General features: G+C 61.5%; 120 protein-coding genes and 2 pseudogenes (1 of these 122 running past the window's edge). 54 read left to right on the top strand and 68 right to left on the bottom strand.

Going from position 1 to position 109700, the window contains the following annotated elements; translation table 11 throughout:
• The 7 genes in view from AmiPiv_RS00610 to AmiPiv_RS00580 are tightly spaced (at most 24 nt apart) and all read right to left on the bottom strand, a layout consistent with a single transcriptional unit that may run on beyond the window.
• Positions 1-1161: the 5' portion of an ATP-dependent acyl-CoA ligase gene (locus AmiPiv_RS00610; protein ID WP_340035304.1), read on the bottom strand. It extends 492 nt beyond the left edge of the window; the window shows 1161 of its 1653 coding nt (coding positions 1-1161); it begins with the start codon at positions 1159-1161; its stop codon lies off the left edge, out of view.
• Positions 1162-1174: 13 nt separating this feature from the next.
• Positions 1175-1993, bottom strand: a complete 819-nt coding sequence (locus AmiPiv_RS00605) for an alpha/beta fold hydrolase (protein WP_340035303.1) — start codon at positions 1991-1993, stop codon at positions 1175-1177.
• A gap of 7 nt (positions 1994-2000) precedes the next feature.
• The gene (locus tag AmiPiv_RS00600; RefSeq protein WP_340035302.1) at positions 2001-2426 is read right to left on the bottom strand and encodes an organic hydroperoxide resistance protein; all 426 of its coding nucleotides are present in this window, start codon (positions 2424-2426) and stop codon (positions 2001-2003) included.
• 3 nt (positions 2427-2429) lie between these two features.
• Positions 2430-3221 carry an aspartate/glutamate racemase family protein gene (locus AmiPiv_RS00595; RefSeq protein WP_340035301.1) on the bottom strand — a complete coding sequence of 264 codons (792 nt, stop codon included), beginning with the start codon at positions 3219-3221 and terminating at the stop codon, positions 2430-2432.
• Between the two features lie 6 nt (positions 3222-3227).
• Positions 3228-3737 (bottom strand): flavin reductase, encoded by a 510-nt coding sequence (locus AmiPiv_RS00590; RefSeq protein ID WP_340035300.1) that lies wholly within the window; start codon positions 3735-3737, stop codon positions 3228-3230.
• 24 nt (positions 3738-3761) lie between these two features.
• Positions 3762-4610 carry an SDR family NAD(P)-dependent oxidoreductase gene (locus AmiPiv_RS00585; protein WP_340035299.1) on the bottom strand — a complete coding sequence of 283 codons (849 nt, stop codon included), beginning with the start codon at positions 4608-4610 and terminating at the stop codon, positions 3762-3764.
• Positions 4610-5749, bottom strand: a complete 1140-nt coding sequence (locus AmiPiv_RS00580; RefSeq protein WP_340035298.1) for an acyl-CoA dehydrogenase family protein — start codon at positions 5747-5749, stop codon at positions 4610-4612. Before AmiPiv_RS00580 ends, AmiPiv_RS00585 begins: the two co-directional genes overlap by 1 nt.
• 35 nt (positions 5750-5784) lie before the next feature.
• Here AmiPiv_RS00580 and AmiPiv_RS00575 point away from each other — a divergent pair, with 35 nt between their 5' ends.
• The gene (locus AmiPiv_RS00575) at positions 5785-6123 is read left to right on the top strand and encodes a hypothetical protein (protein ID WP_340035297.1); all 339 of its coding nucleotides are present in this window, start codon (positions 5785-5787) and stop codon (positions 6121-6123) included.
• Positions 6124-6443: 320 nt separating this feature from the next.
• On the opposite strand, the gene AmiPiv_RS00570 is transcribed toward AmiPiv_RS00575, so the two are convergent.
• The 10 genes from AmiPiv_RS00570 to AmiPiv_RS00525 form a co-directional block, all read right to left on the bottom strand.
• The gene (locus tag AmiPiv_RS00570; RefSeq protein WP_340035296.1) at positions 6444-6965 is read right to left on the bottom strand and encodes a MarR family winged helix-turn-helix transcriptional regulator; all 522 of its coding nucleotides are present in this window, start codon (positions 6963-6965) and stop codon (positions 6444-6446) included.
• A gap of 801 nt (positions 6966-7766) precedes the next feature.
• Positions 7767-8333: a peroxidase-related enzyme gene (locus AmiPiv_RS00565; protein ID WP_340035295.1), complete on the bottom strand. Its 567-nt coding sequence runs from the start codon at positions 8331-8333 to the stop codon at positions 7767-7769.
• Positions 8330-8812: a CMD domain-containing protein gene (locus tag AmiPiv_RS00560; protein ID WP_340035294.1), complete on the bottom strand. Its 483-nt coding sequence runs from the start codon at positions 8810-8812 to the stop codon at positions 8330-8332. Before AmiPiv_RS00560 ends, AmiPiv_RS00565 begins: the two co-directional genes overlap by 4 nt.
• Positions 8809-10278, bottom strand: a complete 1470-nt coding sequence (locus tag AmiPiv_RS00555) for an NAD(P)/FAD-dependent oxidoreductase (protein ID WP_340035293.1) — start codon at positions 10276-10278, stop codon at positions 8809-8811. Before AmiPiv_RS00555 ends, AmiPiv_RS00560 begins: the two co-directional genes overlap by 4 nt.
• Complete coding sequence (locus AmiPiv_RS00550; protein WP_340035292.1) at positions 10275-11246, bottom strand: LysR family transcriptional regulator; 972 nt, start codon at positions 11244-11246, stop codon at positions 10275-10277. The genes AmiPiv_RS00555 and AmiPiv_RS00550 overlap by 4 nt, the downstream gene beginning before the upstream one ends.
• A 347-nt stretch (positions 11247-11593) precedes the next feature.
• On the bottom strand, positions 11594-12664 hold the full coding sequence (locus AmiPiv_RS00545; protein ID WP_340035291.1) for an NAD/NADP octopine/nopaline dehydrogenase family protein: 1071 nt from the start codon (positions 12662-12664) through the stop codon (positions 11594-11596).
• A 252-nt stretch (positions 12665-12916) separates the two neighbouring features.
• Positions 12917-13606 carry an amino acid ABC transporter permease gene (locus AmiPiv_RS00540; protein WP_340035290.1) on the bottom strand — a complete coding sequence of 230 codons (690 nt, stop codon included), beginning with the start codon at positions 13604-13606 and terminating at the stop codon, positions 12917-12919.
• Positions 13607-13625: 19 nt separating this feature from the next.
• Positions 13626-14333: an amino acid ABC transporter permease gene (locus AmiPiv_RS00535; RefSeq protein ID WP_340035289.1), complete on the bottom strand. Its 708-nt coding sequence runs from the start codon at positions 14331-14333 to the stop codon at positions 13626-13628.
• A 68-nt stretch (positions 14334-14401) separates the two neighbouring features.
• A complete protein-coding gene (locus tag AmiPiv_RS00530; protein WP_340035288.1) occupies positions 14402-15241 on the bottom strand; it encodes a transporter substrate-binding domain-containing protein in 840 nt (279 codons plus the stop codon).
• 22 nt (positions 15242-15263) lie between these two features.
• Positions 15264-16004, bottom strand: a complete 741-nt coding sequence (locus AmiPiv_RS00525; protein ID WP_340035287.1) for an amino acid ABC transporter ATP-binding protein — start codon at positions 16002-16004, stop codon at positions 15264-15266.
• A gap of 347 nt (positions 16005-16351) precedes the next feature.
• Between AmiPiv_RS00525 and AmiPiv_RS00520 the strand changes: the two genes are divergently transcribed.
• Together AmiPiv_RS00520 and AmiPiv_RS00515 are read left to right on the top strand one after the other, a co-directional pair.
• Positions 16352-17107: an FGGY-family carbohydrate kinase gene (locus tag AmiPiv_RS00520; RefSeq protein WP_340035286.1), complete on the top strand. Its 756-nt coding sequence runs from the start codon at positions 16352-16354 to the stop codon at positions 17105-17107.
• A gap of 856 nt (positions 17108-17963) precedes the next feature.
• On the top strand, positions 17964-18404 hold the full coding sequence (locus AmiPiv_RS00515) for a LysR substrate-binding domain-containing protein (protein WP_340035905.1): 441 nt from the start codon (positions 17964-17966) through the stop codon (positions 18402-18404).
• A 180-nt stretch (positions 18405-18584) separates the two neighbouring features.
• Here AmiPiv_RS00515 and AmiPiv_RS00510 read toward each other — a convergent pair whose 3' ends face one another.
• Positions 18585-19484, bottom strand: a complete 900-nt coding sequence (locus AmiPiv_RS00510) for a LysR family transcriptional regulator (RefSeq protein WP_340035285.1) — start codon at positions 19482-19484, stop codon at positions 18585-18587.
• A gap of 100 nt (positions 19485-19584) precedes the next feature.
• Here AmiPiv_RS00510 and AmiPiv_RS00505 point away from each other — a divergent pair, with 100 nt between their 5' ends.
• From AmiPiv_RS00505 to AmiPiv_RS00475, 7 genes are all read left to right on the top strand, one after another.
• Positions 19585-20787 carry an MFS transporter gene (locus AmiPiv_RS00505; protein ID WP_340035284.1) on the top strand — a complete coding sequence of 401 codons (1203 nt, stop codon included), beginning with the start codon at positions 19585-19587 and terminating at the stop codon, positions 20785-20787.
• Between the two features lie 350 nt (positions 20788-21137).
• Positions 21138-21479 carry a hypothetical protein gene (locus AmiPiv_RS00500; protein ID WP_340035283.1) on the top strand — a complete coding sequence of 114 codons (342 nt, stop codon included), beginning with the start codon at positions 21138-21140 and terminating at the stop codon, positions 21477-21479.
• 433 nt (positions 21480-21912) lie between these two features.
• Positions 21913-22485, top strand: a complete 573-nt coding sequence (locus AmiPiv_RS00495) for a TlpA family protein disulfide reductase (RefSeq protein ID WP_340035282.1) — start codon at positions 21913-21915, stop codon at positions 22483-22485.
• A gap of 9 nt (positions 22486-22494) precedes the next feature.
• Positions 22495-23223: a cytochrome c biogenesis CcdA family protein gene (locus AmiPiv_RS00490; protein ID WP_340035281.1), complete on the top strand. Its 729-nt coding sequence runs from the start codon at positions 22495-22497 to the stop codon at positions 23221-23223.
• Positions 23220-23699, top strand: coding sequence for a disulfide bond formation protein B (locus AmiPiv_RS00485; RefSeq protein ID WP_340035280.1), 480 nt, complete (start codon positions 23220-23222; stop codon positions 23697-23699). Before AmiPiv_RS00490 ends, AmiPiv_RS00485 begins: the two co-directional genes overlap by 4 nt.
• Positions 23696-24346 carry a DsbA family protein gene (locus AmiPiv_RS00480; RefSeq protein WP_340035279.1) on the top strand — a complete coding sequence of 217 codons (651 nt, stop codon included), beginning with the start codon at positions 23696-23698 and terminating at the stop codon, positions 24344-24346. Before AmiPiv_RS00485 ends, AmiPiv_RS00480 begins: the two co-directional genes overlap by 4 nt.
• Before the next feature lie 28 nt (positions 24347-24374).
• Positions 24375-26858: a heavy metal translocating P-type ATPase gene (locus tag AmiPiv_RS00475; RefSeq protein WP_340035278.1), complete on the top strand. Its 2484-nt coding sequence runs from the start codon at positions 24375-24377 to the stop codon at positions 26856-26858.
• Between the two features lie 351 nt (positions 26859-27209).
• On the opposite strand, the gene AmiPiv_RS00470 is transcribed toward AmiPiv_RS00475, so the two are convergent.
• Both AmiPiv_RS00470 and AmiPiv_RS00465 read right to left on the bottom strand, forming a co-directional pair.
• Positions 27210-27575, bottom strand: coding sequence for a TFIIB-type zinc ribbon-containing protein (locus tag AmiPiv_RS00470; protein ID WP_340035277.1), 366 nt, complete (start codon positions 27573-27575; stop codon positions 27210-27212).
• Between the two features lie 138 nt (positions 27576-27713).
• Positions 27714-28133, bottom strand: coding sequence for a MerR family transcriptional regulator (locus AmiPiv_RS00465; protein ID WP_340035276.1), 420 nt, complete (start codon positions 28131-28133; stop codon positions 27714-27716).
• Positions 28134-28289: 156 nt separating this feature from the next.
• On the opposite strand from AmiPiv_RS00465, the gene AmiPiv_RS00460 reads away from it, so the two are divergent.
• The 3 genes from AmiPiv_RS00460 (at position 28290) to AmiPiv_RS00450 (ending at position 31189) form a co-directional block, all read left to right on the top strand.
• Entirely contained in the window at positions 28290-28514 is a 225-nt protein-coding gene (locus AmiPiv_RS00460) for a heavy-metal-associated domain-containing protein (protein ID WP_340035275.1), read from the top strand.
• The gene (locus tag AmiPiv_RS00455; RefSeq protein ID WP_340035274.1) at positions 28511-30589 is read left to right on the top strand and encodes a heavy metal translocating P-type ATPase; all 2079 of its coding nucleotides are present in this window, start codon (positions 28511-28513) and stop codon (positions 30587-30589) included. The genes AmiPiv_RS00460 and AmiPiv_RS00455 overlap by 4 nt, the downstream gene beginning before the upstream one ends.
• A gap of 171 nt (positions 30590-30760) precedes the next feature.
• Complete coding sequence (locus AmiPiv_RS00450; RefSeq protein ID WP_340035273.1) at positions 30761-31189, top strand: MerR family transcriptional regulator; 429 nt, start codon at positions 30761-30763, stop codon at positions 31187-31189.
• A 184-nt stretch (positions 31190-31373) separates the two neighbouring features.
• Here AmiPiv_RS00450 and AmiPiv_RS00445 read toward each other — a convergent pair whose 3' ends face one another.
• Complete coding sequence (locus AmiPiv_RS00445; protein WP_340035272.1) at positions 31374-31991, bottom strand: SCO family protein; 618 nt, start codon at positions 31989-31991, stop codon at positions 31374-31376.
• Between the two features lie 252 nt (positions 31992-32243).
• Between AmiPiv_RS00445 and AmiPiv_RS00440 the strand changes: the two genes are divergently transcribed.
• From AmiPiv_RS00440 to nhaA, 7 genes and pseudogenes are all read left to right on the top strand, one after another.
• Entirely contained in the window at positions 32244-32744 is a 501-nt protein-coding gene (locus AmiPiv_RS00440; protein WP_340035271.1) for a copper chaperone PCu(A)C, read from the top strand.
• Entirely contained in the window at positions 32741-33352 is a 612-nt protein-coding gene (locus AmiPiv_RS00435; RefSeq protein ID WP_340035270.1) for an SCO family protein, read from the top strand. The genes AmiPiv_RS00440 and AmiPiv_RS00435 overlap by 4 nt, the downstream gene beginning before the upstream one ends.
• Positions 33353-33919: 567 nt before the next feature.
• Positions 33920-34105, top strand: coding sequence for a hypothetical protein (locus tag AmiPiv_RS00430; protein ID WP_340035269.1), 186 nt, complete (start codon positions 33920-33922; stop codon positions 34103-34105).
• An 893-nt stretch (positions 34106-34998) separates the two neighbouring features.
• The gene (locus tag AmiPiv_RS00425) at positions 34999-35190 is read left to right on the top strand and encodes a hypothetical protein (protein WP_340035268.1); all 192 of its coding nucleotides are present in this window, start codon (positions 34999-35001) and stop codon (positions 35188-35190) included.
• A gap of 361 nt (positions 35191-35551) precedes the next feature.
• Positions 35552-35941, top strand: a pseudogene (locus AmiPiv_RS00420) (hypothetical protein).
• Positions 35942-36020: 79 nt separating this feature from the next.
• Positions 36021-36197, top strand: coding sequence for a hypothetical protein (locus tag AmiPiv_RS00415; RefSeq protein ID WP_340035267.1), 177 nt, complete (start codon positions 36021-36023; stop codon positions 36195-36197).
• 702 nt (positions 36198-36899) lie between these two features.
• Positions 36900-38222, top strand: coding sequence for a Na+/H+ antiporter NhaA (gene nhaA / locus AmiPiv_RS00410; RefSeq protein WP_340035266.1), 1323 nt, complete (start codon positions 36900-36902; stop codon positions 38220-38222).
• A 141-nt stretch (positions 38223-38363) separates the two neighbouring features.
• Here nhaA and AmiPiv_RS00405 read toward each other — a convergent pair whose 3' ends face one another.
• The 3 genes from AmiPiv_RS00405 to AmiPiv_RS00395 all read right to left on the bottom strand — a co-directional run bounded on the left by AmiPiv_RS00405 (position 38364) and on the right by AmiPiv_RS00395 (position 40046).
• The gene (locus AmiPiv_RS00405) at positions 38364-38738 is read right to left on the bottom strand and encodes a response regulator (protein WP_340035265.1); all 375 of its coding nucleotides are present in this window, start codon (positions 38736-38738) and stop codon (positions 38364-38366) included.
• Between the two features lie 127 nt (positions 38739-38865).
• Entirely contained in the window at positions 38866-39336 is a 471-nt protein-coding gene (locus AmiPiv_RS00400; RefSeq protein WP_340035264.1) for a sensor histidine kinase, read from the bottom strand.
• Positions 39321-40046 carry a GAF domain-containing protein gene (locus AmiPiv_RS00395; RefSeq protein WP_340035263.1) on the bottom strand — a complete coding sequence of 242 codons (726 nt, stop codon included), beginning with the start codon at positions 40044-40046 and terminating at the stop codon, positions 39321-39323. Before AmiPiv_RS00395 ends, AmiPiv_RS00400 begins: the two co-directional genes overlap by 16 nt.
• 273 nt (positions 40047-40319) lie before the next feature.
• Here AmiPiv_RS00395 and rpsU point away from each other — a divergent pair, with 273 nt between their 5' ends.
• From rpsU to AmiPiv_RS00380, 3 genes are all read left to right on the top strand, one after another.
• A complete protein-coding gene (gene rpsU / locus AmiPiv_RS00390) occupies positions 40320-40622 on the top strand; it encodes a 30S ribosomal protein S21 (protein WP_340035262.1) in 303 nt (100 codons plus the stop codon).
• Positions 40623-41690: 1068 nt separating this feature from the next.
• Entirely contained in the window at positions 41691-41900 is a 210-nt protein-coding gene (locus AmiPiv_RS00385) for a cold-shock protein (RefSeq protein ID WP_184698858.1), read from the top strand.
• A gap of 111 nt (positions 41901-42011) precedes the next feature.
• Positions 42012-42260, top strand: coding sequence for a hypothetical protein (locus AmiPiv_RS00380; protein ID WP_340035261.1), 249 nt, complete (start codon positions 42012-42014; stop codon positions 42258-42260).
• A gap of 168 nt (positions 42261-42428) precedes the next feature.
• On the opposite strand, the gene AmiPiv_RS00375 is transcribed toward AmiPiv_RS00380, so the two are convergent.
• The gene (locus tag AmiPiv_RS00375; RefSeq protein ID WP_340035260.1) at positions 42429-42629 is read right to left on the bottom strand and encodes a hypothetical protein; all 201 of its coding nucleotides are present in this window, start codon (positions 42627-42629) and stop codon (positions 42429-42431) included.
• Between the two features lie 222 nt (positions 42630-42851).
• Between AmiPiv_RS00375 and AmiPiv_RS00370 the strand changes: the two genes are divergently transcribed.
• Both AmiPiv_RS00370 and AmiPiv_RS00365 read left to right on the top strand, forming a co-directional pair.
• Positions 42852-43094 (top strand): hypothetical protein, encoded by a 243-nt coding sequence (locus AmiPiv_RS00370; protein WP_340035259.1) that lies wholly within the window; start codon positions 42852-42854, stop codon positions 43092-43094.
• Between the two features lie 347 nt (positions 43095-43441).
• On the top strand, positions 43442-44299 hold the full coding sequence (locus tag AmiPiv_RS00365) for a transglutaminase family protein (RefSeq protein ID WP_340035258.1): 858 nt from the start codon (positions 43442-43444) through the stop codon (positions 44297-44299).
• Here the strand turns inward: AmiPiv_RS00365 and AmiPiv_RS00360 are convergent.
• Positions 44283-45020, bottom strand: coding sequence for a glucoamylase family protein (locus AmiPiv_RS00360; RefSeq protein ID WP_340035257.1), 738 nt, complete (start codon positions 45018-45020; stop codon positions 44283-44285). The genes AmiPiv_RS00365 and AmiPiv_RS00360 overlap by 17 nt on opposite strands.
• Positions 45017-45688 (bottom strand): hypothetical protein, encoded by a 672-nt coding sequence (locus tag AmiPiv_RS00355; protein ID WP_340035256.1) that lies wholly within the window; start codon positions 45686-45688, stop codon positions 45017-45019. The genes AmiPiv_RS00360 and AmiPiv_RS00355 overlap by 4 nt, the downstream gene beginning before the upstream one ends.
• A 136-nt stretch (positions 45689-45824) precedes the next feature.
• On the opposite strand from AmiPiv_RS00355, the gene katE reads away from it, so the two are divergent.
• Positions 45825-47936 carry a catalase gene (katE, locus tag AmiPiv_RS00350; RefSeq protein ID WP_340035255.1) on the top strand — a complete coding sequence of 704 codons (2112 nt, stop codon included), beginning with the start codon at positions 45825-45827 and terminating at the stop codon, positions 47934-47936.
• An 82-nt stretch (positions 47937-48018) separates the two neighbouring features.
• On the opposite strand, the gene AmiPiv_RS00345 is transcribed toward katE, so the two are convergent.
• The 4 genes from AmiPiv_RS00345 to AmiPiv_RS00330 all read right to left on the bottom strand — a co-directional run bounded on the left by AmiPiv_RS00345 (position 48019) and on the right by AmiPiv_RS00330 (position 52250).
• Positions 48019-49179, bottom strand: a complete 1161-nt coding sequence (locus tag AmiPiv_RS00345) for an extracellular catalytic domain type 1 short-chain-length polyhydroxyalkanoate depolymerase (RefSeq protein WP_340035254.1) — start codon at positions 49177-49179, stop codon at positions 48019-48021.
• Between the two features lie 122 nt (positions 49180-49301).
• Positions 49302-50561 carry an NAD(P)/FAD-dependent oxidoreductase gene (locus AmiPiv_RS00340; protein WP_340035253.1) on the bottom strand — a complete coding sequence of 420 codons (1260 nt, stop codon included), beginning with the start codon at positions 50559-50561 and terminating at the stop codon, positions 49302-49304.
• Positions 50562-50669: 108 nt separating this feature from the next.
• Positions 50670-51590 (bottom strand): hypothetical protein, encoded by a 921-nt coding sequence (locus AmiPiv_RS00335; RefSeq protein ID WP_340035252.1) that lies wholly within the window; start codon positions 51588-51590, stop codon positions 50670-50672.
• A gap of 162 nt (positions 51591-51752) precedes the next feature.
• On the bottom strand, positions 51753-52250 hold the full coding sequence (locus AmiPiv_RS00330; RefSeq protein ID WP_340035251.1) for a YciE/YciF ferroxidase family protein: 498 nt from the start codon (positions 52248-52250) through the stop codon (positions 51753-51755).
• A 575-nt stretch (positions 52251-52825) separates the two neighbouring features.
• Here AmiPiv_RS00330 and AmiPiv_RS00325 point away from each other — a divergent pair.
• Complete coding sequence (locus tag AmiPiv_RS00325) at positions 52826-53005, top strand: hypothetical protein (RefSeq protein WP_340035250.1); 180 nt, start codon at positions 52826-52828, stop codon at positions 53003-53005.
• A 269-nt stretch (positions 53006-53274) separates the two neighbouring features.
• Here the strand turns inward: AmiPiv_RS00325 and AmiPiv_RS00320 are convergent, their stop codons facing one another.
• The 3 genes from AmiPiv_RS00320 to AmiPiv_RS00310 form a co-directional block, all read right to left on the bottom strand.
• Positions 53275-53667: a hypothetical protein gene (locus tag AmiPiv_RS00320; protein ID WP_340035249.1), complete on the bottom strand. Its 393-nt coding sequence runs from the start codon at positions 53665-53667 to the stop codon at positions 53275-53277.
• A gap of 74 nt (positions 53668-53741) precedes the next feature.
• The gene (groL, locus tag AmiPiv_RS00315) at positions 53742-55376 is read right to left on the bottom strand and encodes a chaperonin GroEL (RefSeq protein WP_340035248.1); all 1635 of its coding nucleotides are present in this window, start codon (positions 55374-55376) and stop codon (positions 53742-53744) included.
• Positions 55377-55425: 49 nt separating this feature from the next.
• Positions 55426-55734, bottom strand: coding sequence for a co-chaperone GroES (locus AmiPiv_RS00310; RefSeq protein ID WP_340035247.1), 309 nt, complete (start codon positions 55732-55734; stop codon positions 55426-55428).
• 495 nt (positions 55735-56229) lie between these two features.
• Here AmiPiv_RS00310 and AmiPiv_RS00305 point away from each other — a divergent pair, with 495 nt between their 5' ends.
• Genes AmiPiv_RS00305 through AmiPiv_RS00280 form a run of 6 tightly spaced genes read left to right on the top strand, consistent with a single transcriptional unit; the run spans position 56230 to position 58614 of the window.
• A complete protein-coding gene (locus tag AmiPiv_RS00305) occupies positions 56230-56493 on the top strand; it encodes a hypothetical protein (RefSeq protein ID WP_340035246.1) in 264 nt (87 codons plus the stop codon).
• On the top strand, positions 56490-56792 hold the full coding sequence (locus AmiPiv_RS00300) for a hypothetical protein (protein ID WP_340035245.1): 303 nt from the start codon (positions 56490-56492) through the stop codon (positions 56790-56792). Before AmiPiv_RS00305 ends, AmiPiv_RS00300 begins: the two co-directional genes overlap by 4 nt.
• The gene (locus tag AmiPiv_RS00295) at positions 56785-56928 is read left to right on the top strand and encodes a hypothetical protein (RefSeq protein WP_340035244.1); all 144 of its coding nucleotides are present in this window, start codon (positions 56785-56787) and stop codon (positions 56926-56928) included. Before AmiPiv_RS00300 ends, AmiPiv_RS00295 begins: the two co-directional genes overlap by 8 nt.
• On the top strand, positions 56900-57529 hold the full coding sequence (locus AmiPiv_RS00290) for a hypothetical protein (RefSeq protein ID WP_340035243.1): 630 nt from the start codon (positions 56900-56902) through the stop codon (positions 57527-57529). Before AmiPiv_RS00295 ends, AmiPiv_RS00290 begins: the two co-directional genes overlap by 29 nt.
• On the top strand, positions 57526-57789 hold the full coding sequence (locus AmiPiv_RS00285; RefSeq protein ID WP_340035242.1) for a DUF1488 family protein: 264 nt from the start codon (positions 57526-57528) through the stop codon (positions 57787-57789). Before AmiPiv_RS00290 ends, AmiPiv_RS00285 begins: the two co-directional genes overlap by 4 nt.
• Positions 57790-57801: 12 nt before the next feature.
• Positions 57802-58614 (top strand): transglutaminase-like domain-containing protein, encoded by an 813-nt coding sequence (locus AmiPiv_RS00280; RefSeq protein WP_340035241.1) that lies wholly within the window; start codon positions 57802-57804, stop codon positions 58612-58614.
• Between the two features lie 291 nt (positions 58615-58905).
• Here the strand turns inward: AmiPiv_RS00280 and AmiPiv_RS00275 are convergent, their stop codons facing one another.
• The 4 genes from AmiPiv_RS00275 to groES form a co-directional block, all read right to left on the bottom strand.
• Positions 58906-59211, bottom strand: coding sequence for a DUF982 domain-containing protein (locus AmiPiv_RS00275; protein WP_340035240.1), 306 nt, complete (start codon positions 59209-59211; stop codon positions 58906-58908).
• Between the two features lie 378 nt (positions 59212-59589).
• Positions 59590-59805, bottom strand: a complete 216-nt coding sequence (locus tag AmiPiv_RS00270; RefSeq protein WP_340035239.1) for a hypothetical protein — start codon at positions 59803-59805, stop codon at positions 59590-59592.
• Between the two features lie 67 nt (positions 59806-59872).
• On the bottom strand, positions 59873-61504 hold the full coding sequence (gene groL / locus AmiPiv_RS00265) for a chaperonin GroEL (protein ID WP_340035238.1): 1632 nt from the start codon (positions 61502-61504) through the stop codon (positions 59873-59875).
• Between the two features lie 61 nt (positions 61505-61565).
• Entirely contained in the window at positions 61566-61880 is a 315-nt protein-coding gene (gene groES / locus AmiPiv_RS00260) for a co-chaperone GroES (protein WP_340035904.1), read from the bottom strand.
• A 345-nt stretch (positions 61881-62225) separates the two neighbouring features.
• Between groES and AmiPiv_RS00255 the strand changes: the two genes are divergently transcribed.
• Entirely contained in the window at positions 62226-62573 is a 348-nt protein-coding gene (locus tag AmiPiv_RS00255) for a hypothetical protein (RefSeq protein WP_340035237.1), read from the top strand.
• Positions 62574-62592: 19 nt separating this feature from the next.
• On the top strand, positions 62593-62871 hold the full coding sequence (locus tag AmiPiv_RS00250; RefSeq protein ID WP_340035236.1) for an usg protein: 279 nt from the start codon (positions 62593-62595) through the stop codon (positions 62869-62871).
• Here AmiPiv_RS00250 and AmiPiv_RS00245 read toward each other — a convergent pair.
• Together AmiPiv_RS00245 and AmiPiv_RS00240 are read right to left on the bottom strand one after the other, a co-directional pair.
• Positions 62865-63185, bottom strand: a complete 321-nt coding sequence (locus AmiPiv_RS00245; protein ID WP_340035235.1) for a DUF982 domain-containing protein — start codon at positions 63183-63185, stop codon at positions 62865-62867. The genes AmiPiv_RS00250 and AmiPiv_RS00245 overlap by 7 nt on opposite strands.
• Before the next feature lie 122 nt (positions 63186-63307).
• Complete coding sequence (locus AmiPiv_RS00240; protein ID WP_340035903.1) at positions 63308-63526, bottom strand: hypothetical protein; 219 nt, start codon at positions 63524-63526, stop codon at positions 63308-63310.
• A 226-nt stretch (positions 63527-63752) separates the two neighbouring features.
• On the opposite strand from AmiPiv_RS00240, the gene AmiPiv_RS00235 reads away from it, so the two are divergent.
• The gene (locus AmiPiv_RS00235) at positions 63753-64232 is read left to right on the top strand and encodes an Hsp20 family protein (RefSeq protein ID WP_340035234.1); all 480 of its coding nucleotides are present in this window, start codon (positions 63753-63755) and stop codon (positions 64230-64232) included.
• A 99-nt stretch (positions 64233-64331) separates the two neighbouring features.
• Complete coding sequence (locus AmiPiv_RS00230) at positions 64332-64850, top strand: Hsp20/alpha crystallin family protein (protein WP_340035233.1); 519 nt, start codon at positions 64332-64334, stop codon at positions 64848-64850.
• 662 nt (positions 64851-65512) lie between these two features.
• On the opposite strand, the gene AmiPiv_RS00225 is transcribed toward AmiPiv_RS00230, so the two are convergent.
• Together AmiPiv_RS00225 and AmiPiv_RS00220 are read right to left on the bottom strand one after the other, a co-directional pair.
• Entirely contained in the window at positions 65513-66427 is a 915-nt protein-coding gene (locus tag AmiPiv_RS00225; protein ID WP_340035902.1) for a nucleotidyl transferase AbiEii/AbiGii toxin family protein, read from the bottom strand.
• Entirely contained in the window at positions 66417-67043 is a 627-nt protein-coding gene (locus AmiPiv_RS00220) for a type IV toxin-antitoxin system AbiEi family antitoxin domain-containing protein (protein ID WP_340035232.1), read from the bottom strand. Before AmiPiv_RS00220 ends, AmiPiv_RS00225 begins: the two co-directional genes overlap by 11 nt.
• Before the next feature lie 788 nt (positions 67044-67831).
• Here AmiPiv_RS00220 and AmiPiv_RS00215 point away from each other — a divergent pair.
• Complete coding sequence (locus tag AmiPiv_RS00215; RefSeq protein ID WP_340035231.1) at positions 67832-68680, top strand: hypothetical protein; 849 nt, start codon at positions 67832-67834, stop codon at positions 68678-68680.
• A 316-nt stretch (positions 68681-68996) separates the two neighbouring features.
• On the opposite strand, the gene AmiPiv_RS00210 is transcribed toward AmiPiv_RS00215, so the two are convergent.
• Positions 68997-69731, bottom strand: a complete 735-nt coding sequence (locus tag AmiPiv_RS00210) for a GntR family transcriptional regulator (RefSeq protein WP_340035230.1) — start codon at positions 69729-69731, stop codon at positions 68997-68999.
• A gap of 439 nt (positions 69732-70170) precedes the next feature.
• On the opposite strand from AmiPiv_RS00210, the gene AmiPiv_RS00205 reads away from it, so the two are divergent.
• From AmiPiv_RS00205 to AmiPiv_RS00150, 12 genes are all read left to right on the top strand, one after another.
• A complete protein-coding gene (locus tag AmiPiv_RS00205) occupies positions 70171-70902 on the top strand; it encodes a haloacid dehalogenase type II (protein WP_340035229.1) in 732 nt (243 codons plus the stop codon).
• A gap of 58 nt (positions 70903-70960) precedes the next feature.
• The gene (locus tag AmiPiv_RS00200; RefSeq protein WP_340035228.1) at positions 70961-72670 is read left to right on the top strand and encodes a dihydroxy-acid dehydratase; all 1710 of its coding nucleotides are present in this window, start codon (positions 70961-70963) and stop codon (positions 72668-72670) included.
• A 9-nt stretch (positions 72671-72679) separates the two neighbouring features.
• Positions 72680-73408 carry an SDR family oxidoreductase gene (locus tag AmiPiv_RS00195; RefSeq protein ID WP_340035227.1) on the top strand — a complete coding sequence of 243 codons (729 nt, stop codon included), beginning with the start codon at positions 72680-72682 and terminating at the stop codon, positions 73406-73408.
• Positions 73409-73456: 48 nt separating this feature from the next.
• Positions 73457-74341 (top strand): fumarylacetoacetate hydrolase family protein, encoded by an 885-nt coding sequence (locus tag AmiPiv_RS00190; protein WP_340035226.1) that lies wholly within the window; start codon positions 73457-73459, stop codon positions 74339-74341.
• A complete protein-coding gene (locus AmiPiv_RS00185) occupies positions 74334-75098 on the top strand; it encodes an ABC transporter permease (protein ID WP_340035225.1) in 765 nt (254 codons plus the stop codon). Before AmiPiv_RS00190 ends, AmiPiv_RS00185 begins: the two co-directional genes overlap by 8 nt.
• 1 nt (position 75099) lies before the next feature.
• Positions 75100-75870: an ABC transporter ATP-binding protein gene (locus AmiPiv_RS00180; protein WP_340035224.1), complete on the top strand. Its 771-nt coding sequence runs from the start codon at positions 75100-75102 to the stop codon at positions 75868-75870.
• 24 nt (positions 75871-75894) lie between these two features.
• Positions 75895-76854, top strand: coding sequence for an ABC transporter substrate-binding protein (locus AmiPiv_RS00175; RefSeq protein WP_340035223.1), 960 nt, complete (start codon positions 75895-75897; stop codon positions 76852-76854).
• 88 nt (positions 76855-76942) lie between these two features.
• Positions 76943-77785, top strand: a complete 843-nt coding sequence (locus tag AmiPiv_RS00170) for an SDR family NAD(P)-dependent oxidoreductase (RefSeq protein ID WP_340035222.1) — start codon at positions 76943-76945, stop codon at positions 77783-77785.
• Between the two features lie 50 nt (positions 77786-77835).
• Positions 77836-80253, top strand: coding sequence for a transketolase (locus tag AmiPiv_RS00165; RefSeq protein ID WP_340035221.1), 2418 nt, complete (start codon positions 77836-77838; stop codon positions 80251-80253).
• An 86-nt stretch (positions 80254-80339) separates the two neighbouring features.
• Positions 80340-81107, top strand: a complete 768-nt coding sequence (locus AmiPiv_RS00160; protein ID WP_340035220.1) for a helix-turn-helix transcriptional regulator — start codon at positions 80340-80342, stop codon at positions 81105-81107.
• A 77-nt stretch (positions 81108-81184) separates the two neighbouring features.
• On the top strand, positions 81185-81829 hold the full coding sequence (locus AmiPiv_RS00155) for an acyl-homoserine-lactone synthase (RefSeq protein ID WP_340035219.1): 645 nt from the start codon (positions 81185-81187) through the stop codon (positions 81827-81829).
• Between the two features lie 73 nt (positions 81830-81902).
• On the top strand, positions 81903-82796 hold the full coding sequence (locus AmiPiv_RS00150; protein WP_340035218.1) for a LysR family transcriptional regulator: 894 nt from the start codon (positions 81903-81905) through the stop codon (positions 82794-82796).
• A gap of 30 nt (positions 82797-82826) precedes the next feature.
• On the opposite strand, the gene AmiPiv_RS00145 is transcribed toward AmiPiv_RS00150, so the two are convergent.
• From AmiPiv_RS00145 to AmiPiv_RS00035, 23 genes are all read right to left on the bottom strand, one after another.
• Positions 82827-83057, bottom strand: a complete 231-nt coding sequence (locus AmiPiv_RS00145) for a DUF2274 domain-containing protein (RefSeq protein WP_340035217.1) — start codon at positions 83055-83057, stop codon at positions 82827-82829.
• Complete coding sequence (locus AmiPiv_RS00140; RefSeq protein ID WP_340035216.1) at positions 83054-84280, bottom strand: TrbI/VirB10 family protein; 1227 nt, start codon at positions 84278-84280, stop codon at positions 83054-83056. The genes AmiPiv_RS00145 and AmiPiv_RS00140 overlap by 4 nt, the downstream gene beginning before the upstream one ends.
• Complete coding sequence (gene trbG / locus AmiPiv_RS00135) at positions 84277-85341, bottom strand: P-type conjugative transfer protein TrbG (protein ID WP_340035215.1); 1065 nt, start codon at positions 85339-85341, stop codon at positions 84277-84279. The genes AmiPiv_RS00140 and trbG overlap by 4 nt, the downstream gene beginning before the upstream one ends.
• A complete protein-coding gene (gene trbF, locus AmiPiv_RS00130) occupies positions 85338-86027 on the bottom strand; it encodes a conjugal transfer protein TrbF (RefSeq protein ID WP_340035214.1) in 690 nt (229 codons plus the stop codon). The genes trbG and trbF overlap by 4 nt, the downstream gene beginning before the upstream one ends.
• Positions 86024-87379 carry a P-type conjugative transfer protein TrbL gene (gene trbL / locus AmiPiv_RS00125; protein WP_340035213.1) on the bottom strand — a complete coding sequence of 452 codons (1356 nt, stop codon included), beginning with the start codon at positions 87377-87379 and terminating at the stop codon, positions 86024-86026. Before trbL ends, trbF begins: the two co-directional genes overlap by 4 nt.
• Complete coding sequence (gene trbK-alt / locus AmiPiv_RS00120) at positions 87376-87750, bottom strand: putative entry exclusion protein TrbK-alt (RefSeq protein WP_340035212.1); 375 nt, start codon at positions 87748-87750, stop codon at positions 87376-87378. The genes trbL and trbK-alt overlap by 4 nt, the downstream gene beginning before the upstream one ends.
• Positions 87751-87763: 13 nt before the next feature.
• Complete coding sequence (gene trbJ / locus AmiPiv_RS00115; RefSeq protein WP_340035211.1) at positions 87764-88504, bottom strand: P-type conjugative transfer protein TrbJ; 741 nt, start codon at positions 88502-88504, stop codon at positions 87764-87766.
• Positions 88501-91008: a conjugal transfer protein TrbE gene (gene trbE, locus AmiPiv_RS00110; RefSeq protein ID WP_340035210.1), complete on the bottom strand. Its 2508-nt coding sequence runs from the start codon at positions 91006-91008 to the stop codon at positions 88501-88503. The genes trbJ and trbE overlap by 4 nt, the downstream gene beginning before the upstream one ends.
• 9 nt (positions 91009-91017) lie before the next feature.
• On the bottom strand, positions 91018-91284 hold the full coding sequence (locus AmiPiv_RS00105) for a VirB3 family type IV secretion system protein (protein ID WP_340035209.1): 267 nt from the start codon (positions 91282-91284) through the stop codon (positions 91018-91020).
• The gene (locus AmiPiv_RS00100) at positions 91284-91553 is read right to left on the bottom strand and encodes a TrbC/VirB2 family protein (RefSeq protein ID WP_445206889.1); all 270 of its coding nucleotides are present in this window, start codon (positions 91551-91553) and stop codon (positions 91284-91286) included. The genes AmiPiv_RS00105 and AmiPiv_RS00100 overlap by 1 nt, the downstream gene beginning before the upstream one ends.
• Before the next feature lie 34 nt (positions 91554-91587).
• Positions 91588-92565, bottom strand: a complete 978-nt coding sequence (trbB, locus tag AmiPiv_RS00095) for a P-type conjugative transfer ATPase TrbB (protein ID WP_340035207.1) — start codon at positions 92563-92565, stop codon at positions 91588-91590.
• Positions 92566-92769: 204 nt separating this feature from the next.
• Entirely contained in the window at positions 92770-93228 is a 459-nt protein-coding gene (locus AmiPiv_RS00090) for a CopG family transcriptional regulator (RefSeq protein WP_340035206.1), read from the bottom strand.
• A 6-nt stretch (positions 93229-93234) separates the two neighbouring features.
• Positions 93235-95226, bottom strand: coding sequence for a conjugal transfer protein TraG (locus AmiPiv_RS00085; RefSeq protein ID WP_340035205.1), 1992 nt, complete (start codon positions 95224-95226; stop codon positions 93235-93237).
• 158 nt (positions 95227-95384) lie between these two features.
• The gene (locus tag AmiPiv_RS00080; protein ID WP_340035900.1) at positions 95385-97124 is read right to left on the bottom strand and encodes a relaxase/mobilization nuclease domain-containing protein; all 1740 of its coding nucleotides are present in this window, start codon (positions 97122-97124) and stop codon (positions 95385-95387) included.
• 246 nt (positions 97125-97370) lie between these two features.
• On the bottom strand, positions 97371-98306 hold the full coding sequence (locus AmiPiv_RS00075; protein ID WP_340035204.1) for a lytic transglycosylase domain-containing protein: 936 nt from the start codon (positions 98304-98306) through the stop codon (positions 97371-97373).
• A 151-nt stretch (positions 98307-98457) separates the two neighbouring features.
• The gene (locus tag AmiPiv_RS00070) at positions 98458-98784 is read right to left on the bottom strand and encodes a DUF736 domain-containing protein (RefSeq protein ID WP_340035203.1); all 327 of its coding nucleotides are present in this window, start codon (positions 98782-98784) and stop codon (positions 98458-98460) included.
• Positions 98781-99377, bottom strand: a complete 597-nt coding sequence (locus tag AmiPiv_RS00065) for a S26 family signal peptidase (protein ID WP_340035202.1) — start codon at positions 99375-99377, stop codon at positions 98781-98783. Before AmiPiv_RS00065 ends, AmiPiv_RS00070 begins: the two co-directional genes overlap by 4 nt.
• Positions 99374-99886 carry a DUF2840 domain-containing protein gene (locus AmiPiv_RS00060; RefSeq protein WP_340035201.1) on the bottom strand — a complete coding sequence of 171 codons (513 nt, stop codon included), beginning with the start codon at positions 99884-99886 and terminating at the stop codon, positions 99374-99376. The genes AmiPiv_RS00065 and AmiPiv_RS00060 overlap by 4 nt, the downstream gene beginning before the upstream one ends.
• A gap of 327 nt (positions 99887-100213) precedes the next feature.
• Entirely contained in the window at positions 100214-101089 is an 876-nt protein-coding gene (locus tag AmiPiv_RS00055; RefSeq protein WP_340035200.1) for a replication initiator protein A, read from the bottom strand.
• Positions 101090-101101: 12 nt separating this feature from the next.
• A complete protein-coding gene (locus tag AmiPiv_RS00050) occupies positions 101102-101389 on the bottom strand; it encodes a helix-turn-helix transcriptional regulator (protein ID WP_340035199.1) in 288 nt (95 codons plus the stop codon).
• A gap of 137 nt (positions 101390-101526) precedes the next feature.
• A complete protein-coding gene (locus AmiPiv_RS00045) occupies positions 101527-101862 on the bottom strand; it encodes a DUF2285 domain-containing protein (RefSeq protein WP_340035899.1) in 336 nt (111 codons plus the stop codon).
• Between the two features lie 238 nt (positions 101863-102100).
• Complete coding sequence (locus AmiPiv_RS00040; RefSeq protein ID WP_340035198.1) at positions 102101-102316, bottom strand: transcriptional regulator domain-containing protein; 216 nt, start codon at positions 102314-102316, stop codon at positions 102101-102103.
• A 128-nt stretch (positions 102317-102444) separates the two neighbouring features.
• Positions 102445-102726: a DUF2285 domain-containing protein gene (locus AmiPiv_RS00035; protein ID WP_340035197.1), complete on the bottom strand. Its 282-nt coding sequence runs from the start codon at positions 102724-102726 to the stop codon at positions 102445-102447.
• 253 nt (positions 102727-102979) lie between these two features.
• On the opposite strand from AmiPiv_RS00035, the gene AmiPiv_RS00030 reads away from it, so the two are divergent.
• From AmiPiv_RS00030 to AmiPiv_RS00020, 3 genes are all read left to right on the top strand, one after another.
• Complete coding sequence (locus AmiPiv_RS00030) at positions 102980-103213, top strand: helix-turn-helix domain-containing protein (RefSeq protein WP_340035196.1); 234 nt, start codon at positions 102980-102982, stop codon at positions 103211-103213.
• A 143-nt stretch (positions 103214-103356) separates the two neighbouring features.
• Positions 103357-103617, top strand: coding sequence for a helix-turn-helix domain-containing protein (locus AmiPiv_RS00025; RefSeq protein WP_340035195.1), 261 nt, complete (start codon positions 103357-103359; stop codon positions 103615-103617).
• Between the two features lie 152 nt (positions 103618-103769).
• Positions 103770-104318, top strand: coding sequence for a MucR family transcriptional regulator (locus AmiPiv_RS00020; RefSeq protein ID WP_340035194.1), 549 nt, complete (start codon positions 103770-103772; stop codon positions 104316-104318).
• A 204-nt stretch (positions 104319-104522) separates the two neighbouring features.
• Here the strand turns inward: AmiPiv_RS00020 and AmiPiv_RS00015 are convergent, their stop codons facing one another.
• Positions 104523-105722 carry a DUF932 domain-containing protein gene (locus AmiPiv_RS00015; RefSeq protein ID WP_340035193.1) on the bottom strand — a complete coding sequence of 400 codons (1200 nt, stop codon included), beginning with the start codon at positions 105720-105722 and terminating at the stop codon, positions 104523-104525.
• A gap of 527 nt (positions 105723-106249) precedes the next feature.
• Here AmiPiv_RS00015 and AmiPiv_RS00010 point away from each other — a divergent pair.
• Positions 106250-108949: an ATP-binding domain-containing protein gene (locus AmiPiv_RS00010; protein ID WP_340035192.1), complete on the top strand. Its 2700-nt coding sequence runs from the start codon at positions 106250-106252 to the stop codon at positions 108947-108949.
• Between the two features lie 346 nt (positions 108950-109295).
• Here AmiPiv_RS00010 and AmiPiv_RS00005 read toward each other — a convergent pair.
• Positions 109296-109574 (bottom strand): annotated as a pseudogene (locus AmiPiv_RS00005) (DUF736 domain-containing protein); the annotation flags it as partial.
• Between the last annotated feature and the right edge of the window lie 126 nt (positions 109575-109700).

The following is a 109700-nucleotide window of genomic DNA, read 5'->3' as shown; positions in this document are numbered from 1 at the left end:
CGCGCGCAGCAGCAGCTCGCCCCCTGTGCCATCTGGAACCTCGCAGCCGTCCTCGTCCGCTACGCGGGCCTGGAACCCCTCGGCCAGCCGGCCCATGACGCCGGGGCGGAAATTGTCCAGCGTCATCTGGATGACGCAATTGCTTTCAGTCGAGCCGAAGCCGTCCAGCGGCATGATACCGCTGCGTTCGATCAACTGGCGCTGCGCCTCGGGCGGCGTGCCGGGGGCGAGCGCAATGCGGACCTGGTGGTCGCGTTCCTCCGCGCTGGGCGGACGCGACATCAGCATCGGCACCATCGCGCCCAGCAGATAGGTCACCGTCGCCTCGGAAGCGCGCAGGCGCTGCCAGAATTTCGACACCGAGAAGCGCGGCTCCAGCACCTGGGTGCCGCCGTTCAGCAGCGCTTGGAAAAAGCAGTTGAACGCATTGGTGTGGAAAAGCGGCAGCGAGGTATTCAGCACGTCCCCCTCGCGCAGGCCAAGCTGGCGGCCGGTATAGACGGCCCACCAGAAATATTGCCCATGCGGACAGCAGACGCCCTTGGACGGGCCGGTCGTCCCCGAGGTGTAAAGGATCGCCAGCACGTCCGACATCTTCAGGTCGGCGGCGGGCAGCGGCTCGGCAGCGGCGGGCATCGCCGACAGGCACGCGGGCAGCGCGGCGGTATCGGGGTCGATCACGCAGACGGTTTCCAGCGCCAGCGTAGTGCGGTCGATCGTCTCAAGCGCCGGCAGCAGATCTCGCTCGATGAACAGCAGGCGCGCGCCGCAATTGGCCAGGATGTGCTGAAGTTGCATCCCGCGCGAGGCAATGTTGATCGGCACCAGCACCGCGCCCATCCAGCCCACGGCCAGCATCAGTTCCAGAAATTCGGGCCGGTTGCCGCAAAGCAGCGCCACCCGGTCGCCACGCTTCACCCCCTGCGCGGCCAGCGCGCCGGCGCGGCGCGCGGCAAGGGCCGGCGCCAAGGCATAGGTCAGGCGATAATCGCCGGAGCGAAACAGAACCCGGTCGCCATAGTGCTGTGCCTGATGCTGCAGCAGCGCCGGCAGGGTGCGCATGGCGGGGGGGAAGTGCCTTACCAGCCAGGCGCTGCGGGCAGCGGCTTCAGCGCAATAGGCTTCAGCGCCCTCAGGAATGCGGTGTTCTTGCAGCATCATGCTCACTTCATTGTCAAAACGGTTGCGGTGCGGACGCGGTGAACAGAAAGCGCGTCACGACGGCCGCGAATTCTTCCGGCATCTGGTCAGGAAAGGGCACCATCGCTCCCGGCACCTCGACCAATTCCGCCTGTGGAATGGCCTCGGCCACACGGCGGGCCGAGGCGAAGGAATGCTGGTCCGCCATCGCGGCCATGAGCAGTGCCGGGCAGCGGACGAGGCCGACGCGGTCTTCCATCCGGTAGCGGCCGACGACGCGATGACCCTCGGCCGCCATCGGCCCGGCCTTCAGCGCGTCCAGCACGAACGCCTCCAGCAGGTCGGCGCGGTCGGCAGGATAGTTCGGCTGCCGCCGCTGCCACAGCGCGACCAGATGCGTGCCGTCGGGGCGGGGCTCGACCTCGTCCACCACCGGCTTGCCGGCCCGCGTTTCGCGGTTTTCGGCATCGACGAAGCCCATGCCGGAGACGGCCACCGCGGTCACCCGTTCCGGCGCCGAAGCGGCGCATTCCAACGCGATATAGGCGCCGGTGTGATGGCCGCAGACAGCAAAGCGGTCCAGTCCCAGCGCGTCCGCCAGATCCAGTGCCGCCCCGGCCCATGCCTCGATCGACGGCGGCCCGGGCAGCGGATCGGAATCGCCGAAGCCCCGTGTGTCCATGGCGATGGCGCGCCCCCGCCGCCCCAGAAGCGGCAGCACCCAGCGGAACTCGGCCCAGGAGCGCGGCGTCTGGTGAAACAGCAGCACCGGCGCGCCGCTGCCGCATTCGGCCAGATGCACCCTGCCCGAGCGCGTCCTGACATAGGTCTTGTGAATCGCCGGGTCGGTCATTGCGCCGTCACACCACGACAAGTTCGACATCGACATTGCCGCGTGTTGCATGGGAATAGGGGCAACGCTGATGGGCGGCGGCGACCAGTTCCGCGGCCATGTTCCGTTCGATGCCGGGGATTCGAACCTCGAGCCGTGCTGTCAAGCAATAGCCGGGATCGACAGGGCCGATGCCGACCGTGGCCGTCACCGACATGTCGTCGGGCAGCGCCATCTTGCGGCCGCGTGCCACGAAGCGGATCGCGCCCAGGAAACAGGCGGAATAGCCAGCGGCGAACAGCTGTTCGGGATTGGTTCCCTCGCCCCCCGGACCGCCCATTTCCTTGGGCAGGGTCAGTTTCCAAGGCCGCCCCAAACCCGGTCCCATGACGGTGCCCTCGCGCCCGCCGGTCGAAGTCATGCTGATCTGATAGATAATCTTCTCGGGTTTCACGGCTCATGCCTCTGCAGCAAGTTGGTGGCGGATCATGTCGTGGAATTGCCGCCGCACCCGCTCGGGCGCGAGGCCAAAGCTGGTCGCCCGGCTGGGGGCGACGCCGTCGATGCGGCGGAGCTGCACCCACATCTCGGCCGATTTCAGCGCGACCGACGCACAGTTCAGCACCGGGGCCTGACCGACCTTCAAACGCGGATGGTTGGCCAACAGCAGCCCGGGCAACACGCCCGCGGGCAAGATGACGTCGGCACCTCGCGCGATCAGGCTGGCGGCGCAGCGCTCGAAATCGGCCAGCATCCGCGCCTCGGCCTCGACATCGCCCGCGAATGCATCGACGAAATCGCCGGGTCGCAGGCCCAGCCCTGCGACACCTGCTATGCGGCTCGCCATGCCGTAGCGACCGGCCTGTTCCAGATGCCAGACCTCGTAACCGGGGTCCAGCGTCACCAGGCCCAGCCGTCGGCCCAGTTGCAGGCCGGAATGCATCGTCACCTCACCCGTGCCGATCACCGGAATCTCCAGGGCCGAGCGCAGCTCATAGACACCCGGATCCTGGAAATGGCCGATAACCACGGCGTCATAGCCTTGTTCCTCGGCACGCAGCCCGTTGTCGACTGCAAGGACCGAGCAGCGGAATTCACTGAGCCGGCCGATGTCCAGGTCGGGCGGCGACATGCCGAAAACCTCGACAACAGTGCCCGGAGCGGCGATGCCGTTCAGGTAATTGGACAGCCGGTCGAAATACGCACCGTTGGTCGCCCGGTCGATAAAGCTTTGCCAGTAAATCCGCATACTCCTTCAGCCCCGCTTTTCGACCGGGTGATAGTCGCGACTGAACCAGATAAGCCCGCCGACCCGACCGGACCCGATCACGGTCGAGACGACCTCGCAGAACAGCACCGAATGGGTGCCGCGCTCGAGGATGTTGACGATGCGGCAGTCAAAGCAGACGGGCGCATCGGCGAGACAGGGTGAGCCAGTCTCACGCGTCACCCAAACGGCGCGGGCAAAACGATCCTCCCCGCTCCATCGTGCGAAAGCCTGAGACAGGTCTTGATGACTATCGCTGAGGACATTGACCGACAAAACGCCGTTCTGCACAAAGGCGTCATGGGCATAGGCGTTGCGGTTGATGCAAACCAGCAGCGTCGGCGGACGGTCCGTGACCGAGCATACCGCCGAGACGGTCAGGCCGTGCTTGCCCCCCGGACCATCGGTCGCGATCAGGTTGACTGCAGCACCGAGCCGGCTCATGCCCTCTCTAAACGCCGATGCCTGAGGCGGAATTTCGGTTGTGCTGTGGGTCACGGCTCGTCTCCTTGGAAATCTGATTCAGCGGACGTAAAGCCCACCGTTCACGTCCCAGCAGGCGCCGTTGACGAAGGCCGCTTGCGGGCTGGTCAGCATCACGACCATCTCGGCGACGAAGGCAGGATCGCCCAGTTGGCCCACTGGAATGTTCGTGAGCACGGCCTCGAGCTTTTCGCCGCTCAACACCCGGCGGACTGCGGGCGTGTCCATCGGACCGGGTGCGATGGCGTTACAGGTGACGCCGAAGGGACCAAGATCCCGGGCGAAGACCTTCGTCAGGGTCAAGATCGCCCCTTTCGAGGCCGCATAATGCGCTCCCGTGGCCGTACCTCCGTTCTGCCCCGCAAGCGAAGCCAGGTTGACGATCCGGCCATAGCCGCGCTCCTTGAAATAGCGCCCGAATACCTGGCTACCTGCGAAGGTGCCGCCGGCATTGGTAGCAAGGACCGCGTTGAACTCCGAAAGGTCGATATCAAGCAGCGGCTTGACGACGGTGCGGGCGGCGTTGTTCACGAGCACCTCCACCGATCCCCAACGCGACACGCCCTGGTCCAAGGCGGCCTGGAAATCAGCTGCCCTGTCGATGTCCAGCCGCAGCCCGATTGCCGTCGCGCCCGAGGCGTCAAGCTCGACTGCCAGCGCATTGGCGCATTCGACATCGATATCGCTGACCACGACGCGGAAGCCCGCACGGTGAAGCGCCCGGCCAATCTCGGCGCCAAGCCCCTGTGCGGCGCCGGTGACCACCGCCGTATGGGGTTTTGTGGACGATGTTTCCGTCATTTGGATCACAGGGCTGACCGGGTCAGCTCGCTCCCGCTGCTGGAATTGCTCTGGATGGCTGGAACGCTCGAAATGTGCCGCGCGCATCAGGGGTAGCCGGGCGGCGTCGCCTGTTCGAATAGGGCAGCGCCGGCGGCCTGCCATGTCCCCGCGCCCATGAACGCATGCTGGGCCACCGAGGCCGCATCCAGCATGAACCGGCCAAGGGGGTGGTCCGAACGTGTAGCTTCCGATCCGCCCAGGACGAAGGCCAGACGCGCCGCCTCGGCCCCGTCGCGGGCGGCAAGACTGGCGACATGGCGCAAGCGGATACGGGTCTGGTGATCGACCTCGCCCTGCTCCAGCAGTTGCCGCCAGGCTTCGCTGATAGCGTCATAGAAGGCCGCTCGGGCTCCCGTCAGCAGCGCCTCGGCCCGGGCGAATTCGATCTGCACATAGGCGCGCGCGGCCGGGCTGGGCGCGCCGGTGATCGAAACGCGTTCCAGCGCATCGCCTCGCACCCAGTCCAGCGCTGCCCGCGCCGCGCCAAGCGCCACAACCGCCAAGACCTGCGCAGCCAGTCCCATCGCCGGATAGCGGAAGATCGGATCGTCCAACGAGGGTGTGCCGCCCCGGATGAACGTCCAGTCCTCGGAAACGACGACGCGGTCGGCCACGATGTCGTGGCTTCCGGTGGCCCGAAGACCGATCGTATCCCAGGTTTCGTCGATCGTGACCTTCTCGCGCGGCATGACAGCCGTCAGCGGCAGGGGACTGCCGCGCCCTTCCACCTTGATGCCGACCCCGACCAGCGATGCCCCCATCGACCCCGAGCCGTAGGGCCAACGCCCCGTAACTTCCAGCCCACCCGCGACCGGCGTAGCCTTCTGCGGTGGAAACATCGCACCGGCGAAGACCGTGTCGGGGTTCTTGCCGTAGATCGCAGCGAAGGTCTCCTTGGGCAGCGCGGCCAGATAGGTCGAGGAAACACCGAAGCTGGCAACCCAGCCGGCCGAAGCGTCGGCAGTCGAAATGTCTTCGATCAGCCGGCAGAACTGCACCGGGCTCAGAGCGTCACCGCCGAAACGCTCCGGCACGAAGGCGCGATAGACGCCAATCTCCTGGAATTGGCGCACGATGTCCTGAGGGATGTGCCGCAGTTCGTGGAACTCGGCTCTGCGCGCCCGGATTTGCGCCTTGAGGCCGTCAAGTGTGACCGGAGGCAGGGCGTTCACCTGGTTGTTCATACCGATTCTTTCGGCTGGAGTTCGGAGCCGATTCTGTGGCCGCGCGGCTGGCGCACCATGAAGGCGTCTTTCGACCTGTGGGCTGGCGCTGCGCCTTCTGCCGGGGCGCGAACCAAACCCGAAGCGACAGGCGTGCGCAAACAGTGCGCTTGAAGCGCATCTACTTCCGTTTCGAGCATCGTGGTTGTCTTTTCCTCGTGAGCCCGCAGGCCCTGCTCCCTTATTACGGTAATATTACTGTTTCTTCAATTTATGTCAACATTCACGTTTCTCGCCGGCGCGAAGGAGATTTTCAGCCCAGATTTCAACGCGATGCTCCGTTTTGTGCGAGAAGTGCGGAGGCTCCCGCCGACGCGATCCGCTGGATCAAGTGAGGACAGGCCGATCTCAGTAAGGCCGGCGAAAGCCATTCCAGGCATAGTTGGGCGACCCGAATCAGGCCGGGCCGCCTGACTGCGGATGGTCGACGACAGGCATCCGGCTCGCGGCCATATGGACGCGCACCTTGCACCGGAAAGTGCGGCACATGCCCCGCGTGGGGCCTACAGCAGTTCGAGCAAAAGGCAGGCGAAGCGCCTCAGGGCCACGAGACCTCTCGCGGCCGCAGTCTATACAAGGCGAGGTGCCAGAGGCAGGGCTTCAAGAGGGCAGTCCGGCCAAGCCCGGGAAATGGAACCGGGCGAGCGGTGGAAGCTCACAGTTCGACCAGACGGTTGAGCACTTTGGACAGGATCTGGTTCAGCGACGACAGCTCTTCCGTAGATACATCTGAGAACGCCGCGATGAGGATTCTCTCGGCCTCGACCAACCCCGCGTGACGGAGCGCGGTGCCCCTTTCCGTCAACTGCACCTCGGTCACGCGGCCATCACTCGGACGCACACGTGTCGTCACCATCCCGTCTGAAACCAAACGCTGAACAACCTTTGTGGCGGTGTTCAACTTCATCACGCTGATCTCCGCAATCTCGGAGACGCTCATGTGCTTGTCATCGTAAAGCGAGATCAGAACGCGCCAGCGGGGCATATCCAACCGCAGAGGCTTCAACTTCCGTTCAAGCACTTGGATGTAGCGCGCGTTGACTCGGTTTACCCAGTAAAAAGGCCAGTTGTGCCGAAGTTCGCCGGTCTGTCCGGTGAAATTGAAGCGGGGAACGACGCCTTCTTCAGGCACGGAAGGATTTTCTACCATTGTAACCCTTGTCAGAGCGTGGTTCATCTTGCGCCTTCGCTCTCTTTCCCTCATCTTGTCGCTGGCGACACAAGCGCCAAACTATGGAAAGTGCAACGTCGTCGCAAGGCTACCGGGGCAATCCAAACCGACGCAGCCTATCGCGCCGCAGATCCATAACCGGGCGCGAAAATTCATAGTAGTTCCGGGCTTGAACAGTAACTGTTCGGAGCGAGGCCCGCCGACCAATCTGTCGGAACGACCACGGGATGGCGCAGGCATCGCCGCTCGTCAAGACATGATTCGTTGCGATCACAGCCTGGGATCTTGGGCGACGTTGCCAGTACGCAGAGCCGCTCGACGCGACCTCGCCAACCATCCGACTTCCGATCCGCTTTGGGCGTCGAGACGTCGCCGCGCTCAACCCATCCGTTCCGTATTGTCGGCAGAGTCAGTCACCGCAGTGGACGGCCGAGGAAGCCGCACATCCGACCGTGCAGAATATACAAATCCGGAACTCAGAGCGATGAAATGTTCAAAAGCTCCCGGTGAGTGAGCTGCGCTATCGAGGCTGCCGTTCGGTTGGATCTCGACTTCGTACCATTCCGTTGTTCCGGCGAGGCGCGGCGGACTCAGAATCCGAAGCCTGCACTGCCCATCATCGCTTTTGATCGTCGGAGTTTGCGAGGACGTCTGGACCTCAAAAGAGCTGCCTTCAACAGGCGTCGTTCCACCGCCGACAAGGTCCGCAAAGCCAATCTTCAGCGCCTTCGTCAAGCTCCAGACTACGGCAAAGGTGGGATTGGACTGCCCCCCTCTCGATGACGGAAGGTTTAAGACGAAACCGTGTCATTTCGCGCTCTCGGCGTGGCCGAGGACATGCATAAGCCGGTTTGCCCAGCCGAAGATCGAAGTGGCGTGGATGAGATCGATGATTTCGATGTCGTCCATTCCGACGGACCGCAACGACGCGATATCCTCCTCTGTCGCCTCCGACGGCGCAGCCGACAGGCGACGGGCAAAGCTGTATATCGCCGCATCGCGCGGCCCCAGCGTTTCCGGTTTTTCGAGATAAAGGGCCGTGACCAGATAATCGCTCTTAGTCAATTCCGCATGCCGGCGGGCATGAACGACGGCACAGTATTTACAGCCGTTGACTATCGAAGCACCCAGTGCCCCGAGTTCGCGATCGGGGCGTGCAAGACCACCGCTGACATACATGATCGCATTGAACAATACGGTGCGGGCAACATAACTCTCGGGATCATGCACAAGGGTGCGCACATATTCCGAAACCTTCTTGGCGGAAGGCGTGACCTTCATGGCATCAAGCTGTTCTGGTGTCGCCTCGGAGATCTCGACCGGTGCGATGTGCGGAAGCCAGTTCAGCGGCTTCAGTCGAACAGAGGAAATCATGCCGACCTCATCAATCGCAGGCCGGTCGCCACCCGCGTCTGGAAGTTGATGAAGGCAATCAGTTCGGAGAGAGCAACGATCTGCGGATTGTCCAAGCCAGCCTCAGCAAGCTTGGCAATATTGCTTGCCTCAGCCTCGATCGGCGTCATCGTGATCAGATCGACATGCCTCGCAATCGTCGCCAACGGCTCATTCAGATCGGTTGTGCCTTGCGCCAGGGCCAAAAGCTCTGCAGATGGGTCATGGGCAGCGAGTAGTGCACTGTACTCGGCGATTAGCGCCTGATCGGCATTCAGTACGGCCATTCGATGGGCCAAAGCGACCCGAAGACTCGGGGCAAGCCCCTGATCGATTTTCGGCTGCAGGACGGAGATGCGGCACAGTTCCGCTCCTTCCACGAATTCGGGCCGAAACCGCCGCGCGCTGAAAACTGCGTCGTTGGTTGACAGGCCCGCGGCCTTGTCCATTGCGTCGATCACAACGCGATCTCCTTTTGTAGCAAGGGCGTGGAATCGGTCCATTCGTCGCCTTGGAGTTCAGGCGTGTCGTATGCGAGCAGACTGTCAAAATGGGTTTCGACGTCTTCGGCAAAGAGAGATGCGGCAATGCCTCGGACCAAGCGGTCTGCACCGGCACTGACTGCCGGGATGTCGCCCGAGACTTTGCCGTGGGTCAGCATAGCTGCGTCGTTGAAGCAGTGGATATGCGCCAGCATCGGGCAGGAGCCGGGCACACGTTCCTGGAACTCGAAGCCGGGACCGAGATCCGGTGCCTCCAGCATACTTCCTCGTGGCAACCCCATGTCAGTCGTATATCGACCGTCGGCCCAGCTGCGGATGTGTGGAATGAGCGCTTCAAATTCCGGCCGGCCGCTGAAGTCGTTTGAGAAGCCGGTTGCCGCGATCACAAAGTCGTAGCGCATCGGCCCTTGCGTGGTTTCAATCAGCAGGCCTTCCGCCTCTTCCTTGACCGTGACTATGCCGCAATCGAGAAAGAACCGCGCATTGGCATGGCGAGAAACGCGCAGAGTCGATGAACGCGGAGGCGGCGTTTGTGTCGAGGTGGTGTAGTCGACGAATTTCCACTTCCAGGCATCGGGTAGATGATACATGCCGTGAACGACACCCTGACTGCCGATGCCGGTCATCTTGTTAATACGGGGCATTTCCTTGCGCCGGATCAACATGTCAACAGAGCCCGCGCCCGCCTCGAGTGCAGTTGCCGCATTGTCCATGGAGGAGGCACCAGCGCCGATAACCGCGATACGTTTACCTCTCAGCGCGGCGAAATCGATGTCATCGGCGGAATGCGCCCAATAGGCGCGGTCGATGCCCGTGAGGAAGTCAGGTACGGCAAAACCGCCCAGCCCAGACCGACCTGTGGCCAAGACCAGGCGACGCGTGAGTACCCGGCCGGTTTCCGCGCCTTCGACATCGATCGCAATCAGATCGCCTGCCTGCGCAATACCTGTCATGCGCACGTCGTTGCGAACGGGCAGGGAGAGAACGTTACGGTACCAGATCAGGTAATCCATCCACTGGCCCTTGGGAATCTTGTCCAGCGACTCCCAGGCCTCAGCGCCCCACTGCGCAGTAAACCAGGCGCGGAAAGTCAGTCGCGGGAGGCCGAGCGCCGGACCGTGCAAGGACTTCGGCGATCGAAGGGTCTGCATGCGAGCAAACGTTACCCATGGCCCCTCGAACCCGCCAGGCGCTGCGTCGTAGGCGACGACGTTGGTGACCCCGGTCAACACCAGCTTGGCAACCGCCGCAAGCCCGCACATGCCGGCGCCTATGACCACGACATCTCGAACTGGTACACCATCGTGCGAACGCCCCGGAACCCAGGGTTTGGCGGGCAACTCGAGAAGGTCAAGGTCCTGCGCGAGCTGCGCCTCCAGCACAGCAAGGCCTGTCGACATCGGCGGAATAGGCATATGCTTCATGTTGCTGTTCCGTGTTCTGTGTCCGTTACAGGATCGGTCACCAATTGGCCGGCCAACGCCGGATCGAGCTTCTTGAAACCGGTGATCGACCGTTCCGCCACCGCTTCGACCGCCTCTATCAATGCTTGCGCCACGGGGCGGAGTGGCCGGCTTCCTGCAGCCAGTACGCCCCAATGGAAAAGAACGGTCTCGTCGATCGGCCGAATGACGACACCGGGTAGGCTTAGACCGTAGGCTGTAAGAGGATCGACGATTGCCGCGACACCGGTGTGTCGCACGATTTGCATCGCGCCATAGGCTGTATTTGTCCGGATCACCGGGCCAGTTTCGATACCACGAGCCGTTAGTGCCTTTGAGACGTGCAACTGAAAGCGCAGTGGATTGAGCAACGTCGCCAGTCGTCGACCGGCAAGTGCAGAAAGCGGCAAGACGTCCAACTTAGCCAGTGGGTCATCGTCACGCAGGGCAATAACATCCGGTGCACTATAGAGCCGCAAGACATTCAAACCAGGCGTATCGAGCGGAAGGCTGGAAAACCCAATTTCCGCGCGTCCCGTGCGCACTTCCTGCGCAACAACCGACGGAAGAAACTGTCCGAGATGCGTTTCTTGCGGAAAGTCCTCATCTTTAAGTTCGGCTAGAGCCGTCGGGATCAGGCCAGTCCCGATCGCAGACGTCGTGGCAATCTGCAAGAGCCGGCCCTTTCCGGCAGCAATCGTCTTGGCGCGGGCGGCAAGTTCGGTGAAGGACATCAGCAAGCGCCGCGCTTCCTCCTCGAAGGCGATGCCCTCTTCCGACAACTGCACTCGACGGCCTACCCGGTGCAACAATTCGAAGCCGAGTTCCGCTTCGAGGTCCTGGATGGTGCGTGTAACAGAAGGCTGGGAACGCCCGAGGAGGTCAGCCGCCTTTGTGATGCTGCCGCTGGCCGCAACGGCAAGAAAGGTTTGAAGATCACGAATTTCCACTGTCTAACCTATATGCATAATATGAATGAGTTGCATAGTCTCATTACAATTAGACATCTGTCAAGGAGAAACTTTCGCCCACTTGGCCGCTAAACCTTTGACACGCTTGGTAGGTTCGACCTTCTTGCAGCCTCGACTGATGCGCGGAGTTGGTCCTGCGATGGCTCACCCCGATCGCTTACGTGCCAATTACACCCCAACGGCCAGGACGCTCACCGAGCAGGGTGCCAAGCAATCATCGATGCTAATGACCTGACTTCCAAAAACTGACCCTCGGCGGCGGAATGTTGAATTGAACCCGTTGCTGCACTTGCATTTTCGGCGTTCGCCTGTCGTCTGCAGGACTGCTAGAATCCCTTGCGGCAAAGGCTTGCAAGATCCGCATCTCCCATCCCCTCGATTCCAAGAGCAGGAAGAATGTCATTGTCTCCCTTGAGGTCGCGGCCATAAGCTGCCGACAGGATCGAGATTCCAGATTGATGGAGAAACGCTGGGTTTCCGCTTATCTTGCCCAGCATAACCGTCGGTAGCAGTCCGAACGGAACGTCCTCGAGAATGTAGCGACTTTCGATCGTTGTAGGGCCAAAACCACCGAGGCCTTTGCGAACTATCTCCTGGTTCATGGCGGATACCGAGCTTATGGGCACATGGTACGACAATGAATAATGCTCTTCGACAGTGCGCACCGGTGTCCCGAAATGAGCTGCTATAGCCAGTCGTTCGGCGTCCAGGGCCTCGATAAAGCGGCCAACGGCCGGCGTCACGTTCCCGCACTGGCTCCATTGCTCTCCCTTCTCCATGCGCGTGAGATTGAGAAGGGCAATACCGAGATGGTTCTGCGGATTGAGGTTGCTGAGTGAGATCGCGAGCAAACCATCGCGCTTGACGAAACGATCGCCGAACAGCTTCGTGCAAAGGTCGAAGCCTTCGTCCTGCGCATCGAAAGGCAGCGTCGCAACATCAAGCTTATTACGGACGGTGGCAACATAGATTTCGGTCGGTCCACGCTGGCGTGCGGTAATGAGTGTTGTGCCCCAAACGACAATGGGCAGCCTGACCTTGCGTTCCGCCAGTTGCTTGGAGAGATACAACGCTCCAAAGGAACTGTGCGAGCTGATGATGACGGGCAACCCTTCCCGCAGATGAGGAATGGCGGCATCGATCACCATCTTGTGGCCATAAGCCGGGAGCGCGATCATGACCACGTCCGCATCAGCAATGGCGTCCTTGCAATCCCTGGCGATGCGCACTGGTACCATGGCCTCGATGGCGCCCGTGGCCTTCAGCAATTCACCGCTGGACAATGCCTTGGTTCGCTCGCCCGAAGGTGACCAGATGACAGGAGCAAACCCCGCTTCTGCCAAATACGCGGCGAGACCATAGGCAATTGCGCCGGCTCCAAGAATACTCACACGCATGGTATTTCTCCCGTTGCGGCATCGAAATCCGCAAGTCACTGCCCAAGGCGTTGCCGGCAGCTGGAACATTAGGCTGTCCCCGCGCCCGCCCGGCTTCGCGGCCGCCATTTTGACGCTGTAATGTTGGGCTCGCGATCGGGCTTAGAAGGGGTTCACCTTCGAAGCGGGCCAGCCTGCAACATCGCCAACCCGAGTTGCTGGCTGCTGGCTCGTGGCGTCTAACGCCACGAGCTTCGGTGAACGAGGGGTCTCTCACCACACCCTAAGGGCTCGTTCCGTCCTGTCGGCGAGATGGGTGACGAGATAGGCCATCACCATGTAGATCGTGGCGGCAATCAGGAAGGCTTCGAGGTAGTAGTAGTTCAGAGCGGCAGTCAGCTGGGACTGCGCAAAGATGTCGACGACCTCAATTGCAAAGCCGAGAGAAAGCGCCTTCATGATAACCATGAAGGAGTTGGCAAGGTCTGGAATTGCAGAAACGACCACCTGGGGAAGCAGGACACGTCTCAACAGTTGGCTGTTTTTGTAGCCCAACGAGTGGGCTGCATCCGCCTGGCCGGTGTCGAAAGAATTCACTGCTCCCTTCACAACCTCGGCTTGGAACGTGGCGACACAGCCGATCAGCGCCACAATGAGGGTAACCTCGTTGGGCATCGTGTGGGCGTTGATCTTCCAACCGACAAGGTCCGCCACGAACTGAAGCGCTATCGGGAGGCCGTAGTATGCGAGGAATATGACGACCACCATTGGCATGCCTTTGAAGGCGACCTTGTACGCCAGGACAAATTCCCGCAGCACGGGTATCCGCCTGTGCTCAACGAGCGCAAACAGGCTACCGATGATCGTCGAGAAGACGAAGATCGTGACGGCCATGGCGAGCGTCCTGGGCACAGCGCCCAGGATATCCCACAGGTCCGGGAGCAAAACTTCGATGTCAAACATATCTAGATTCCTCTCCTGGTCAGACCGCAGCCATGACCGGCACCCTAACCGGGGCCGTTTTCGCTACATGCCTTGAGGCGCGCACCTCGAAGGATCGCACGATGAGCCACGCAATCAGACACATCACCGAATAGATGACCGCCAACACCAGATACGTTTCGAACTGATACTGGTTGTAGTCCCGCTCCATGATCAAATGCGCGGTTGCCATCACGTCAGCTGCTCCGATGTACATGACCAGCGCAACATTGTGGATGAGGTAGATGATGGCGTTTCCATAACCAGGCAACGCGATGTGCACTGCTTGTGGGCCTACGACGCGTGTGAGCTTCTGCCGGAAGGTATATCCCAGACTGTCGGCGGCATCATGCTGACCACGATCGACGGCCAGATATGCAGGCCGGATGACCTCTGACAGATACCCTCCGTGGTACAGGCTGAGCGCCACCATCGCCGCGATGGTAGATGAGAGGAAATCTTCTATGCCGAACAGGCCCACCAGCACGGGAAGCCCATAGAACGCGACGAACAACTGAAGGGCGACAGGGACACTGCGGGCATAGGACACGTAAAGGTCGGCCAATTGACTGATCACTGGCACTCTGCGAACCCGGAGGGTTGATGCAATCAGGGCCAGGCAAAAGCCGACGATCATGGCCACAAACATGATCGCGAGCGTCAGCGGCATTGCTGTGAGGAGCTCGGGGATCATCGAAAAGGGGTTCATTTTGACACTCCTCCTTGCGACGTCAGCCTTGGCCGTTGTCCAAACAACGACCAAGGCTGAGTTCTCGCCTACTTCATGTAGTTGGTGATGTCCTCGCCGAACCACTTCTGCGAGATCTTGCTCAGCGTGCCGTCGTCCTTCAGCTCTTTGAGCACCCGGTTGACGTCTTCAAGCAGCGCCTTGTTTTCATCTGACTTGTGAATCAGGGGGTAGTTGCTGGCAGAGAAGACCGGCTCGCTCACCTGGAGGTCGAGTTTCTGCTCTTCAATTACGACTTGCTCACCCAAATTCGATGGCAGGATCAGCGCGTCGTTCTTGCCATTGTGAACTTCTTTCAAGCGGTTCGGGAACGGGATACCTGCGTCCGATGCCCTGATATCGAGCTTGTACTCCGGGTTCTCTTCCTGCCACTTAACGACAAACCTGTACGTCCCCCCGCCGGCGGTGAAGGGCGCGATCCGCTTGCCTACCAGATCCTTCATACTGTTGATGTTGCTGTCCTTGCGGCTGTAGATTTTCAGCGCGCTGGCACCCATGGGGTTTTCTGGAATGAAGAACTGCTTCGCGCGCGCTTCCGATTTGTAATAGCCACCCGTAGCTATGTCGTATTTCCCGGTGGCCAGGCCGGTTTCCTGCGCAATATCCGCTGCGCCTTCCATTTCGAACTTGTACTGGGGCAGCTTTGCGTTGATCGCTCTCAGGACGTCGGGCTCATACCCTTGCGGCTCGACGCCGAGTGCGCCCCATGACAGCGGCTTGGATTCTGCCGCTGTCGCAATCTTGATCGTGCGAACGGACTCGCTGGAGCTCTGAGCGTAGGTAACCCCTGCAGCTGCAAGGGCGAGCGTCATGCCGCCAAGGATGGCCAGACCGAACCGACGGCGAAAGTAAGATTTAGTTGCAGACATTTCCAAGGTTCCCCTTTTTTGTTTAGTGGAATGAGTATTCAGAATTCAGGAACTGGGCGAGGCGCGGACTGGAAGGCGCATCGAAGATCTCGGCTGGGCTGCCATCGGCAGCCACGACGCCGCGATCCATGAAGACGATCCGGTTCGAGATGCTTTTCGCAAATTGCATCTCGTGGGTTACAAGCAGCGACGTAATTCCGGAGGACGTGACGTCCTTGATCACCTTCAGAACTTCGCCGACGAGTTCAGGATCCAGTGACGACGTGGGCTCGTCGAAGAGCATCACGTCCGGGCGAACCGCCAGCGCCCGTGCGATGCCGGTGCGCTGAAGCTGGCCACCCGAGAGCTGGGACGGATAGTGGTCTCGCTTCGCTGAGAGGCCGACCCGTTCCAGCTCATTCAGAGCGATTTCACGTGCCTCGTCCTTGGACTTTCGCTGCACCACGACAAGCGGATCCATGACGTTCTCGATGACGGTCATGTTCTTGAAGACATTGAATTGCTGAAAGACCATGGCTGTCCGGAGCCGGATCGCCTGAACGGCCTCCTTGTCAGCACGCCGATAGTCCATGCGGATCTTGTCGAACGTGATGGTCCCGGATGACGGCTTGGCCAGGTAGTTGATGCACTTCAGAAGCGTCGTCTTGCCGGTGCCGCTGGGGCCGATGATCGAGACGACGTCACCGCGCTTCACCGTCAGGTCGACGCCATTCAGGATCTGAGCGCTTCCGTAGGATAGCTTTATGTCTTTGAGTTCAAGCATTTCTGGTTGGTGCCCTTTCGACGTCAGAGAATTCTCGTTGCGGAAAAAGGGACCATCCCAGGACATAGACTGCCAGACAGCCTGGATTTCATGAGCATTTCGGACTCCTCCTCGTATTGGCCAGCTGTTCCGGCTGGCCTTAAGCACCTGCCTGCAGGTGATCGCGAATGCAGCGTCTCTTCCCGCTCGCTGCGTGCGTATTTCCGGTATGCTGGATAACGCTATCCGGTATGCCGGAAATGTCAATGCGAAATATGCAGTCTGTGTATGTTTTCGACATTCTCATTATCATTTGATATCTGTCAAACATAAAAAATATGGCGTCGACCGATCCCAGAAAGACGCCCGTGACCGCGTCCATCGTCGACCAGCAAGCGGCTCTCTACGGACACGGCTGCCGCGAAGCAGGCGACGCCAAGATCACCTTCGGTACCGGCGCCTTCGCGCTGGCCGTCACCGGTTCGCGGATCGTTCGCAACCCCGAGATCGGCCTGCTGCCGACGGTCGCCTGGCAAACGCCGCACGAAACCGTCTACGCCGTCGACGGCGGCGTCTATGACGCAGGATCGGCGGTCGAGTGGCTTGGGCGGATCGGCCTGATGAACGGCGTCGACGAGTTGCAGACCTTCGCTGACGCACCGGCGATCGATCGTGGACTGGTCTTTGTGCCAGCCCTCTCCGGGCTGGCCTGCCCCTACTGGGACCGCAGCGCTGCCGGCCTTTGGCTTGGCATGTCAGCCGACACGACCAGGCAGCAGATGTGCCAGTCCGCGCTCGAAGGTGTGGCACTTGCCACCGTCGAGGTTGTCGGCGCGATGGCGCACGAGGTTGCGGTCGCACAAAACCTGTCGATCGACGGCGGCCTGTCGCGCAGCCCGTATTTCTCGCAATTTCTTGCCGACGCGCTGGGTCGGAACATCAGCACCAGATCCTTCGACGAATTGACCAGCCTCGGCTGTGCGGCGCTGGCGGCTCTTGCTGTTGGCGCCGAGCTTCCTGCCGTCGCCAAAGGTGACGTCGAATACCGCGCGCGCAATGTGGACAGTCAGGCGTGGCGACAGCGTTTCAATCAGGCAGTCGGTCGTTCGCGCGGCTGGCGCTGAACGCCACCCGACAAGAGACGGGTGTTGCGGAACGGCGCTACGCGCGGCAAAAGCTGGGTCTGATCATCGGGGATATCGAATGTGTCCTGCGGCTGGCCAAACCCGCCGATTTGCGCGCCAACTTACGCCACAACCTTGTGCGACGCGGACAACGCTTTGTATCCGTCACACTGCGTTTCAGATTGGTCGGGCAGCGTAAGACGGGGGCACTAACACTAACAACGACTGATGCTGTGCAGCTGTTAACGGAGGCAAAAACAGTCCGCCGAAACTACGCTGTCGCCGCCGTTTGCACCCTCATTCCCACTCGATCGTAGAATTTTACCGTAAGATATTGGTTTTACAAATTAAATTCTTCTCAAGCGATTTCAAATCCGACCTTTGGGTCATCAAGAATTTACGCCTTTGATTTCATTGAGAAATTCGCCGAAAAATAAACACGTGGATGTTCGGCGTCTGTCGATATCAATCGACAATTTTGTTCCTCCGAGCATAGGTTCACCAATTTGCAATGAGGAAGAAAAGTACCGTCATACTATGGCCGCAAGCGGCTATCCGCGGCAGGTCGAGAACGAGATCCGCCAGGTGTTCACGACTTCAGCATCGAAAGGAGGTTGGTGGCTTCGGCAGCCGTGCTGAGGAAATCATCTCCGGCGACCTGGCGGCCGCGCCTGAGATCGGACGGTCATCGATGCGATGACCGAGTCCCGTCGCTCAATCATTCAGCGGATCAAGGTGCTCGACAAGCGAGGTAGCACCGCCACGAAACAGAATGCCAAGGCCCGGCTATTGATAGCCGCTCCCGACGTTGGCGCCGTGATCCCGTTTTCGGTTGCTGGATTTATGACGATGCTTCCTGCCTCCGCCGCTCCTCCAGCGCCGGCGCCTACCTCGGCCTCACGCCAGGCGCCACGAGTCCGGCAAGGTCAGTGGAAACACCGCATCTCGAGGCGCGGACATCGCCGACGAGGCCTTCCTTGCCCTGGCTCCCGCGGACACGGTCAGGCTCGCCATGGACAAGATCTTCGCCGACCGCGATGTGCGCCCGCGAATTCTTATTGCCCCCTACGGACTGACGATCGCCATTTTGGCATCGCAAGGTATGGGTATCGGCCTGATCAACCCCTCCGTCATAGCCGATCGAATGAGCGGAGGATTCGCAGCCCGGCCATTCGAGCCGGCGGTCCATTTCCGGGCGCTCATCCTGTGTCCACCAGACGGTGTCAATTCGACCCTGGTCGGCGACTTCACGGCCGAACTCTACGCGGCTCGCAACGTACTTGCCGGCGAAGCATAGGGTGCCTTGACGGGCGCGCTGCCACACATGCACTCAATGTGAGCCTGGGACAAAACGACAGGTGTGCCAACAATGGGCGGGATTGGCGAGACATCTCCATAAAATCGGGTTTCACGATTCAAGTATTCACCGCGGCCGAAGCAGAAAGGCAATTGTCCCCAGCCGCAACGGTTCTGGCTCTTAGGCATCCGCCATGCTGCGTCCTTCCGTCGCCATCTTTATGAAGCCGCCAATGTAACCAACATCCTCTTCATTTTTTCGGACGCCGAGATGGATGGATTTCATGATCCCCTTGGCTCCAAGTTTGACGGCTTTCAGTGGAAGCGCTGCTCCATCTTCGCGCAACAGCCAGTCCGGGACGACGCTGATCCCACGCCCGGCTGCAACAAGTTGCAACATCAACTCAGTCGTTTCCGCGGTTCGATGACGGCGCGGTCGGCAGCGACCTGGCACGAGAAACTGCGTATAGACATCCAACCGCTCGAAACTTACGGGATATGTGATCAGTTCCTCATCCGTCAGGTCCGCAGGAAGCGCGACGCCTCGCGCTGCGAGAGGATGATCCTCATGAACCGCCAGCACGAGTTCGTAGTCGAACACCGGAGTGTAGCGAAGGTCAGGCAGGTCCACGGGATCGGGCGTTATCAGCAGGTCGATCTCATAGTTGGCAAGAGCATTGATACCGGTGAGTGGGAAGGCTGTGCGCAGTTCAAAGTCCACGTCCGGCCAAGCCGACAAATAGGGAGCAGTCACCCGCATCAGCCACTTCTGGCACGGGTGACACTCCATACCGACCCGTAATGCCCCCCGGCGACCCGAGGCATAATCGGCCAATACTCGTTCCCCGTGCTCGAGTTGAGGCAGAACCCTTTGCGCCAGGGCCAGGAGGCATTCCCCCGCCTGGGTGAGCCTGAGGCTCCGACCGTGCTTCAGCCAGATCTTGATGCCGTGCCGTGCCTCCAGCTTGCGAATGAGATGGCTCAGGGCGGGCTGGGTGACGTTCATCCGCTCGGCGGCAGCCGTCACGCTGCCGAGACGGTCAACCTCGCGAAGGATGGACAGGTGCTGTCGGTCGAGCATCGATTACTCCAGCTAATGTAATCATGAGATTTGAACATTTCCGCTCATGATAGGATGTCGCTAGACCGTTGCCAATCTCACCTTCTCGAAGGCATTCAAAATGATCGGCAATCCCATGCACAGGCAGGTTGTCCTGCTCGCATCAGCTCAGGCGCTGTTCCAGACCGTATCCGTCCTCGTCATGACAGTCGGCGGCCTCGCCGGTGGCCAGATCGCACCGCGACCGGAGCTCGCCACGATGCCGATCGCTGCCATGTTCCTCGGAACGGCGGCAATGACCTCCCCTGCCTCGATGTGGATGGCGCGTGTTGGCCGTCGCGCCGGATTCGTTGCAGGCGCTTTGATGGGGATCGCGGGAGGCCTCGTCGCAGCGCTCGGCATCTGGTTCGGCTCGTTGCTTCTGCTGTCTCTCGGCACATTCGGCGTCGGAGCCTATCAGGCGTTCGCGCAGTTTTATCGTTTCGCAGCAAGCGAGGTGGCAGACGGAGCTTTCCGCCCGCGCGCGATTTCGCTGGTGCTCGGCGGCGGCGTCGTTGCCGCGCTGGCCGGTCCTATGCTCGGCCGCCTTGGCGGACCTTTGCTGGCTCCAGAATATCTCGGCTCATTCCTGCTGCTGGCACTGGTCTCGCTGATAGCCACCGGGGTCTTGCTTGGACTGCACATTCCCAACACGCAAGCCGCTCATGCCGATGCGGGCAATGGTCGTTCCTGGAGGGATATCGTGACGCAGCCGACCTATCTCGTGGCGCTGTTCGGAGCAGTCACCGGCTATGGCATCATGATCCTCGCCATGACTGCAACGCCGCTTGCCATGGCGCACTACCAACACGATCTGCCAGCGACAGCGACCGTCATCCAGTTCCATGTGCTCGGCATGTTCCTGCCCTCCTTCGTCACAGGATCGCTGATCGCGCGCTTTGGCGTGCTCAGGATCATGCTGACCGGCATCGTGCTTTTCGCCGGGCACGTGACCATGTCGCTGACCGGAACCGGATTTGGCTCCTTTGCAAGCGCTCTCGTCCTGCTCGGCATTGGCTGGAACTTCCTTTACATCGGCGGCACGACGCTGCTGACGAGTACCTACACCCCGGCCGAAAAGGGCAAGGCTCAGGCCACCAACGACATGACCATCTTCGCAGTCGGCCTCTCATGCTCGTTCAGCGCCGGAGCGCTTCTGCAGGTCCTTGGCTGGCAGACGCTCAACCTCATCCTTCTTCCCTGGATCGCCGCCGCCGCCCTCGCGCTCTTCTGGCTTGGCTGGAAACAGCGCAAGCCGCTCAATTCCGCCCCGGTGGCGGAATAAGAAGGCCGAGAAACAAACATGAATGACGTGACCATCTCCGACCTTACCATGGCCGAGGCCCGCTCTCGCCTCCTTCGAGGCTACGAGACCTTGGGCGAGTGTGCGCAAGGCAAAGGGAGTGCCTTGCCACACAGGAGGGAAGCATCCGTGCCAAATCTGGAGTCTGTTTCGGAGCCGAAATCCGTCGGCCTGCTTTCCGAAGAAGACGCTAGCCGAAATGGCTGGTTCCAAGCGGAACCAAAGTCGCCTCTATGCCTGATGTGAGGGCGCAGTGCAGGCCTCGCCATTGTGCACGCCATTCTACGCTAGAGCCCTCTCCTCCTTCGAAAGTACTTTATTTGATCTGGAATATGGGCGCAGATCAGCCTTGCGAGATCGGAGAAAGAGAATGCCAGTTCAGCGGAAGTGAAGCCTATACGTCAGCGAAAATCACCGCCGAAACTGCGCTATTGCCGCCGCTTTCTGATGTTCGGCGTCTACCGATATCAATCGGCAATTTCGATCGGCTCGGGCTGCTTGCCAATACGGCGTACAAAGAAAAGTACCGTCACTATCCAACTCACGCTTGGAATGCGGACGTTATTGGTTACCGCCTACGTCATCACGCATTTCGATCGGGCGCAATCATTCTGGACGCTTGCAAGGAACTGGCCGAGCAGCAACTCTGCGGGACACGGTCGGCATGGCGATGACCTCTTTGCCCCACTCGAATGGGCAAACTACCCGTGAGGAAGCAACAGTCATCAGGCGGGAACACCCCACTTCTGCCACGCTATGGCAGATGTCCGCCCGCACAGACACGGAGCCGGGCAGTTGGTGTCTAAGACATCGTTGTTAGGCGGGCCGCTTACCTGCGTCGCATATTGTCAGCCATAAGCTTGAAATCTATGTGCGCCCGCGTGAGCTACGTAAGGCGAAGCCCCGACAGATCGACATCATCGCCAGTCTACCAAGTAAGCGCTCTCCACCCCCGCCAGCCACGTCTGTCCGCGTCAATCGCTCCTTCAAGCCAACAATAGCGCATTGGCGCTTGACCCTATAGCCACTCCAGCCTTTAGGGGGAGAGCGCGGCCGAGAATATCTACACTCCCTGATCTTGTCGGCCCGTCCTCATGAGGAGCCGGGATGCGTTTCGCCTTCGTCCACCGAACATCTGTCGCCGTCGCATTGGCCGCGATAGCCGGTGCTGTCGTCGGCGGGCTACTCCTGGCGAGACCACTCGCACAGTGGCAAGGAGCCTCGACTGAACCGGCGCAGGCGCCCGCCGAACTGGCCACCTTTCCTTTCGAGACTGCTGACGGGCGGAATCTCACTCTGGAAGCCTTTGCCGGCAGGGCTGTCTTGCTGAACGTATGGGCAACCTGGTGCCCCCCATGTCGCAAGGAAATGCCTTCTCTTGATCGGCTGCAATCCCTCAAGGGTGGGCCTGATTTCGAGGTCGTTGCACTGTCGATAGACAAGGGTGGTTCGGGGCAGGTCAAGCCGTTTTTCGACGAGATCGGAATCATGCGGCTGCAAATGTACCTGGACCCCCCGGGCGTCTCCATGCAGGCCCTGAAGATTGTCGGGCTGCCGACGACGCTCCTGATTGGCAAAGACGGACGTGAACTCGCGCGCTGGGTGGGTCCCAAGGAGTGGGATGAGCCTGAAACGATCAAGGAGATCGAAGCGCTGCTTGCCCGCTCCGAGGGGGATTGAAGTAACGACATGGCATTCGAAATTGCCCATATTGGAATAGTGGCTGCGCTGCTGGCGGGGATGATCTCGTTCCTGTCGCCTTGTGTGTTACCGCTCGTCCCCGGCTATGTGTCGTATATTGCGGGAAGCGCCGATCAGGCGGTCGGCCGCAGGAGGGTCGACACGGTATTCCTGAGCGGATGTTTCGTTCTCGGCTTCTCGACGGTCTTCATCCTGCTTGGCGCGAGCGCGACGGCGATCAGCGGCCTGCTTCTGTCTTATCGCTATGAAGCCAGCATCGTTGGCGGGTTGATCATAATCGTTTTCGGCATCTTCACGACCGGCATCGTCAAGGTGCCGTGGCTTGATCGTGACCTGCGCTATCACGGCGCCATCGAAGGCGGACAGCCGCTCGGCGCCTACCTCCTTGGTCTCGCGTTCGGCTTCGGCTGGACGCCGTGCATCGGACCCATTCTGGGCGCCATCCTGACGGTCAGCGCGACCGTGGACGGTGCGCTAAGCGGCGTGGCGCTGCTTTCCATCTATTCGCTGGGGCTCGGAGTACCCTTTCTGCTGACCGCCCTGTTTGCCGATGCGCTGACCTCAAGACTCAGAAACGTTCGCAGACTGGGCAAATTGCTGCACATCGGAGCCGGCGTCATCATGATCTTGATGGGGATCGCAATGATCACGGGCCAGATGTCGGCTTTCGCATTCTGGCTTCTCGAGAAATTTCCTGTGTTTGGGAGAATTGGATGAACGCGACAGACCGTGCCCGCGCGGAGAAGGTGTCCGGCAGTACCAGACCTTCGAGCGACGCAAATTCGATGTGGTCAATGCTGTTCCTGGCTTGGCTCGTGGCGCTCGTCGCCTCGCTCGGCGCCCTTTTCATCGGAGAGGTAATGGGGCAAACGCCCTGCGTGCTATGCTGGTATCAGCGCGCCTTCATGTTTCCTCTCGCGATTGTACTCGCCGTCGGCGCCCTCCGTTCGGATAGCGGGACATGGCGCTTTGGGCTACCGCTCGCCGTCGTCGGCAGTGGCATCGCCTTCTATCATTCGCTTCTCTACGCCGGCGTGCTGGCGGAAGCGCTGGAGCCCTGCGGGCAGGGACCGTCGTGCACCGATGCAGCGATGACCATCTTCGGCAGCATTCCCCTACCCTTTCTTTCCTTCATAGCCTTTGCAGCCATCGCCCTCCTTCTGTTTCTAACAACACGGGTCAAGAACTCATGAACAGACGAGCCGTCATCATCGCCACTGGAGTAGCGGCCGCCGCCGTCTTCGCGGGCGGGGCATATTTTTACTCGGAATCATCGATTGAAACCGCCCCTGCGCCAGTAACGGCCGAAAGCAGCCAATTCATTCGCCCGCATTCGCCAATCCTCGGGCCCGAGAGTGCCCGCGTGACGATCGTGGAATTCTTCGACCCGTCCTGCGAGGCGTGCCGCGCCTTCTACCCGACGGTGAAACAGATCATGGCCACCTACCCGGAGGACGTGCGTGTCGTCATTCGCTACACGCCGTTCCATCCTGCCTCCGAGGAAGCGGTCAGGATCCTGGAGGCCGCGCGCAGGCAGGACAAGTTCCAGCGGGTCATGGAATGGCTGCTGCAGAACCAGGAACAGTGGGGGGCGGACGGAAATCCGCAGGCGGCCCGCGCATGGGAACTCGCCGCGCAAGTGGGCCTCGATGTCACCAAAGCCAGGCAGGACGCGGTGACTGCCGAGGTCGACGCGGCAATCGCTCAGGACCTCGCAGACGTGAAAGCCGTCGGCATCAAGGGAACGCCGACCTTCTTCGTCAATGGAAAACCGCTGCCGTCGTTCGGACGCCAACAGCTCGAAGATCTGGTCAAGAGTGAAGTGGAAGCTGCAGGATAGGGCCTGAAGCACGCGGGAGCATTTCGAGATGACAAGCAAGCTACGCCTGGACATTCCGGTCCTGTTGCCTGAGGTCGATGACACCGCCGATGCTTGCGTCGCGCGGTTGACGTCTGACCTTCAGGCGCGACAAGGCGTCGAGAAGGTTCATGTCTTGGCGGCGGAAGGTGAAGAACCGGCCAAGCTGTGCCTCCATTTCGACCCTGAAGTCCTGCCGCTAACCAGGATTCGCGAGATCGCGCAGTCGGCCGGCGCGCAGATCACCGCTCGCTTCGGGCACCTGACGTGGAACGTCTCCGGCATAGGCCACGAACGCCGGGCCCGCACGGTTGCAGAAAAGCTGCGAACATTGAGCGGGATCATAGAAGCTGAGGCGAATGCCGCCGGGGTCGTTCATATCGAGTTCGATCGCCAGGCCCTGTCGGAAGAAACGATCGCCGCCTCGCTGCGCGAACTCGGCGTCACGCGGAAGACGGGCGCGTCACCCGGACACGATCATGCCGCTGGCGAAGAGCATGCGGAAGGTGACGGCCACGACCACGCGCATGGCGAGTTCCTTGGTCCGAACACTGAGCTGATATTCGCGCTCTCGAGCGGTGCATTGCTCGGGATCGGCTATGCCATCGAGAAACTGGTGACAGGCGCGCCGGAATGGCTGCCTACTGCCTGCTTCATCGCGGCCTACTTCTTCGGCGGCTTCTTCACCTTGCGCGAGGCGATCGACAATCTGCGCCTCAAGCGGTTCGAGATCGATACGCTGATGCTGGTCGCGGCGGCCGGCGCGGCGGCCCTTGGCGCCTTCGCGGAAGGCGCGCTGCTGCTATTCCTGTTCAGCCTCGGCCACGCGCTCGAACATTACGCCATGGGTCGCGCCAAACGTGCGATCGAGGCCCTGGCGGAGCTTGCGCCATCGATCGCGACCGTCAGGCGGGACGGCGAAACAAAGGAAATCCCGGTCGAGGAGCTCACCGTCGGCGACATCGTCATTGTGCGTCCGAACGAACGGCTGCCGGCCGACGGGTTCCTGATCAAAGGAAATTCCAGCATAAACCAGGCTCCCGTCACGGGAGAGAGCATTCCCGTCGACAAGCGCCCTGTCGCAGATGCGGCGGCCGCGAGGGCACGGCCGGATTCCGTGGACGGCGCGTCGCGTGCGTTCGCGGGAACGATAAACGGCTCCGGCGCGATCGAGATCGAGGTGACGCGCCGCTCGACCGAAACCACGCTCGCCAAGGTGGTCAAGATGGTCAGCGAGGCGGAGGCGCAGAAGTCGCCGACGCAACGCTTCACCGAGCGTTTCGAGAAGATTTTCGTGCCTGCGGTGCTGGCGCTTGCCGTCATCCTGCTGTTCGCCTGGGTGGTAATCGACGAGCCGTTCCGCGACAGCTTCTACCGGGCCATGGCGGTTCTGGTCGCTGCGAGCCCCTGTGCGCTGGCGATCGCGACGCCGAGCGCCGTGCTGTCGGGCGTCGCCCGCGCCGCGCGTGGCGGCGTGCTGGTCAAGGGCGGCGGCCCGCTCGAGAACCTCGGTTCGCTGACGGCTATCGCCTTCGACAAGACCGGGACGCTGACTGAAGGCAGGCCGCGCATCACCGACCTGGTCACAGCTAAAGGCGTTGCCGAACAGGATCTGCTGACGGTGACGATCGCCGTGGAGAGCCTGAGCGATCATCCGCTCGCGGAAGCGATTGTGCGCGACGGCAAGGACAAGCTCAACGGCAATGCCGTCGCCGCGGCGTCCGATCTCAAGAGCTTGACCGGCAAAGGTGTCACCGCAACGCTTGACGGCAAGACGGTGTGGATCGGCAAAGTCGAGATGTTCGGAGCGGATGGCATCCCGTCTCTCGGCAATGAGATGACCGAGGCCGTGGCGCAGCTTCGGGACGGCGGCCGGACGACCATGGTGGTCAGACACGGCGACCGCGATCTCGGCGTGATCGGCCTGATGGACACGCCGCGCGTCGCAGCGCGCGGCGCTTTGAAGGCGCTTCACGAGATCGGTATCACGCGCATGATCATGCTGTCCGGCGACAACCAGAAGGTTGCCGACGCGATCGCGAAGGATGTCGGACTGGACGAGGCCTGGGGTGACCTGATGCCCGAGGACAAGGTGGAGTCCGTCAAGAAGCTGCGGTCGGAAGGCAAGGTGGCGATGGTCGGCGACGGCGTCAACGATGCCCCAGCCATGGCAAACGCCACTGTCGGCATCGCGATGGGCGCGGCCGGTTCCGACGTTGCGCTGGAAACCGCGGACGTAGCCCTGATGGCCGACGATCTCGCCCACCTGCCGTTCGCGGTCGGATTGAGCCGCCAGACACGGTCGATCATCCGCCAGAACGTATTCGTCAGTCTGGGGGTCGTCGCAATACTGATCCCGTCGACGATTCTTGGACTGGGCATTGGTCCGGCCGTGGCCATGCACGAAGGCTCGACGCTTCTCGTCGTCTTCAACGCGTTGCGGCTCCTAGCCTATCGCGACCCGACCCCGAAGCGGGGCACCAAGACCGCATGAAGGCCATAGCCAAGACCAAGATCGATGCCGGGTCATCTTTCGATGGTTTGCTAGACTGCGTCATCATCGGTGGCTGGCCGGCTTGACGGCCGCATCTATCTCGTGCGCTTTCACCGACGACCGTCGTCAGCACGCCGGCGGCGGCCCAGGCCAGGATCGAGTCCGACATTGCATGGCCAGCCCAGGCGACAGCAGACCAGCCTGCCATCAGCACCGCGATCAGGAGCCAGAGAAGCGGCCTTTGCCCAATGCCGGGGGCAAAAAATGCGGGCGCTGGTTGCAGTTCATGGCGAACTCCTGATTGGCACTGGAGTGGTCTCGCGCGGTTCTTGTTGGTCCGATGCCGGCGTGTCAGTCGAAAAGACGGCGCAGGAAGGATCCGTGCGAACTATTTCGGCCGTGACCCCGGTCATCGTCGTAGCGGTGCCCATCGCCATGGCCGCGGCCGCGATCGTCCCTGTGGCCATGGTCCGAATCCCGGCGATGTTCGGCTTCCCGGGAATGACGTGAACGGCCATCGTCCGCATATCCGGAATTGGACCTCACACTCGCCTCGATGATCTTGTCGAGTTCGCCCCGGTCGAGCCAAACGCCGCGACATTGGGGGCAGTAGTCGATCTCGATGCCCTGGCGATCGCTCATCACAAGGTTGACCCGGCAGACCGGGCACTGCATTCCCAAAATACCGCTGCCCGAAGACGCTCTGTTTTCGACCATGTCGCTGAACCTTTCCACTCGAGGCGCCCTGATGCGCCATCGACGCCAAGATGGGTTCTTAAGCGGCTAGAGGGTCAAGAGGGTGCGACAAAATTGATCAGCAGCGACTGATGGAGGCGGGCGAATGATGTGGCGCGGCTACCCTGGTGCCCCGGCAAAGTTGGGCGACAGGGTTTCGATGATCCGGCATTCTGCAACCGTTCCGCATCGACACTGAGAGATCACCCGACCGAGCTCTCCCTGCAACGCCTTGAGGTCTGCGATCTTTCGTTCGACCTCCGCCAAGTGCTCCTTGGCGATCTCATCGACGGCTTCGCAGGATCTCGACCGGTCGTCGGCGAGGTCGAGAAGCACGCGTATCTGATCCAGCGAGAATCCAAGGTCGCGGGCACGACGGATGAAACTCAGCCGGTTCAGATCCGACGGCGCGTAGGAGCGATAGTTGCCCTCGGTGCGCGCGGGTTCCCGAAGCAAGCCGCTCTTCTCGTAGAAGCGGATGGTCTCGACCTTGGTGTTGGTCAATCTCGACAACGTGCCGATGGTCAGGTGTTTGTTCATCACGGGAAGTCCCTGTAGTCACTACGGGCTAGATAGGCGCAGCCACACTGTCTTGCCAGTGGCGAACAGAAGTTCGCCGCATCGCAAAATCCCTGTTGACCCTGTAGCGACTACAGACCCCACATTGCACATCATCGTTTGTTACAGGAGATCAAGATGTCGACATCTGCACCGGAAACCATCGAGTTCAAGATCGAGGGAATGGACTGCGGGCATTGCGTCCAAACCATCGAGAACGCAGTAGGCGCGCTGCCGGGGGTTGAGGCCGTCAAGGTTTCGCTCGCCGACAACAGCGCCATCGTCAGGCTCGACACTGCCAAGACGTCGCAGGCGGCCGTCTTCGAGGCGGTCGAGGACGCTGGATTCGACGTGCCGCGATGAACACGCTCGAGCTTCCGATTGGCGGCATGGACTGCGCCGCCTGCGCAAAGAAGGTCCAGCGGGCACTGAAGAAGCTTCCCGGTGTCGAGAATGTCGAGGTGCTTCTCAGTGCCGAGAAGGCGATCATCAACCTCGACCCCAAGGTCGTGACACGCGACATCTTGACCGCGACCGTGCACAAGGTCGGCTTCACGGTACCGGCGCCCAAGACGGACACGCCGTACTATGTCAAGGAAGGCAACGACCTGCAGCGACAGCTGTTCATGGCGCTGGGCATCCTGTTTGGCGTCATCCTCCTGCTGGTCGTCGGCGGCGAGGCGCTCGGACTGTTCGAAGCCGTGACCGAGATGGTCCCGCTGTGGGTCGGCACGCTCATCGTCGCCGTGTTCGGCGCCACCATCTTCATCGACGTGATCAAGTCGGCCCTGAGGTTAGAGGTCACGGCGCATACGCTGATGTCTGTCGGCGCCTTTGCCGCGCTTTTCACGGGCCAGTGGGACACGGCGGCGGTCGTTGTGTTCCTCATGCGCGTCGGCGTCTATATCGAACGCTTCACCAGCGAGAAGGCCCGCGGCCTGCTGCGCGAGTTGCAGGCGATGGCGCCAACCAAGGCGCGCGTGTTGCGCGATGGCGAGGAAGTCGAGATCGGCATCGAGCAGGTCGTGGTCGGCGACATCATCGTCGTTCGTCCCGGCGAGCGCGTTCCGGTCGATGGCGTCGTCATCGAGGGCCAGGCGACGCTCGACCAAGCCGCGATCACCGGCGAGAGCATGCCGGTTGAGGCGGAGAGCGGCGACAAGGTCTTCGCGGCCACCATAGCCAAGCTGGGGTACCTCAAGCTGCAGGCAGAGGGCGTAGGCCGAGACACTGCCTTCGGCCGGGCCGTCAAGATGGTCGAGGAAGCGGAGGCCAACCGCGGCGAGGTGCAGCGCATCGCCGACAAGTTCAGCGGCTGGTACCTGCCTTTCGTGGCGGGCATCGCGGTGCTGACCTATGTGCTCAGCGGCAACATACTGGCCGTGGTCGCGGTTCTCGTGGTCGCCTGCTCGTGTTCGTTCGCCCTGGCCACGCCTATCGCGATGATGGCGTCGATCGGAGCCGCTGCCAAGCGCGGCCTGCTCATCAAGGGCGGCAAGTATATCGAGGCGATCAAGGCAGCCGACGTCGTGCTGGTCGACAAGACCGGGACGCTGACCAGCGGAAAGCCACGCATCACCGATGTCGTGTCCCTGGACGGCACCGACGTGACCGAGATTGTCGCTCTTGCGGCCACGGCCGAGCGTCACTCCGAACATCCGTTGGCGGAGGCGGTACGCGTCGAGGCCCGCGAGCGCGGCGCCAGAATGGCCGAGCCTGACCGGTTCGAGGCCATCCCGGGCAAAGGCATCCGCGCCGTCATCGGCGGCCGCACGATCGAGATAGGCAACCGCCGCCTCATCCAGGTGGATGACGCCTACCCGGACGTCGCCCGCCTCGAATCCGAAGGCAAGACGCTGCTGATCCTGGCCATAGACGGTCGTCCGAGCGGCATTCTCGGCGCCATGGACACGCTGCGGCCGGAGGTCTCGACTGCGCTCGACGAAATCCGCAAGCTGGGCATCCAGAAGATCGAGCTGCTCACCGGCGACAACGAGCGCACCGCTGCCGCGATCGCCGGTCCCCTCGGGATTGGATTCCAGGCCAATCTCCTGCCCGAGGACAAGATCCGGGTCGTGCGGGAGATGCAGGCAAAGGGTCATCGCGTCGTCATGGTCGGCGACGGCGTCAACGACGCCCCTGCGCTCGCGCAGGCCGAAGTCGGCATCGCCATGGGTGGCGGCACGGACGTTGCAATGGAGGCGGCCCATATCGTGCTGATGCGCGAGGACTGGCAGCTTGTCGCGGATTGTTTCCGAATCGCGCACAGGACCATGGCGGTGGTGAAGATGAACATCGCCTTCACCGCGCTCTACAACTTCGCCGGACTTTCGCTGGCGGCGTTCGGGATCATTCCCCCGATCATCGCGGCATCCCTGCAAGCGGTTCCCGACATCGGAATCCTGGCGAATTCCTCCCGCCTGATCCGCCAACGGTGACCCGCGAACAATTCCGGCGCATCCTCACAGGATGCGCCGGAATTGCGTCTGCGCTCTGAGCGGGACGCCAAGAGATAGATTCCCCGTCCCCTTTTTGACAAGGATCGGGACAAAGATGCGGATGCCGGTCGCCCTCGCCCAAGCCGCTCCGCTCAAATGAGAGATAGAGGTATGTGGACCATCGGAGACCTGTCACGTCGCACCGGAGTCAAGATTCCGACGATCCGCTATTACGAGCAGACGGGGCTCTTGCCGATCGCCGAACGCTCCGGGGGCAACCAGCGGCGATATTCGGTGCGGGATCTGGAGCGACTGTCCTTCGTCAAGCATGCTCGCGAACTGGGCTTTGCGGTCGAGGCGATACGCGACCTGATCAACCTCAACGAAGAGCCTGACAGGCTTTGTGCCGACGCACACGCCATCGCGACCCAACAATTAGGGATCGTGCGCGATAAAATCGGAAAGCTGGGAGTGCTCGAGCAGGAACTGCAACGGATCGCGGCAACCACCCACGACGGTAACCGGGTCGTAGACTGCTCGGTAATCCGGGCGCTCGCCGATCATCATCTCTGCCGGTGCGACGACCACCGGCCGGCCTGAAGCAGGCAAGCTTAACGCAGCAATGGCCGGGCTGGGCCACCAGGATGGGCATAGGCAGCGCCGAGAGGCAGCCCAACCCGATGTGGCCAAGAGGCTGGTCCGGATCGAATGTGCCTTCGTTGTGAGACGACACCACGACCTAGGACAGACACGTTAGCCTTCATTCGCAAACGTCAACGATGTGTCATTTGCCGAACTTCAAGACGAGGTTCCTGATCTTCTCCAGGCGGATGTCGCGCGGCTCGTGCATATCGAGCACTCCCGCGCGTCCGCCCCTGGCGTCCACGAGAAATACGCCGGCCGTGTGCTCCATCGTGTAGTTGCCGCCCCCTGTTGGCACCTTTTGAGCCCTCGCGCCAAAGGCTCGTAGAACGGCTTCGGTTTGCTCTGGCGTGCCCCTCAGCGCAAGGATTCGACTGTCAAAGGCGCTCATGTACGTAGCGAGCATTTCTTGCGTGTCCCGCTTCGGATCGACGCTGATGAGCAGCACGTTGAACTTGTCTGCCTCCGGTCCAAGCTCCGCCATCAATTCGGTGAGTTCAAAGAGCGTGGTCGGACAGATGTCGGGACAATTGGTGAAGCCGAAAAACGCTAGGTAAGGCTTTCCGGTGAGCGTCTCGTTCGAAACGGTCTGACCCTGGTGCGAAATCAGCTGGAAGGCTCGGCTTGTCCTGGATGAAGTGCTGCCGGCCTGCAAAGACTCCTCAGCCAGCGGCGGCAGGCCCGCGATGTATGCAAATCCAGCGAACGCAGCCGGTGCGATCAAAAGGGCGAGCAATATTGAGGTATGCCTTGTCGTCATTTCTCGTTCATTGCGACACGTTCTAAAGCGTGAATTAGGTGCAGACTCCGGCTTCTAGACCCCGGAGTAGCTAGAGGGTCAACAAGGCCGGCGAGCAGTGCGACTCCTGTTCTGATGCCCTCCGTGGCACACGAGTTCTCTCGGCCTCACCCCACGAGCACGTCGCGCGACCTTTTGTCCAGTGCCAGCAATTGACCCTGAAGTCGCTACAGGGTCTATCGGGAAACGAAGATCCAGAGACGAGTTTCGTTCATGAAGACCCGGGCATTCGCAATTCTATCCATCGCCGCATCTCTCGTTGCCACCGCGGCCCTGTCCCATGATTTCCAGAGTGGGACGATCCGGGTCGATCACCCCTGGTCGCGAGCAACGCCGCCAGGCGCTCCGGTCGCCGGCGGATATCTGAAGATTGAAAATGCCGGAACCGAGCCCGATCGGCTTGTTTCGGTGGCGTCCGAAATTGCCGCGAGCACAGAGCTGCATGAATCGGTGGTGAAGGATGGCGTAGCAAGCATGCGCCCGCTGGGCGGTCCGCTGGAGGTGCCGGCGGGGCAGACTGTGGAAGTCGGCGCTGGCAATCACATCATGTTCGTGAAACCGGCGAGAACGCTGAAGAAGGGCGACGAATTCAAGGCAACGCTTGTCTTTGAGAAGGCCGGGCCGATCGAGGTGGTGTTTGTCGTCCAGGGGATGGGCAGCCGCGCACCTGAGGAAGCCTCGGAGCACGGTACGGGTCACGGCGCAGGACAATGAGCGTATTACGGATAGTCAGAGTTGCAACCTGGGCGGCAATTGCAACGATCGCTGCGGGGACTGCGGCCATCTATGTCCTGGGGCAAGGAAACGGCGGCATCGCAACGACGATATCGTCCGGCAAGGCTGCCATTGGCGGGCCTTTCTCGCTGGTATCTCACAAGGGCGAACGTGTTTCCGACGAGACGCTGCGCGGCAAGCCCTATCTGGCCTTCTTCGGCTTTACCAATTGCCCGGATATCTGCCCCACGACGCTTTTCGAGCTGTCGGAGATGATGGCGGAACTCGGAGCGGATGCGGACAAGTTCAACGTTCTGCTCATCACCGTCGATCCCGAGCGGGATTCTCAGGACTTGCTCGCGACGTATATGACCGCGTTCGATCCCCGGATAATAGCACTCAGAGGGACGCGCGAGGAGACCGACGCCGTCGTCAAATCCTTTGCAGCTGCGGCGATCAAGGTGCCCACGGACGGTGGCAACTACACCATGGAGCATACCGCGGGCGTCTATCTCATGGACGAGAACGGCGAGTATGCAGGTCTGATGCGCATGGATGAGCCGCGAGAACAGCGCATGCAGGCCCTACGAAACCTTGCAGCGAGCTAGTCTAGTTCCCCCGGTTCTTTGAAGTTCCGTCGATGACGTCACGATTGATCATCCTCATCGCCACGGCGGGGTTCGGCGTAATAGTGGGGCTGGGGACGGCCGTCTTGACCCAGGACTTTGATCCGCCGCTCGCTGGATGGGTGAGCGCGCGCGCCAGGACAGCCGCTCCGTAGCCGTCCAGACGCCAGCGCAACCTCCGGCGCCGACGTTCGACCCGCGGTTTCAGAGTTGCGTCCATTGCCATCAGGTGGGGCCGGTCGCCCGCAATTCCTCGGGCCCGGTGCTCAACGACCTGCTGGGACGCAAGACGGCCACCACCGACTATCCCTATTCCAAGGCGATGCGGAGTGAGATCACTTGAGACGAGCCGACGTTGCGCGCCTTTCTCAAGGCCCCGCAAAGCATCGTGCCTAGGACGCGGATGGCATTCGGCGGGATGGACGACAAGAAGATCGACGTGTTGATCGACTTCCTGAAATCCAACCCGCGATAGTGCCCGACCTGGCGTCGGGTTGCCGTCGCGTGGGCGCGGCGGCAGCCCGATTCAGGCCGGAAGGACTCAAGCTGATGAAGTCGCCCAATTCCAAGCTTGTCGCGACAGTCGCACAAGACCCATTTGCAATGGCGAAAAAAGCTGTCGATGTCGGGTATGATATGTTCCAGGGTGGTAAAGCTCCCGCGCAACCGGTCGTGATCCCCGTCCACACTGTGACACGCGCCAACGCGGACCAGTTCAAAGGCTGGTCCGAATAGGAGACAGAGACCAGAGATGGTGAATGCCGCAGATTCGGGGCAGAGGTCGAGCGGTTCGGCTGACCGTCCACGTCGGCAGTGTTGAGGCCAGCGCTCCATTTCGCGTCCGATGCCGGTTTACATCGTCACTCTGCATGCGAAGTGGACACGCACGTCGTTCTACGCCATAGCCCTCTTCCCTACTGGGGTGCCTTTACTTGATCAGGGATATCGGGACAGATCGAACTTGCCTGATCGGCACCTAAGCGAGTGAGAAACGGACACGAAAGCAATTCATTCGACGGCGAAAACTCCCGTCGAAACTCCGCTATTGCCGCCGTTTCCCCTACTCCCACTCCATCATCAACGAGATGGATTAGCGATTGATATTCAATATTCTTTTTCACAAGCAGAATCAAAAACACCGTCGTTTTTACCGTCAAATCTAACTATCGTCTATCATTGAGGAATTTTGGGCCGCCAAGCTCGGCATGCATGTCGCGTCTTGCATCATCTATCGGTAGCGGCAACATGTTGATAAGTAACTGATTTCTCTATCTTTGCCAAATTCGCTCATATGGGGTGCCCGATTTCGCTACATCATCAACAGGCTTATCAAGCCAAGTAGTCGATCCGTAACTATATGATATAAAAGAAGAATTTCTCTTCTTTGCTAACCTCTCCAACCGAAGAAAAATGACGGTAGATGGTTTTTGGCACCACTTCCTCACGATACCATGGACCTACCCCCTAGCCGGCAAGCGGTGCCGGGGTGCATGCGGCGCATCGAACCTGGGAGCAGGAAGGCGGAGGAGAAGTGCACGACGGTCTGTGTAATGCGACTGGTCATGGCGGCGGTCTCCGCGGGAGCGCGCCCATGCGTCTCCATATCGGTCCCCATCCGAACCGGAACGATGCCTGATGCTGCCAGTACGTCCGTGGCCAGCGCGGCGCTCATTCCAGCTCGAATGAAGCGACACGCCGCACCGCATTGGCACAAGGCGTTCGCTATCGACAATTCGGTGATGAATGGCGGGGCGCTGACACCGCGAAGCCAAAACGGCCAAATCAACGAGTTGTACAAATGGATGTTGATTAAGTTTTGAACGAGGCACGTGGCACGATTTATTTCTTCTTATTCCCGAGTGCAGGACAGACGGCCAGATTTAGTTATCGATATTTTGGAGATTTCAGGAAATAAAATCCAGCGCTCCTATCATTCGCGTGCCGCAGGCGCTATATGGGTTGGGTGGCGATCCTCACATCGACCGCGGAAAGACCCTCAAAGCATCGCATGAGATTTCGCCTGCTCCGCAGCCGCATGGTCATTCGGCATGCGGCAGGCGTTCTGGAACCCAGCTCGACGAATTCCCGGCCCAACGGGCCGTCTCGTACATGCCGATTTCCGTGTCTCGACATCCGTCGACGCGGGAGCAATCGGAACATCGATCAGAAAGGGTTGATACCATGGCCGTGCAGAGCGTGACGAAACGATCCTTCACTCAGCGTTGGGAAGCTACCAGCCGTCGAATCCGTGCTGTTCTTGTCCTGTGCCGGCGCGATCGTCGCCACTATGGTCGTCGGCTTCACTTGGGTGGCTGGGTGACCGGCGGCACATCACGCGCAACGGCGGCCACTGCGGGCGGCATCGCGCGTGGAGAGCTGGCGGCGGCCATATGCGTCGAAAGGTTCAACGCAGCGCCGGACGCGGCGGCAAAGCTCTCGGAGTTCAAGGCCCTGACTGACAGCTACAAAAAGCGGCAGTTCGTCGAAGCCGGCGGCTGGACGACGATGCCTGGGCAAACGACCTCGGACAGGCTCGCAGTCCAGGGTTGCGCCACCTCCCTTGCCGCGTAACAGGCGACGAGATGTCGCCGGTCGTCGGGACTTCTTTCCTGGCCACTCGGCGGGCCGACCACAACCAAGGAGTCCGACAATGAGCCCCCACGACAAGAAGACCGACCCGGCACCGTCCTCAAAAGAGTTCGAAGAAACCGAGGACAACCGCTTCGAACGCATTCGCAGGGCCGCGGCTGAAAGGCACAGGAAGGCGGATACCGATGGCACGCGCCGCCGCGCGCGACAGACGGCGGAGGACAATCGCCTGATCTGAGCACTCGGGCCGTCGGTGTCACGACTGGACGTTCGCGATCCAACAAAGCAAGGAAGCTGTCATGAAAAATCCGATCCTGCCTCAAATCTACCTGTATGACTTCAGAAGCCTCTTCGTCAGGGTTTCGGTCACGGCTGCAATCGCTTTCATTCTTTATTCCGTGCTGTTCGGGAGCCTATGACCGGCTTCCATTGGTCGCGTTTGCGATGAGTATTCGTCTGGGGATTTGACCGAGGCGGAATGCCGTACTGGTACCGGCCGGCGTGATGACGTGCTCGCGGGCGGCAGCGGTTTGCCATGGGCATATATAAGTCGACCTATTGCAGGCACACCGAACCAACAAACATGGCGGCGGCGGCTCCACGTGCCATTCCACGATCCGGAGCCTTGGTCTAGGAAACATCGCGATGGTTGTAAGCGGATGCGGCCGCGTGACCCGGATGCTTCTGCTCCCCTCCATCCTCGGCGATGTCCTTTATGTTGCGCCGAGGGTCACATACCGATCGCTGTCAAACAGCCAACGTGGTCGCGCATATAGCCTGGAGCGAGAGGTGGCTGGCTTTAAAGGCTAGCCGGTCTCTGCTCGCCGATAGGCATAACGCGGATCGTCCCTCAAACCCGTTCCGTCAGGAAATCCTGTTTGGCGGATCGAACATCCGCTGCTGGCATCAAGCCGGGAACAATCATGAAAAGTCGAGGCGAATGAACAGCAATCTTGCGCAGCTCCCGAAGGAACCGGCGGACCTGTTCACGAGGCCGTTAACGCGGTTCCTGCGCATCGAGGCTATGGCAGGCGCTATCCTGCTTGTGTGCACGATCGTCGCACTGGTTCTCTCCAACACGGCCTGGTCGACGCAGTTTCTCGGCTTCTGGGAAACCAAAGCGGGGTTTAGCGTAGGCGGGATGGAATTCGTCCGCTCGCTGAAGCACTGGATCAACGACGGCCTGATGACGCTGTTCTTCTTCGTCGTCGCCCTCGAGCTGAAGCGCGAGCTCGTGCTTGGCGAACTGCGAGACCCGCGACGGGCCGCCTTTCCCCTCGCGGCCGCTCTCGGCGGGATGGTGGTGCCGGCCGGCCTGTTTCTGCTGCTGGTGGGCGACGAGCCGGGCGCGAGCGGCTGGGGCACCGTCATGTCGACGGACACGGCATTTGTCATCGGCTGCCTGGCGATTCTGGGCGCCCGCCTTCCGCACAGCTTGCGCCTGTTCCTCCTGTCCCTCGCCATCTTCGACGACGTCGGTGCGATCCTGGTGGTGGCGATCGCTTACGGCGGGACCTTGAACTGGATCGCGCTCGCGCTGGTGGCGCTGGGGCTCGCCATCGTGGCCGGGATGGCGCGTCTCGGCTTCCGCAGCATTCCCGTCTACTTCGCGATGGGCGGGCTGATATGGCTCGCGCTCGACGCATCGGGCGTTCATGCCACGCTCTCGGGGGTGATCCTCGGATTGATGACGCCGGCCCGGAGCTGGGTAAGCGACAGCCGCCTGCACGCGATCTTCGACCGCGTCGTCGCGTATCCTCCCGGCGCCCGATGGGGCGGAAACACGTCCGCCCGCCAGGATCTCCGCCGCGCCGGCATTGCAGCCCGCGAAGCCCTGTCTCCCATAGAGCGACTGGAGGTATCGCTTCATCCCTGGGTGGCGTTCACGATCATGCCGCTGTTCGCCCTGGCCAACGCCGGCGTTCCGATCGGCGCAACAGGGTTCGTCCCCGCGCTCGCAACGTCCATTTTCGTGGCCTTCGTGATCGGAAAGCCGATCGGGATCGTTCTCTTCAGCTTCATAGCTGCCAGGATGCGTTTGGGCATCCGGCCGAGTGATTTGCCATGGAGCCTCCTGGCGGCCGGCAGCCTTTTGACCGGCATCGGCTTCACCATGGCGCTGTTCATCGCTGAACTCGCTTTCGATCCGGGCCTGCTGAATTCCGCAAAGCTCGGCATCCTTGCGGCCTCCGTCGTCTCAGCCGCAATGGGCTTTCTCGCGTTGGTCTGGCTGACCTCCCGCGGCAGTCAAAATGCAGGCTAGCTCCGCGGAGCGGCAAGGACCGGACAGGCTCGCATTCCGGGCGGCGCCTGTTCCGGCGATTTGATGAAACGAGAATTGTAAGGAAAACCGAAGAAGGGCATCGTCCGCGGCGACCGGAAGCAAAGCCTGGCGCGGAGCCGGTCAGGCCGCGACACCCAATTCAGCCAGCGTTCTTTGCAGGTCGCTGGTTCCGAGCGGCTTCCTGATGAACCGGCTGCCCGCCGGCATGTCCCCCGTGCTTGGACGCCTGTGGCCGGACACGACGATCAATTGGCATGGTGGCCAGCGGTTTCGAACCACAAAGGTCAAAGCGAGGCCGTCCATGGTTCCCGGCATGTCCACATCCGTCACCACTGTCGTGACGGCGGGTTCGGACTCCAGGATCGCAATCGCCTCGTCGGCATTTGCCGCTTCAAGAACGGAATAGCCAAGCTCCTCAAGCATATCCGCCAGATCCATGCGGATAAGGGGCTCGTCCTCGACGATCAGTATCTTGGCTGCGGGGTGGGAGGTCACTGAGGGGCTCCATGGATGCAGAAATGCATCCAAGCCCCCGTGCATCGGGGAATGGCAGCTCGCTGCAAGCAAGGGAAACCGCGCTTCTGTCCCTTTTGTTCCCTATGTACGTCGACTTTTGACCCCGCTATGGCGCGGGCATGTCGAATACAAACCGCGTCACGCCTGCGCCGGACGTCGCGGTCAACGTTCCGCCATGGGCCCTGGCGATCTCCGAGGCAATGAACAGCCCCAGGCCCAGCCCCTCGCCGTTGCGGTCACCTTCGCCTCTCGCGAACGGCTCGAAGAGCGTTGCCAGGGTTTCCGTCGGGACTGGTGCGCCGCCGTTCTCGACGGCGAGATCGAAGCCGGCCTTGTTCGCTTTCGCAGACACTCGGACCGGCTTGTCGGTATCGCCATAGCTCAGGGCGTTGCCGATCAGATTGGACAGAAGCTGGGCGACGCGTCCGTGGTCCACCGGCACGGCTTCATCGAGCGAGAACTCGGCAACGATCGACCGGTCCGGATGCGCGGCCCGCAGTTCGTCGACAACCTGATCGAGCGTCCGCTCGAGAAGATGGACATCCGCCTCCAGGTCGAGCGTCAGCCCGCCTCCCAATCGCGATCGCGAAAGTCCGCGATGTTGTCGACCAAGCCGCGCATGCGCAGCAGGCTTCCCTGCATCAGCAGCAGGATGCGTCTGCTGTCGGGTTCCGCCTCGTGCTTGCGCATCAGCATCTTGGTGCCGGAGACGAGGGACGCGAGCGGATTGCGCAGATCGTGTCCGAGCACGGCGATGAACTTTTCACGCATCGCGCCGAACGCGCGCTCCTTGGCGAGCAGCTGCTCGCTGATGGCGATCTGATCGATGGAGTCCAAGTGAGCGGCGATCAGCTCGGCGAAGAGCCTGAACATGCCGACGATCTCCGGGTCCTTCAGCCGGGCCGGCTTGGGATCGATGGCGCACAGCGTCCCGAAGAACGACCCGTCCTTGCGTACGATCGGCATGGAGATGTAGCTCTGAAAGCCGTACATCGCCGGCGTCGGGTGGCCGCAGAATACCGGGTCATCGGCAACCTTGTTGATGATGACCGGCTCCCCGCTTTGCCGGATCTCATGGCAGATGGTGGTTTCGACCTGAAGCTCGCCGCCGGGCTGGAGCCCGAACGCGATGTGGTCGAGGACGCTGCAGGCGATCCATCGGCTGTCGGTGACGCGCGCGACAGCGGCGAATCCCATCCCCGTCGTGCGGCACACCACGTCGAGAATGGTGGGCACGGAGTCGATCTTCCCGATGGCATCGATATCCGCCTGATAGTCGCTTTTCAAATCCGGGCTTCCAATGAGGACGTGGCGGAGACGCTCCACACCAGTTGCGGGGCAAGGCAACCTCCAGTGCCATGTTTTCGTCCGTTCATAATGCGCCAGCGACGGATAGGTCGCAATTGGCAACGCAGCTGGACCAAGGAAACGGACGGGCTTTCGCAGATCCTGCAATCCCTTGTCGCCTTTCCCGTGAGAAGGACTATGGTGCCTGCTCACGGTTCGCCGCTTCGGCCGGCCGCAACGCCCGTGCACAGCATGGGCCAGCAGGGAGACTCGGTGCAGGTACTCGTGCGCGACAACAATATCGAACAGGCCCTCCGGGTTCTGAAGAAGAAGATGCAGCGGGAAGGCGTCTTCCGCGAGATGAAGGCCCGCAGGGCCTATGAGAAGCCGTCCGAGAGGAAGACCAGGCAACGAGCGGAAGCCGTGAGAAGAGCGCACAAGCTGGCCAGAAAGCGCGCGCAACGAGAAGGCCTGCTGCCTCAGACGAAGAGAAAAGCCCCTCTGTCGCGCCGGTCCGCACCGGGCGCGCAACAGGCTGCCGGCGGTGGAGGCGGCTTCAGAACGCCGTCCGAATGAGCGGCGGGCGGGCGACATGATGACGTCGACCTACGTGGCTCAAATCGCAAGGACTTCCGACGAGGGAGCTCAGGCGCGCGGCGAAGCTCAACTTTGAAAACAGCGGCAAGGCAGCCGCCAGCCTTCCGGGCCCCTGGTCCCAGCGATTCTGGACGGAAATCGTCGCCTGCCGCCTCGCGTACAGACGAACGACCGGCCTCGATATCGAGAAGGTCATCGGCAATTGAACGGAAGCGTCGGCGACGCCTTTGGTCGCCGACTGCTGAACCGCGTTCATGCGACGTCGCATCAGCGTGACGGATCGTTGTTGCCGCCTGTTTGGCCAGGCATGCGGAAGTTCCGGCTCTCGATATCGATCCTCTGCCCGCAGCCGGGGCATTCGATCTGTGTGTGCTTGCGAACCCAGCCGATGCTTTTCCTTATCTCATACTCGCAGGCAGGACAGATGACACCGATCTCGTCGTCTTCGTAACTGCTACCCGACAATGGATTCATCCTTCGCCTGGCGGAGGGAAGCGTGGCTCGAGGCTTGCAAAATCGAGTTCAGCCACAGCCACCGTTTCTGTCGCGCGACGACACATCATCGCGCCCTGCTCCGCTCCGAGTCCGCCAGCGCGGATCGCCAGCCCTTCGATAGCGGGCGAAAGCCGGATGAGCGCCCCGGATCGGTGGCGGTGACAATTGATGCTGACAGGTCGAGCATGTCGACGCAAGGCCCGCCAAGCGCTTGAAGCGAGCGAAATCGAAAGAGCGCCAGCGAAGACGAAAAAGCGGTACAAAGGCCGGAGGGACGGCCATCTCCGTCATCGGCGCTGCGGACCTAACTTGAGAAAAAGCAAACTGAATCCGGCCGTCGCTGCTGTCCAGGAGGCAATGTATATTTTCGCCTACGCCTTGTTTCGAACACCGTCATGGCCTAGATTTGGAATATCGATCTTGCTTGTTGAAATTTGTTTCCGGCGCAAAATGCGCCATCGGGGATCTTCCTCTCTCAAAATCGATCTGAACCATTTGCTTGGCGTGCTGCCCGGCAAGCAATCTTCTATGACCGATTGAAAGGAAATCGTCATGAATACTGGAACCGTTAAGTTCTTCAATTCGACCAAGGGCTTTGGCTTCATAGAGCAGGGTAACGGTCAGCCGGACGTCTTCGTCCATGTATCGGCCGTCGAGCGGGCGGGCATGCGTTCCCTCGTCGAGGGCCAGAAGCTCAGCTTCGACCTCGTGAAGGACAACCGCAACGGCAAGAGCGCAGCCGAGAACCTTCAGGCCGCGTAACGGGACTGCGCTTCTGGCCTTTGACCACGGATGTACTGGCACTGATCATCGAGGCGCATAGGAGAGGCCGGGTTCGCCCGGCCTTTTTGCTTTCTTAGTGCGGAGGCGGATATGAGCAGATCCATCACAGAGCACGCCATGTTCAGGCCCAGGGCGTCGAAGGCCGAGACCAAGGCCGACATCACAGACCATGCGGCCCGCGCGATCATCGGCGATGAAGCGGCGCGCCGCGAGGCAAAGACTGCGAAGCTCCGCCAGGCGCGGCTGGAGAACGAGGCGAAACAGACCACCGTTCCGGCCCCAGCCAAGCTGCGCCCGAAGAAGGCTGCATCGGCACGTCAAGAAAAGTTCTCCGCATGAGGGAACACCCTCGCCGGGAGCGAATATCCTCGCGTGGGGTGTCGTATGCTGATAGGGTCCGATCGTCGGTAGCTTCGTTCAGGGCGCTGCCGGTTGAGGGCGGCCATCGTGCCCTTGCCCCCGACCGCGAAAGGAGGACGTCCTGTCTTCCGCTTCCCAACATCAGCACTACCTGACACCCGCCGACATGGGCATGATCATGAGCGCTCGCGCGAAGAACGGATCGTTCCCGGCAGTCTCGACGCCGAGCGCCTGGCCGCCCTGCTGGTCAGGGAATTGCAATACGGCGTCTGCTGCGAGGCCGACCTTCTCGCGGCTTTCACGGCAGGCGGCATTGTGCTGCTGAGCGCGCCGGTCGGACCAGCTCATCGGCAATGCACAGGTGGGAAACCGACGGCGGCACCCTTTCCCATTGATTATCCGTCGTCCGTCCGAGGACCCTCTCCTATGCGCTATCTCGCCCGCCTGAACGCCGACCCGACCGCTTGGCTGCTAATCCTTCTGATCGGCAGCGTTGTCGGCACGCTTCTATATGTCGTCCTGACGAGCATCACCTTTTAGGCAGTCTTCATTGCCGAGCACGGAAACCGGATGAGCAACGTTGTCACCCTGCATGGCGACAAGCGCTGGAAGGCGATCATCGAATATCGCACCGACGAAGGCCCGAAGAGCATCGAGCATTATTTCGAGGAAATCTCGGACCTTCATTTGATCATCGAGCACGGTCCCGACTGGAACTTCCTGATCCGCTGCACGGTCACGCTGAACCGTCCCGACGAGGGAGAGGAACAGAACAGCGTGGAGAAGGCGCTGCGCGAGGAACGCTCCCGCTGATAGATTTGTGCGGGGTGTTGTGTTGCACGATCACGACCGCGTCGCGCCGTTCGGTGAGAAACTACAAGCGGCGCCCTCTCGATCCTCTGATGGATGTAGTTTCTTCGAACGATTAGTTCGCATGAGCGGCAGGCCGAGCCGGTCGACATGGCACTCAAAAAGCTGTTCCCGGTCAGTTGCCGTCGGACACGCGGTATTTCAGAACGCACATCAATTTGGTGCGTCGCAGCAACGATCGCGCTGCAGGGGCGTTCTGCATGGCATAGGGACGATTTCAGGCCTGGTCCGAGGGCGTCGCTTGAAATCATGAGATGATCATGGGGACCGGGGGGCTTTCGGCGGTAAAGATGAGACTGGCGATCCACCACAGGACGACCTATCGCTACGCACGTCCTGTCGTGCTCCAGCCGCACCGCATGATCCTGCGCCCGCGCGGCAGCCATGACATCACCCTCTTGTCGAGTTCGCTATCTTGCACGCCCGTCGCGGATCTCGAGTGGACGCAGGACGTCTTCGGCAATTTGATCGCAACCGGCATCTTCTCTCAGCCAGCCGCCGAGCTGGCCATCACAAGCGAGTTCACGGTCGAGCAGTCGGCGGTGGCGTGGCCGGTATTCCGGATCGGTCCCGAGGCGCATTCCTTCCCGTTCACCTATTCCTCCGACGATATGGCCCATCTGGGCGTGCTTCGCATTCCGGAACACGATGATCACGAGGGACGGATGGGCGAGTGGGCGCGCGCGTTTGTCCGGGGCGCGTCGACCGACACGCTTTCACTGCTGAAAGACCTCAATGCCGGCATCCTCGGCTCGGTGGCCTATCGCGTGCGTGACGAGGAGGGGACGCAGACCCCGCTGGAAACGCTGGCGCTGGCGAGCGGCTCATGCCGGGACATTGCCGCGCTGTTCATCGAGGCGGTTCGTCATCTCGGCGTCGGCGCCCGCGCCGTCTCGGGCTATCTGTTCGATGCGCAGCAAAGCGTCGACGACCCCGGATCGACCCATGCTTGGGCGGAGGTCTATCTTCCTGGCGCAGGATGGATCGCCTTCGATCCGACGCATCGCCGCCTCGGCGGCGCCAACCTCATCCCGGTAGCGGTCGCCCGCAGCAATCGCCAGATCATGCCGATCGTCGGCGGCTATATCGGCGCGCCAGGGGATTTCCTCGCCATGGATGTCGCTGTGAGGGTCAGGCCGGTCTCATAGCGGCTGCACTACCGGCTTGCGACAGATGCGGGCTTTCAAAACCCAGCTTCTGCAGGCCGGATTGCACTTCCGGCGCACTCATGAATAGGCTCCAGAGCAAGCCGCTGCGAAAATTCTCGGTCATTATGATGATCGGTCCCTGGTTGATCGCCAGATAGGTGCGTGCATACCAGTTATGGCTTTCACAGAAGGCATCCACCAAGCCGAACCGACCCCAAATGCGATGCTTGGGCTTCGTCAGGAAATAGCGCAGCGCGCGCATCGCCTCCTCTGGCGTATAAGGAAAGCTCGCAAGCGCGGCGCTCGGCGTGATCACGCCGGTGTCCTTGCCGGGCGCGTGCGCGACGTACCCCCTCGGGCCGTGGCTGGACGTAAGCCCCCAGCAGTCCGGCCCATATCCCGCGTGGCCATGCGGATTGGCGACGCAGTGCTCGTAGTTGATGCGGGTATGGCGAACATTCTGCTGCCAGTAATCGGCATGGCGGTCTGAGAGTCCTCGCGGGTCGAGGCCGCAGAAGGAATAGTGGGCGATGAACAGCGGGCCGCCGTGATCCATGCCGAGTGGAAGCTCGATGCCATGATAGCTTCGCCCGTTGCGAAAGCCCGGCCCTGACGCGAACCCTTCGTGATAGACGTCGGCGTCGATCGTATGTTCCGGCGCGCCGGCGGCAAGCACGTAAGCCAGCAGGCCCTCGTTCCAGCCGGCGATCTCTCGGTTCATCGCCCAGCCATGGCCGGGGCTCCAGTGCCAGTAGAGGTGATTTCCTCCATCCCGCCTGTACCAGTCCCACTCCGCTTCGAGCCAGAGCCGGTCGATCCTATGACGAAGGTCCCGTTCGGCGGGTCCCCGTCGAAATACTGGCGGGCGCAGAGAAGCCCCTGGAACAAGAGAGCGCTTTCCACCACGTCGCCGCCATCGTCCTTGCGGTTGAAGGGAATGGTCGCTCCGGTCCGCCCGTTGATGAAATGCGGAAATAGGCCGTGGTATCGTGGTGTCCGTTCCAGGCATGACAGCATCGTGCCGAGCCGGCTCACGGCATCGTCGCGCGATATCCAGCCGCGCTCGACGCCCACGACGACCGCCATGATGCCGAAACCCGAGCCGCCTATGGCGACGAGGTCGTTGTCGGGGTCGCCGGTCGTCTTCTGACGATCGCGGGCAAGCCCGCTTATGGGATGCGCGCCCTCCCAGAAGAAGCGAAGTGTCTGCCTCTGGACCAGATCGAGGATCTCGTCATCGGCTTCAGAAAACTGCGGGGCAAAGGCATCCATTTGCGGGCTCATGAGAAGATCAACAGGCGACGTGGCTGCGATCGGCCAGAACGCAGATCGCAGCCATGTTGTAGCCCGCACTGTCGCTCCATACGCATCGAACGAACAGCTCTTCATCGTTGGGCGACCGGACCTTTTTGGTCTTCGCTCTCGTTCCATTCTTTTCAGCATCTTCAAGACTATAGGAACCGGATGCCGGCTGTTTCATTGAGAGAGACGCGTAATGCGCAACTCTCCTCTCAAAGGAATTTCCATGGCCAAGAGCGCTAGACCGTCGTCGGGCACGCCCGCGACGATCCATGACCAGAAACTTGAGCGCGGCAATGGCGGCGAGATGCACCAGATCGCGGAAGGCGATGCTCCTGTCTTGACGACGGCCCAGGGTGTTCCGGTTGCCGACGACCAGAACACCTTAAAGATAGGCGAGCGCGGGCCGTCGCTGATCGAAGATTTTCATTTTCGCGAAAAGATCTTCCATTTCGACCACGAACGTATTCCCGAACGCGTTGTGCATGCGCGCGGCTACGGCGCGCACGGTTATTTCGAGACCTACGAATCGCTGGCGAAGTACACGCGCGCCGACATCTTCCAACGCGCCGGCGAGAAGACCCCGGCCTTCGTGCGATTCTCGACGGTGGCCGGCAGTGAAGGGTCGGCAGACCTCGCCCGCGACGTGCGCGGCTTCGCTGTCAAGCTCTACACGAAGGAAGGCAACTGGGACATCGTCGGCAACAACATCCCAGTTTTCTTTATCCAGGATGCCATCAAGTTTCCCGACATCATTCACTCGGTAAAGCCGGAGCCCGACCGGGGCTTTCCGCAGGCCGCGTCCGCCCACGACACTTTCTGGGACTTCATCTCGCTGACGCCGGAATCCATGCACATGATCATGTGGGTCATGTCCGATCGGGCGATCCCCCGCTCCTTCCGCTTTATGGAAGGTTTCGGCGTGCACACGTTCCGCTTCCTCAATGCGAAGGATGAGTCCACCTTCGTCAAGTTCCACTGGAAGCCCAAGCTCGGCCTGCAGTCGGTGGTGTGGAACGAGGCCATCAAGATCAATGGGGCCGATCCTGATTTCCATCGCCGCGATCTCTGGGATGCGATCCAGTCTGGCAATTTTCCGGAATGGGAATTGCGGGTCCAGCTCTTCGATCAGGACTTCGCCGACAGTTTCGACTTCGACGTGCTCGATCCGACCAAGCTCATTCCCGAGGAGGTGATCGCGCCGATCGCGGTGGGCCGCTTGGTTCTCGACCGCATGCCGGACAACTTCTTTGCCGAGACAGAGCAGGTCGCGTTCATGACGCAAAACGTGCCGCCCGGCGTCGACTTCTCCAACGATCCTCTGCTTCAAGGTCGCAACTTCTCCTATCTCGACACGCAAATCAAACGGCTCGGCTCGACCAATTTCACGCACCTTCCGATCAACGCGCCGAAATGCCCGTTCCACCATTTCCAGCAGGACGGACATATGGCGATGCGCAATCCGGTTGGGCGGGTGAACTACCAGCCGAACTCGTTCGGCGAAGGTCCAAGGGAATCACCACAGCGCGGGTTCCGGTCGTTTCCCGAAGCCATGGATGGCCAGAAGGTCCGGCTGCGCGCGGCAAGCTTTGCCGATCACTACAGCCAGGCGCGCCAGTTCTTCAACAGCCAAGCCGCGCCAGAGCAGAAACATATCGGCATGGCGCTGACCTTCGAATTGAGCAAGGTCGAGACGCCTGTCATCCGCGAACGGATGATCTCACATCTCCTCAACATCGACGAAGGACTGGCCGAAACGGTCGCCGACAAACTTGGCATCAAGGAACTGCCCAAGCCGGCGGACGCGGCAGTTGCGCCACGCGACGATCTTGAACCGTCACCGGCGCTCAGCATACTCGCGAACGGACCGGATAGTTTCGCGGGCAGGAAGGTCGGCGTGCTGGTCAGCCCTGGCGCTGACGCGTCGCTCCTGAAGAAGCTCCGGACCGCAATTGAGAAGGAAGGCGCGACGGTGGAGGTCATCGCCCCCAAGGTCGGCGGCGTCGAAGCGGCGGACGGAACTATGATCGCCGCCAAGCACATGATCGACGGCGGTCCGTCGGTCCTGTTCGACGCGGTGGCGTTGGTCCTTTCCGAGGAAGGTGCGGAGCGCCTCACTGGCGAAGCCGCCGCGCGCGACTTCGTTGCTGATGCCTTTGCCCATTGCAAGTTCATCGCGTTTACGCCGGGCGCCGCGCCCCTGCTGCGGAAGGCCGGCGTGGATCCGGACGCCGATGAAGGGCTGATCGGTCTCGGCGATGCGAAGGCGATCGCCGGGTTCATCGAGTCCTGCCGAAAGCTCCGTCTCTGGTCTCGAGAGACGGCGGTTAAGCTGTAGTACGGTTTGTGCCGGCACGACGAAGGAGCCAGCCACGGCTGGCTCCTTCATTAAGACGCACATTCCGATACGGGCGAGGCTATCAGCGCATCAGCCCGGCGGTCCTCAGGGCGTCCTCGATAATCTTCTGCACACCTGACGCTGGTGACACCTCCCGCTTCTTAGCCGTCGACACCTCCGGAGATCGCGCCGGTATCCTTGGTCCGGCATTGGGACGGGAACCGATGGGCGGCGGGGTATATACGACTATGTCCCGCCGCTTCGACCCTGCAGAAGGCCGTGCCTCCCCGTCCGCGATCCCCCAGAACCGCGCGATCTCCTGCGTCGAGGAGATGCCGACATCGAGCATGTAGGGTCCCGGCGTTCCGTAGCCGTTCTTGTCGATTGGCGTGCCATGGCCCATCCCGGCAATAATGTTGACCTCTAGGACGACCTCCCCACTGACATTGCACCAGGACTGCCGTGTGCTTTTGCCCTCAGTGCGGGCATGTGTCGGCGCGCTGTCGAGTTGGTGGACGCCGCGCCACTGGCTGGCGATCGCGTCGGCATTGGAAGCCGCGACAGTCTGGTCGCTTATCCCTTGCCAGATCGAAACCCTGGGCCACGCTCCTCGATGAGACGACGCCTCACGCAGCATGCGCCGTAACTCCGCGTCCGACGGCCCGCCATGGCCTCGCATGCGGTCAAAGGCTTCCGGAACTGTCCCCGCGCTGCCATAGGCGAGCCCCGCGATAATTGCGCCGCCGGCGAAGACATCAGGATAGGATGCAAGCATCGCCGCGGCCATGGCGCCACCGGCCGAGAGGCCGGTGATGAAGATTCGTTTCCGGTCAAGCCCATGCGCCTTGACCATCGCCTCGATCATCTGTCGTATCGAAAGCGCCTCGCCGGCATCCCGCTTCACATCGGCAGGCTGGAACCAGTTGAAGCAGAGATTTGGATTGTTGGTTCGCTGCTGCTCGGGATAGAGCAGTACGAAGCCGGCATCATCGGCAAGCTGCGACCAGCCCGAATGATGGTCGTATCCTGCCGCACTCTGTGTGCAGCCATGGAGGACAACCACAAGCGGCGCACCTTCCGGCAGGTCGTCAGGAAGATAGAATTTCGCTGTCAAAGCGCCCGGGTTGGAGCCGAAGCGGGCTAGCGCCGAAAGACGGTCGGGCGCGCCGAGGTGCACAGGAGAGGCTGCGTTTCGGGCCTTCAGCTCGGCAAGCCGCGCGATCGTGTCAGAGATTTTTCGCAAGTGGGCCGTCCTTGTTGTGACGCCCGGAATTGGACGGCAGTGGGTGCAACGCATGCGCAGCAATATCGTTGCTGCACTGCACAATAACAAGAGAAGGGCTCAAATGGGATCGATTTCTGACTTCAAGCTATGAGTTTGCCGGCCGCGTCCACCAGCTTCCTCACCATGCCAGCGCGTCCGAAGGCATACAGTTTCCGGTCACTATCATCCCGGCCGGCAATCATCGTCGAAATGATCTCCGACGCGATCTGCGAGAATGTGATTCCGTTGCCGCCATATCCCTGGACGGCGAAGATGCCGGGATGACCGGGCAGCTCGCCGATATAGGGCAGGCCGGTCGTCGTGGTGCCAAAACATCCGGTCCAGGCGAATTCGGCCGTGGCATCCAGTTGCGGAAACAGATTCTTGAGCTTGGTGGAAATCGTCCGCGTCTTGGCTGCGAGCAGGCTGTCCCGTTTAGCCTCGTCGACGAAATCCTCGTCCTCGCCGCCGCAGATCACCCGTCCGTCGGCGGTCGCGCGCATGTAGAGATAGGGATCGGACGCCTCCCAGACGAAAGCCGCGCCGGGCCAAAGCGCACTCTTCTGCGGCTTCGTTGCGATGGCGTAGGTGGAAATGACGGAATGGGTGTCGGAGGGCACGATGTCCAAGAGCTCGTATCCCGTTGCCAGCACAACCTGTCTGGCGGAGATCACCGACCCGACCTTGGTTTCCGCGCGAATGCCGGTCGGCCCGGTGGCAAGGCCTGCGACCTCGACCGGAGAATAGAAGCGAGCCTTTCGTCCGAGCGCCTTGCCGAGAAGACCGGCGGTGAGCTTGCGCGGATCGAAGGCCAGATTGTCGTGGCTGAGGATCGCACCCTTGCGGTCGATGCCGAACTTCTCCTTGAGAACAGCGGGCGCCAGATAGGTCGCGCGTATTCCGGCGCTGGACCTGGCCTCCGCCTCCAGCCGCAATTCTCCGGGATCGAGAGCGTTCCCCGCAAGATACAAGGATTGAGTTCCAGTCATGTCGCAGGCGATACCGAGTTCACCGATGCGACCCCGCAGATTGGTCACTGCCAACCGTGACCGTCTCCAGGCCTGTTCGGCGTCGGATCGTCCGATCTTCCGGCTGAGTTCAGAGAGCGGTTGGTCGATCTCGAACTGCACCAACGCGGTGGTTGCGGGCGTCGAGCCGAGCATGCTGCCACGGCGATCGACGCCAATGACAGCAAGACCCTGGGCGGAGAGCGCCTCGACCAGCATTGCGCCGCTGATGCCGAGCCCTACAACCAGCACGTCGCACGAAACGTCCCGCGTCAGCTTTTGCGTCGGTATGCGGGGAGCGCGGTAGGCCTCCCAGACAGGAACGCCGGTCCGTAGGTCGAGCTTGCGCGTCATGGCAATCGCCAGTGTATGGGAGAAAACATGAACCCCGGCGAATGATCACCGGGGTCCATCGAAGATGGTTGCGGGCCGACCATGCCGAGCAAGGCAACCGAGAACCGGCTATCGCGATGTCGTCACGTAGGCGATCTCGTCATCGTCACGCTGCCTGCCGCCGAGCGCGGCGGCGGCACTGGCGATGAAGGCGCCAATCAGCAACGACAGCGCGCCGACCAGCGCGAACGTCGCTCCGGCCTTGCGTGCGGTGTCGGCAGCTTCCTGCGCGGTGACCTTGGCCTGCTCGACCTGGGCCAGGACGGCATCGACGCGCGCGGTGGCATCGTCCTGAGACAATCCCGTTCGGGCTGCTACGAGTTGACCAAGATAGACCTTGTCGTCCGCCGACATTTCTCCCGCTGCCGCGCTGGCGATGAGGATCCGCGAGGCCTGCGCGGCCGCGGCCGTATCACCCTCCGCTCCCGGCGCCGCCAGCCTTGCAGCATCGACGGGACGGAACAGGGAGTCGACGAAATAGGAGGTGGCATCGGTTCCACCACGGTCTCCGGCATTTGCGGATGCTCCCGCCGATGCGCCCATCGCAGCCCCGGAGGCCACTGTGGAAGCAGCCTGAACGCCTGTGCCGATCGCCGATGCCAGGGCCGAGCCCAGCACGAAGACCACGAGCAACGTGGCAAGCGCCCAGGCCATGAAGCCGTGCGCGGTGTCGCGGAAGAAGGTCTCGTCGGTATGGATGCCGACCCATTTCGTGCGAAGACGCCCGGTCAGATAGCCTCCGAGCCCGGACGAGAGCCACTGCACGATGACGAGCCAGATGGCAGTCGACACCGCGAAGGTTGTGACGCTGGCACCCGTGCTGGACCACGGTGAAACCATGGTGAGGCCGAGGCCGGAGCCAAGAAGCATCAAGATGAAGGTGAGCGTGGCGGCCGCGAAGGAGCCGGCAATGATAGCTCCCCAGCTGACGGCCGATGAGGACGACTCGACCGGTGCGGCCACGTCGGTGGCCAGGATGGTTGAAGCCATGATTGTCCTCCTATCGCATGAACAGAGCGAGAAGGATGATGATCGGAATTGGAACCCCGAGCAGCCAGAGCAGAATGCCGCGACCCATAATTGTCTCCTGTCGGATAGATGAGAGCTGAAAGAAACCAGCCACCGCGGCGGCGCCGGGTGGCTGAATGTGGGTCAGGCGGCCTTGGCCATCTCGTTGGCGGATGCGTCCGCAAGGCCGGTCAACGCCTTGTCGGTCACCGTTTCCTCGCCGAGCGTCTGGTCGAGCAGCTTGGAGGCCTCTGCCATGCCGAGGACCTCGGCCCAGCGTTTGAGTGTGCCGTAACGCGTGATCTCGTAGTGCTCGACCGCCTGGGCCGACGAGATGAGACCGGCATCGATCGCTGCCGTGCCCTTGAAGGTTTCGATGATCTCCTCGCCCTCGGAGATGATGCCTTCGATGGCGTCGCAGGTTTTGCCCTGCGGCCGCTTGCCCATCAGTTCGAAGATCTGCTGCAGGCGATCGACGTGGCCCTCGGTCTCGTCCTTGTGCTTCTCGAACGCCGCCTTGAGTTCCGGCGATGATGCCGCGCGCGCCATCTTGGGAAGAGCCTTCAGGATCTTCCGTTCTGCGTAATAGATGTCCTTGAGCGTGTCGTGGAAGAGATCTTCCAGCGTCTTTTCTTTTGCCATGGGAGTTTTCCTTCGGTGCGCATCTTGTATGCGCTGCCATTCACGGGGTCGTGAAATGCATCACATACAGCGTCCCGCAGGCGGAAAGGTTCCAAATGCCCCCTCAGGAAGCTTTGTGGTTCGGGACCGGTGGCCACCCCGTCGCCTCACCGTCATATCTGGGCATAGGAGACCGGATACATCGGATATGGCCGAAAGGCAGCCGGTTCATCAGAAAGCCGCTCACGACAGATGACCATCACAGAACGCTCGCCGAACTGACTTCGGAATCTAAAGATCGCTTTTCCGAGAGCCGCTTCAGAGCGCTCTCGCCGCACCGCGAACTCCATCGTCGAAAAGGACCGTCAGCCTGGTACCAAACGGGCGATTTCCTCTACTTGCAGCGAGCTGCCATTCCCGATGCGCGGAGGCTTGGATGCAATTCTGCATCATATGGAGCTCAGTGACCTCCCGCCCCCTGCAGCCAAGATACTCGTTGTCGAGGATGAGCCTCTCATCCGGATGGATCTGGTGGCATCGCTAGAAGATATGGTTTCCCGGTTCTCGATGCGGCCAATGCCGACGAAGTGATCGCGATGCTGGAATCCGATCCTGCCATCAGGACGGTGATCAAGGACGTAGGCATGCCGGAAGCCATGAATGGCTTCGCTTTGAGTGGACCAATCGACATCTACGCCGATTGGCTTGAAGGCTCACGAATACTCAATGTCCTCGCCCGCTACCCAAGCCTCGCCGGCAAGAAGCGTCCATCTTGACCTGCGCGGCATGGTCGCCGCTGCCCTCTCATATGAGACGGTTGTCTTCGGCCGTCTGGCGGGCTCGACGGCGTGTGCCGTCGGTATCCGATTTGCGATGCCGTTCAGCCGCTGCCTTCCGGATCTGCTCGAAGCGATTGTCGTCGACGTGCTCAGGTGGTTGCTGCGGGTCCGGCTTTTTCACAAACGAGATTATGGTTCACGCTCCTTGGTCAGCGGATGAAGCGCTCCGGCGTTTGCCCGAGCGCCGTTTGGAAATCGGCTTCCCGTCAAGCCGAAAGAGCGGTGGCGCATGCCTGCGCACCCAACCTGTCTGGCGAAGTCTGCCCCGGCATCGTCGCCCAGCCGCCCGCTTCGACGAACTGACGCTTCTTGTAGCTGTCGGGTATCGCCTTGAACTCGGCAAGTTTCGCCGCGGCATCCGGCGCCGCGTTGAATCTTTCGACGCATATGGCGGATGCCAGTTCTCCGCGCGCCGTGTCGCCAGCCGCTTTCGCCATGGTTTGCGAAGTGCCGCCGGTGACCCAGCCGCCCCAGCTGAAGCCGACGACGATCGTGGCGATCACCGCCGCGATGCATGCCCAGACCAGAAGGGTCTTCGAAGGCTGGTAGTCTTCCCACCGACGGGAGAGAGATGGTTTCGTGGTGCTCTGTACGGCCATGGAGATTGTCCTTCCAGGTTGGAGTACGAATTGCTTTGTCCGGCCGCGCCGGCCGAACGGTTCAGGCACTGTTCTCAGTATCCCATTCCACCCATGCCGCCGTTGCCGGCCGCTGGCGCGGAATCCTTCGCAGGCGCGTCGGCAATCATTGCCTCTGCGGTGATCAGCAGCGCCGCGATCGAGCCGGCGTCCTGAAGTGCGGTTCTGACGACCTTTGCGGGATCGACGATGCCTGCTTTGATCATGTCGACATAGGTTTCGGTCTGGGCGTCGAAGCCCTGGTTGCGGTCCCTGCTGTCTGTGAGCTTGCCGACGACGATCGAGCCCTCGACGCCGGCGTTCTCGGCAATCTGACGGATCGGAGCTTCGAGGGCTCTCAGCACGATGGAGATGCCGGCGGTCACATCGTCATTGGCACCCTTAAGAGAGGCGAGCACTGCTCTCGCGCGCAGCAGCGCGACACCGCCGCCGGGTACGATGCCTTCCTCGACAGCAGCACGGGTGGCGTTCAGCGCATCGTCGATGCGGTCCTTCTTTTCCTTGACCTCGGTCTCGGTGGCGCCGCCGACGCGGATCACAGCGACGCCGCCGGCGAGCTTGGCCAGCCGCTCCTGCAGCTTCTCCTTGTCGTAATCGGAGGTCGTCTCCTCGATCTGCACCTTGATCTGGGCGATGCGTGCCGCGATGCCGGCCTTGTCGCCGGAGCCATCGATCACCGTGGTCGTGTCCTTCTCGATCACCACGCGCTTGGCGCGGCCGAGCATGTCGAGCGTGACATTCTCCAGCTTGATGCCTAGATCCTCGGAGATCATCTGGCCGGCGGTCAGCACCGCGATGTCCTCAAGCATGGCCTTGCGGCGGTCGCCGAAGCCGGGGGCCTTAACGGCGGCAACCTTTAGGCCGCCCCGCAATTTGTTGACGACGAGTGTGGCAAGCGCCTCACCCTCGACGTCCTCAGAAATGATGAGCAGGGGCTTGCCGCTCTGCACCACCGCCTCGAGGATCGGCAGCAACGCCTGCAGATTGCCGAGCTTCTTCTCGTGGATGAGGATGTAGGGGTCCTCCAGTTCGGCACGCATCTTCTCGGCATTGGTGACGAAGTAGGGCGAAAGATAACCGCGGTCGAACTGCATGCCCTCGACCACGTCGAGCTCAGTGTCGGCGGTTTTGGCTTCCTCGACCGTGATGACACCCTCGTTGCCGACTTTGTCCATCGCCTTGGCGATCATGTCGCCGATGGCGACGTCGCCATTGGCGGCAATCGTGCCGACCTGGGCGATCTCGCCCGAGGACTTGACCTTCTTCGATCGTGCCTGGATTTCCTTGACGACGGCTGCGACGCCGATATCGATACCGCGTTTCAGGTCCATCGGGTTCATGCCGGCGGCCACCAGCTTGGCGCCCTCGCGCAGGATGGAAGCGGCGAGCACCGTGGCGGTCGTGGTGCCGTCGCCGGCGAGATCGTTGGTCTTCGAAGCGACCTCGCGCACCATCTGAGCGCCCATGTTCTCGAACTTGTCGGCAAGCTCGATCTCCTTGGCGACGGTGACGCCGTCCTTGGTGATGCGCGGCGCGCCATAAGCCTTGTCGATGACGACGTTGCGGCCCTTGGGGCCGAGCGTCACCTTGACGGCGTTGTTGAGCAACTCGACACCGCGCAACATGCGGTCGCGAGCGTCGCCGGCGAATTTGATTTCTTTGGCAGACATGGTGTTCGTCCAGTTCGGTCTTGAGATGCGGGATCGAAGATCAGGCAGCCTACTTGGCGGCAGTACCAGTCTTCTCGACAATGCCCAGGATGTCGCTCTCCTTCATGATAAGGAGGTCTTCGCCGTCGATCCTGACCTCGGTCCCGGACCACTTGCCGAAAAGGATGAGGTCGCCGGCCTTGACGTCGAGAGGAACCACCTTGCCGCCTTCGTCGCGGGAACCGGGTCCGACGGCGGTCACCTCGCCTTCCTGTGGCTTCTCCTTCGCGGTGTCGGGAATGATGATCCCGCCTTTGGACTTGAGTTCGCCTTCCGCACGTCGAATGACGACGCGGTCATGGAGGGGCCGGAATTTCATGGGGTTCTTTCTGGGGCCGGCGCTTAGGGCGACCACTTCAGATACATAGCGACTCTGGCACTCGAATGATAGGAGTGCCAGAATTATTTCTTACGCTTGGAAATAATTTAACAATCGGAGTCTTGAACACATTCGAACGGAAAAACAAAATCTCCCGCGTTCAGAAATATTTTTCCGCCGTGTATTTATCACAACGCGAGGAAATAAATAAAAATGCAGATCGCCTTGCATAAAATACGATCTTCGCCCATATATGAATCTCGTTGATTTGGCCGATTTGGCTTCGCGGTGTCAGAGACTACGACCCGCCATTCACCACCGAATTCTCGATAGCGAATGCATCAAGCGCCGTTCCGGCGCACATATCGCTCTGTTCGAACATTGGAATGAACCCCGCCGCTGACCACGGATGTACTGGCAGCACGGAAGTTCGTTCCGGTTCGAATGGGATGATGCGGGAGGCGCGTGAGCGCTCTTCTGCGGAGGAATCGACCCATGACAACGCGCACTACGCAAACCGTCGTCCGGTTCACCGCACCCTTCATGCTGCCTGGCTTCGACGCCGCGCAGCCTGCCGGCGACTATCGCGTTGACCAGGATGAGGAACTGCTGGAGGTATCCTCCCGCCTCGCCTGGAGACGTGTAGGCGCCTTTATTCACCTGCCGGCCATCGGCATTGATGGCCATACACATCAGATGGCGCCGATCGATCCTGCCGATCTCGACGCCGCACTCGAAAAGGACCACCAACCGTCATGACTTCTACAAGCTTCATTCAACGCACCGCCCGCCAGTTCCGGCGTGAGGTCCCGACGCATCTTTTCGCGGTCGGGCAGTCCGTCAAGCTAAAGGGCGGTTTCCCGAGACTCGCTCTTGCCGGTGACATCTACCGCATCACCGGCACGCTGCCGCCGCGGGGAGATTCACTGCAGTACCGGATAAGCAACGACGACGAGCGTTATGAACGCGTGACGACTGAAGACAGCCTCGAGCCGGTCGACATATCGCAATCCGGCAGCGGCGCCACGCTCATCGAAAGGACGTTTGGACATGGCTAAAGGCCAGAAACGAAGCAACCGCGAGATCAGGAAGCCGAAGCAGGAGAAGGCCCCATCAAAGCCTGGAAACAGCTTCGGCAATCAGATCAAGGTTGCCGCGAACGCCAATGGACCTCGTGGCAAGGGCAATCCCTGAGTTCGTGCTGGCCGAAAGGATAGCGATGCAAATCGTGATCGAATTCTACCGCACTAGGGACACGGACGACGCGCACGCCGTTCTCGGTCACGAGACTGCGGAGGCAGCCAATCTCGACGACGCAATAGCGGTCGCGCGACTTCTCTCGCAAACGCTCAACATGCCGCAACGACCCGACGCCATGACGATTACTGACGCAGCCGGCGCGGTGCTCTATGCCGGCGCGCTCGGAGTTGACGTGCCCAACGAAGAGAGGACACGACACATGAACGCTCCCAACGACCACCCGGAACTGACACACAATCTCGCGGGCTCCGCCATCGACAGATGGGAAAACGAGGGCGGTGCGCACGGCCATGACTCCCCCGATCCTCACTATGGCCGCCGTGTCGAGGCGGACCGCTCCTGGACGGTCTACCATGTCTTCACCGGGGTTCCGGCCCGCATCGACGGCAGCACCATGATCGGATTAACTCAACGATCTGCCACCGACAGCATGCTGTCGCTCAATCGCCGCAACGAGGCGCACCGCCGAAATGGAGGCAGCCCGTGGGCAGGCATCCGCACCGCACAGCATACGGCAGAGGAATGCCGAAGGTGACGCTCGAATTTCCCAATCCGAGCCGCAGCTTCGACAAAGTGCGCAACGCCGTTCGCTTCATCGGACATGATGGCATGTTCGAGGTGCCATTCTTTGTCGAGACCGCAGCGCTGGCAAAACCCGGCAAGACGCAACTGTCCGAAGCCGACTCCCTGACGGCTTTCGATACGACGCGCAGTTCGATCCACGATGTCGCGCGCAAGGCCTATTCCCATCGCCGCCGTACTACCTATACGCTGACTGCTGCCGATTTCCGGTAGAGGCACAAGTCAATGCTGATCCGTTACGGCTACGAGATCAAGTTGACCTGTCAGCAGCCGACCGCCCTGGTGTGTCTGCTGTCGGTCCACGAAGACCGTGCGGCCGACATAAGGGTGCCGGAGACGACCTTCACCACTCCCGATGTGCCCATATCGACCTACCGCGATCTGTTTGGCAACCGCTGCCGGAGGCTCGTCGCGCCTGCCGGCGACCTGACCATGTGGGGCGATGCAACCATCTGGGACGACGGACAATTGGACCGGGTCCTGCCTGACGCACGCGAACTCGCGGTCCCGGAGCTGCCGGACGATTGTCTCGTCTACCTCATGGGAAGCCGCTACTGCGAGACTGACCGCGTCAGCCAGATTGCGTGGGACCTGTTCGGCACGATCCGGCCCGGCTGGGGTCGCGTGCAGGCGATCTGTGACTTCGTCCACAATCATATACGCTTTGACTACATGCAGGCGCGATCCACACGCACGGCTTTCGAGACCTTCAATGAACGCGTAGGTGTCTGCCGCGACTTCGCGCATCTGGCGATCACGTTTTGCCGGTGCCTCAACATCCCGGCGCGCTACGTCAACGGTCATCTCGGCGACATCGGCGTCCCAGTCGTCGATCCGATGGATTTCAGCGCCTGGATGGAGGTGTTCCTCGATGGCGAATGGCACACCTTCGATCCTCGCAACAACGTCCCTCGGATCGGCCGGATCGTCGTGTCGCGCGGCCGCGACGCGACCGACATACCGCTCGTCAACTCTTTCGGCCCGCATGTCCTGAAGGGGTTTCGGGTATGGACCTACGAAGTGCCGCATCATCCATAGTCCTGACGAATTCGGGATACCCCCGACAATCCACAGGCGAAGCGGCTAGGCCAACCACCAGGTGCGGTATCACTGCAAGACAGCCGGCACTCCGAATAGAATAGAGTAGAAATTCGAGCGGTGCCGCTGGTCGCTAAACAGTGGTGGCAGACGATGCTCAAGGTGAGGAGCACATCCGCCGGTTCCGAAGTCGGCGGTCCCCTGGTCCCATATCCTGTAGGTGAGGTCGTCTACGCGAGCACATGGCCCGCGGTGCGCTGCTGCGCGTGCTGGATCGCTGTTCTCCCGCCTTCACGGGAACGAACTTCGGCCTGAGCCGGCACCGGCATCAGTCCCGTGTGGGAGCGGGCCGGTATTCTCAACGAGAATATCGTTGCGGCGTGCGAAGGCGATGAGGGTCGCGCGAACTGTTTCCGGATCGACGTCGCCGGCGACGCCCGCCTTGCAGGCATTGAGGGCGACGGTATGGGCGCCGCTGCGCTGCAGAGCAGGCCAGTCCTGAAGCAGCGCATATGCCTCCATCGCATTCTCGATCCTTGCCGGAAAGCCCATCCCGACAAGGATTGTCACTGGTTCGTTAAAGCGGCCGTGATTCATGATTTGAACCTCCCCTGGACGGTATGCGTCGCGGACCGGGCCGTACGGCAGCGGAACCGGACGTCGCCCCGCGCGGATAGTACAATTGCGCCGTCATTCCGTTTTGCTCCTGATGCCTGTTCGCACGCGTGGCGATCTCGACAATCGGCAGCCTGATTGGCCTGACGTCTGACATGGATGCGCGCTGATTCCGGCGCGGAAGCGGAAGCGCCCCGTACGCCTTGACCAGTGCCTCGAGCCAGGCAGCCACGGCAAGAGGCGCAACTGCTCTGCCCTCAATCCACGATGCGATCTCGTTCTCATTGTACCCAAGCTGATCGGCGAGATCCGCAGCGTCCCATCTCAGAACCCTCAGACATTCGCGCAGGCGGGCGGCAATCATGACGACCCCTCCTTCTTGTCTGATAGCTCCTTGGCGGCCAGGAACATGATCGTGTAGGCGGCCTTGCGACGATCCCAGCCGGCGGACTCCGCTGCTTCGAGAAGCCCGGAAAGCTGGGGAGCGAGCACCTCCTTGCACTCCGTCTCATAGGCAAAATCGGTTCTCGGATGTGTCGGCGGCGCGATCCTTGCTATGCTGCTCATCATATTCATTGCAACACCCCATAGTGACTGAGTGGGCCGTGCCCGCCCGCGGCTGCCACGGCCCACTCTCCGTTCGTCAGAAGTCCATTCCGGCGCCGCCTGGCATCGCAGGGGCGGAGGCTTCCTTCTTGGGCTTCTCGGCCACCATGGCCTCGGTGGTGACGAGCAGGCCGGCGACTGAGGCCGCATCCTGCAGCGCGGTGCGCACGACCTTGGCCGGGTCGATGACGCCTTGGCTGTAGAGATCGCCGAACTCGTTCGTCTGGGCGTTCCAGCCCCAAGCAAAGTCGGTTTTCTCGCGCAGCTTGCCGACGATGATCGAGCCTTCAGCCCCGGCATTTTCGGCGATCTGGCGGGCCGGCGTCTCGATGGCCCGCCGCACGATCTCGACGCCGGTCCTCTGATCGGCATTGTCGGTCTGGACATTGTCCAACGCCTTCGCAGCCCTCAGAAGGGCGACGCCGCCACCAGGCAGGATGCCTTCCTCGACCGCCGCACGGGTGGCGTGCAGCGCGTCGTCGACGCGGTCCTTGCGCTCCTTGACCTCGACCTCGGTCGAGCCGCCGACTCGGATCACCGCGACGCCGCCGGCGAGCTTGGCCAGCCGCTCCTGAAGCTTCTCGCGGTCGTAGTCCGACGTGGTCTCCTCGATCTGCGCCTTGATCTGGGCGATGCGGCCCTGGATCTCCTCCTTGCGGCCGACACCGTCGACGATGGTGGTGTTCTCCTTTTCGATCACCACCTTCTTGGCGCGGCCCAGCATCTGCAGCGTCACGTTCTCCAGCTTGATGCCGAGATCCTCGCTGATCGCGGTGCCGCCGGTCAGGATGGCGATATCCTCCAGCATGGCCTTGCGGCGGTCGCCGAAGCCCGGAGCCTTGACGGCCGCGACCTTGAGGCCGCCGCGCAGCTTGTTGACGACCAGCGTAGCGAGCGCCTCGCCCTCGACATCCTCGGCGATGATCAGCAGCGGCTTGCCCGACTGCACCACCGCTTCCAGAACGGGCAGCATGGCTTGCAGATTGCCGAGCTTCTTCTCGTGAATGAGCACGTACGGCTCTTCCAGTTCGACCCGCATCTTGTCCTGATTGGTGATGAAGTAGGGCGAGAGGTAGCCGCGATCGAATTGCATGCCTTCGACCACCTCGAGCTCGGTCTCGGCGGTCTTGGCCTCCTCGACCGTGATCACGCCCTCATTGCCGACCTTTTCCATCGCCTCCGCAAGGAAGCGGCCGATCTCGGCATCGCCATTGGCCGAGATCGTGCCAACCTGGGCGATCTCGTTGTTCTGCGTCACCTTGCGAGCGTTGGCCTTCAGTTCGGCGACAACTGCGTCGACCGCCTTGTCGATGCCGCGCTTCAGGTCCATCGGGTTCATTCCAGATGCGACAGCCTTTGCGCCTTCCTTGACGATGGCCTGAGCGAGAACGGTCGCGGTCGTGGTGCCGTCGCCGGCAAGGTCGTTGGTCTTCGAGGCGACCTCGCGGACCATCTGGGCGCCCATGTTCTCGAACTTGTCCTCAAGCTCGATCTCCTTGGCGACGGTGACGCCGTCCTTGGTGATGCGGGGAGCCCCGAACGATTTGTCGATCACGACATTGCGGCCCTTGGGGCCGAGCGTGACCTTCACGGCATTCGCGAGGATGTCGACGCCTCGCAGCATCTTTTCGCGGGCCTCGGTGTGGAATTTGACTTCCTTGGCAGCCATTGGATCACTCCTTCAAATCTAGGCAGCTTTCGTTGACTGGTTGGTTTCTTCTGGGCCCGGTTCACGCGGCCTTCTTGAACGCGACGCTCTGGTCGATCACGCCCATCACATCGCTTTCCTTCATGATGAGGAGATCCTCACCGTTCAGCTTGATCTCGGTGCCGGACCATTTACCGAACAGGATGCGGTCGCCGACCTTCACGTCGAGTTCGATGAGCTTGCCGCTCTCGTCACGCGCTCCGGGACCGACGGCGATGACCTCGCCTTCCTGCGGTTTCTCCTTCGCGGTGTCAGGGATGATGATGCCGCCAGCCGTCTTTTCGTCGGCTTCGATACGGCGGACCAGGACACGGTCATGCAATGGACGGAACGCCATGTCGTTCTCCTCTTGGACAAACAGATGTTGAGGTTCCTCCGCACCCGGACCGGCAATATCGGTTCGGTGCGGGGTGCGGCGACCCTTCATCCGGCATCGCGCGCATTTCGAGCTAGTTTTGCGATTTTCGAGTTTCAAGAGGCTGGCCAGAAAATTTTTGCACTAACGTCTACCGAGTGCTAGCATCAAGAAAACATGCAGCTATTTGCCGGTTCGGCTCGTTTTGACGGGCTTGAAATTTTCCCGTGGTCGAGCAAAATCTAAGGGCCGCCATGCGGCACGCATGGCTTCCCGAATTGAGATCGAAACGGAGCTTTGGAACGGCAAACCGGAAGGAGGATATCGATGGGCCGAACCGATTTTTCGATGATCATCCCCTCACTGGCGCCCGAAGCCAATGACCTCGCGCTCGACCGGTTGCTGTCGCCGGCGCGTCACTACAAGCATCCCGACGACGTGCTGCGCGACGGAACGCTCGACCTGTACGAAACGAGAGCGATCCTCTCATCCTGGGCTTCGGATGCCTGCGCAGTGGAATCCATGCCGGCGCTGAGGCAGCCACCCGGCGTCAAACAGCCGATCTCGTTCGATTGCATCATGGACGCACTGCGGCGTCTGGACGGCCCAGGTTCGGCGCTATCAGACCGCACCGAGGCAATGAGCCGGGCAGAACGCCAAAGACTGGATGCTTGAGGCAGAGAAAGGATAGCGAATGGCTGCAGCGGTGAGCCGGGAGTTCCGCATGCAGATGGAAGGTTACGGCCTGACGACCGCCGAGATTCACTACCATATGCCGGATCATCCGAGCCTGCTGCAGCTCTATGTCTGGCAGGAATATGACCTGGCGCCTGAATTTCCCGAACTGCGGGGATTTCTGGGCTACTGGAAGGAAACGCTGGAGGGCGCGCTGCACTCGGTGCGCGTCGCCCACCATCGCCTGATCCGGCCGTCCGAATGGAAGGCCGTGGATGGGATCATCGCGATTCACTGAGGGCCGCTGGCCGCCACGTATGCCTCGCATGATGCCGGCCCGTGCCAGGCTGGTGCGTTCGCTCGTCGCCGGCCCGGCAAAAGCCCCGCCCGGTTCGCGGCTTTGACGAAGCTTCGTCGTGCTATCTTCGCGCCACACCATCCATCGAGTGCGTCGCGACAGGCTGACTGCGCGCTGCGCCAGTTCCTGCCTCGCGCCCATTGCGGCCATTCGTTCTGAAGGCATTCGATCGCCTCGAAGCTGGTCGCGACCTTGCGGTCGCCGATGCTGGGCAAATGCAGTATGACGGGTTCCGAAAACGTGACGTCGTTCATAACTCCTCCAGCAATTCTGATCGTCTTTTGAAGAATCAACCTGGCGGGCGAGCGCTCCCTTTCGAAAACGACATGGTCAGCTTGCGGCCCGAGTTCAAGACGGCCCGGGGCCGAACGAGGTGCTAAGCTTCGTCCTCGTCCGGTTCCAGCATCTCGATCAGCCTGCCCACTCGGGTACCGGGCAGCAGACGCCCCGCACCCATCAGCGCCTCGTCGTTGTGAAGCCAGCCCCATGCCTCCCGAAGCTCCTCGGCCGATGCTCCGGTCTCCATCAGCTCTGCGACGAGTTCGTCGTCGACCGGCCCGAGCACAGATGTGATCTCCTCGCGCGTAATCGCCATCATCCAGCCTCCTAGTATTTGCGACGTATTCTGAGCAGGTGAGGTCCAGAAACGCCGCATGTCTGATCGACGTTCCGGCGACAATTTTGGTTGCGTAAGGGTCTTGAAGCGCGAAAAAACGATTCCTAGGTCAGTGACGCCGGTCGCTGAACGGGACCGGCATGGTCAGGGAGCGCCGGCTTCTTGGCGCTCCTCGTACCCATGTTGCTCAATGGAGGATATGGCTATGAGAACAGCATTCGACTTTTCCCCGCTCTATCGGTCGAGCATTGGCTTCGACCGCGTCTTCGACCTTCTCGAGAACGCGAGCCGAGTAACAACGACCATCGACAACTGGCCCCCTTACGACATCGCCAGGATCGGCGAGGACGACTACCGCATCACCATGGCGGTGGCCGGCTTCAGCCAGGACGAGTTGTCGATGACGCAGGAGCAGAACATGCTTCTGGTGACCGGCGAGAAGAACGGCGAAGACAAGGCCGAGTACCTGCATCGTGGCATCGCTGGCCGAGCGTTCGAACGCCGCTTCCAGTTGGCCGACCACGTAAAAGTTAGTGGCGCCAGTCTGGAGAACGGCCTGCTAACGATCGATCTCAAGCGCGAGATTCCCGAAGAGATGAAGCCGCGCCGGATCGAGATCGGCAGCGCAGCGGCCACGCCGAAGGTCGCGCAGCGCAAGATCGAGGCCGAAAGGCAGGCCGCCTGAGCAATCCACGATGATGCTCCCAAGAGCCGGACGTTCGCGTCCGGCTCGCGGCGGAGCTTTGCAGAAGGGCACACCATGAAGGCATGAAGGAGAAAAACGATGAGCGTACGTGATCTGATCCCCTGGGGCCGCAACGACGGCAACCAGCTTCCGAGCGTCTTCCGCGATGACGATCGCGACCCGTTCCTGTCGCTGCACCGCGAGGTGAACCGGCTGTTCGACGACGTCTTCCGTGGTTTCGACAGCCGCCTGCCGGCCCTAGGCAGGTTCTCCTCCTTCGGCGGCGGAGGCTGGCCGAACGTGGAAGTCTCCGATGGCGAGAAGGAGATCCGCGTCACGGCCGAGGTTCCCGGCCTTGAGGAAAAGGACATCGAGGTGCTGCTCGAAGACGGCGTGCTGACGTTGAAGGGCGAGAAGCGGTCCGAAACCGAAGACAAGGACCGTCAGTTCTCGGAGCGCTTCTACGGTCGCTTCGAGCGCCGCATCCCGCTTGGCTACGAGGTCGAGGACGACAAGGTCAGTGCCAATTTCAAGAACGGCGTGCTGACCGTCGCCCTGCCCAAGACCGAGCGTGCGCAAGCGAAAGCCAAGCGCATCGCCATTAACGGCAAGAACTGATGTGCTCAAACCAGCCGGAAGCAACCAGCCTCCGGCCCGGGCTCGCGGCTCGTCTTCGAGCCGCGAGGAGCGCCATAGGCTGTGCGGCGGCTGCAGACAGCTGACCGGCGTTGGGAGCTTGCCGTGGAGCTGCCCGTACGCCAGCGCAAGAGCCAAGCAGGGCGGACAATCGGCTCATGCCATCATCAACGAGACGCTTAACTATTGATATTGAAAATCTTTTTTCACGCTCAGAATCAAAAACACCGTCACTTTTACCGTCAAATTCTAACTATGGCCTATCATTGAGGAATTTGGGGTCGCCAGGCCCGGCATTCATGTCGGATCCTGCATCATCTATCGGCAGTCACAACACGCTGATAAGTCACTGATTTTTCTATACCGCCAAATTCGATCGTCTAGTGGAGTCCGCCTTGGGCACATCATAAACAAGGTTGCGGACCTAGGGTACTCGACTTGTAATCGTTTGATATCACAGAACAATTCTCTTCCGTGGACAGTCGCTCCAACCGAAGACAAATGACGGTATGGCGTCCTCGCGCTTGAGACACTTCACTTCCCGGATTTTGGCGGTCGGCTACACTTCGGGTTCCCGTTGGAGCGCGTCCGGCGCTCCGCTCCTTGCGACCCGTCCGGCCCAGAGCATCAGAGCAAGCCGAGCTTTACGTCCACGGCCCGCCGGCCGGCCAACGGTGGCCGAACTCCTCGTGGCCGGCTGAGGCTCGGAGCGGCGGGAGAACGAACTCGGCAATACCACTGATCACGGCAGGGAAATTCGCCGGTCGCAGGAGCAGCGGTTCCCTTCCTACGAACGCCGACCATTGCCGTGCCTTCTCGCTGTCCTCGGCAAAAGCGACGCTGAGTCCAACCGGAATGTCCGTCGGCAGCGGCGTGCCACGACGTTCAAAGGTCGCTCGGATTGCCTGAGCCAGCGATCCGCCTTCGAATGCGAACAGCCGCGACAGCGCCAGCAGGTCGTAAAAGTCCTTCATGCGGCTGTTCGCTTGCCCAAGCGCGACGATCGCCTGGAGCTTCTCGGCAACGACGGTCTCTCTCGGATAGGCTCTCAGTCGAGGACCCTCGGTCGACAGAAGCGATGGAAACTCCAGCACCTGCGCCGCTGGCGTAACGGCGTCGCCGAAGCCGATGTCGACCTGCACGGGTATCCGTGTCCTTCCGAGATACGCCGTCGTCTTCACCCTGACGCCACCGTATTGCTGGTCTTCACGGATTGACTCGACGTTCAGGCCGTCCGTGTCGAGCACCAGCCCGTCATCTTCGACCTGCGCCTGGCAGATCGCGTCGAACACGGTCTTGATCGCCGTTACGGCGGGATCGCCGAACCCGAGAAGGTCGAGGTCCTGCGTCGGTCGAAACGGATCATCGAGCCAGGCCGCGAACAGCATCGCACCCTTCAAGATGAACTGGTCGCGATGCGGCGAGATGCTGAGCCGATAAAGCAGTCTCTCGATGGCGTATCGCCTCAGGAAGAGCTGATAGTCCGTTCGCTTCTCCCGAGCGACGTTGCGCAGCCGGGCAAGAACCGACGCGGAAAGGTTGGCCGGGCTATCCTTCATCGGCAACCACGCTTTCGAGATAGGGACGCACGACGCTCCAGATGCGCAGGCGCTGCGCATATCGGACAATGTCGTCGGGCTTGGCCCTTCTGGACCGCCAGCCCATGCGCAGCGCTTCCATTGCAACGTCGAGGCCGACGGTGTTGCGGAAACGGAAGCAGTCGACGATCGTTTTGGCCGGATCGAAGATCCGGACAGGCACCGAATCGATGATGTGCGTGTCGACACCAAGGGTGAGCGCCTTTTCGCCGAAGCGGGCGACACGGATAGGCGGGTAGTCGATCGCCGGCTTGCGATCCTTCGAGCCGATTGCGATCCAGATGCTCCGCGGCAGCTGCAGCGTGATCTCATGAAACTGGAGCGCCGATACGAGGCAGATCACACCCTTTGGAACACGCGTCGCGACCTCGGCCAGGGAATGCGCGACATCGACGTCGGCACCTGCGCGTTCGTAGAGCCCGCGCGAGGGGCGTTGGAGGACGCCCTCGTCGACCAAGCGGGCAAGCGTGGCCGGATTGATGCCGTGACGTTTCAGGTCCGACAGACGCATGATCCCGTGGCGCTCAATCAGTTTCACGGCAAGGTCGCGCTGCGAAGTTTCGGCGGATTTGGTCATGTATTAAAACGTAGGCAATTGCAGTTAACTTCCGACGTTTTATTACATCAGGTCATGGCAGGCTGGCAAGCAGTCCTTCCTCCTGTTCTGTCCGTGGTGGCCCTTCGGCTCGGCCTGATCACCAAGCGGATCATGCAAATTCATCGACCTTAGGGGAATGGCGATTTGCCCTTGAGCGCCTCTTGAGATCGTCGAACCGCCCCTCACCTGAAGCGGCGCCGTCTTCGTGCTGTCACTGACATGTGCGGGGAGAAGGGCAAGTTAGCTTCTGATAGGACCCTGGGATGAACCGCCACGCTACGGACCAGAGCGCGAAAGTCTTCGAAGGAATACCCTTCGTTTCTGGCCAAGGCGTGATCGACTTGCCATCGACGGCGCATGCGCCGCGCGGTGTCAGTTGGATCGCGGCGCGATCCGCTTGCGGAGAACAAGACCGTGCTCGACGAACATGGAGGTAAGGCGTGGGGCGATCATATAATTGGAACAACATTCTTGTGCTGCCGGACGACCTTCGCGCGTTTGCCTGGTCTGCACCAATGCGCGATTTAGCGGCTAAGCTCGACCTGTCCGACGTCGGACTGAGGAAGCTCCTGGCAAGCTACGGTGTTGCGCCGCCGCCCCAGGGATATTGGAACAAAGTGCATGCCGGAAAGCCCGTACCGACGCGCCCCTAGGCGCCGCCACGGCGCCCCGGCGAGACTGGCCGACTAAGTGTGGATGCGCGGTTTGCCAAGGTTCTGTCCTCAGCTCCGGCGCCTTCGTCCGAAGGTCCATTCGCTTCCCCGCTGGTGCTGGAAAATCTCGACGAACTCTACGCGCAAGAATTGAACGCGGTTGGTCGGGCTTCCGCTCCGAAGACACTCGATGCGCCGCATAGCGGTCTGGTGCAGTTGCTCAAGCAAGAGCAACGTCGGCGCGAGAAGGCGGCGGAACGCGAGCATCATTGGGACCAACCCAAGTTCGACACGCCGATTGCCAAGCGGCGGCTGAGAATCCTCAATGGGATATTTCTGGCGCTTAGCAAGCGCGGCCATGGCGGCGACGCCTATGAGAGTGATGGAGAAATCCACGCCCGTGCGATCATAGGCGACACTTACTTGGGTTTGGAAATCGCTATCGCCGGCAAGCACCGGACGGTGCGCCAGTATGGCCATGTCCGGCTGGCGCCCGATCTCCCAGCGGCGACGCCGCTTACGCTACGGCTCGATCCAGGCTTCGACCGCAGAGGCGGCAAGACTTGGCGGGACGATGAGGGCGGCAACCTGGAGGCAAAGATCGCCCCCATCGCAGCTGCCATTATCGTGGCGGGCGAAGCGAAGTTCAGGCAGAGCCTTCGCGAAGAAGAGGAGCGTGCGGAGCGAGCACGGCAGGAGGAGGAAAAGCGGCGGCAGGAGCGGCTTGCGGAGCTAAATCGCCAGCGCTTGGAAAACTTGCGCACCAGTGGCGAGCTGCTGCGCCAAGCTCAAGAGATTCGAGCGCTGGTTCAGCGCGTACGGCAGGCGATCGTTGAAGGTTCCGTCGATATTGACGCCTCGGTGCTTGAAGCGTGGGAGAGATGGGCGCTCGCAGAGGCTGACAGGATCGATCCGGTGCGCTCCGGTCAATTTACAAGTCACATCAATGAGCCGACGCGCTAGACTAGCTCGTACCCCGCGGCTTCTTCTGGTTCTCAATGCACTAGCAAATCCGGACGGCCCAACTTCGAGGAATCAGTTGAGGGCCTCAAATAGCAACAGGAAAAGCACAAGGACGGCCGTATGTCCTTTTGTCATCAAGTGCCCCGTCTAACTGATTGGCGTTGTCGCACTAAGAGCAAAAAAGAATAGCGCTATTTGATGGAAGTCCGGATTCCGTCAACCATGCCGTCGCTTCGAAGCGGCAGGCACAAGAATAGATAAATAATATATCGCTATCTTGAATGGCGTGAATGACGCACGCTTGGTCAATCGTGCACTAGGACGACACGACCTTTATCCTCTGAGCTACCGCCTTACCGATGAAGTCCATCATTGCCTCGGTTGCTTTCACACCTCCCTGAATATCGGATTTCGCGATACACCTGAGTCTCTCACTGTGAAGCCTACCGATATTGAAAAATTCTCCGCTCTGCTTCATATTGTAAAAATATATTCTCCTGGACATGCTGTAAATCGGTATCAGATATTTCTCCAAATATTCGTTCTTTGTTGCCTGCAACATTTGCTGATACATTATCACTCCAATGTGCATAAAGCTGCTGGTGTCCTGTTTGGTCGCAGACTCAAGTATTTGGACTGCAAGGTACCCGATGATATCTTTCTGAGAGTCGGTGCCATTCAAAATCGCCTCGCGCGTCGCCACGAGTTCCAACGCAGTCCGGACGACAAGCAGTTGCCCCATCTTCTCAAGAAGAGGTTCCTGTATCCGAACTCCAACGCGCCGCCGTAAATCAACGAGCCCTTCGGTTTCTAATTGCTTGAGAGCATCCCTTACGGGAGATCTGCCCATTCCAAGAATATCGCAAAACTGATCAACACTATAATAAGCTCCAGGACGAAGCTCCATCGAACTAATCAATGTCTCAATCACCTTAAATGCAATTTCAGATTTTGTATTCGTGCGAGCGTCCGCCGAGTTTTGCGCACCAATTATGCTCCTCGCCCAATCCTTCAGATGAGTCATATGGGTGCGCTGATCATCTAGGGCCATGTTTGGCTAATCTCCAATCGATTCCGAGGCGGCGATCCCAGTTTCGTGGGTAATAATAGGCCCCAATCACTCCATCAACCACCGAGGCAGCCGCGCTTGGTTGAATAATATATTATTGCACTCCGCGGTCAAGCTGGCTGAGGAAAGCTCTCCAAGGCCGATGGCCTGCCTTCAAGGACCAAATATTTTTACCTATTCGGACAAGCGGCTCGCTTAAGCGAGTTCTGCCAAAGCGATGTGGGCCCACCATGGCCGCTTGCCTCCACGGGAGGGGTTAAAGTTATTTAACATATCTTTGATTTGTCAGACAAGCTTTCATAGCCAACCCTTATCTATGTGTTTTTATTAGCTTTTTTATAGTTCACAAACGCGTTATGGCTACCATCTTGACCCTATTGAACAATAATGTATTATTGTCTCGCGGATTAGGGAGGAAATGATGACGGGTAGCGTTAGGGCGCTTGTGTTCGACGTGTTCGGAACGGTCGTGGATTGGAGAAAGACTGTCATCCAGGAGGGGATCGCCCTCGGATCCGCGAAGGGTAAGCAGATCGCTTGGGAAGAGTTTGCCGACCGGTGGCGGGTCGAAGGCTATGTTCGCGGCGTTGATGATGTCAGCGCGGGCAAGCTCCCTTGGATGAACGCAGACGAGCTGCATCGCCGGAAGCTTGATGAGCTCCTGATTGAATATGGCTTGGAGTTGAATGAAGCCGAGGCCGCCCATTTCAATCGCGTATGGCACCGGCTGGAGCCATTTCCCGACGCGGTCGTGGGTCTTGAGCAGCTACGTCAGCGGTACACCATCGCTCCCCTCTCCAATGGAAACGTCTCGCTGCTGACAAACATGGCCAAGCGTGCCGACATCCGGTGGGATTGCATCCTGTCGGGTGAGCTCTTCAAGAAATACAAGCCGGATCCCCAGGTGTATCTTGGCGGCGCGCGGCTTCTGGGCCTCGAGGCATCCGAGACCATGCTGGTCGCGTCGCACACCTCCGATTTGGAAGGTGCCCGTAGGGCGGGATTGGCAACCGCATTCGTGGGACGTCCGCATCAATGGGGAATCGGTGGGCCACTGGAGCCCAAGCCTTCAGATGCATTCGATGTGGTCGCGGTAGACTTCATCGATCTGGCCGACAAGCTGTTGACGATCAGAGTCCCAGCGTTTCGCTAGGTCGTCGCTCACTAGTCGCAGACATTTTCAGAATTAACACACAGCGATTGGACGCCTTATGAGATCGCATGACTGGTTCAAGCGCGGCGGCTTGCACGGATTCATTTATCGCTCCTGGGTATATAATGGCGGACTGACCCGCGAGTCCCTGGATGGGCGACCCGTGATCGGCATCGCCAATTCGTGGTCCGAACTGACCCCGTGCAATCGAAACCTGCGGCAATTGGCTGACCTGGTTAAGCAGGGGGTTATCGAGGCGGGCGGACTGCCGCTTGAATTTCCGGTCATGTCGCTGGGCGAAACACTGATGCGCCCGACCGCGATGATGTTCCGAAACCTTTCCGCCATGGCGATCGAGGAAACCATTCGGGCCAATCCCATGGATGCGGTCGTTTTGTTGACGGGCTGTGACAAGACCACTCCCGCGGCAATGATGGGCGCTGCGAGCGCAGGTTTGCCTTCGATCCTGCTGTCGGCAGGCCCCATGACCAAGAGCTTCCACAACGGGGCGCCCATCAGCGTCACGCAGATGTGGAAGTTTTCCGAAGAACGCCGGGCAGGTCGGATGTCCGACGAGGAATTTGCCGAGATCGAGCTAAAACTGAATGCATCCGAAGGCCATTGCCCGATCATGGGCACGGCGTCGACGATGGCTTCTCTTGTCGAGATACTTGGCTTGTCCCTCCCCGGAAATGCAGCCGCGCCCGCCACGAGCGCGGAGCGGAGGCGGCTCGCGGTCGAGACCGGAAAGGCAGCCGTGCTTGCTGCCCGATCGGATGAGGGCATCGCATCCTATTGTGACAGGAGGTCCCTGCAAAATGCGATCGTGCTGCTGTCGGCGCTCGGGGGCTCAACAAACGCGGTCATCCACCTCATAGCGTTTGCAAGACGTATCGGCATCCAACTGACCGTCGACGACTTTGACAAATTGTCGGATGCGGTTCCCAATCTCGCGAACATAGAGCCGTCAGGCCATTTCGCGATGGAGGACTACTATCGCGCCGGCGGAACGTCGGTCGTGATAAATGAGCTGATCAAAGGGTCATTGGTAGACGGCACATCCAGGAACTTCCTGGGTCATTCTTTGAGTTCTCTTTATGCATCCAGCGGAACACCTGACCAAAAGGTGATCTTTTCGGTCGATCAACCATACAAGAATACAAAGTCCATTGCTGTCGTTCGAGGTAATCTTGCGCCGATGGGAGCCATCGTAAAAGTCTCTGCGGCGTCCAAGGAACTACTTGAGCACGAGGGCCCCGCTTATGTCTTCGACAACGTCGATGTGATGCGGCGCGCGATGGCTGATCCTAATTTCGATGTGCCGGACGACACTGTATTGGTCCTGAGGAACTGTGGCCCCAAAGGCTATCCGGGCATGGCGGAAGTGGCCAATATGCCCCTTCCGAAAAAAGTTCTGGAGCGTGGCGTACGCGACATGGTCAGGGTGTCGGATGCACGCATGAGCGGTTCTGCATTCGGGACCGTTGTTCTGCACGTTTCTCCCGAGGCGAGTTCGGGCGGTCCCTTATCGCTGGTCGAGACGGGCGACCGGATCCGGCTCAGCCTCCACTCTCGTTCAATTGACCTTCTGGTCGACGAGGCAATACTCGATAAGCGCCGCGCCGAGCTCCAATCCTTCTCATCGGACAGATCGGTTGGAGGTTACCGCGAGCTGTACGCGCAATTCGTCAACGAAGCCGCAGACGGAGCCGACTTCAGCTTCCTCGTGCATCAGCGGCCCGTCTCCCTTCCTCTCGATAACCACTGAGGGGTGGACATGGAGAAGGTCAGACGTTCGCTGTTGGTCACAGGCGCAGCTCAAGGCATCGGCGCCTCAATTGCCAATCTGGCTCAAGAGACCGGATGGCACGTCCTCGCCACCGATCGAAGCGAGCAGATGAGCGGAGGCGCGCCGACGCTGTCGTATGACACGGCGAAACTCGACGTCGGCGCGCAAAGCGATATCGACGCCATCGTCGGCACGCGCGAGTTCGACGCCGTGGTGAACTGCGCGGCCATCGTGCCGGTTGGCAAGCTCTTGGACTGTAGCGCTTCCGAGCTCCTTGCTTGCATAGACATCAACGTTGGCGGAATCCACCGCGTGCTGCATGCGGCGTTGCCTTCCATGCGGCGCAAGAAAAGCGGCGTCATCGTCAACATTGCATCGATCTGTTCGACAATACGCTCATTCGACGACCGCTATGCCTACTCCGCCAGCAAGGGCGCCGTTATTGCGATGTCGAGGGCGATCGCCCTCGACTACGCGGCGGATGGCATCAGGTGCAACGTCGTTTGCCCCGGAACGATCAAGACCGAGTCCCTCAGGGCACGGGTCGACCAGGCTGGCGATCCAACTGCCATGCTTGCTCAGATGACCGCACGCCAGCGGCTCGGTCGCCTGGGCGCACCAGATGAGGTCGCCAGACTGTGCCTCTATCTGCTGAGCGATGCGGCATCGTTCTGCACTGGCGGTGTTTTCACCATTGACGGCGGAGCATCGCTCTAGGCGCCGCGCGTCGAGAGTGCTCCGCGGTATCGATCACAGGACCAAGTCATGAAATTCGCACGAATTGGCATTCGCGGGCATGAGCGACAGGCCATCCTTGATTCCAAAGGCACCTATAGGGATCTGACTGTGATCCTCCGGTCTTTCGACGACGGCATCCTTGATCCTCGGGCACGAGACGCAGTCGCGGCGGCGGACCTCGAACTGCTTCCGGCAGCGGACGCGTCCACCCGTGTCGGCCCATGTGTCGCCAATGTCGGCAAGATCATCGGGATCGGTCTCAACTATGCAGATCATGCGAAAGAAAGCGGCATGCCAGTCCCTGCCGAACCGGTGATCTTCGGCAAGCCCACAAGTGCGATATCGGGGCCTAACGATCCGATAATCATACCCCCAGGAAGCAGGCATACCGATTGGGAGGTCGAATTGGGCGTCGTGATCGGCAAGGCCGGATCGCACATCAGCGAAAATGAAGCGGCCAGACACATAGCCGGGTTCTGCGTGGTGAACGATGTTTCGGAGCGCGATTTTCAACTGAACCGCGGCGGCCAGTGGATCAAGGGCAAAGGGTATGACTCCTTCGCTCCCATCGGACCCTGGCTCGTGACGCCAGACGAAATTCCTGATCCTCACGATCTCGCAATGTGGCTCGAGGTTGACGGAACCCCGTATCAGCACAGCTCAACAGCCAATATGATCTTCGGCTGTTACGAGGTCATAAGCTACCTTTCACGCTTCATGAGCCTCCATCCAGGCGACATCATTACAACCGGGACGCCTGCCGGCGTTGGGATGGGCCAGACCCCACCCCAATACCTCCGCCATGGCCAAACTGTGCATCTCGGCATTGAGCGCCTCGGTGAGCAGTGTCAGCAAACTATTGATTGGCATCCGAACAACTCCGGGTCCCGCGAGGTCACCAGTAATGACTAACTCTCGCGCCCTCGATGGACTGATCTCTTTCCTTGTTGGCCTGCTGCTGTGGGATCTGTTGGCCCGCTTCATCATACGCAATCCGCTGTTTATCCCCACGGTTGATCAGGTTATTAATAGACTTGTTGAACTGTGGGGAACAGGTGAACTGCAAATTCACCTGATGACCAGTGGCCTCGAATTTGTTTGCGGATTTCTTCTGGCCATTATTTTCGGTGTCCTCGGCGGGATGCTGCTTACTGCATCCCGTTCGTTCCGAGCGCTCGCGGATCCGTGGGTGTCGATGCTCTACGCCACGCCTTTGATCGCGCTCGGACCACTATTCATTATCTGGCTCGGCATAGGTTTGATTTCCAAAATAGCTCTCATTTTCCTAACTGCAATCTTTCCAATTCTTATCAACACACAGATCGGCTTGGCCGAGACAGACAAGAACTACCTTGATTGCGCAAAGTCCTTTCGAGCAAGTCCTATTCAGACATATCTGAAGGTTAGGCTACCGTCTTCACTCCCGTTCATAATTGCAGGGATACGCCTCGGCGCAGCCCGTGGTCTTGTGGGAGTAGTTGGTGCAGAATTATTTGGTGCCCGTGCCGGTCTCGGCTTTCTGATCTTAACTTCATCCCAGAATTTCGACATTCCCGCAGTGTTTGGAGGCATCCTAATATTTGCTTTCACCGGCTTTCTAGTCGTGGAAGGTATTCAATGGCTTGAGAACAGGCTCGCCCCTTGGCGAAACAAGGGCAAGGAACTCTAAGATGTCAGTTCTATCTATAAAGCAGCTTTCGAAGTCATTTCCTGCAGGCATGAATACGATCGAAGCGCTTCGATCAATAAATGTGGATGTCAAGCAGGGCGAATTCGTGAGCATCGTGGGGGCGTCTGGATGCGGAAAGACAACATTTCTTCGCCTCTTGAACGGGCTCGAGCGCCCGTCTGGAGGGTCGATTTCTGTTGGCACACGTAGCTCCAACCAGCCTATGGCCTTTGTGTTTCAGCAAGATGCCTTGATGCCCTGGCGCACGATCGCGCAAAATGTGCAGTTCGGTCTTGAGGTTCAAGACACGCCTCGTGATTTGATGAACCAACGCGTGCTTGCGGTTTTGAAGACTGTGGGCCTTACAGGCTTTGAACAGCACTACCCCTATCAACTTTCCGGCGGGATGCGCCAGCGTGCCAACCTGGCTCGCGCGCTGGCTGTTGGTGCCGAAATTCTTCTCATGGACGAACCGTTTTCGGCGCTCGATGCCCAAACGCGCGAGATAATGCAGGAAGAGCTTACACGGGTTTGCTCAGAAACTAATAAGACAGTTCTCTTAGTTACTCACCAGATAGACGAGGCTGTTTATCTGTCAGATCGGGTTCTTGTTTTTACTACTCGACCCGGTCGATTGAAGGAAGAGGTCCCTATTACTCTTCCGCGTCCGCGCACTCTCGAAATCAAACGTACACCTGAATTCGTCCGACTAGTTGGCCGAATCTGGAGCCTTATCGAGGATGAGGTCAAATCCAGCCTTCAACAAACATAGGCCATGAAATCAAGGGAGGAAGATATGCTTAAATTGATGCTCACTATAGGAACGGGTTGCTTGGCCTTGGCGATTGCCAGCTTACCCTCAAGCGTCAAGGCCGAAACCCGCCAACTTCAGATCGGCGAGACTGCCCGACTGGCATTTTGCCTCCCCGATTTTGTAGCTAAGGACAAGGGATTTTACTCCAAGCATGGAGTTGATCCTGTCGTCACATATGTTGGGAATCCCGCAGCAGCTGTTCAGCAGGTGGTTGGCTCGGCATTCGACCTCGCATTTACGACTATGGAGGTCGCTATCCGAGCGAAGGATCAAGGGGCTCCCATCTCGATGGTTGGGTCTACACTGCTCCTGTTTCCACACTCAATCGTCTCCGACAGCAAGGTGAAGAACCCACCGGATCTGAAGGACCGTCGAGTGATGATGTCCGTTCCCAAGGATGCAATCAGCGCTCATTTCCTTGACTGGCTCAGCAAGGGCGGCGTATCTGAGAAAGAGATTGAGATTGTATATGATGGGGCAACGCCCAATCGATACGCCGCCTTAACAAGCGGCACAGTGGCCGTCACCGTTCTTGCACAACCATTCGACCTTCGGGCAACAGCGGCGGGGTACAACAAGCTGATGTCTGTGGCAGAGATGATGCCCGACGTTGGCTTCTACGCGATTGTCGCGACCAACTCCTGGATCGAGAAGAATGCGACCGATCTCGATAAGTATATCTCTGCGCTCCGGGAGGCGACTGAGTGGTTGTATGATCCAGCCAACCGCGATGAAGCTATCCGCATCCTGGCAACCAACATTCAGTCAGACCGCGAAACGGCTGAGCAGATATTTGATCTCTACGTCGGCGACATAAAAATATTCAATAAAGACATCAAAGTTCCACTTTCGGCTGTCGAAGGTAATCTGACCGTCCTGCGCCGGGCCGGTGCTGCTGGCGCAGAGGCGTCAACCTATGTGGACGCGAACTACGCCAGGTAAGGTCATGATGGAGGCGAGGCTCATACCAGCGACCTCGCCTCCTTTGTTTTGTTAAGTGCAAACCCGTTCGTTGGGAGTCCTGACTGGCATGGGAAGTGATTTTGATCTCTCTATGAGAGTGCCGTCAAAGGGACGGCTGAGCGGCAAAGTCGCAATGGTAGTGGGTTCCGGCTCAAGCGGATCAGGTTGGGGCAACGGGAAGGCCTCCGCCGTACTATATGCCCGCGAGGGGGCCAAGGTCTTCCTTGTCGATATCGATGAATCCGCGGTCAAGGAAACCGCCAAGACAATTCATGACGAAGGTAATTCTTGTTCGGTTGGCGTTGGAAATGCGTGCGACCCAATAGCTGCTGAGCGTTTTGTGAACGCATGCTTAGATGCGTTTGGACGAATTGATATCCTTCACAACAATATTGGCGTCCCTAAGTTCGGAAACCCAGTCGAACTCTCGCTTGCAGATTGGGATGCATCGTGGACGATAAATGTCACGTCTGCCTTCCTAATGTGCAAATACGTCTTGCCGCAGATGGAAGGATGCAGTCGTGGGTCTGTTATTAATGTGTCGTCGATTGCGGCACACAGATACCTCGGTGCTCCCTACACTGCCTACTATACGACCAAGGCGGCCGTAGTTCAGTTCACACGGGCCATCGCTGCTCAGTATGCTTGCAAAGGAATTCGGGCCAATACGATTTTGCCCGGCTTTATTGACACGCCCGCCTTCCGTGCGTCGGTAGGACCGAACCTTGAAGGCTATTCGGCCAACTCAGCGGCGAATTTGCGAGCGAAGCAGACACCGTTAGGAAGAATGGGAAGCGCATGGGATGTCGCCTACGCAGCTCTCTACTTGGCATCAGATGAATCCTCTTATGTTACTGGCTCAGAGTTGATCGTCGACGGCGGTGTTTCAGCATGCTCTGGTGTGACATAGATGGCTAATTTTCGAGTGGGATCGGAATCTTTTGGAATACGAGGGCGCTTATGAACGGAAATACTGTCGATGCTGCAGCCTGGTTACTTTCGGCGCTGGAGCAGCGGGTGCTATGGCTGTCGTCATGGATGATCCACCACGCCAACCATGTCCGGGACGCGGACGATGGCGATGTGAAGGTCGGCGGACATCAGGCGTCGTCGGCGTCCCTCTGCGCCATCATGACCGCGCTGTATTTCGGAGTCTTGAGGCCTGAGGACCGGGTGGCCGTCAAGCCGCATGCCTCGCCTGTGTTCCATGCGATCCAGTATCTTGCCGGCAACCAGACTCGAGACAAGCTCGAGGCTTTTCGCGCCTACAAGGGCGCTCAAAGTTACCCCTCACGGACGAAGGACGTGGACGACGTCGACTTCTCGACGGGCTCCGTCGGCCTCGGCGTCGCGCAGACGCTCTTCTCGTCCTTGGTCCAGGATTACGTCAGGGGTCATGGTTGGATGTCACATCGTCAGGAGGGGCGCATGGTCGCCCTTGTCGGCGATGCCGAGATGGATGAAGGCAACATTTACGAGGCCCTGATCGAAGGGTGGAAGCAGGGACTTCGGAACTGCTGGTGGATCGTCGACTACAACCGGCAATCTCTGGACGCGGTGGTTCGGGAAGGCCTGTGGGCCAAGTTCGAGCAGATGTTCAGGAGCTTCGGCTGGGACGTCGTCGTCCTCAGGCACGGGCGGCTGCAGGAAGCTGCGTTCGCGGAACCAGGCGGCGCCAAGCTGCGTCAGTGGATCGAGGACTGCCCGAACCAGCTCTATTCGGCCTTGACGTTCCAGGGCGGCGCGGCCTGGCGGCGGCGGCTGATGGACGAGATCGGCGATCAGGGTGAGGTGTCGGCTCTTCTCGAGCGCCGTTCCGACGACGAACTCGCGGCGCTGATGGCAAATCTCGGAGGACATGACCTGCCGACTTTGCTCGACGCTTTCGCAAATGCCTCGCAGCACGATCGTCCGACACTCTTCATCTGCTACACGAACAAAGGCCAGGGGCTGCCGCTCGCCGGACACAAGGACAATCACGCCGGCCTGATGACCCCCGCCCAGATGGCCGCCTTCCGGGCGGCTATGGGCGTGAGGGAAGGACACGAATGGGATAAGTGGGAAGGATCGGCCGTTCCACCGGATGCACTCGCGCGCTTCGTGGAGCAGGTCCCATTCTTCGCAAGCGGCAGACGCAGGCTGATGGACGAGCAGGTTGCTGTTCCCGACAGGCTGTCCGTGCCTGCCGCCGCAGGTAAGCAAATCTCGACGCAGATGGGCTTTGGTCAGATACTCAATGAGATCGCACGGGACGACAGTCCCCTGGCGCGCCGCATCGTGACGACGGCGCCGGACGTGACCGTCTCCACCAATCTCGGGCCATGGGTCAATCGCCGCGGCCTGTTTGCCCGCGACAGCCTGGCGGACACATTCAAGGCCGAGCGCATTCCCTCGACCTACAACTGGTCGTTCTCGCCAGAAGGGCAACATATCGAACTCGGCATCGCCGAATCCAACCTCTTTCTACTTCTATCGGCGCTCGGCCTGTCGCATTCGATCAACGGTGTGCGGCTGCTGCCGATCGGAACCGTCTATGACCCGTTCATCTATCGCGGCGCGGACCAGCTAAACTATGCCTGCTACCAGGATGCGCGGTTCATGCTGGTTGCAACGCCTTCTGGCGTAACGCTCGCGCCTGAGGGTGGTGCGCACCAGTCAATCGGAACTCCTCTCGTCGGCATGGCGCAGGACGGACTCGCAGCCTTCGAACCCGCATTCCTCGACGAGCTCGCCGTCATCATGCGGTTCGGCTTCGACTATATGCAACGCGATGGCGACGGAGATCCCGACGAGCGGACCTGGCTGCGGGACCAGACGGGCGGTTCGGTCTATCTGAGGCTATCGACACGGCCGGTCGTGCAGCCGCTCCGCCAGATAACACAGGATCTGGAACGCGACATTGTTGGCGGGGCCTACTGGCTGCGGCGTCCCGGTCCGAACGCGCAGGTGGTCATCGCCTATCAAGGCGCGGTGGCTCCCGAGGCGATCTCGGCGGTTGGCCTGATGGCTGAGGACCGACCCGAAGTTGGGCTCCTCGCGATCACCTCGGCCGACAGGCTGAATGCCGGCTGGACTGCCGCGCAACGAGCTCGCGAACGCGGTCTCGTTCACGCCCAAAGCCATATCGAGCGTCTGCTTGATGGGGTGCCCTCCAACTGCGCCATCGTGACCGTGATCGATGGCCATCCTGCCACCCTCGCCTGGCTTGGGTCTGTCAATGGACATCGAACCCGATCGCTCGGTGTCGAACACTTCGGGCAGTCCGGCACGATTGACGATCTCTACCGCGCGCACGGCATTGCAACAGAGGCGATCCTGCAGGCGGCCCAGTCGATGACACCGGGAAGGCCGCTTAGACATCTGAGGGTGGCGCAGTAGCCTCCTCGAATGGAAAAACACGAAAATAGCGAGATCTTGAAGGGGCCAAGTCTTGTTAGCAGCGTGCACAGCCGGGAAGACCGAGGATGGTCTCTTACACGCGCAGCAAAACAAACAAGCAATGGCGAGTTCGGCTCGACGATACGGCTGATTTCCTTGAGGAGATTCGGCAGTGTAAGACCATGGATCGCTTGTGCACGTGCGTACTCGGGCACATCAGCCACTACGGCGCCACGTGTCTTCTCGCCGGTGTAATCCCTCATCCGGGTTCGGCGCGCCGCGAACAGCTTGGACACGTCATACTCGACGCATGGCCCCAAGAATGGTCCGAGCGCTACTTTTCATGCGGCTATCTACACCGCGACCCCACAATACAGCTGGTAAAGAGGGGAGCGGCACCCTTTCTGTGGAGTGAAGTTGGCGAATTGTACAGGCTCGATGCGGACAATCGGCGTGTCATGGACGAGGCGGGCGAGTTTCACCTCAGGCAGGGTCTCACCTTTGCGTTCTCAGCCATCGGAGGCCGACCGGTCGGCTTTTCAATTGCTGGACAGAAAATAGAAGCCGACACTCGCGATAGAGCTTTATTGCAGCTTACGACTGCATTCGCATTTGGAAATGCGATCATGCTCTCCAACCCCAGGCATCAAGATAAGGCCATTCGATTGTCACCCAGGCAGCTTGATGTCCTTCGTTGGGCCGCAGAGGGGCTCAAAGTTGATGAAATTGCCGAAAGACTCTGCATCAGCGGACATACTGCCGACATGCATCTTCGTGCAATCCGCGAGAAGCTTGGGGTCAGCAACACTTTGCACGCAGTCGCTGAGGCCTTTCGCCTTCGGCTACTCTCCTAACACTACGGATTCCCGTAATGCCCTGAGCGTGTGAATTCCGTCAGCATCGGTCGATCCCAACATGGAGGAGAAAACCGATGCTTCATGTCGTTACGTCTCAGACCAAGGACAGCCACAGCGCGATGTTGGGTGAAGCATTCCAGCTTCGCCATCGTGTCTTTGTCGAAGAGAAAGGGTGGAGCGACCTCCGGCGGGCCGACGGCCGAGAAACCGACCGCTTCGACGATGAGCATGCCGTTCACATGGTTTATATAGAAGCTGGCAAGGTGATCGGCTATCAGCGCCTGTTGCCCACAACGCGGCCGCACCTGCTTTCGGAAGTAATGCCCGAATTGTGCGAGGGTGAGCGCCCCGTTGGGGCGAACATTTGGGAATGGACACGATACTGTGTCGAGCCGGCATATCGGGAACGCGGTCGGATGCTGAGCCCGGTCGCAAACGCACTGCTCTCAGGCATCGTCGAATGGGGTCTCGACACCGGCGTCGGTACCATCGTCATCGAGATGAACCCGCTTTGGCTTCTTCGCCTGGTGCAGCTTCACTTCCGGGTGACGCCGCTGGGAGTGCCGCATCTGATCAACGGCGAGGAGACGGTTGCGGTAACCGCGAAGTTCGATGAGCGCACACTCGGTCGGCTTCGCGAAACGCGCTCGGCCTCGTCCGCAGCAGTCGCGGCCTCCACCTTGCGTGAACCGCGTCCGAGCAACCACGTAGGGCGTTAGCCATTCAGCTTCGGCCGCTGTCTTCCTATTCTTAGGATACGCGGCGGCCGAGACGGAGAAGAAATGGTGGTAGATGCGGCGCTCCATTCAGCTTCTCACTCTTCAATACGTGCTCGTGGTCGCTGAGGAAGGCAGCTTCCTCGCGGCGTCGACACGGCTGAACATGCACCACACCGCGCTGAGCCGCCGCGTCCGCGATCTCGAGCTTTCGCTGGGAGTGACCTTGTTCGATCGTCACCCCGGCGGTGTCCGGCCAACCGCCGCCGGAGAACGCTTCCTTGCCAATCTCCGCCGGGTCCTGACTGACCTCGATGGAACGCTTTCCATGGTCGGCCAGAACGGCCGCGGCGAGACTGGCCATCTGTCGATCGGCATCGATGCACCGTTGCCGGCCTGCGGCTATGTCGATGCCGTCGTGGCGTTCGCTCGAGACAGACCGGACGTGGACGTCCGATTCACCGAGGCTTCGCGCGCGGACCTGCATTCCGGGCTCAGCAGCCGCACAATCGATGTTGTGATCGCGCATGGATTCGATCGGCGAGGCGCGACCGAAACCTTGCCTCTCTGGCGCGACCGCATCGTGGTGGCGATGGCAGCGGAGCATCCCTTGGCCGGCCGGAAGAAAGTCGAATTGGCTGACCTCGCCCAGGAGACGACCCTAATCAACTCGCAGTCGATGGAGTTCGGAACAATGTGCGGAATCGGGACTGATGCGGTCCCTTCTTCCATCGTTCGGCATGACGTGAGCCGATCGAGCCTGCTCAATCTCGTCCGGAAAGGGATTGGCGTCACGCTACTTCCCGAAAGCGACGTCGCTAGCCTGATCGAAGGCGTCGTATCGTCCGTGCTCACGAACAAGAACAGGTCGGTCCGCCTGCGCTATGATGCCTACTGGCGATCGGATAGCTCGAATCCGGTATCTGGGGCGTTTGTCGCCCTTCTACGGGCGACATATCAGCAAGATTGACTAATAACCGTGCAAGACGGCAGGGTGCCGTTAGCCGACCTTCTGCTCTTTTCGCGCTTTGGCGAACGCCCTGTCGGTTGCCATAAAACGCTGGAGCATGGGGACGATCAGCTTGACCGGATCGGGCGACATCTTCGCGCCGGCGCTGCGGGCGAGGATCTCCGCGTAGGTAACGAGGTCGCGATGCACAGCGGCCGGCAGCTCGACCGTGACCTTGATCGGTCGGTCGTCGGGAATGACGGACAGCTTCAGTTTCGTCACGATGGCTCCCTCGATGCTCCATAGACCTGCATCACCAAGTCGCGATTGACGATGATGCGGATCGGGAACCCCGGCCGTACCGTCAGCGTCGGCTGGATGTTGAGCTGGCGCCGCACGATCTGCTGGCCGATGTCGGAGACGGAATCCTGCGCGCTCTCGCGGATGGCGCGGGCGATCTCGCTCTCCTCGTCGATCGAGAGCTGCGTGCCGATACCGAGCAGCGTGGAGAGCGCGGCGGCGCGGAAGAGCTGGCCCCAGTGATGGTCGACCTTGTCTTCCAGGCCCGAGAACCCTTCTGTGTCGCTGCCCTGAAGCCGCTCCAGCAGGATGGAAGTCCCGTCCGGCATGACGATGCGGCTCCAAACGAGGAGCACGCGGCGCTGGCCGAAGGCAACCTGGCTGTCGTACTGGCCGATCAGCCGCGCGCCCTGCGGGATCAGCAGATGCGATCCAGTCGGGCTGTCATAGATATGCTCCGTCACCTGCGCGGTGATCTGGCCGGGGAGATCGGAATTGATGCCGGTGATCAGCGCGGCCGGGATGATCGTTCCGGCCTGCACAATGTAGGGCGACGCCTTGTCCTGCACGCGATCGGGGCTGATGATGCGTCGGTCGGCCTCGGCATTGACGAAGGCAAGCTTGCGATCCTGCATGTTCTGCGCCGATCCCTCGGCGAGCGGTGGCGGTCCTTCCGACACCGTCAGGCCGGTCGACGGATCGGTGCCAGGTGCCTTGGTCTCTACAACCTGACCGGCGACCGCGCGTTCACCGCGGCTGTCGGTGAATAGCTTGGAGATACGGGCGGCCTCGATCTCGGCAAGTCGGCGTTGCTCCTCGGGATCGGCGCGCGGCGTGTGGATGTCGGGCGGCGGCACCGGCTGGCCGCGCTCCTGCGCACGACGGATCGGCCGGCCGAGGTCGCCCGGCAACGGCGGTCCCAGCTCCGGCACGTCCGGCCGCGGCAGGCCGGTGTAGTCGCGGGGCAGGTTCTGCAAGCCATCGGCTGTGGTGCGGTTGTCGGTGGTGTAAAGCTCGGAGGGTTGCTGGCTGGCGCGGCGGCTGGAATCGAGCGCCCAGACCAGCGCGCCCAGGACGGCGACCGCGCTGACGCCACCGAGACCGACCAGCACCTTGCGTGACAGTCGCGTGACGCGAGACGGCTCCGGCCGGAGGCGCAGGTCGGCGCGGATGTCGCCAGACGGCGTGTTGGGCACGTCGGTCATCGGTTGTCTCCCCCGGAGAACAATGCGGTCCTGCGCATCGCCTTCCTGCCGTCTGTGCGCACGATGCGAACGCGGCGTTCCGAGTCCTTGTCGCCGAGGCGCAACTCGGCGGCTGCAAACAGCCGGTCGACGACATAGTGGTTCTGGCGAGCGCGATAGTTGACCAGCTCAGATTTGCCGGACGGGCCGATGACGAACAGCGGCGGCATCTCGCCCTGGCCGATGCCGGACGGGAACTCGATATAGACTTTCGAGCCGTCGTCGAAGGCGCGCAGTGGTCGCCACGGCGCGGCGTCTCCCTCGATGCGATATCTGAAGTTGAGCTTCGAGATGTCGATGCCGGCGGCGACTGGCTGGACTTCGGCGGCTCGCGCGTTCTGGCGACGTAGCGCAATCAACTGGTCCTGCGGATAGTTCCACGAAACCGAAGCCATGTAGGTCGAGGGGGTGGACCGCAGCTCGAGATGGTAGGTGCGGCGATCAGTGTTGATGACGACATTGGTCTGGAGATCCGGCCGAGTCGGCTTCACCAGGATGTGAACCTGCCGCCTGTCCCCTGTCCCGCTCTCGGTATCGCCAATGATCCAGCGCACCGTGTCGCCGGCGGCGACCGGGCCGGAGCCGACAAGCTGCTCGCCCGGCTGAAGCGCGATATCGGTCACCTGGCCGGGCGCGGCATAGACCTGATAGAGCGCGCCCGGCGAGAAGGGATAGACCTGCACCGCGTTGATGAAGCCATCGCGGACTGGCTGCATGCGGGCCGCCTCATTGGCGCTGGTGATGCGGGCCTTTGGGTCTGCCGGTTCTGGCTTCCTGTCGCCCGCCGCGACCGGCTTCAACTGGCCGGGCAGCGGCAACGGCCTTGGTGTCTCTACGACTCGGACGGGACTGGGCGGATCGGCGGCGAGCACCGCGGGCGCAGCATCGTCATAGTCGATCTCTGGCGGGATGTACTTCTTGGCGCAGCCGGCAAGCGCGGTCGCCGCGGACAATGCAATGACCAGCGGCAAAGAGCGACGTGAACCCTTCTCGCGCGTATTTTCTTTTCCTGGGTGGCTCATGATCCCAACTCCCTCGACCAGTTGATTGCGTTGACGTAGACGCCGAGAGGGTTGGCCCTCAGCCTGTCGGCCGTGCGCGGGCGCTCGATCACAACGGTAAAGATCGCGGTCCAGCGCTCGGTCGCGGCGAGCTGGCCGTTCTCATAGCGGCGCTCGGTCCAGGCGACACGGAAGCTGTCCGGCGATGCTCGGATGACACTGGAGATGTCGACGGCGACCTGGCTCTTGCCGACCTTCGTGAAGGGATCGTTGGTTCGGGCATAGTCATTCAGCGCAACGGCGCCGCGGTCGGTTGTGAACTCGTAGGCGCGCAGCCAGTTCTGCCGCACGATGATCGGATCGGCGGGGATCGAGCGGACTTGCTCGATGAAACGGGCAAGGTGCCACGCGATCTGCGGATCGGTCGGCCGGTAGTCCGCGACGGCCGGCGCGACGGCCTGCGCCTCGCCGAAGCGGTCGACCTGCACGATCCAGGGCACGACGGTGCCGCGCGTAGATTGCCAGACGAGCGCGGTTGCGAAGCCGCCTGCAAGGACCAGCGAGCCGAAGGCCATCAGCCGCCAGTTTTGCGCCTGAACACGGGCTGAGCCGATCCGCTCGTCCCAGGCCTGAGCAGCCTTCTGATAGGGCGTCTCCGGCTCGGGCGAACGCGCATAGCGCACGGAAGGTCGCTTGAAGAGGTTCATCTGCGGTCATCCTGATCGAGGGGAACGGACATCGAGCCGCCGCCGTGGTCGCCGGAGCGGATGGTGTGGGCGGCGACGCTTGCACCGTGATGGGCCGTGCCGGCGCGCTTCATGCGGGTGGCCCAGGCCGGCGGTGTCGAGACGGAGGAAGCGGCAGCCTCGGATGCGCTGGAGGTGGACGACTGGCCGCCGGTGACCGACCATGCGCCGGTCTGTCCCGCGCGATAGCTGGAGGACATGGATTGAGCGGCGCGCGACACGACCCGTTTGACGGGCTGCACGGCGGCCGCTCCGCCGACTCGCGCCACTCCTCCCATGCCGGCGGCGACGGCACCCATACCGCTCTGACCGGAAGTCGAGGCGGCGAGACCATAGGCGGTGGAGGCACCGCCGGCGAGATGCGCGCCACCGCGCGCGGCCGCGGCCGACATGCGGCCACCGGCTCCGACCGCGGCGGCGCCGCCGCTCAATCCGGCACGCGCGCCCATGTAGCCGGCCGCCCCAAGGCCAGCGGCGGCAAACCCGGTTCCGACCGCAGCACCTGCTCCGAGCTGTGGCGCGCCGGAGACCAGGCCGGTCGCGATGCCGGGACCGAAGATGGAGAGTCCCATCAATGACAGCGCGCCGAGCACCAGCGCCAGCGCGTCAGTGATGGTCGGCTGGTCGGCAAAGCCCGACGTGAACTCGCTGAACAGGCCCGAGCCGATTCCGACGATGACTGCAAGGACCAGGATTTTGACGCCCGAGGCGACGATGTTGCCGAGGACCTTTTCCGCGAGGAAGGCTGTCTTGTTGAACAGCGCGAAGGGAATGAGGATGAAGCCGGCGAGCGTGGTGAGCTTGAACTCGATCAGCGTGACGAAGATCTGCACGGCGAGGATAAAGAACGCGATCAGCACGATCGCCCAGGCGATCATGAGCACCATGATCTGCACGAAGTTCTCGAAGAAGGAGATGTAGCCCATCAGCTCGCCGGCTGCCTCGAGGATGGGATTGCCGGCGTCGATGCCGACCTGCGCGACGCGGCCGGGCTGAAGAAGCTCGGAGCCGGAGAGCGAGCCGCCGCCGGCCTGAAGGCCGAGCCCGGAAAAGCTCTCGAAGACGATGTTGGCGAGGCGGTTAAAGTTGCCGATGATGAAGGCGAAGAAGCCGATATAGAGCGTCTTCCTGATCAGCCGCTGCAGCACGTCCTCGTCGGCGCCCCAGGCCCAGAACAGGCCGGCCAGCGTGATGTCTATAATAATGAGTGTGGTGGTGAGGAACGCGACTTCACCGCCCAACAACCCGAAGCCGGAGTCGATGTAGGAGGTGAAGGTCTCAAGGAACCGATCGATGACGCCCGTGTCGTTCATGGCGATACCGGCAGGTTGATTGGCGGAATGGTCGCCGTCGGCTTTCCTGCCTCGCCGTCGCCGAACCGCTCGGGTTTCGGCATTGCGGGTCGCTCCGGCCTCGGCGTGACGGCGCGCTCCGGCTCGCGGGACTGAAGGAAGCGGCGGCGGTTCTCCGCCCATGCTTTTCGGCAGATCGGATCGTTGGCGGCGACCATGCCGAGATCGCGGCAGCGGACAAGCTCGCTGTTGGCGGGCTCGCCGCCCGGACGGCGGAGGCTGTGGGGGGCGGCATCCTCCGTGCCGTCGCCGCGCAGGGCCATGACCGCGGCTGTCATGGCCGCGCCAAGGGCGAGAACGGCAATCATCCGGGCGGCGATCCTGGCGTCCATCGTGGCACGCTCCTCAGTCGTGGAACATGCGCACGGTGGACGCGCTGTAGCTTCGACCCGCCATGAAGCGACTGAACTGCTCGCGGGCCTGCTCCTGCGCGGCGGCGTGCCTGGCCTGCTCAAGAGCGTCAGCACGACCCTGCGCGGCGAGCATCGCGGTGAGGTCGGTGAGCTGCTGCGCCTGCACGGCGAGCAGCTCGTTGCCGGCCTGGGTTGCCTGAAGGATCCCGACTGCCGACTTGCTGGCGCCGACCAGGCTGCTCGTCTGCCGCTCGATCCCGTCGATGTTATCGACGGCGACCGCGCCGGCCTTCAGGGAATGCTCGAAGGCTGAGAGCGATTCCTGCCAGCGCTCGCGGGCACCCTCGACAAGCTGAGCGCCCGTCTTGTCGGACGCGAAATCCTCGAAGGTTGACGAGAACTGCTGATCGATATCGTCGACGCTGTAGGCAAGCTTCTCGGCTTCTCCGAGCAGGCCCTTCATCTCCGCAAAGTTGCCTTCGATCTGATCGAGCACCGATGTCGGCAGCGAGGCGAGGTTCATCGCATCGTTGATCAGCATCTGCGCCTCGTTGGCGAGGGAGGTCACCTGATTGTTTATCTGCTCCAGCGCCCGTGCCGCGCTCAGGATGTTCTCCGCATGGTTCCAGGGATCGTAGACCGTGAGCGCCGAAGCCGGCTGCGCGGATAGTGCGGCGCTGGCGACGAGTGCCGCCATTGCGACGTGGCGAATGCGGACAGAAATGGGACTCATGACGAAATCTCCTTTGCGGATTGGTCGATGACGGTGGTGAGGTCGGGGATGAGGTCGGCCGCCCACGCGAGGCCCCGATCGGCGAGCCAAGCCTCGAGGAAATATTGCGAGCCGGCTTCAGCCCGGGTGCGCTCGATAGCCGCCTGGTCGCTCTTCGCCGATGCTGCGCAAAGCGCGAGCGCGATCGGGCCGAGACCCAGCTCGAACAGCCGATTGCCGCGGCGGCTCTGGCAGTAGTAGTCGCGTTTCGGCGTCGCTCTCGCCACGATCTCGATCTGCCGGTCGTTCAGGCCGAACCGACGATAGATGGCGGTGATCTGCGGCTCGATGGCGCGCTCATTCGGCAGGAAGATTCGCGTCGGGCAGCTTTCGACGATCGCCGGCGCGATCCTGCTGCCGTCGATGTCGGAGAGCGACTGCGTGGCGAAGACGACGGAGGCGTTCTTCTTCCTGAGTGTCTTCAGCCATTCACGGAGCTGGTCGGCGAAGCCGCCGTCATCTAGCGCGAGCCAGCCTTCGTCGATGATGAGCAAGGTGGGGCGGCCGTCCATCCGCTGCTCGATGCGGTGGAAGAGATAAGCGAGCACCGCCGGCGCGGCGCCGGTGCCGATCAGGCCTTCCGTCTCGAAGGCCTGGACGGACGCGCCGCCAAGATGCTCCTCTTCGGCATCGAGCAAACGGCCATAGGCGCCGCCGAGACAGTATGGCCGCAGCGCCTGTTTCAATGCCGACGATTGCAGGAGCACCGAAAGTCCTGTGAGTGTGCGCTCGGCGACCGGCGCGGACGCCAGCGACGTCAGCGCCGACCACAGGTGCTCCTTCACCTCCGGTGTGGCGACCACGCCTTCGCGCGCCAGGATGTCGACCAGCCAGTCGGCGGCCCATGCCCGCTCCGGCGTGCGGTGGATGCCGGCGAGCGGCTGGAGGGAAACCGTGCTCGTCCCGTTTCCGAGATCGGAGAGGGTGAGCTGCGACAGGGGATCGTCGTCCTCGCGATGGCGGACGGCGTTGCCACCGAGGTCTTCCCAGTCGCCGCCCATTGCCAGCGTGGCGGCGCGGATGGAGCCGCCGAAGTCGAAGGCGAAGATCTGGTTGTTCTCGTAGCGGCGGAACTGGACCGCCATCAGCGCGAGCAGCACCGACTTGCCGGCGCCGGTCGGGCCGACGACGAGCGTGTGACCGACGTCGCCGACGTGCAGCGAAAAGCGGAACGGCGTCGCGCCTTCGGTCTTGGCGTAGAAGAGCGGCGGCGCGCCAAAATGCTCGTCGCTCGCCGGCCCCGCCCAGACAGCCGACAACGGGATCATGTGGGCGAGGTTCGGCGTCGAGATCGGCGGCTGGCGGACGTTCGCATAAACGTGGCCCGGGATGCTGCCGAGCCAGGCCTCGACAGCGTTGACGCCCTCCATGATCGAGGTGAAGTCGCGTGACTGGATCACCTTCTCGACCAGCCGCAGCTTCTCGTCGGCGATGGCCGCGTCGGCGTCCCAGACCGTTACGGTGGCGGTGACGTAGGCTTCGCCGATCTGGTCGGAGCCAAGATCCTGCAAGGCGGCATCGGCGTCGGCCGCCTTGTTGGCTGCATCGGTGTCGAGCAGGACCGACGCCTCGTTGGTCATCACCTCCTTGATGATCGCGGCAACCGACTTGCGCTTGGCGAACCACTGCCGCCTGATCTTCGTCACCAGCCGCGTCGCATCGGTCTTGTCGAGCATGATCGCCCTCGTCGACCAGCGGTAGAGGAAGGCCAGGCGATTGAGGTCGTCGAGGATTCCCGGAAACGTCGTGGTCGGGAATCCGATGATTGTGAGCGTGCGCAGGTGGAAATCGCCAAGCCGCGGCTCCAGCCCGCCGGCGAGCGGCTGGTCGGCCAGAAGCGCATCGAGATGCATCGCCGTCTCGGGCACGCGGACACGATGGCGCTTCGTCGAGATGGTCGAGTGCAGGTAGGTCAGCGTCTCGGCGTCACCGAGCCATTCTGCCTCCGGCACGAAGCCTTTGACCAGGGAGAGCACGCGGTCGGTGCGATCGACGAAACCTTTGAGCAGCTCCCAGGGATCGACGCCGGTCTTCTCGCGTCCTTCGTAGAGCCAGCTTTCCATGCGCGAGGCTTCCTCGGCCGGCGGCAGCCAGACGAAGGTGAGGAAGTAACTGGACTCGAACAGCACGCCGCTGTCCTCGAACTGCTCGCGGCGCTCGATGTCGACGAGCGCGGACGCCGAGTCCGGAAACAGGCTCTCGGGATAATCCGTCGCCGGATTGCGCTGCGCCTCGACGAAGATCGCCCAGCCGGAACCGAGACGGCGCAGCGCGTTGTTCAGCCGCGCGGTCGTGCCGACCAGCTCGGCCGGCGTGGCGCTGTCGAGGTCAGGCCCGCGGAAGCGCGCGGTGCGCTGGAATGAGCCATCCTTGTTGAGGACGACGCCCGGCGCCACCAATGCGGCCCACGGCAAGTAGTCTGTGAGCAGAGCGCTCTTCTTCCTGTATTCGGCGAGATACATCATCGAATTGCCTCACACGCCGAGATGGGTCGGGTAGCGAACGTGCCGGCGCACGACGTCGACGAATTGCGCGTCACGCTTAGTCGCCCAGACCGCCGCGAAATGGCCGATCGCCCAGATGACCAGGCCGGCGAGCCAGAGACGAAGGCCAAGGCCAACCGCGCCGGCGAGCGTTCCGTTGGCGATCGCGACCGCGCGGGGCGCGCCGCCGAGCAGGATCGGCTCGGTCAGCGCGCGATGGACCGGTGCGAAGAAGCCGCGAACCTCGTCTTCGAGCATCAGACCAGCGCCCCGCCGCCGAAGGAGAAGAAGGACAGGAAGAAGGAGCTGGCCGCGAAGGCGATCGACAGGCCGAAGACGATCTGGATCAACCGCCGGAAACCGCCGGCCGTGTCGCCGAAGGCGAGCGTCAGGCCGGTCACGATGATGATGATCACCGCGACGATTTTGGCGACCGGACCTTCTATCGATTCGAGGATTTGTTGCAGCGGCTCTTCCCACGGCATGGAAGAGCCGGCGGCGCGCGCGGGCATGGTGGTCAGCGCCATGACCGACGCCAGCGCACTGGCGTGCGCGATACGGTCACCGATGCGGGCGAGGATGGTCATCTTCTTCTCCTGTCGAAAGAGATTTTGGATTGGGTTCGAGCTGGGCGTTGAGCGTGCGGTAGTCGCCTGTCGCCGGATCGAGCCCGTCGACAAGCGCGATCTCGACAAGACGGCGTTCTGAGCCGCGGCCAGCGAGCACGGCGATGACGTCGATCGTCTCGGCGATCAGCACGCGCGGTACCGTGACGACCGCCTCTTGCACGAGCTGCTCCAGTCGACGAAGCGCGCCGATCGCCGTGTTGGCGTGGATCGTGCCGATGCCTCCGGGATGGCCGGTGCCCCAGGCCTTGAGAAGGTCGAGGGCCTCGCTGCCGCGCACCTCCCCGATCGGGATGCGGTCGGGACGCAGTCGCAGCGACGACTTCACGAGGTCGGAAAGAGATGCGACGCCGTCCTTGGTCCTAAGCGCGACCAGGTTAGGCGCGGCGCATTGCAGCTCGCGGGTGTCCTCGATCAGCACCACGCGGTCGGAGGTCTTCGCGACTTCGGCCAGCAACGCGTTGGTCAGCGTCGTCTTGCCGGTCGAGGTGCCGCCGGCGATTAGAATGTTTTTCCGCTTCTCGACCGCGAGCCGTAGGACATAGGCCTGGGACTGAACCATGATGCCCGCGGTCACGTAATCGGTCAGCGTGAACACCGCGACGGCCGGCTTGCGGATGGCGAAAGTCGGCGCGGTGACGACCGGGGGAAGCAGGCCCTCGAACCGCTCGCCGGTCTCCGGCAACTCAGCCGAGACGCGCGGACTGCCGACATGGACCTCGGCGCCTACATGATGCGCGACCAGCCGAACTATCCGCTCGCCGTCGGCCGGGATCAGCATGTCGTCGGTGGCGACGAGGCCTTCGCGAAGACGATCGACCCAGAGCCGCCCGTCCGGGTTCAGCATCACCTCGACGATCGATGGGTCTTCGAGGTAGCCGGCGATGGCGGGACCGAGCGCGGTGCGCAGCATTCGCGCTCCGCGCGAGACAGCTTCCCTGCCGTGATGAAAGTGGTGAGATGCCACGATTGTCCCCGTCCTGCGATGTCGCGCGGCACCGCGCCGCGGACGGGGATGAGTAGAAGAGGCAGGATTCCGGCTATGGCAACAAGCTTGGCGAGGCCATCATGCTCCGGCGTGAAATGACCTGCGGGATTCGGTATCGGCGTTTGCCGTTCAGCCTGCGGTCGATGGTCTGGCAGTCGAATCATCCTCGTCGGCCGGAGGCGCGGCCGGCACATCCTCCGCGATCTCCTGTCTGAGCTTCGGTCCCTTTGCCAGGCGTCGACCGAGCACAGCGACGAAGCCGTCATAGCGCTGCTGCGCCTTGGCGCGCGCCTCGGCCTGGACGGATTCTGGCAGCGCTGGCGTCGCAGAAAGCCAGAAGCGGACGAACAGCGCCATCGTCTCCGTGGCGATGCCGATGTCGCGCTCGACGCGCTGGATGCGACGGTCGAGTTGGTCGAGGCGGCGGGTGATCGCCGCCTCCTTCCGTTCGGCCGCGTCCGGCGACAGGAAGGAGGCGATGGCAGCCTCGGCGATGAGCGACAGCGACACATCCCGCTTGGCCGCGTAGTCGGCAAGCGCGTTCATCACGTCGGAATCGAGGTAGGCTGAAAGCCGCTTCTTCTTCATCGCCGGTCAAAGCTCGATGCCGTCGTTGCGATCCATCGACGCCTGCCGCGCCACCTGTCGCATCGTGCGATCAAGCGCGCGCCGTCGCGTTGCCGCGTCGTCGTCAGGCTCGTCGGCATCGAGGTCGAACTCGAACTGGGGAGACTTTCTGGGCTCGGTATCCTCATGTTCCGGTAGCTCCGGCTCGCGGCGGATGCCGGCATTGGCCGGATCGCCCTCCTCGGCGTTGTGCCTGTCCTTGGATCCCGCCGGAGCATCGGGGACGGCGAGCACCGGCAGTTCGCTCCAGTCGTCCGGCCGCAGAGACGTCGCCGTCTTGTCCGGTTTCGGCGGAGGCAGCACGCGTTCTGCAAGTCGGGGGTCTGCGAAGTAGCGGGCCTTCTTCGCCTTGATCGGGAACATGCCCGACACCATCACGATCGCATCCGATGGCGGAAGCTGCATGATCTCGCCCGGCGTCATCAATGCGCGCGCCGTCTCCTGGCGGGAGACCATGATGTGGCCGAGCCACGGCGCCAATCTGTGACCGGCGTAGTTCTGCATCGCGCGCAGTTCTGTCGCCGTGCCGAGCGAGTCCGAGACGCGCTTGGCCGTGCGCTCGTCATTGGTGGCGAAGCTCACGCGCACATGACAGTTGTCCAGAATGCTATTGTTCGGTCCGTAGGCCTTCTCGATCTGGTTGAGCGATTGCGCGATGAGGAAGCTCCTGATGCCGTAGCCGGCCATGAAGGCGAGCGCGGATTCAAAGAAGTCGAGGCGGCCGAGCGCTGGAAACTCGTCGAGCATGAGGAGGAGCTGCTGCCGCCTCTCCTTGGCGTGCAGGTCCTCGGTCAGCCTTCGGCCGATCTGGTTCAATACGAGCCGGATCAGCGGCTTGGTGCGGGAGATGTCGGATGGCGGCACCACAAGGTAGAGCGTCGTCGGCCGTTTACCCTCCACGATGTCGGCGATGCGCCACTCGCAGCGTGAAGTCACCTTGGCCACGACCGGATCGCGGTAGAGACCGAGGAAGGACATGGCTGTAGAGAGCACGCCGCTTCGCTCGTTCTCGCTCTTGTTGAGCAGCTCGCGCGCGGCCGATGCCACGACGGGATGCGGTCCTGCCTCGCCGAGGTGCTTCGTCAGCATCATGGCGCGCAGGGTCTTCTCGATCGGCCGGCGCGGATCGGACAGGAAGTTCGCCACGCCCGCCAGCGTCTTGTCCTGCTCGGCGTAGAGCACATGCAGGATCGCGCCGACCAACAGCGCATGGCTAGTTTTCTCCCAATGGTTCCGTCTCTCAAGCGAGCCTTCGGGATCGACCAGCACGTCGGCGACGTTCTGCACATCGCGAACTTCCCACTCGCCGCGTCGGACCTCCAGCAGCGGGTTGTAGGCTGCCGACGTCGCATTGGTCGGATCGAACAGCAACACACGGCCGAAGCGCGAACGCCAGCCGGAGGTCAGTTCCCAATTCTCCCCCTTGATATCGTGCACGATCGTGCTGCCCGGCCAGGTCAACAGCGAGGGCACAACGAGCCCGACGCCCTTGCCGCTTCTGGTCGGCGCGAAGCAGAGCACATGCTCCGGCCCATCATGCCGCAGATAGTCATGCTCGAAGCGGCCGAGCACCACCCCGTCCCGGCCGAGCAGCCCGACAGAGGAGATTTCCTGCCTCGTCGCCCAGCGGGCCGAGCCGAAGGTTTCGGCGTTCCTGCCTTCGCGTGCCCGCCAGACCGACATCATGATTGCGATGACGATCGCGATGAGCCCGCCGGAGGCCGCGATGGCGGCTCCCTCGTAGAAAACCCACGGCGCATAGGCGTCGAAGAAATACCACCACCAGAAGAAGGCAGGCGGCGGATAGACCGGCCAGCCGCCCAGTTCGAACCAGGGCGAGCCGAGCTGCGCCTGAAATCCCAGACGCCATGCCGTCCACTGCGTCGCGCTCCATGTGGTCAGGAGCACGATGGTCAGGACGATGAGGATCTGTCCCCAAAGGATGCGTGTAGCGGACATGCGCGTCTTCCCGGACGAAACGGTCGGAGTGTGAAGAGAGGGTGCCGGGGTAAGATCAGGGCAAGGACGAAATCGGGTTGATCGTGTTTCGACCTGAAAAGACTAGCGCCTTGCGCGTTGGATCTCCGAAAGCGCTCGATCTTCGGGCCGCGGGCACACTAGAGGCCGAGTCCCCGCTTTCGTCCCAGCGCCCATTCGACGCCGCCGTCGACACGTGCGAAACCAGAGACGTGGCGGTCGAGATGCTTCTCGATCGACGGCGACCAGGGCACGAGCTGGAAGCCGAGCCCGTCGTCGATCATGGCGACGCGGCCTGACGCGAGGGAGAAGCGCCGGCTGTAGATGCCGCTAACCGTGTCGCCTTCCCTCGCCTTCACGAACGGCATGCCGGTCTCCGTCGTAAGCTGCTGCCCCAGTGCGCCGACTTCACGCTCGCGCAGCGTGGCGAGCAGGTTGCGCGCGAAGACGATGCGCTGGCCGGCACGACGGGCATGGCCCTCCTCGATCAAGTGCTCAGTGCGGGCGTCGAGTGCTTCCTTCACCTCCCGACCGAAACCGCCTTCGCCGAGATCGGCCGGTTGCCGGGCGATGAGCTGCCTGTCGAGCCACGTCGCGCCATCGGCGTGAATTTGCTCCGCGAGAGAGAAGTCCGATCGGACAGCGAGAGCGACACGCTCCCGGCCGTTCTTGTCCTCGTAGCGCCGAAGCTCGACGATCGAGCCGGCCGGCGAATCGCCGGTGGCTTCAAGATCGTGGAAACGGATATGATGGGTGCGGCCGTCGACACCGTCGACGATCGCGTAGGCCGAGCCGTACAGCTCATCGTGAAGGCCTCGCTGCAGCAGCCGGCCGACGATCGGCGTTTGGATTTCCTCCGCCGAGAGAACGTAGCTTGCTGCTTCCCGGTCGAGACCGTGTTCAGTCAGGCTGCGGTGCAGGCGCTTGATGATGTCGCCACGCTCTCCCAACGCAAGCAAGGTCGGCTCGGCCTCCTCGGCCATCATCCATTGGCCGGGACCTATCGCGGTGGCGAGGCCAAGGCTTTCCAGCTTGCGCAACCGGCCAACCTTGAGCGTCAGGTATTCGTCGGGCTGCTTGTCCGGAGCGGGCGCGACGTCGATGATCCCACGACGGTCGGCGTCCTTCTGAAGTTGCCGATCAAGCTGCGTCCAGCGTTCGTTTTCAACCTGTCTCTCGATGGAGCGACGGATATCGAGATCGGTTCGCGGCCCGAGCGTCTGGGTGAGCACGTCGCTCGCCCTGTCGCGCATGCCTTGTCGGATATAGTCGCGGGAGATGACCAGGTTCTCGCCGTCCTCCGCCACGCCGCGCACGATGAGGTGGACATGCGGGTGCTCGGTGTTCCAATGATCGATACCGATCCAGTCGAGCTTGGTGCCAAGATCGCGTTCCATGTCGCTCATCAGCTCGCGGGCGAAACTTCTGAGGTCGCCAAGCTCGACGGCATCGTCGGGCGAGACGATGAAGCGGAAATGATGGCGATCGTCGTTGCAGCGATCCGCGAAGGCGTCGTGATCGGCCTCGTCCGTCTCCGCGCCGAACATGCGCGCCTTTGCACCGTCCTTCGTCACGCCGTCGCGGCGGAGGTATCGCAAATGCGCCGACAGCGGCGTCGCCCATTTCTGCTGCCGCACGACACGGGCCTTGACCATCGCGCCGCGCGAGCGGCTGGTGATCAAGCGATTGGCGCGAATGCTTGCAGAACGGCCCCGGCCGAAGGTCGAGGCGCGCGGCGAGACGATGCGTCCCTGCCGCGTGATGCGGCCTCCCGCACGTTGCGCGGACGCGAGCGCCTGAAGGACGAACGGCCGGGATCGCTCTGCGCTGCGCGAGCGGATGCGGCCTGGCCTGACACGGAAGTCGTCGTCCTTCGCCATCATGGTTCCCCGCGATGTGCAGGTTTCATTGAAAAGATTGACGAAATCGCCGAGATACACCTCGCAAGAGCAGCCCCGCACATCGCAAAACGGACACGCAAACCGCTGCAACACCGCCAACCGACCGAGCCGCACATTGCGGCCCTTTATCCTGCCTCTCCTCCTCGGTTCCCTCGGCGGCCTTCTCGCCCCCCGCACACAGCACGCCGTCGCCGGTCGGAGCGCGATTTGCGCCGCAGACGGAGGTCATGGTGCTGAGCCCGGGGATCGGCGGAAGAACAGGCTGCCGTTGCTGGTTCGGGCGGCCGTGCCGGAATCGTCGGAAGCGCGACCGGACGGCGGCGCGATTGCTGTGAGGTCGGAGATCGTATTGCTGTTCGTTGGCCGATCGTCCGGCCCACCGACCAGCATGAAAACGCTGTCCGAATGTTCAGTCGAGCCGTGCTTGGCACGCGCCCGATCCGCGTCACCGCTGCCGCCGGGGTGCGCGAAGATCGGCGAGCGACGCGCATCGTGATGGACGGCTGACCGACGCGTCCCTGATGGCACGGTCGCCGTCCCGTCGATGACCGGCATGAGCTTCGCGACGTAGTCGAGCGTCTCACGCGGCAGGGGCCGACCGGTCGCGAGATGCTGCTCATAACGTCTCGGGCCGGCATTGTAGGCGGCGAGAAAGCCCTTCCTGCCGAAACGGTTGAGCATCTCGCGCAGGTAGGCCGTGCCGGCCAGGATGTTGTCGCGAGGCGCGAACGGGTCGTCGCCGAGACCATGCTTGGAGCGCAGCTCTTGCCAGGTCGCCGGCATGACTTGCATCAGGCCCATCGCCCCCTTCGGTGATACCGCGCGCATGTCGTTGGTGCTCTCGACATGCATGACGGCGCGTATCCACCGCTCGGGAATGGCGAAGCGCTTTGCGGCCTCTGCCACGTGCGCTGACCACAGATCGGCCGGTGGCCTGGCATCGCCAACGCGTCCGGTCGGAGACCGAGGCGCTGGCTCGGCGTATGCCGCGCACGTCGCGATGGTGGTCGCGATGGACGCCGAGAGCGCGATGACGGCCAGCAGGACCGCATGCGATCCTCCGATCCGATGCGCCGTCAGCCTGCCACCGTGCTCGCTTTGCTCAAGGGCAAGGCTGCGCCGGCGGCCGGAGTTTTCCGGACGGGCATCGTCGGCAGACATGACCGTCACCCGGAGAACAGGCCGCCGCCCTTGAGCTTCGCTGCGCACGTCGGCCGCCCGACGGGCGATCGGGTCGAGGGGATTGACCGGCGTTCGATCGATCAAGGGGATTGAGGGATCGGATCGGCAGGATCGCGGTGAGCGCATGGCCTCATGCCCGCTCGTCGCGCTTCGACAGCCGGTCCCAATGCAGGGTCCAGGTGCCCTTCTCTGCATCCGCCTCGAACAGCCGCGCGCGCAGCGGCTGCACGAAGGACGGATCGTCGACGGCGACCGACAGCCACAGGCCGGCCTTTTCGCCGGTGCGGTTCCAGGCCGCACCGACTTCCAGGCCTTCGCAGAAGATGCGATGGTCCGGCGCGTTCTCCGCGTCCGATTTCTCGGCCGGCAGAATGGAGAGTTTCACGTCGAGGGTGAGCGTTCGGATGTTGCCGAAGAAGCCGTCATCGTTGCGAGTGAATGTGCCTATCTTGCTCATGGCGCGTTCCTTTCGTTGGCGTGGACGTGCGATTTGCGTGGCGTGCTGAGCTGCGTCGCCGGCGTAGCGGTGACGGAATCGGCGTTGTCAGCGATCCAGACGGGGACCGCCTGGCCGACGATCGAGGCGATCGGCAACGCGCCGACATAGCGGCTGTCGAAGCTGTCGGCGGCGTCCCAGTTCATGAGGAAGGCCTCGCCTTCCGAGACCACGCCGCAGCCCTGCCAGTCCGGCAGCTTGCGGCCACGACTGTCGCGCTCCCGCGCGTGGCCGTAGGTCACGTCGTAGGCGACGATCTCCGCGCCACGGCGGCAGACTTCCGTGCCCGCGAGCGCAAGCACGCGCTTGATCAGCGGCACGCCGCGCGGCAGGTAGCCGCGCTCTGACAGGAAAGCCGCCATCGGCTCGGGCGGCATGACCACCACCAGGTCGGCGACATCGAGACGGGCGATCGGCTCGACACGATAGAGGCCGATCGGCACGCTGGCAGAGGCATTCCAGATGAGGCGCGGCGGGAACCGGCCCCACGCCAGAGCGGCCACCATCGCCGTGCCCGCGAGCATGGTGATGACGATCGTCCGGCGCGCGCTCATGGCTCGATCCGCCGGCGCAGAAGCCAGGCCTCGTGACGCTGACGGCTATATGGCCGCGGCGTCTCTCGGACTGCGACGCGGCTCTGAACGTGCCGCCAGTAGTCCGGCGAGGCATCGGCAGCATCGATGCCGAGCGCCTCGATCTGGTCGATGACCTGAAGCACTTTCTCGACATTCGGCCAGCCTGTCACGGTGAGCAGGATGTCGGCGCCAGGCCGCACATAGGCGACGGTCGAGCAGCGCTCGCCCGGCTCGACGGCGCGCAATATGTCGATGCGCGAGGCGATCGTGCCGAAGTCGTTCGCCGTCCAGCGCACGAAGCCGAAAACGCTGCCCGGCGCGAAGGAGACGACGCGGCGGCTGCGGTCGAGCGTCCGCTTCGCCGCCACGTGGCCGAAGCGGATGTAGTTCTCGATCCGCTTCTTGACCCACACCAGCTCGACGTCGGTGAGGTCGTCGTCATCCCACCCCGGTCCCCTGCCAGGATGCAGACGATCGCGCCTTGTCATGGCGTTGCTCCGTCGCTGAAGGGAAGGATGGCGGCACGCCGATCGCGGGCGCGCATGTGCCGCCCTCGCCGATCGTCGGAAACATGTTTCCGGAAAGGTGCAACTTGTTTCCGGTGTCTCGGAAACTGCGTGCGTCCACAGGGCGCGGAAACCGCCTGCCGCGTTAGAGGGAATCCGAAGGATTCCCAGTTAGTGAAGTTAGGAGGCTCCCAACTGCCCGCAGCCCCGGGCTTCGCGACGGATTTGGGTTCCCGATAGTACGGGAATCCGGTTCCCGATAGTACGGGAGTCGCGGTTCCTGATAGCACGGGCATGTCCACAGGAACCTCACAGTCGGCTCGAACGACGGCGTGTCGGGCGCGTGCCCGTCCTGCTGCCGGTCGGATGGTTCGGATCGGGGCGGAAGGTGAGGCGCTGGCGGCCGTCCGGGTCGGCGGTCAGCGCGAGCCTGTAGCCCGGCAGCGGCTGGCGACGGACGATCTCGCGCAGCTCGAAGGCGAAGCGTTTGAGCGGCGAGAGGCTGCCCGACTTCAGATGAAGGTGGCGAAGATCGAAGCTCCAGCCCCAGGCCTGCCGACCGCCATGCTTGCGCACCAGGCGGTAGAGCCAGCGTTCGAGACCGCCCGTGAGATCAAAATACTCGCGATCGATGGTCAGGATCAGCGCGTCGTCCAGAACTCCGGAATAGAACCAGTCCGGCAGGATCAGCTCGATGCCGAGGGGCCGTCCGTCGTCGTCCAACCGCTCCTTCCATTCGTTGATCCAGGAGAAGCGGTGACGCCGCCGCTCGGACGGCTGCCGGATCGAGGTCGCGACCGTGGTTGATTGCAGCCGGTCGAGCGCCGCCTTCAGCCGATCGTAGTTCGGTCCCGCATCGCTGCGACCGATGAACGTCAAGATCTCGTAGGGCGTTGCGGCCATCAGCCGCGAAGTGAGCAGGCCCTTGTCCCGTGCGTCGACGATCTGGCTGGCAGCCCAGATGAGAATGTCGGCATCCCATATGGTCGCCATGCCGTGCTCGAGGGTCGCCTCGACGCGGATGGAGATGTTGCTCATGTGGAAGTCGATCGGCGTGATGCGGCGGGACTTGGCCAGCGAGAAGAACGGCCAGGCCATGAGGTCCTGCGAGTCGCGCGCGGCCATGTCGCCGCTGCGCGCCTGGAACCGGAAAAGCTGCTCGTCCTCGACCAGACGCCGCCGCATGATCCCCTCCGATCAGCGCTCGCGCGGCCAGCCGACATAGGCCGGCGCGCGGGCGGCATGAGGCTTGGCGGGCGGGATTTCGGTGGTGTCGGTGTCGCTGGTCGAGGAGCGCCGGCTGGCGGCGATCCACTCGCGCAGGTCCTCGACGTCGTAGAGAATGCGGCCGCCGACCTTGCAGTAGCGCGGCCCAGTGCCGTAGGTGCGGTGCTTTTCCATCGTGCGGGCGCACAGCCCGACAAAGTGGGCAGCCTCCTTGGTGCGCACGAAGCGGCGGGGAAGCTCGTCGGCGTCTTTCGCCATTCTCGTCCAGCTCCTTTGCGGTGGCGGTGTCGTCCCGGGCCTGCCTGGGCGCGTGGAGAGGACGATGGCGAAGTTCGACAGGGTCGAGGGAGGGAAAAGATGAGGGGGGTCGCTTTTGCCCACCCGCATGAGAAGACCTACCGGGGCGCCTTTCCCGGGTAGAAAAGCAGGTCGCGATATCCGCCGGCGACCAGCCGGTCGGCACGGCGCATGGTCGCGCGAGCTTTGTGCCGCAGGGGATGGTCGCGCCAGTCGCGAGACGGAATCTGCGAGTCGGTAAACAGCGTCTCGGCGATCTCGCGCAGCGACGAGCCGGCGCGACGACCATCCAAGGCGCGAAGGTTTATGACATGGCGCGCGGTCGACTGCCGCGGCAGAGCGCCGTAAGCCGGCGTCGAGCGCCTGCCTTTCAGCACACGCCAGAAACGGCGCGCCGCGTCGAGGCGCAACTCGAAGGCGTCATCGAGCGGCAGGGAGATTGCGTTGATCTCGGCCTCGGTTGGATGGCCGTCGATGACAAGCTGGTGCGCGCCATCGGCGGGCCAGCGCGCGAGGGATCGGCCAATGTCTGCCGCGCGATGGATGTCGCCGCCGTTGGAAAGATCGACGGCAGGCGGCCTCGGGGCATCCGGATCGGTCAGCCTGGTCGCGCGCAGAACGCGCGGAAAGGCCTTCTCCGACCAGACGATCTGCTCGGGGACTGGCGGTCCGTCATCTCCGGCGATGAAATCGCAATCCCCACCGTTCGACGAACTCGGCTGTTCCTACCAGCTCGCCGCGGCGCGCTTTGACGCGCTCCAGCAGCGCTTGGCATTCGGCGACGAACTCGTCGTTGCGCAGCAAATATTCGACGGCGAAGTCGGCCGGCTCGTAGCTCAGCATGTCCGCCCAGGAGTCGGGATCGCTCCAGTCGCGCCGCTGCGACATGGCAATCGTCCTTTCCACGACCGCCGCCCGCCCTGCGAAGAAGTTTTCCGTCGGGACGTCGAAAAGTGGAGTCGCTGAGTCGGCAACCCGATCTGCAAAGAAGGCAGGCAGTCGGACAATTGGAACGATCAGTGTGGCGCGCCGCCGGAGACGATGTAGCTGTAGCCCTTCTTGGTCATCCAGTGCGCTCGCGCGAGATGGGTTTCCCAAGCCCGATATGCCCGCTCGGGCTCCTTCTCTGGATCGATATGCAGAACGATCTTGGCGACCTCGCGCCAGTCCGCATTGTCGATCTCGGCCTGGAGCAGACGCAGATAGGTCAACAGCCGCTCTTCGTCGTATCCGGTCAGGATCGGCGACGTCGGCGCCTCGTCGGCAACATCAGGGTCGAGCAGCGGCACGCGGAGCAAGGCAGCCTCCCGTGGCAGTGGGCACAAATGAAGTGTTCGATTGACATCGGGGCATGGTGTCAAATCGGCAGGGGATTTTCAGAATAGATGTATTCATTACACTTCATGCGACGTTAGCGACTGTATTGCCCCGTTCAAGTAAACCTTCCCGGCCGAGAGGGCGTGAAGGAGCAGTTCGATCCCGCGCCGGAATACGCCATTTGTCGAGAATACTCCGTGGTTGAATACTCGACAAGACGATCCACTCCCCGAAATGGAGATTCGAGAGGTTTTCGCGCGCAACCTGCGGCGATGCCGGCAGGCTGCCGGTCTGTCGCAGGAGGAGCTTGCGCATCGGGCAGATATCGACCGCACCTATGTCAGCGCGCTGGAGCGAAGTGTCTACGCCGCGACGATCGATGTGGTGGACAAGCTTGCAGGGGTGCTCGGCGTCGATGCTTCGGATTTGTTGAAGCGCCCGGCGACGCCGGACAAGCGGAAACGCTAGCTCTGATCCCTTCATACCCCGCGGACTTCTCCTTGGCGGTTGGGGCGGCAATCGGCCAGTGGCGTCGCACCAGTCAACCAGATTTTCTGGTTATCTGAAATTCCATTTAATTGAACTGCCGGTTTCGTCAAGGGCCGGCAGGGATGCAGAAGACACTTCGTTCACCGAGGCATGTGCGTCTCGTCCAATTGATCGTGGACAAGCGCAAGGAGGCAGGCTTGAGCCAGGCCGATCTGGCGGAAGCGATTGACCGTTACCAGTCGGTGGTCGCGGCTATCGAATCTGGCGGTAGACGGATCGACGTCATCGAGTTCCTTGATCTGGCGGAGACGATCGGCTTCGACCCGCATGAAGTGCTGCGGGAAGTCGCCACTATCGCCCCGCCTCAGAAAAGAAAGAAGTGAAGGACTCTGTCCATCACGTAATCCCGTTATGTCGTGCCTGTCGCACGGTAACTTAAGATGGGAATCCACCAGCCCGCCGTTCTTGCAGGCCGTGCTCGATTGCGGCATTGAGCTTCGCTACGACTTCAAATCCTTAGCCGGGAGGGACGCTCATGACAGATGAAGCCACGCGCAACGACAGCTCGGATGCGGTCGCGCTCGCGTCCGATATCGTCGTGGCCTATGTGTCGAACAACTCGGTGCCACGCGCCGAGCTGCCGGCGCTCATCGCCGACATTCACGCGGCGATCGAACGGCTGCGCACCGGCGCAACGCCTGTTCCGGGCGAGACGCGCTCCCCTGCGGTGCCGATCAAGAAGTCGGTGACGGCCGACTACATCGTCTGCCTGGAGGACGGGAAGAAGTTCAAGTCGCTGAAGCGGCACCTTTCCACCCACTACAATCTCAGCCCCGACGAATACCGCCAGAAGTGGAGCCTGCCGCGCGACTATCCGATGGTGGCGCCTGCCTATGCGGCGGCGAGATCCTCGCTGGCCAAAAGCATGGGTCTTGGCCGCAAGCGCGCGGCGCAGGCAGCCGCCCCAGTCGTTGCGGAAAAGCCGAAGCGTGCGCCGGCTCGGGCCGCGGCGGCCCCAGCGGCAAAAGCGCGAACGGCAAAGTCGGCCGCGAAGCCGGCCCGCAGGAAGAAGGCGGACGCCTGAACGCGGACAATCGGCCCTTCGAGTCATTTCGTGCGTGACCAATTGTGTCGGTCACAACCATGATGGCCCTCGCATCGCGAGCCGGGCGCAGCCCGGCGAGCGGCGGCCCCGCGCCAGCGCGGCCGCGCCGGCTATCCACGCGACGGCACGGATTTCGGAGCCGAATGCCGCGCGGCGGGAAAGCCAGCCGCGCGGCTTCGGTGGTTATGCGGCCTTCTCAAGCAAGGCCTTGGCCTTGCCTTCAAGCTCAAGCCGGCTGTCCTGATTGGTCTTGTCTCGCGCATGGGCGGTGATGCCCTGCACGAAATCGAAGATACTGGCCGGCGGATGCCCTTCCTCCGATAGCACCGTCTCGATGATCTTGCCGGTCTCGGCCTTGCCGAACCCGCGCTTGCGCAGGAAGGTTTCGCGGTCCTCATCCGTGCGGGCGACGATCTTCTCCCGCGCCGCCTTGATGCCGGCGACGAAAGGCGCGGGCGAGGAATTGGCGAAGCTGGTCAGCGCCGGGGCCGCTTCATGGGCGAAGCGCTGCGCCGCGAACTTCGAATGCCGAATGGTGATCTCCTCGAAATTTTCGCAGCCCCAAAGGTTGCGGTTCATGCACACGGCGCGCAGGTAGAAGCCCGCAATGCCAAGGGTCTTGCTGCCTACCTCGCTGTTCCATGCATAGAAGCCGCGAAAGTACAAATCGGGCTCGCCGTTCGGCAGGCGTCCCGCCTCGATGGGGTGCGTGTCGTCCACCAAGAACAGAAAAACGTCGCGGTCGCTGGCGTAAAGCGTCGTGGTGTCCTTGGTGATGTCCACAAACGGATTGTGCGTCATGGTCGCCCAATCCAGAACGCCGGGAACCTTCCACATGGTATCGCCGGTGCCGTTTCCGGCGATGCGCATGACGGCGGCGACAAGCTCATGATCCCAGATGCGGCCATAATCCGGGCCGGTCACGGCGCGAAGCTCAACGCGTCCATCGTCCGTTTCCAGCGTCTTTACAAGCTCGGCGCGGTGCGACAGCAAGCCGTGCTGCAGGTTGATGCCTGCCAGCGGCGCGGGAAGCTGCCGCATGTAGGATGCCGGTGCGCCGACAAGGCTGCACAGCTGACCGAAGCTCCAATGCGTCGGGGCGACGGGCTGCTCCTGCCCGGGCACGATAAGCGAAAGCCTCTCCGCATCCTCCCGGCTTGCCTCCACGCGCACGGCGCGGCTTTCCACAGTGCGGGCCGTGGCGCGATCCGCGCGCGCCTTCACGGCATCGTAAAGCGCGGTGAGCGAAAGATAGCGCTCGTCGTCCGGCCGCGAAAACCACTCCGACGAAACGCGGCCGATCCGCTCGCCGCGCGAGATGTCCACGCGAAAGCGGCTGCTGACTGCCTGCTGCTGGTTCTGGCTGGTGCTGATGATGTTCATTGTCCTTGTCTCCTTTTCCGTTAATGCCGGAGGCATGTCCCCGACATGCCTCCCGGGGGCGCGTGAGCGCGCGGGGATGGAGGGGGCAAATGCCGTCGAGCATGGCCGGGGTGCATGGCGAGCGGAGCGGCTGGCGATCGTGGAAAAAGTGGAGCCTGTCGCCCGCTTTGCGAGGCTGCGGCCCTGCCAATGCGCAGTCGGCGTTTGCAGGGGAGCAAGGGGTAAGACCCCTTGGCTCCCCCAAGGCGGACCGAAAGCGAATTTGAAACTTAAGCGGTTGGATGACTAAAGTGCGGGCCGGCTATCGCGCCAAGGGCATGGTTCGTGCTGTGACAAAACCTTGTCCAGGTTTAATGACGTTGTTCTCAAGGTAAGGTGCGAGATACGACGGTTGCTTGAAAGCTTGTCTTGTCCATCGGTGCGCGCGCCTGCAAGATCCTTATGCTTGGGAGGACCTTACCGCGAGCGTGATTCGCATTGGGCGGTCGAGCATTTTTCCGGGGTTTGCGGCATGAGGGAAGGACGTGATGGCGAAGGCCAAAAATGACGAAATAGAGCAAATCTCAAGGAACGCCATTGATTGCATAGAGGGGGTCGCCCAAAAAGCAGAGGAAGAGCTCCGCGATCATCGCCGCGCAGGCGCTGCCACGCTGACGACGGTTCATACACTCAACCACTACGCGCCGGTCAACAGCCTCGGCGCGATTAGCGATGCCGAAAGGCAGGCGCTTGAGAGACTACGGGCGCAACCGGTTATCGCTCGCGTCGAATACACGAACGACGACGGCAAGACTGAGACGATTTTCGTCACCCGCAGCACTCCGATCGTTGTGCCGGGATTTAAGATCGCCAGCTACAATTCGCCGGTCGGAAAGATCGCCGCTGTGGCTGCTGGCGGAACCTATGGTCCGGACGATGTCGTTGTTGAGAGTTCCACCAAGCTTTTCCCAAAGAAGGATAAGGACGGTTGGGACTCGCCTGACACCGAGATTGATCTCGGTGGGGTCGGCAAATTCACGGTAGCATCGCTGCGAGCGCTCCTGGAGCCGCAGATTGCCGCTCTTGAAGACGACCCCTTTGCTGCTTTGGATGGCGGAGAGCGCGAGAAGCTGGTTGCAGCCGGCATTCGGCGCGCCGTTCTCTCCCACATCGCCCTGCGCGATCGCCCCATTCTCGATCAGCACCAGGATGAGATTTTCCGGCTACAGATCAATGTGCGCTGCTTCCTATCGGGTCCACCTGGCACCGGGAAGACAACAACTCTGATTCGACGCCTCGGACAGAAGACGGCGGTGGACGACCCAGGCGCTCTCGATTCCCGAGAGCTGTCGCTGATCCGGCAGGCTGAAGAAGAGTCTGGTGGGATGCCTCACCGCACGAGCTGGATCATGTTTTCGCCTACTGAACTTCTTCGTCAGTATGTGAAAGAGGCATTCGCACGCGAGGGATTTCCAGCCACAGATCACCATACCCGAACGTGGAATGATTATCGACGGGAGATCGCGCGGGACTATCTCGGACTCCTTCGGACCGGAACCGGTGGCGGTCTATTTATAGAGCGGCAGAATGATGATCATCTTGATCTTAGAAGCACGACGAACGATCCAGCTGGCTGGTACGATGACTTCGACGCCTATGTCGGCGCTTCGCTGCATGCCGAGATAAATGGCGATATTGACGCCATAACTGGTTCGGAAGACGCTGCGCTTACGAATCTCGGGCGTAAGCTCACGCGGATGCTTAGTGAGACCGGGCCGAGACTGCACAGCACATTTTCACCACAGGTCGCCGCACTACGAGAAGAAATCAGAACTCTGTTGGATCAGCGCCGCATTGAGATCGGGAAGATCATCAATCGTACTGTCAACCGTGTCGTTTTCAATGATCCGGATTTCTTGTCGGCGCTAAAGCAGGAAATCGAGCGCGAGTCCGAACAGTCGGAAGAACTGCAGGAGGACACCGATGACGATGCGGAGCTCGAGGACGGGGAGGTGGAAGCGCCCGCAATCCGCTTCGTCAGTCGCGAGGAGGCACGGTCCCGCTATGAACGTGCTGTGATCGCGCTTGCGCGCGCACGGCTGCAACGGCGTTCGGTACCAGCGAAGTCTCGAAACGGCCAATTACTCGAGTGGCTTGGAGCAGAGCGTGTCCCTGAGCGAGCAGAATTGCAGGCCCTCGCGCGAATCTCGGATGATCAACGGCGCCTGCGCCGCTTTGCCAATCTCGATAGACTGCTCATTCGGGGCATCCCAAGGCTATACAAGAAGTTTCGCGCAGAGAGAGCCGAGCAAAGCATTTGGTACAGCGCCGCACCCACAAGATCGGTGGACATCTCCTGGCGCGAGCTTGATCTCGTCATTCTCGCCACGTTGCGGATGGCGGACCAACTACTTGCGGGCTATCGCCGCGCGTCGGCGGCGGCAACCCCCGAAGGCGGCATCCTCGGCGATATTCGTTCTCTCTACCGGAACCAAGTGCTCGTTGACGAGGCGACTGACTTCTCGGTCTTACAGCTAGCTTGCATGTACCAACTCACCCACCCCGTCATAAAGTCTTTCTTCATGTGCGGCGACTTGAACCAGCGGCTTACGTCATGGGGAGTCAGGTCGAATGAGCAACTCGACTGGGTTGTTCCACAGATCGAACGTCGCTCCATCACCGTCGCCTATCGGCAAAGCGCCAAGCTAGTGGCACTTGCAAAGGATGTTGCCCTGCTTGGGGGATCGAGTGTGCAGGACATCGAGCTTCCAGATCGTGTCGACAATGAAGGGGTCCCACCCGTTTGGGCAAGCGACCTCGGCAGTGATGATCGCGTCGCGGACTGGCTTGCTCTGCGTATTCGGGAGATCGAGCGGATTGTTGGAAAGGTTCCGACGATCGCCGTGCTCGTAAATGAAGAAGGACTCGTCGAACCGCTCGCGACCGTCCTCAACACGCGTTTGCAGGAGATCAGCCTCTCTGCCGTCGCCTGCAAGGACGGCAAGGTCGTGGGCAACGACCGCGACGTGCGGGTTTTCAACATCGAGCACATCAAGGGGCTTGAGTTCGAAGCCGTCTTCTTCGTCGGCTTGGATCAGACAATCGACAAACTTCCGGACCTTTACACCAAGTACCTTTATGTCGGGGCTACACGCGCAGCCAATTACCTTGGTGTGACGTTCACCGCCGAGGTGCGGCAGGAGGTACGTGCGCTTGCAGGGCACTTTCAGGTTGCGTGGTCAGCATAGTCTGATTTCGCGTTTGGAGGATCCGTTGCGGACAGAGTCGCCTGGTTATCCGAGCCGACAAATGGAACGATGATGGCAGCGGAGGCTAACGAGGCCCGATGCGAGTGGGTTGGTGCGTCGTCCGTTGACAACTATCCGCTTTTAGACGGCGGATAGTCATCCCCGACAGAGTCCGGCCGGCTCAGCTTACAGTGCCGTAGTGACGCTGTCCGATAGATGCATGAAGACGCTGTTTCGCCGGCGCTAACTGGAGAGTACGGCCTAGCCGAAGTTTGGCGAGACGGGCCGGTAGCGGCCATAAACACGGCGAAGCCCCGCCTTGCGGCGAGGCCTGCCGGTGATGATCCTAGTTGACGGCGCGGCGGCGCGACCAGATCAGCGCCAGTTCCTCGGTCTCCGTCTCGACCAGGCTCGCATAGATCGGAGCGGGGAAGCTCGGATCGTCGAGCTTGACGGAGAGGTAGGCGTTGCCCTTGTCGGACTGCTTCTTCCACGCTGCGCCGAATTCGGTGGCGCCTGCGAAGATGCGGAAGTCGGGACCGCCGTTCTGGTTCTCGCCCTCGACCGGTGTGAACTTCACCGCCTTGACGTTGAGCGTGAGGGTCTTGACCGAGCCAGCGAAGCCGGTTTAGGGCAGCCGTCAACTGTATCTTTGCGCGGAAGCTGTTGATCTGACTTCGAGATTCTCTGAAGGACACTTCTGAGTGTCCTTTTGCCGAGCTGCGGCGCCACTGGATAAAGCACAGTGTGC

The sequence above is a fragment of the Aminobacter sp. Piv2-1 genome (assembly GCF_037625995.1).
Lineage (GTDB): Bacteria > Pseudomonadota > Alphaproteobacteria > Rhizobiales > Rhizobiaceae > Aminobacter.
Note: the sequence above shows the minus strand (reverse complement) of the source record. Positions and strands in the feature narration are given on the sequence as shown.

What these genes read in the sequence shown, in the direction of transcription:
- AmiPiv_RS00605 (WP_340035303.1), bottom strand. Translation starts at nt 1,993, where the DNA reads ATGACCGACCCGGCGATTCACAAGACCTATGTCAGGACGCGCTCGGGC.
- AmiPiv_RS00595 (WP_340035301.1), bottom strand. Translation starts at nt 3,221, where the DNA reads ATGCGGATTTACTGGCAAAGCTTTATCGACCGGGCGACCAACGGTGCG.
- AmiPiv_RS00585 (WP_340035299.1), bottom strand. Translation starts at nt 4,610, where the DNA reads ATGCGCGCGGCACATTTCGAGCGTTCCAGCCATCCAGAGCAATTCCAG.
- AmiPiv_RS00580 (WP_340035298.1), bottom strand. Translation starts at nt 5,749, where the DNA reads ATGAACAACCAGGTGAACGCCCTGCCTCCGGTCACACTTGACGGCCTC.
- AmiPiv_RS00570 (WP_340035296.1), bottom strand. Translation starts at nt 6,965, where the DNA reads ATGAACCACGCTCTGACAAGGGTTACAATGGTAGAAAATCCTTCCGTG.
- AmiPiv_RS00565 (WP_340035295.1), bottom strand. Translation starts at nt 8,333, where the DNA reads ATGATTTCCTCTGTTCGACTGAAGCCGCTGAACTGGCTTCCGCACATC.
- AmiPiv_RS00555 (WP_340035293.1), bottom strand. Translation starts at nt 10,278, where the DNA reads ATGAAGCATATGCCTATTCCGCCGATGTCGACAGGCCTTGCTGTGCTG.
- AmiPiv_RS00545 (WP_340035291.1), bottom strand. Translation starts at nt 12,664, where the DNA reads ATGCGTGTGAGTATTCTTGGAGCCGGCGCAATTGCCTATGGTCTCGCC.
- AmiPiv_RS00540 (WP_340035290.1), bottom strand. Translation starts at nt 13,606, where the DNA reads ATGTTTGACATCGAAGTTTTGCTCCCGGACCTGTGGGATATCCTGGGC.
- AmiPiv_RS00535 (WP_340035289.1), bottom strand. Translation starts at nt 14,333, where the DNA reads ATGAACCCCTTTTCGATGATCCCCGAGCTCCTCACAGCAATGCCGCTG.
- AmiPiv_RS00530 (WP_340035288.1), bottom strand. Translation starts at nt 15,241, where the DNA reads ATGTCTGCAACTAAATCTTACTTTCGCCGTCGGTTCGGTCTGGCCATC.
- AmiPiv_RS00525 (WP_340035287.1), bottom strand. Translation starts at nt 16,004, where the DNA reads ATGCTTGAACTCAAAGACATAAAGCTATCCTACGGAAGCGCTCAGATC.
- AmiPiv_RS00510 (WP_340035285.1), bottom strand. Translation starts at nt 19,484, where the DNA reads ATGCTCGACCGACAGCACCTGTCCATCCTTCGCGAGGTTGACCGTCTC.
- AmiPiv_RS00505 (WP_340035284.1), top strand. Translation starts at nt 19,585, where the DNA reads ATGATCGGCAATCCCATGCACAGGCAGGTTGTCCTGCTCGCATCAGCT.
- AmiPiv_RS00500 (WP_340035283.1), top strand. Translation starts at nt 21,138, where the DNA reads ATGGGCGCAGATCAGCCTTGCGAGATCGGAGAAAGAGAATGCCAGTTC.
- AmiPiv_RS00495 (WP_340035282.1), top strand. Translation starts at nt 21,913, where the DNA reads ATGCGTTTCGCCTTCGTCCACCGAACATCTGTCGCCGTCGCATTGGCC.
- AmiPiv_RS00490 (WP_340035281.1), top strand. Translation starts at nt 22,495, where the DNA reads ATGGCATTCGAAATTGCCCATATTGGAATAGTGGCTGCGCTGCTGGCG.
- AmiPiv_RS00485 (WP_340035280.1), top strand. Translation starts at nt 23,220, where the DNA reads ATGAACGCGACAGACCGTGCCCGCGCGGAGAAGGTGTCCGGCAGTACC.
- AmiPiv_RS00480 (WP_340035279.1), top strand. Translation starts at nt 23,696, where the DNA reads ATGAACAGACGAGCCGTCATCATCGCCACTGGAGTAGCGGCCGCCGCC.
- AmiPiv_RS00475 (WP_340035278.1), top strand. Translation starts at nt 24,375, where the DNA reads ATGACAAGCAAGCTACGCCTGGACATTCCGGTCCTGTTGCCTGAGGTC.
- AmiPiv_RS00470 (WP_340035277.1), bottom strand. Translation starts at nt 27,575, where the DNA reads ATGGTCGAAAACAGAGCGTCTTCGGGCAGCGGTATTTTGGGAATGCAG.
- AmiPiv_RS00465 (WP_340035276.1), bottom strand. Translation starts at nt 28,133, where the DNA reads ATGAACAAACACCTGACCATCGGCACGTTGTCGAGATTGACCAACACC.
- AmiPiv_RS00460 (WP_340035275.1), top strand. Translation starts at nt 28,290, where the DNA reads ATGTCGACATCTGCACCGGAAACCATCGAGTTCAAGATCGAGGGAATG.
- AmiPiv_RS00455 (WP_340035274.1), top strand. Translation starts at nt 28,511, where the DNA reads ATGAACACGCTCGAGCTTCCGATTGGCGGCATGGACTGCGCCGCCTGC.
- AmiPiv_RS00450 (WP_340035273.1), top strand. Translation starts at nt 30,761, where the DNA reads ATGTGGACCATCGGAGACCTGTCACGTCGCACCGGAGTCAAGATTCCG.
- AmiPiv_RS00445 (WP_340035272.1), bottom strand. Translation starts at nt 31,991, where the DNA reads ATGACGACAAGGCATACCTCAATATTGCTCGCCCTTTTGATCGCACCG.
- AmiPiv_RS00440 (WP_340035271.1), top strand. Translation starts at nt 32,244, where the DNA reads ATGAAGACCCGGGCATTCGCAATTCTATCCATCGCCGCATCTCTCGTT.
- AmiPiv_RS00435 (WP_340035270.1), top strand. Translation starts at nt 32,741, where the DNA reads ATGAGCGTATTACGGATAGTCAGAGTTGCAACCTGGGCGGCAATTGCA.
- AmiPiv_RS00430 (WP_340035269.1), top strand. Translation starts at nt 33,920, where the DNA reads ATGAAGTCGCCCAATTCCAAGCTTGTCGCGACAGTCGCACAAGACCCA.
- AmiPiv_RS00425 (WP_340035268.1), top strand. Translation starts at nt 34,999, where the DNA reads ATGCCTGATGCTGCCAGTACGTCCGTGGCCAGCGCGGCGCTCATTCCA.
- AmiPiv_RS00415 (WP_340035267.1), top strand. Translation starts at nt 36,021, where the DNA reads ATGAGCCCCCACGACAAGAAGACCGACCCGGCACCGTCCTCAAAAGAG.
- nhaA (WP_340035266.1), top strand. Translation starts at nt 36,900, where the DNA reads ATGAACAGCAATCTTGCGCAGCTCCCGAAGGAACCGGCGGACCTGTTC.
- AmiPiv_RS00385 (WP_184698858.1), top strand. Translation starts at nt 41,691, where the DNA reads ATGAATACTGGAACCGTTAAGTTCTTCAATTCGACCAAGGGCTTTGGC.
- AmiPiv_RS00380 (WP_340035261.1), top strand. Translation starts at nt 42,012, where the DNA reads ATGAGCAGATCCATCACAGAGCACGCCATGTTCAGGCCCAGGGCGTCG.
- AmiPiv_RS00375 (WP_340035260.1), bottom strand. Translation starts at nt 42,629, where the DNA reads ATGAGCTGGTCCGACCGGCGCGCTCAGCAGCACAATGCCGCCTGCCGT.
- AmiPiv_RS00370 (WP_340035259.1), top strand. Translation starts at nt 42,852, where the DNA reads ATGAGCAACGTTGTCACCCTGCATGGCGACAAGCGCTGGAAGGCGATC.
- AmiPiv_RS00365 (WP_340035258.1), top strand. Translation starts at nt 43,442, where the DNA reads ATGAGACTGGCGATCCACCACAGGACGACCTATCGCTACGCACGTCCT.
- AmiPiv_RS00360 (WP_340035257.1), bottom strand. Translation starts at nt 45,020, where the DNA reads ATGAACCGAGAGATCGCCGGCTGGAACGAGGGCCTGCTGGCTTACGTG.
- AmiPiv_RS00355 (WP_340035256.1), bottom strand. Translation starts at nt 45,688, where the DNA reads ATGAAGAGCTGTTCGTTCGATGCGTATGGAGCGACAGTGCGGGCTACA.
- katE (WP_340035255.1), top strand. Translation starts at nt 45,825, where the DNA reads ATGGCCAAGAGCGCTAGACCGTCGTCGGGCACGCCCGCGACGATCCAT.
- AmiPiv_RS00340 (WP_340035253.1), bottom strand. Translation starts at nt 50,561, where the DNA reads ATGACGCGCAAGCTCGACCTACGGACCGGCGTTCCTGTCTGGGAGGCC.
- AmiPiv_RS00335 (WP_340035252.1), bottom strand. Translation starts at nt 51,590, where the DNA reads ATGGCTTCAACCATCCTGGCCACCGACGTGGCCGCACCGGTCGAGTCG.
- AmiPiv_RS00330 (WP_340035251.1), bottom strand. Translation starts at nt 52,250, where the DNA reads ATGGCAAAAGAAAAGACGCTGGAAGATCTCTTCCACGACACGCTCAAG.
- AmiPiv_RS00325 (WP_340035250.1), top strand. Translation starts at nt 52,826, where the DNA reads ATGCTGGAATCCGATCCTGCCATCAGGACGGTGATCAAGGACGTAGGC.
- AmiPiv_RS00320 (WP_340035249.1), bottom strand. Translation starts at nt 53,667, where the DNA reads ATGGCCGTACAGAGCACCACGAAACCATCTCTCTCCCGTCGGTGGGAA.
- groL (WP_340035248.1), bottom strand. Translation starts at nt 55,376, where the DNA reads ATGTCTGCCAAAGAAATCAAATTCGCCGGCGACGCTCGCGACCGCATG.
- AmiPiv_RS00310 (WP_340035247.1), bottom strand. Translation starts at nt 55,734, where the DNA reads ATGAAATTCCGGCCCCTCCATGACCGCGTCGTCATTCGACGTGCGGAA.
- AmiPiv_RS00305 (WP_340035246.1), top strand. Translation starts at nt 56,230, where the DNA reads ATGACAACGCGCACTACGCAAACCGTCGTCCGGTTCACCGCACCCTTC.
- AmiPiv_RS00300 (WP_340035245.1), top strand. Translation starts at nt 56,490, where the DNA reads ATGACTTCTACAAGCTTCATTCAACGCACCGCCCGCCAGTTCCGGCGT.
- AmiPiv_RS00295 (WP_340035244.1), top strand. Translation starts at nt 56,785, where the DNA reads ATGGCTAAAGGCCAGAAACGAAGCAACCGCGAGATCAGGAAGCCGAAG.
- AmiPiv_RS00290 (WP_340035243.1), top strand. Translation starts at nt 56,900, where the DNA reads ATGGACCTCGTGGCAAGGGCAATCCCTGAGTTCGTGCTGGCCGAAAGG.
- AmiPiv_RS00280 (WP_340035241.1), top strand. Translation starts at nt 57,802, where the DNA reads ATGCTGATCCGTTACGGCTACGAGATCAAGTTGACCTGTCAGCAGCCG.
- AmiPiv_RS00275 (WP_340035240.1), bottom strand. Translation starts at nt 59,211, where the DNA reads ATGAATCACGGCCGCTTTAACGAACCAGTGACAATCCTTGTCGGGATG.
- AmiPiv_RS00270 (WP_340035239.1), bottom strand. Translation starts at nt 59,805, where the DNA reads ATGAATATGATGAGCAGCATAGCAAGGATCGCGCCGCCGACACATCCG.
- groL (WP_340035238.1), bottom strand. Translation starts at nt 61,504, where the DNA reads ATGGCTGCCAAGGAAGTCAAATTCCACACCGAGGCCCGCGAAAAGATG.
- groES (WP_340035904.1), bottom strand. Translation starts at nt 61,880, where the DNA reads ATGGCGTTCCGTCCATTGCATGACCGTGTCCTGGTCCGCCGTATCGAA.
- AmiPiv_RS00255 (WP_340035237.1), top strand. Translation starts at nt 62,226, where the DNA reads ATGGGCCGAACCGATTTTTCGATGATCATCCCCTCACTGGCGCCCGAA.
- AmiPiv_RS00250 (WP_340035236.1), top strand. Translation starts at nt 62,593, where the DNA reads ATGGCTGCAGCGGTGAGCCGGGAGTTCCGCATGCAGATGGAAGGTTAC.
- AmiPiv_RS00245 (WP_340035235.1), bottom strand. Translation starts at nt 63,185, where the DNA reads ATGAACGACGTCACGTTTTCGGAACCCGTCATACTGCATTTGCCCAGC.
- AmiPiv_RS00240 (WP_340035903.1), bottom strand. Translation starts at nt 63,526, where the DNA reads ATGGCGATTACGCGCGAGGAGATCACATCTGTGCTCGGGCCGGTCGAC.
- AmiPiv_RS00235 (WP_340035234.1), top strand. Translation starts at nt 63,753, where the DNA reads ATGAGAACAGCATTCGACTTTTCCCCGCTCTATCGGTCGAGCATTGGC.
- AmiPiv_RS00230 (WP_340035233.1), top strand. Translation starts at nt 64,332, where the DNA reads ATGAGCGTACGTGATCTGATCCCCTGGGGCCGCAACGACGGCAACCAG.
- AmiPiv_RS00225 (WP_340035902.1), bottom strand. Translation starts at nt 66,427, where the DNA reads ATGAAGGATAGCCCGGCCAACCTTTCCGCGTCGGTTCTTGCCCGGCTG.
- AmiPiv_RS00220 (WP_340035232.1), bottom strand. Translation starts at nt 67,043, where the DNA reads ATGACCAAATCCGCCGAAACTTCGCAGCGCGACCTTGCCGTGAAACTG.
- AmiPiv_RS00210 (WP_340035230.1), bottom strand. Translation starts at nt 69,731, where the DNA reads ATGGCCCTAGATGATCAGCGCACCCATATGACTCATCTGAAGGATTGG.
- AmiPiv_RS00205 (WP_340035229.1), top strand. Translation starts at nt 70,171, where the DNA reads ATGACGGGTAGCGTTAGGGCGCTTGTGTTCGACGTGTTCGGAACGGTC.
- AmiPiv_RS00200 (WP_340035228.1), top strand. Translation starts at nt 70,961, where the DNA reads ATGAGATCGCATGACTGGTTCAAGCGCGGCGGCTTGCACGGATTCATT.
- AmiPiv_RS00195 (WP_340035227.1), top strand. Translation starts at nt 72,680, where the DNA reads ATGGAGAAGGTCAGACGTTCGCTGTTGGTCACAGGCGCAGCTCAAGGC.
- AmiPiv_RS00190 (WP_340035226.1), top strand. Translation starts at nt 73,457, where the DNA reads ATGAAATTCGCACGAATTGGCATTCGCGGGCATGAGCGACAGGCCATC.
- AmiPiv_RS00185 (WP_340035225.1), top strand. Translation starts at nt 74,334, where the DNA reads ATGACTAACTCTCGCGCCCTCGATGGACTGATCTCTTTCCTTGTTGGC.
- AmiPiv_RS00180 (WP_340035224.1), top strand. Translation starts at nt 75,100, where the DNA reads ATGTCAGTTCTATCTATAAAGCAGCTTTCGAAGTCATTTCCTGCAGGC.
- AmiPiv_RS00175 (WP_340035223.1), top strand. Translation starts at nt 75,895, where the DNA reads ATGCTTAAATTGATGCTCACTATAGGAACGGGTTGCTTGGCCTTGGCG.
- AmiPiv_RS00170 (WP_340035222.1), top strand. Translation starts at nt 76,943, where the DNA reads ATGGGAAGTGATTTTGATCTCTCTATGAGAGTGCCGTCAAAGGGACGG.
- AmiPiv_RS00165 (WP_340035221.1), top strand. Translation starts at nt 77,836, where the DNA reads ATGAACGGAAATACTGTCGATGCTGCAGCCTGGTTACTTTCGGCGCTG.
- AmiPiv_RS00160 (WP_340035220.1), top strand. Translation starts at nt 80,340, where the DNA reads ATGGTCTCTTACACGCGCAGCAAAACAAACAAGCAATGGCGAGTTCGG.
- AmiPiv_RS00155 (WP_340035219.1), top strand. Translation starts at nt 81,185, where the DNA reads ATGCTTCATGTCGTTACGTCTCAGACCAAGGACAGCCACAGCGCGATG.
- AmiPiv_RS00150 (WP_340035218.1), top strand. Translation starts at nt 81,903, where the DNA reads ATGCGGCGCTCCATTCAGCTTCTCACTCTTCAATACGTGCTCGTGGTC.
- AmiPiv_RS00140 (WP_340035216.1), bottom strand. Translation starts at nt 84,280, where the DNA reads ATGACCGACGTGCCCAACACGCCGTCTGGCGACATCCGCGCCGACCTG.
- trbG (WP_340035215.1), bottom strand. Translation starts at nt 85,341, where the DNA reads ATGAGCCACCCAGGAAAAGAAAATACGCGCGAGAAGGGTTCACGTCGC.
- trbF (WP_340035214.1), bottom strand. Translation starts at nt 86,027, where the DNA reads ATGAACCTCTTCAAGCGACCTTCCGTGCGCTATGCGCGTTCGCCCGAG.
- trbL (WP_340035213.1), bottom strand. Translation starts at nt 87,379, where the DNA reads ATGAACGACACGGGCGTCATCGATCGGTTCCTTGAGACCTTCACCTCC.
- trbK-alt (WP_340035212.1), bottom strand. Translation starts at nt 87,750, where the DNA reads ATGGACGCCAGGATCGCCGCCCGGATGATTGCCGTTCTCGCCCTTGGC.
- trbJ (WP_340035211.1), bottom strand. Translation starts at nt 88,504, where the DNA reads ATGAGTCCCATTTCTGTCCGCATTCGCCACGTCGCAATGGCGGCACTC.
- trbE (WP_340035210.1), bottom strand. Translation starts at nt 91,008, where the DNA reads ATGATGTATCTCGCCGAATACAGGAAGAAGAGCGCTCTGCTCACAGAC.
- AmiPiv_RS00105 (WP_340035209.1), bottom strand. Translation starts at nt 91,284, where the DNA reads ATGCTCGAAGACGAGGTTCGCGGCTTCTTCGCACCGGTCCATCGCGCG.
- AmiPiv_RS00100 (WP_445206889.1), bottom strand. Translation starts at nt 91,553, where the DNA reads ATGGCGCTGACCACCATGCCCGCGCGCGCCGCCGGCTCTTCCATGCCG.
- trbB (WP_340035207.1), bottom strand. Translation starts at nt 92,565, where the DNA reads ATGCTGCGCACCGCGCTCGGTCCCGCCATCGCCGGCTACCTCGAAGAC.
- AmiPiv_RS00090 (WP_340035206.1), bottom strand. Translation starts at nt 93,228, where the DNA reads ATGAAGAAGAAGCGGCTTTCAGCCTACCTCGATTCCGACGTGATGAAC.
- AmiPiv_RS00085 (WP_340035205.1), bottom strand. Translation starts at nt 95,226, where the DNA reads ATGTCCGCTACACGCATCCTTTGGGGACAGATCCTCATCGTCCTGACC.
- AmiPiv_RS00080 (WP_340035900.1), bottom strand. Translation starts at nt 97,124, where the DNA reads ATGGCGAAGGACGACGACTTCCGTGTCAGGCCAGGCCGCATCCGCTCG.
- AmiPiv_RS00075 (WP_340035204.1), bottom strand. Translation starts at nt 98,306, where the DNA reads ATGTCTGCCGACGATGCCCGTCCGGAAAACTCCGGCCGCCGGCGCAGC.
- AmiPiv_RS00070 (WP_340035203.1), bottom strand. Translation starts at nt 98,784, where the DNA reads ATGAGCAAGATAGGCACATTCACTCGCAACGATGACGGCTTCTTCGGC.
- AmiPiv_RS00065 (WP_340035202.1), bottom strand. Translation starts at nt 99,377, where the DNA reads ATGAGCGCGCGCCGGACGATCGTCATCACCATGCTCGCGGGCACGGCG.
- AmiPiv_RS00060 (WP_340035201.1), bottom strand. Translation starts at nt 99,886, where the DNA reads ATGACAAGGCGCGATCGTCTGCATCCTGGCAGGGGACCGGGGTGGGAT.
- AmiPiv_RS00055 (WP_340035200.1), bottom strand. Translation starts at nt 101,089, where the DNA reads ATGCGGCGGCGTCTGGTCGAGGACGAGCAGCTTTTCCGGTTCCAGGCG.
- AmiPiv_RS00050 (WP_340035199.1), bottom strand. Translation starts at nt 101,389, where the DNA reads ATGGCGAAAGACGCCGACGAGCTTCCCCGCCGCTTCGTGCGCACCAAG.
- AmiPiv_RS00040 (WP_340035198.1), bottom strand. Translation starts at nt 102,316, where the DNA reads ATGTCGCAGCGGCGCGACTGGAGCGATCCCGACTCCTGGGCGGACATG.
- AmiPiv_RS00030 (WP_340035196.1), top strand. Translation starts at nt 102,980, where the DNA reads ATGGAGATTCGAGAGGTTTTCGCGCGCAACCTGCGGCGATGCCGGCAG.
- AmiPiv_RS00025 (WP_340035195.1), top strand. Translation starts at nt 103,357, where the DNA reads ATGCAGAAGACACTTCGTTCACCGAGGCATGTGCGTCTCGTCCAATTG.
- AmiPiv_RS00020 (WP_340035194.1), top strand. Translation starts at nt 103,770, where the DNA reads ATGACAGATGAAGCCACGCGCAACGACAGCTCGGATGCGGTCGCGCTC.
- AmiPiv_RS00015 (WP_340035193.1), bottom strand. Translation starts at nt 105,722, where the DNA reads ATGAACATCATCAGCACCAGCCAGAACCAGCAGCAGGCAGTCAGCAGC.
- AmiPiv_RS00010 (WP_340035192.1), top strand. Translation starts at nt 106,250, where the DNA reads ATGGCGAAGGCCAAAAATGACGAAATAGAGCAAATCTCAAGGAACGCC.